Source organism: Polyangium fumosum, from assembly GCF_005144585.1.
Classification (GTDB): Bacteria; Myxococcota_A; Polyangia; order Polyangiales; family Polyangiaceae; genus Polyangium; species Polyangium fumosum.
The window spans coordinates 115,344-213,358 of the sequence record NZ_SSMQ01000013.1; the positions used below are offsets into that span (position 1 = coordinate 115,344).

A 98,015-nucleotide genomic window follows, 5' to 3' on the forward strand; every position below is an offset into this window, starting at 1 on the left:
GTAGCCCTTCCTCGGCCGGCGCGCCAGTGCTTCCTGCCCCGCCGGGAGGCAGGTATGGATACGTGCGGCATGGAAAGCTCGTTCGTAACGCCCCAGGCGGCCCCCGGCGAGGCCCTGGGGGCCGCCGTCGCCCCCACGGTCCTCGTCGTCGATGACGAGCGCAACATCCGTCGCACCCTGGATCTCGTCCTGCGCGGCGAAGGCTACGAGGTCATCGAGGCCGAGAGCGGCGAACAAGCGCTCGAGATCCTCGCCAACGGCGGCAGGCCCGTCGATCTCGCGATCATCGACCTCTTGCTCCCTGGCATGGGCGGTCTCGAACTGCTCGAGCGCATCCGCCGCGACGAGGCCACGCGCAGTCTGCCGGTCGTCGCGATCAGCGGCCACGCGACGGTCCACGACGCGGTGAAGGCCATCAAGCTCGGCGCGGGCGACTTTTTCGAAAAACCCGTGAGCCGCGAGCGCGTGCTCGTCAGCGTGAAGAACGCGCTCTACTCGTCGGAGCTCGCGCGCAAGGTGCGGGATCTCGAGGCGGAGCTGCTCGCGCGGTACGAGATGATCGGCCGCGCGCCGGTCATGCAGAAGCTCTACAAGGAGATCGATCGCGTCGCGCCCACGAAGGCGAGCGTGCTCATCACGGGCGAGAGCGGCACGGGCAAGGAGCTCGTGAGCCGCGCGATCCACCGCCTGTCGCCGCGCATCGCAGGACCGTTTGTCAAAGTGAACTGCGCGGCGATCCCGCGCGAGCTCATCGAGAGCGAGCTCTTCGGCCACGAGCGCGGCGCCTTCACGGGCGCCCAGTCCCGCAAGCGTGGCTTCTTCGAGCAAGCGCACGGCGGCACGTTGTTCCTCGACGAGATCGGCGACATGGAGCCCTCGGCGCAGGCGAAGGTGCTGCGCGCCCTTCAATCCGGCGAGATCAGCCGGCTCGGCAGCGAGCGGACCCTGCAGGTCGACGTGCGCGTGCTCGCGGCGACGAACAAAGACCTCAGCCGCGAGGTCTCCGCTAGCCGTTTCCGCGAGGATCTCTTCTTCCGCCTCGCGGTCTTCCCCATCCGCGTCCCTTCGCTCCGCGAGCGTATGGAGGACATCCGCCCGCTCGCCGACGCCTTCATGGCCTCGTTCTGCAAAGAGAACGGGCTCAAGACGAAGCGCATGGATCCGGCCGTCCACGTCGCGCTCGAACGCCGCAGCTTTCCGGGCAACGTGCGCGAGCTGAAGAACGTCATCGAGCGCGCGGCGATCCTCTCCGGCGACACCGTCACGATCGCCGACCTGCCCGAAGATCCCCACGCGAGCCCCTTCGACGACGACCTCCAAACGCCCGAGGCACCCGACGCGAGCGAGCCCATGCGCACGCCGCCGGGCCCGCTCCCGCCTTCGATCGAGGCCATCCCGCGCACCGAAGGCGGCCGCAGGCTCACGCTGCGCGAGTTCCGCGATCAGGCCGAGCGCCGCTACATCATCGAGGTCCTGCAGAGCCTCGACTGGAACATCTCGCGCGCCGCGATCGTCCTCGGCGTCGAGCGCACGAACCTGCACAAGAAGATCCGCGCCTACGACATCCGTCGGGGTTAGTGGGAGGGCGCGAGCGGCGCGATGATGTCCGCGACGCTCTTCGCGAGCAGCGGCGCCCCTGCCCCGCTCCGCGTCGACGCCTCGCGCAGCACCGGCTCCGCGATGAAGATCGCGAACGACACGTAGTCGTAGAGCCACTGCGCGAGCATCGCCTCGGCTTGATCCGGGCCGACGAGCATCGCCACGTTCTCGATGATCTGCCCGTCGTCGAGCGTGCCGTCTGGCTTGGGCCCCGCGCGCATGAAGAGCGCGTCGTAGATGCCCGCGCCCGTCGCGAACGAGGCGAGGTGCTGCCGGACCTCGTCACCTCGTTTCACGGCGTCGACCTCGCGCATCACCATCGACATCGCCTCGTTGAAGAGCGCCACGATCGCGGCTGGCCCCGTGGGCCGCGGCGCGCGCACCGTCACGCAGCCCCCTTGCACGAGCTGGAAGATCTGCCGCGTGACCTCGAACTCCCCCTGCCCCACCGCGCGGCAGATGTCGGCCACGGAGCGCACCCCGTCGATCGCCTGGTAGATCTGCACGACGTCGCCTTCGGTCGGCGGAGGCCGATCGGGCACGCGATCGGGCACGTGCTCGGCGGACGGGATGCGCTCGCGGAAGTAGCGCATCTCGTCCATGCGCCGCACCGCTTCCATCAAGAGGCCGCTCACGGGCAGGTTCTGCCGCGACGTCAGCCGCGCTTCGTCGAAGCGATCGAGGAAGTAGAACATCCCGCTCTCGGCGCGCATCACCGCGTAGACGATCTCCTCGATCTGCCGGCCCATGAGCTGGAACAACGTCTCGCGCGAGATGTGCCCCATGCGCACCGCCATCTCGCCGAAGCGCACGTCGCCCGTCACGGCCCTCGCCACCTCTTGAAGCTGCTCCAGCGAGAGCGCGCCGTAGCGGTAGAGCATCTCGCCGAGCCGCTCTCCTTCGGCGCTCGAGAGCGCGCCGATCACCGCGCCGTGCTCGAAGAAGACGCTCCGGTTCGTCGCGCCGTCGTAGATCGCAAGCTCGCCGGTCCACGCGCTCTGGCCGACCATCGACACGATGTCGCAGAGCGCGCTCGCGCTCGTGATCTCGCCGCAGAGCCGCAAGCTCCCGGCCTCGACCCCTTCCGCGCGTCGCATCACGACCACGTGCGCAGGCGCCGGCATCAGTCGGAACGCGCCTTGTCGCGCGCGCATTCGCTGGCTTGCCAGCTTGCCGACTGGGTGCGCCGTACCCGTGCCGTCCACGCGCACGAGATCGTGGCCGTCCTCGCCCATCTGCTCGGTTTATAGCAGGACACGAGCGGGACATGCCCCGGCATTCCGCGGGGATGGCCATGCTACCGTGCTCCCCGTGACCGCCTCCCCCGACCCGATCGCCTCTCCCCAGGCGCTCTCGGCTGCCCTTGGCGCGGCGCGCTACCTCTGCGACCCGGCCACGGCCCTCTCCCTCTGGCTCGCCCTCCGCATGGAGCGCCCGCTCATGCTCGAAGGGCCCGCGGGGGTCGGCAAGACCGACCTCGCCCGCGCCGCCGCCCAGGCGCTCGGCCGTCCGCTCGTCCGCTTGCAGTGTTACGAGGGCCTCGACGAGGCCAAGGCCCTCTACGAGTGGGACTACGCCAAGCAGATGCTCTACACGCAGCTCCTCCGCGACGCGATCGCCGCGGAGACGCACGGCGCGTCGATCGCCGGAGCCGCGGAGATCGTGGCCCGGAGCGAGGCCTCGTTCTTCACCGAGCATTTCCTCCTCTCCCGCCCGCTGCTCGCCGCGCTCCGCAGCGACGCGCCCGTCGTCCTGCTCATCGACGAGGTCGATCGCGCCGATCCCGAGTTCGAGGCGTTCCTCCTCGAGATCCTCTCCGAACTGCAAGTCACCATCCCCGAACTCGGCACCTTCCGCGCCAAGCACCCGCCGCTCGTGCTCCTGACGACGAACGCCACGCGCGAGATGACCGAGGCGCTCCGCAGGCGATGCCTGCACGCCTTCCTCGATTACCCGTCCTCCTCGCGCGAGCTCGCGATCCTGGAGCTCGTCGTTCCTGGCATCGATCACACGCTCGCCGCGCACCTCGTCGCGTTCATCGGCGAGCTGCGCAAGATGGATCTCCGCAAGGCGCCCGCCGTGAGCGAGACGCTCGACTGGGCGCGCGCGCTCGTCCTGCTCGGCAAGAGCAAGCTCGATCCGGACCTCGCGCGTGACACGCTCGGCCTCTTGCTCAAGCACCAGGAAGACAAGGTCTCGGTCGAGCCGCGCCTCGACACGATGGTGAAAACGACGGCTTCGTCGCGTTAGCGCAGCTCCGCGACCTTCTCGCCGAAGAGTTTTTCCAGGCGCGCGAGCATCTCGTCGCTCGGCGTCACCGTGAGATCACGCCCGAGCGCGAGCACCGCCTCGGCGCCGTCGTCGAGCTGGATCAAGAGGTGCACCGGGCAGACGCCGCGGCTCGACGCCAGGACGTCCCGCAGCTTGCCGATGTGGTCCCGCGTCGCCTTCCGGGCCTGCACGCGGATGCGCACGCTCTTCGTCTCCGCGCGGATCGCGTCCGCGAGCGGCACGACCTCGTCGAGCATCAACGTCGGCTCGCGCGGCGCCGCTTGCTCGTCCTCGGCGCCCTCTTCCACCTGCGGAAAACTCACCTTGCCCGAGACGAGGACCGGCTCGTTTCCCTGCAGGATCGCTCCGTACGTCTCGATCTGCTTGTCGCGCACCTTCACCTCGACACGGCCGCTCGTGTCTTCGAGGTGGAAAAACGCGATCTTGCCGCCGCCGCCTTTGAAGATGCGCTCGCGGTAGCCCTCGACCATCCCGGCCACGCGCACCTTCGACCACGGATCCTTATGCGGAAGTGCGCTCGCCGCGATCACGTCGAAGCGACTGAGCTCTGTGCCGTACCGCTCGAGCGGATGCCCCGAGACGTAGAAGCCGAGCGACTGCTTCTCACGCACCAACATTTCGCGCAGATCCCACGGCTCGCACTGCGGGTACTCGTCGAGCTTCTGCTCGGCCGCGGGGGCCGCCTTCGCGAACAGGCTGAAGAGCGAGCCCTGACCACGCTCGCGATCCTTGCTCGCGCTCCTTGCACGTTCGAGCGCTTGATCGAGCGCGGCGAACGCGCGGGCCCGCGTGACACCGCGCGGCAGCAGCGTCGCGTCGAACGCCCCGGATTGTACGAGCGCTTCGAGTACACCCTTGTTCACGCGCCGCGCGTCGACGCGCTGGGCGAAGTCGAACAGATCGGCGAACGCGCCGCCCGATGTGCGCGCTTCGAGCACCGCCTCCAGCGCCGACTCGCCCACGCCGCGGATCGCGCCGAGGCCGAAGCGGATCTTCGGATCGTAGGGGTCGGCGTCCTTGATTTTGCTCGGCGCCTTTCGGCCAGCCTTTTTCGTGGCCTTGCCCGGCTCGCTGTAGACGACCGAGAAGTCGATGTTCGACTCGTTGATGTCGGGCGGGAGGATGTCGACGCCCCACGCGCGGCCCTCCGCGATGATCCGCACGACCTTCTCGATCTTGTCGCGATCCGCCGTCATCAACGCGCAGAGGAACTCCACCGGGTAATGACGCTTGAGGTACGCCGTCTGGTACGTGATGAGCGCGTACGCGGCCGAGTGGCTCTTGTTGAAGCCGTACCCCGCGAAGAACTCGAGCAGCCCGAAGATGGTATCGGCGTCCTTCTCGGACACGCCGTTCTTCAAGGAGCCCTCGACGAAGATGGACTTCTGCTTGGCCATCTCCTCGGGCTTCTTCTTGCCCATCGCGCGGCGGAGCAGGTCGGCGCCGCCGAGCGTGTAGCCGGCGAGCTGCTGCGCGATCTGCATGACCTGCTCCTGGTAGACGATGACGCCGTAGGTCGGCTTGAGCAGATCGTCGACAAGGTCGTGCATCTTCGCGATGGGCTTGCGCCCGTGCTTGCAGTCGACGAAGTCCTTCACCATGCCCGTGCCGAGCGGGCCGGGGCGGTAGAGCGCGACGGCGGCGACGATGTCCTCGAAGTTCGTCGGGCGCAGATCCTTGAAGAGCTGCTGCATGCCGCTCGATTCGAGCTGGAACACGCCCGTCGTCTCGCCCGACTGCAGGAGGTGGAACGTCTCCTCGTCGGTGAGCGAAATCGCGTTGATGTCGAACGCCTCGGCCGGTGACTTGCCCTTCTGATCGGGCCGCGCGCGAATCAGCCGCACCGCGATGTCGATCACGGTGAGCGTCTTCAGGCCGAGGAAGTCGAACTTGACGAGGCCCGCCTGCTCGACGTCGTCCTTGTAGTACTGCGTGACGAGCGCATCGCCGTTCCGGAAGCACGGCACGTGGTCCCAGAGCGGGCCCTCGCTGATCACGATGCCGGCCGCGTGCATGCCGGCGTGCCGCGTCAGCCCCTCGAGCTTCTGCGCCTGCGTGAGCAACTCGCGCACCGAGGGATCACTCTCCATGTGCGCCTTGAGCTTCGGCTCGATCTCGATCGACTCGGGGATCGTGTACGTCTGCCCCGGCCCCTTCTGCGGGATCAGGTTCGCGATCTTCTGCGCCTCGGCGGGCGGGAAGCTCATCGCGCGGGCGACGTCTTTGATGACGCTCTTCGCCTTGAGCTCGTGGAACGTCGCGATCTGCCCGACGCTCGTCTTGCCGTACTTCTCGGCGACGTACCGGATCACCTCGTCGCGCCGATCCATGCAGAAGTCGACGTCGAAGTCCGGCATGCTCACGCGCTCCGGGTTCAGGAAGCGCTCGAAGAGCAGGTTGTACGGGATCGGATCGAGATCCGTGATGCGCAGCGCGTACGCCACGAGCGAGCCCGCGCCGGAGCCGCGGCCCGGGCCCACCGGGATCCCCATCTCCTTCGCCTGCCGGATGAAGTCCCAGACGATCAGGAAGTAGCCGGGGAACTTCATCCCGATGATGACGTCGAGCTCCATGTCGAGGCGCTTGCGGTACGCCTCCTGGTCGACGGTCTTGCCCCCGCGGTGGAACTCCTCGAAGCGCTTCGTCAGCCCCTCGTGCGAGACGTGCCGGAAGTACGAGTTCGTATCGAACCCCTCCGGCAGCGCGAACGTCGGCAGCATCGGCTGGCCGAGCTTCAGCTTGAGCCCCGCGCATCGCTCGGCGATCTCCAGCGTGCTCTTGATGGCCTCCGGGTGGTCGCGGAAGACGTGCGTCATCTCGTCCGGCGACTTGAGGAACATCTCGAAGCTCTGGTGATGGGCTTCGAAAGCGTCCGCGTACGAGCGGTTCGCCGCGATGCACGACAGGTAGAGGTGCCCCTCGCCGTCGTCGCGGCTGCCGAAGTGCGCGTCGTTCGTCGCCACGATCGGCAGGCCGCGATCCCTCGCGAGGCGCGTGAGGATCCCGTTCAGCACCGGCTGCTCGACGAGCCCGTGATCCTGCAGCTCCACGTACAGGCTGCCCGGCTCGAACGTCTCCACGAGCCGATCCATCGCCGCGCGTCCTTCGTCCTCGCCCTGCTCGAGCACGCGCTGCGCGAGCACGCCGCCCATGCAGCCGGAGAGGCCGATCAGGCCCTTGTTGTTCTGCGCGATGAAGTCGAGCGGCACGCTCGGCGCGGCGCCGCTCGCGGGCGTCACGTGCCCCTCGGACACGATCCGAACGAGGCTCTTGTAGCCCTCGAGGTTCGACGCGAGCAGCACCAGGTGATCGACCGGCGCGTCGTCCGACTTGCCGCTCGGGGCATCGCTGCGCGCGGACCGAGGCCGCGCGACGTTCACCTCGCAGCCGAGGATGGCGCCTACCTGGGCGTCCTTGCACGCCTTGTAGAGCTGAATCGCGCCGAACATGTTGCCGTGATCGGTCAGCGCCACGGCGCGCATGCCGAGCGCCTTCGTCTTGCCGACGAGGTCCTTGATCTTGAGGGCCCCGTCGAGCAGCGAGTACTGCGAGTGGACGTGGAGATGAACGAACTCGGCTGCCACGATCGATCTTGCCTCGGCGTTTCTAGATGCTCGGGCGAGCTCGCTTCAGGATAGGCGCGCGTCATCGAAGAGGCGCGTGTTCGTGATGCTTGGCGTCACTCGTGAAGCTGCATCGTACGGCTGCACTCTGGTCGTGTACGAGGCGCCGCGCCCTGTGACGCTCTTGTGAAGCGACTGCGCCCTGGCTAGCATGCGCCACATCCACGGGCACTCGACGAGCTGCCGTGCGCTTGACGACCCGCGCTCGGGTCCGGGAAAGTGAGTCAGGTTTCTATGCTTCGCACCCGTCTTCTCTCCGCCGCGTTCGCGGCGACTTCGCTCGCGATTCTTGGCTGCGGCTCCGACACGGTCTCGGAGAAACCCCCGGTTCCGCCGCCCTCCGAGGATCCCGCGGGCCTCGCGCCGCCGGAAGAGCCCGCTGGTTTGTCCGCCTGTGAGGGGCCGGGCAAGGTGATGGCGATGAGCCAGATCTTCCTCGGCGACACGAAGCGCGATGGCACGCCCGATCCCACGGGCGGCTGGAAGGCCTACGGCTACGATCTCGACGGTCGTGCCTCGACGAAGTCGTCGGTCGGCCTGTGCAAGCCGCGCGCGGGCGGCTCGCCTGCGGCCGTGTATCCGGACGGCGAAGAGGGCCGGGACAACTCGTTCGGCAAGAACATCCTGCCGGTCATCCTCGGCCTCTCCTCCGACCTCAGCACGCAGGCGAACGAGGCGATCTCGGATGGCGAGTTCACGATCATGCTCGACATGTCGACGCTCGGCACGGCGTCGGACTGCAACGGCCTGTCGTCGAAGCTCTACGGCGGCGCGGATCTCGGCGCTCCGCCGAAGTGGGACGGCACCGACCAGTGGCCGCTCCTGCCCGAGCTCTTGAACAACGACATGGATCCGACCTCGGCGAAGATCGTCTTCCCGAAGAGCTACGTCGTGAAGGACACGTGGGTCTCGGGCACGAAGGGCACGGTCAAGCTCTCGCTCTCGATCAGCGGCTTCTCGATCACGCTCGACATCAACAGCGCGGTCATCACCGTGGACCTCGACGCGGATCGCAACGGCGGCACGAACGGCACGATCGCCGGCGTCATCGAGACCGAGGCGCTCATCGCGGAGATCACGAAGGTCGCGGCGGCGTTCGACGAGTCGTTCTGCGATCCGATGTCGCCGACGCTGCAGAGCATCCTGAACCAGATCCGCCAGGCGTCCGACATCATGAAGGACGGCACGCAGGATCCGGCCGTCGAGTGCAACGGCATCTCGATCGGCCTCGGCTTCAACGCCAAGGCCGTGCAGCTCGGACCGGTGGCGCCGAAGGGCGAGCCCCCGCCGGATCCCTGCGCCCCGATGCCGTGAAGGCTCGCGTCTGACGCGAGGGGCCGGCCCACCGCCCGGCCCCTCGTGGCCCGACGACGACGTCGAAAAGCAGAGGGCGCATCCGGCGCACGCCAGCGGGGGGAAAGGGCGTGTGGTTCGGCGGCGCCCTTTGGTTTGTCAGGGGGTTCGTGATGACGGGGGTGGCTGGTACGTCGGCGGCGAGAACGTGCCTGGGGTGAGCCGTTTGGCCCGCGAAAAACGTCGAGGGGCAGGAAGCACGACGCGTAAGGCGTCTGCGCGCTCTGACGTTGGGTGGGGGTACCAAGCGGCGAAAGAAAAACTCCAAACCGCTCTGAAGAAACCTGATAAAAGCGCGTCCAAGACCCCGTTCGGCTCGACGGCTGCCTGCACGCCGGTGAACCATGGCTTGGCCGCGGCCCGTGCTTCTCGGAGGAGATCAATCTCTATGCAAAAGTTCCTGGCTCCTGTTCTGTGCACCGTGCTGATGGTCGGCGCCCTCGGCGCGATGACTGGCTGCACGGCCTCTGCGTCCGTGGGTGGTGGTGCGGAGACGCCGCCGCCCCCGCCGCCGCCCCCGCCGCCGCCCCCGCCGCCCCCGCCGCCGCCCCCGGCCGCGGCGCCCGCGTCCGACCTCAAGATGGAGGGCAACAAGCTCCTCCTCCCCGGCGCCATCGTCTACAAGACGGGCAGCGCGGAGCTCGAGCCGGTCAGCTTCCCGATCCTCGATCAGGTCAAGTCGTACCTCGACTCGAAGCCGAACGTGACGTTGCTCCGCATCGAGGGGCATACGGACGCGGACGGCGACGCGGCGAAGAACCTCGACCTCTCCGCGCGGCGCGCCCAGTCGGCGGCGAAGTACCTCGTCGGCAAGGGCGTCGATTGCAAGCGCCTCATCGCGGTCGGGTTCGGCGTGACGAAGCCCGTCGCCGACAACAAGACGGCCGAGGGCAAGGCCCAGAACCGCCGCACCGACTTCATCAACGCGGCGATCAACGGCAAGCCCATCATGAAGATGCCGGTCGACGGCGGCGCGCCCAAGGTCCTCGACGCCTGCGCGCCCTGACGATCCCGCATCTCCCCTCGCCCGCGCTCCTGCCTTCCTGACGCCCTCCTTCTCGCCACCCGGGGTGAGGCGAAACCAGCCGCTGAAAAACGCTGGCCAACCCGCCCCGGGCCCATCATCCCTTCATGGCCATGCGCCCGTTCGTCCTCACGTCGCTGCTCCTCGCCTCATCGCTCGTCTTCGCGGCGGGGTGTGATCGCTCCTCGCGCGACGTGCGTGAGTGGAAGTCGACAGATCACGATCAGCCCCTCGGTCAACAACCCGGGCAGGTCGCCGCGCGTCCGCGCAGCTCCGCGGAGCAAGGCCCCGATCAGAGCCTCGTGGAGATCGCCTGGCAGCGCAACTGCGCGAGCTGTCACGGCCAGCGCGGCAAGGGCGACGGGCCGCAAGGGCCGATGATGCGCGCGCCGGATCTCACGCGATCGGACTGGCAGGCGCAGGTGACGGATGAGCAGGTGGCCGACGTGATCCGCAAGGGTCGCAACCGCATGCCGGCGTTCAGCAACCTGCCGGACCCGGTCATCGTGGGCCTCGTCGGCCGCATCCGCGCGAACCGCTCGCCTTGATCCACGCGCCCGTTTGACTTCGCCATTCCTGCTCGTCAGGTTGCGCCCGATGCAGCGGGACACGACGCCGGACGAGGAGACGCAGCCCGAGGCCGAGGGCTCGGCAAAGCCCCTGTTCGCGCCTTCGCCGCTCAGGCGACGGCTTTTGTCGTTGCTCCTGCTCGCGGGCGGAGGCGCGGCGTTCCTGTCGCTCGCGCCGCACTGGCCCAAGGAGCACACGGTCGATTTTCGTCTCGACGGCGAGATCGGCACGGTCGTCGGCTTCGACGTGACGTGGTCGCGCGCAGGCGCGGAGGCGGGCGCCGTCAGCGGCAGCTCGTTCCGCTTCGAGCCGGGTCGCGCGCCGAAAATCGTCCATACGACCGTGCACTTGCCGGATGGTTCGTATGCACTGGACATCCGTGTCGACCGCGCGGATCGCAGCGACTCGATCCAGCGCACGCTGACGCTCGGCGACGCCGAGAAGATCACCGTGCCGCTTCGCTGAGGCAGACAGCGTCCTTCAGGCATCACCTGCGTCCCCGGGGACACGGTTCGGCACCCTGGAGACGACCTGCAAAACCGACGTCAAGCCTACGAATTCGTTCGATGTTTCGCCGTTGATGCCCGTGAGGCTTCGTGCGGGAACGGAACGTGTGACGAATTCGCTTGATGCGGCGCCCCAGACACCGCTACTTCTTGGCCCGTTGGCTTGGGGTGTGGCAGCTTATCCTACATGCACTTATCTGTCGCTGATGAGCGCACTCTGTCGTTCTTGGACAGGGGCCGCGCCGCGGCGTCGGAGGGCGACCCGAGGGACGGGTCGCCTGCACTGATGGAGGACCGATGAAGATCACGCCCTGGTACCTGGCCGCTCTCGCTCCCTTCGCTGCGATCGGGTGCAGTGGTGCATATCTCGGGCACGCGGCCGTCGTCGTCCTGACGATCGGTATCTTCTTTGGCACGCTCTCGCTCGGCCGGACGCCGAACACGCCGCCGCCCGCGCCGCCGAACGCGCGTGCCTGAAACGCAGTCGATTCGGCGCTGTTAACCTCGGGTCATGACGTACGACACCGTCGGCTCCCTCAAGGGCCTCGACGAGTTCTCCTTGATGGATCTCGAGGCGGTGCGTCTCATCCTGCGAGGCGACTCCGTCGTCGACTGGCACAGGCTCCACGTTCGCGACGAGGAAGAGGCGCGCGTTCTCCTGCGAGCGCAGGAGTTCCGACCCGAAGAGCCCGCCGATCGCGCGCGGCTCGAAGCGATCAAGAACGAAGCGATCGCCTACCTACGTCGGCACTTCGAGTTCCCCATCCCCAAGCCCGTCGCCCGTTGCTCCGTGGAGGAGCTCCTGGTGCTCGCCTCGGGCAAGGGTCACAGGCAGCTCTGCGCCTGCACGATCCTGAAGGCGATGCACATCATCCATCACCTCGAGGGGCGCGAGCTGCTCTTCTCGATCCCGATGTCCGACCAGGATGTGTTTCACCTGGTGGAGGAGAAGGTCTATCGGATCGTGGGCGGGATGCTCGCGGCCGGCTTCCCCATCACGGAGTTCATCGGCGGGCGGAAGAACAAGGACTCGCTCTACACGAAGCTGCTCTCGAAGACCGACACGACGGCCGCAGCGATCTACGACAAGCTGCGGTTCCGGATCGTGACGCGAGAGGCAGACGACATCCTGCCGATCCTGCTTTACCTGTCGGAGCGGCTCTTCCCGTTCAACTACGTCGTGCCCGGGCAGAGCACGAACACGATCTTTCACTTCCGTAGTTATTGCGATCGTCACCCCTTCCTGCGAATGCTCCTTCGAGAGCTGCAAGCAGGCGTGGACGACGGTCTGACGCTCAGCAACAACACGTTCAGCGATCAGAGCTATCGCGTGATCCACTTCGTGGTGGATCTACCGGTGCGGCTGCCGCCCGAGATCATGGAGCTCGCGCCGCCAGCCGCGTGGGCACTCGGGCCGATCGTGTTCGTACTCTGCGAGTTCCAGCTCATCGACCGCGAAACGGAAGCAGCCAACGAGCTCGGAGACGCGAGCCACGCGAAGTACAAGGAACGCCAGAAGGTGGCCGTGATGCGTCGGCTGAAGCTCGGCGGTCGAGCGCCGACGCGCGTTCCGACGAAGCGGCCGCGCTGAAGAGTGAGCGTCGCGCCGGGGTTTCACCCCGGACCCCGACCAGGGGTTGTCCACCCCTGGACCCGGACCAGGCACGGCCTGGACCGAGGGCGACAGCGCGCAAGCGCGCTGTCGACAGGGATGAGGTCGTCGAGCGACGCGTCCGCGCTGCTGTCTTGGTAGGCGAGGTGGTGGAGGGTCTTGCCACGGGCCCGTCGTAGAAACCGCGCCTCGCGCGGTTTCTACGCCCTCGGTCCAGGCCGTGCCTGGTCCGGGGTGCCGGGGGCGGACAGCCCCCGGCTGGGGTTTGGGGCAACGCCCCAACCTCCCGCCAGGGGCTGCCAAAGCGCGATCAGGTACGGGTCTTGAGGCCTTCGCGATCGAGCACCACGATGCGGCGGCGGTCGACCTCGATGATGCCTTTGCGACGGAGCTCGCCCAGGGTGAGCGTGACGGTCTCGCGGGTGGAGCCGATCATGCTGGCCATCTCCTGGTGCGTGAAGGGCGCCGAGATCAGGACGCCGCGCGGGTCGGGGATGCCCCAGCGCTGGGCGGCCTTGAGCAAGAACTCGGCGAGACGCGCTTCCACGTTGCGGAAGAGCATCGAGGCGAGACGCTCTTCCGTCTCGGCGTTGCGCTCCACGAGCGCGCCGACCAGCGCGTTCGCGAAGGCCTGATCCGAGGACATGAGCCCACGGATCGTGGCAATCGGCACGACGAGCGCTTCCACGTCTTCCGTGGCGATCGCGCTCTCGCGGTGGTTCGGGACGCCGCCGAGCGCGGCCTCGCCGAGGAGGTCGCCCGCGCCGCGGTAGCCGAGCGAGAGCGTGTGCCCTTCGTTCAGCGCCCGGACCAGGCGGACGCGTCCGCTGCCGAGCATCACCACCGAGTTCGCGGGGTCGCCCTGGGTGACCAGCGGCCGCCCGCGCGTGACTCGCTGGATCGTTCCAGCGTCGGCCAGGAGGGTCTGCGACGCGGGCGAAGCCGCGCTACCGACCGCTCCACGCCGCAGAATCCGCCGCTTGCGTGCGTCCGGATCGAGCCCCCCGTCGTTGCCGACCGCGCCGGAACGAGCCGGGACGTTCGGTGCCATCGCATCCTTACCCATCATATCGAGACTGCTCCTCTAGGTGCGTTTTCGCCGTGCGGGCCCAGAAAAAGAACGCGGCTTGCGTTGACATCTCCGAAGTACGGCCCGTACCTTTCGGGGGCCGAAGCCCCAGCCGAAGAACCCAAGTCGGCGGGGATCCGGTGCCCCGCTCCCCTGAAGCTACGGATCGTTGGATGCGCCTCTTTAGCGGTAAAATTGCCCCTCTCAGCGAAGAAATCGTCAAAACCCTGGCGGACAACGGGGAGATCGAGTGTGAGGACCGAAAAGAGGTGGTCCGCGACCTGGAGTCCGTCTTTTCTCAGTACCTCGCGACCGAAAAGGAAGTGATGGACAAGTCGAAGGCCACGCTCGAGTCGCGTGGCCTGCCGCCCTCGGAACTCGGGCGGATCCGGAAGATCATCGCCGAGCAAAAAGGCATCAAGATCGGCGAAGACATCCTCGACTACTTGCTAGACCAGTGCATCGAGATGCTCATGCACTCGGGCAACGTCGACGAGGTCTACGGACAGGATCACGACCTCAGGCGTCGCATGCGGCCGGTGCTGAAGAAGTACCTCGCGGCCGACGACGAGCTCGACGCCGAGGTCCGGAACAAGATGAAGAACCTGCAGGAAGGGACTCGGACCTGGGAGGTCGAGTACCAGAAGATCAAGAACGAGATCCAGCGCCGCAAAGGGCTCGTTTGAGGGGAGAGTAGAGACCGATGGGCTGGATTCCGAAGGTCGAGCAGAAGCGCCACTTCTGCCACAAGTGCAAGAACGAGCTCGTCTTCGAGGTGAAGCTCCAGCGCGCCGACACGTGTCCCCACTGCGGCGTCGACATGCACTGCTGCAAGAACTGCGAGTACTGGGATCCGTCCGCGCACAACCAGTGCAAGGAGCGGATCGCCGAGTACATCCCGGATCGGGAGAAGTCGAACTTCTGCACGTTCTTCACGTTCAAGAACGGCGTCCCGGAAGATACGTCCGCGCAGATCGCCAAGTCGAAGGCCCGCCTCGACGATCTGTTCAAGAAGAAGTAGGCCGCGAGCGCCTGCGCCTTCGAGCATCGAATCGGGCATGTCCACGCCTCGTTACCTGGTCACCGGCGGCGCCGGCTTCATCGGCACCAACATCGTCGCGGCGCTCGTCGCGGCGGGCGAGCGCGTCCGCGTGCTCGACAACCTCGCCACGGGGATGTGGGAGAACCTCGACGGGATCTCCCCATCCTCCGCGGTCGAGCGCATCGAGGGCGACATCCGTGACCCCGAGGCCGTCGCCAAAGCTGCCGCGGGCGTCGAGGTCGTCTTCCACGAGGCGGCGCTCGGATCGGTGCCGCGCAGCGTCGAGGACCCGGTCACGAGCGATGCCGTCAACGTCGGCGGCACCGTCACCGTGCTCGACGTGTCGCGCCGCGTCGGCGTGCGTCGTGTCGTGTTCGCCGCGTCGTCCTCGGCCTACGGCGAGACGCCCGTCCTGCCGAAGCGCGAGGACATGCCGCCGATGCCGCTCTCGCCGTACGCCGTGACGAAGCTCGCGTGCGAGAGCTACTGCCGCGTCTTCTCGTCGATCTACGGCCTGGAGACGATGTGCCTGCGGTACTTCAACGTCTTCGGCCCGCACCAGACGCCCGAGGGGCCCTACGCCGCGGCGATCCCGCGCTTCGTCGATGCTGCGCTCGCGGGTCGGCCCATCCAGATCTTCGGCGACGGCGAGCAGACGCGTGATTTTTGCTTCGTCGACAATGCCGTGCGGGCGAACCTGCTCGCGGCCGCGTCGCCCCGGAAGCTCGCGGGCGAGGTCGTCAACATCGCGGGCGGACGGCGCGTGTCGCTGAACGCGCTTTGCGTCGAGATCGGCCGTGTCCTCGGCAGGGCGCTCGATGTCGAGCACGGCCCGGCCCGGCCCGGCGACGTGCGGCATTCGCTCGCGGACGTGAGCCTCGCGCGGGAAATCCTCGGGTACGAGCCTTCCGTGCGGTGGGAGGAGGGCATCGCGCCGACGGTCGCCTACCTCGAGGCGCTCCGGGCCGCAGGTCCGGCCGAGGCGGCCCGGCGGGCGGCCGAGCGGCGTGCACAAAGTATGCGGGAGAACGGCGTCAACACGGGTGCTGCAACCAACGTTGTTGCACTCTTTCGGTGAGCGACGTATCCGGCAGAGCCATGCGGAGCATGACGGGGTTCGGGATCGGCGAGGTGACCCTCGGGGAGGGCCGGGTGCTCGCCGAGATCCGCTCCGTCAACCAGCGCTTCCTCGACGTTCGAACGCGGCTGCCGCGGGAGCTCGCCGAGATCGCGCTCTTCGCCGAGCAGGTGGTGCGCGAGCGGCTGCGTCGCGGACGTGTCGAGCTCGTCGTGCGCACGGAGGGGCCGGTGCTGACGGCGGCGACGCTCGACGTGGCGCGCGCGCGCGCGGCGTTCCGGCAGCTCCTCGCGCTGCGTGACGAGCTCGCGCCGGGCGCGGAGCTGCCGCTCGCGCTGCTCTCGGCCGTGCCGGATCTGTTCATCCCGCCGGCGGGGCCTGAGCTCGCCGCGGTGCGCGACGCCGTTCGCCGCGCGATCGAGGCCGCGATCTCGGCGATGGACGCGATGTGCCGGGCGGAAGGCGAGGCGCTGCTCGCGGATCTCTCGGGGCGATGCCAGGCCCTGCGGCGCCTCATCGAAGCGATTGCTTCACAGGCGGACGGTCTGCGCGAGGCGGCGCAACGCCGGCTGCACGAGCGGCTCGAACGGTTGCTCGCCAGCGCGGAGCTCACGGTGGATCGGGGCAGGCTCGAGCTCGAGCTTGCGATCCTCGTCGACAAGAGTGACTTCACCGAGGAGCTCACGCGGCTGCGCAGCCACCTCGATCAGCTCGAAGGCGTGCTCGCGGCGAGCGGAGGCGAGCCTGTGGGGAGGCGGCTCGACTTCCTTCTGCAGGAAATGGTACGCGAGGCCAACACGCTCGGCGCGAAGGCCCAGGACGCCTCGGTCAGCCAGATCGTCGTCGGCATCAAGGTCGAGCTCGAGCGGCTCCGCGAGCAGGTGCAGAACGTCGAGTGACGCGGACACGCGCCAAGGCCCCAACACCCCAGCACGAGACCGATACGAATGGTGAGCGACTTCCTCCTCCTCATCGTCTCCTCCCCTTCCGGGGCCGGGAAGACGACGCTCTGCAACCGGCTGCGCGCGGAGTTTCCGGACCTGCGTTTTTCGGTCTCGCACACGACGCGCAAGCCACGCCCGAACGAGGTGGACGGGCGCGAGTACCACTTCATCGACAAGGACGCGTTCGATCGGATGATCGGCGAGCACGCCTTCGCCGAGTGGGCGCCCGTGCACGGCAACTCCTACGGCACGAGCGTCGCCGAGATCGAGATCGCGAAGCGTGAGGCGCGCGGCGTGCTCTTCGACATCGACTACCAGGGCGCGCGGCAGATCAAGGCGCGCATGCCCGAGGCCGCCTCCGTGTTCATCTTGCCGCCCTCGCTCGCCGAGCTCGAGCGCAGGCTGCGCGGCCGCGGCACGGAGGACGAGCCGACGACGCTGCGGCGCCTCCGGGCGGCGAAGGGCGAGATCGAGCACTACGGATTCTTCGACTACGTGATCGTGAACGACGACCTCGAGCGGGCGTACGATCAGCTCCGTGCGGTGGTGTTCGCCGAGCGCTGCCGTCGTGGTCGGCACGCGCTGCTCTGCGAGCAGATGCTCGCGGAGGGGAAAGTCGGGGCTTCCACATGAGCCACGTCCTCGGGGTGATCGGCGGCAGCGGTGTCTACGCGCTCGAGGATCTCGAAGACGTCGAGGAAGTCGACGTCGAGACGCCGTACGGGCCGCCGAGCGACGTCGTGTTTCGCGGCCGCGATCGCGACTCCGGGACCACGCTCCTGTTCTTGCCGCGCCATGGCCGTGGTCATCGGCTCTCGCCCACGGAGATCAACTACCGGGCGAACGTGTGCGCGTTGAAGAAGCTCGGCGCCACGCACCTCGTCAGCGTGAGCGCGGTGGGATCGATGCGCGAGGAGATCCCGCCTGGGGATCTCGTGGTCGTCGATCAGTTCATCGACCTCACGAAGCGCCGCACGAGCACGTTCTTCGAGGGCGGCGTCGTGGGGCACGTGGCGTTCGCGGATCCGGTCTGCCCGCACCTCTCGGTCGCGCTCGCGGACGCTGCTTCGCAGGCGCTCGCAGGCACGCAGAAGAAGCTCCACCGCGGCGGCACGTACGTCTGCATGGAGGGCCCGCAGTTCTCGACACGCGCGGAGAGCCTCCTCTATCGGAGCTGGGGCGTGCACGTGATCGGCATGACGGCGATGCCCGAGGCCAAGCTCGCGCGCGAGGCGGAGCTCCCCTACGCGCTGCTCGCGATGTCCACGGACTACGACTGCTGGCACGCGACCGAGGAGGCGGTGACCGTCGAGGCCGTGATCGCGGTGCTCCGGGAGAATGTGGCGTATGCGCGACGCGCGCTGCGTGGGCTCTCGTCGACGCTCCCCGATCCCAAGACGAGCCCGGCGCACGGCGCGCTCGCGAACGCGGTCATGACCCGACGTGACCTCGTACCCGAGCAGACGCGGGCGCGGCTGTCGTGGCTTTTGCCAGATCTCTCATGCTAGAAGGGGCCGCCGTGAGCACGTCCTCTCCGATTCTCATCGTTGGATCCATGGCCTTCGACGATCTCGACCTGCCCTCGGGCAAGGCGCGCGACGTCGTGGGCGGCTCGGCCACGTACGCGGCCATGACCGCGTCGGTCTTCGCGCCGGTGCGTGTCGTCGCCGTCGTCGGGGACGACTTCCCGGAGCACGTGCTCATCGCGATGCAGGCCCGCGGCATCGACACGCGCGGCATCGAGCGCGCGAATGGAAAGACGTTCCGCTGGGCGGGCCGGTACGATCAGGATCTCGTCCACCGCACCACGCTCGACACGCAGCTCAACGTCTTCGCCGACTTCCGCCCGCGCCTGCCTGACGCGTTCCGCGACACGCCGTTTCTCCTGCTCGGCAACATCCATCCGGGGCTCCAGCTCGACGTGCTGGAGCAGGTGCGCTCGCCGCGCCTCGTCGTGGCCGACACGATGAACTTCTGGATCACGGGCGAGCCCACGCTGCTCGCGTCGATGCTCAAACGCATCGACGTGCTCATCGTGAACGACGAGGAGGCGCGGCAGCTCTCGGGCATCCACAACATCCGGCGCGCGGCCCGCGACATCCTCGCGCGTGGCCCGAAGCGCCTCGTCATCAAGCGCGGCGAGCACGGCGCGCTCCTCTTCGACGAGGAGGGCGTGTTCGCGGCCCACGGCTTCCCGCTCGAAGATGAGGTGGATCCAACGGGCGCAGGCGACTCGTTCGCGGGCGGCTTCCTCGGCTACCTCGCGACGCAGCCCGAGGTCACGCCGCTCGCGCTCCGACGCGCGATGGTGCACGCGACGGCGACGGCGTCGTTTTGCGTCGAGGCGGTAGGCACCGGGAAGGTCGGGGTGCTCGTGCGCGACGAAGTCTCCGCGCGCGTCACCGAGATCCAGAAGCTCTACGAGTTCGGCGCCAGCACGATGTGATCCGCCCGCTCCGCCCCGCGCGGAGCGGCTGCTGTCCGTGATAGTCTCCGCGCTCCTTTTTGCGTGGAGGAAACACGGATGCGCTTTTCCAACGTGGCCGCGTCGCTCGCGGCCTTCGGGCTTTTGTCTCTCGGGGTCCTCGGCAGCGGCTGCGGCGATGATACGCCGCCCTCCCAGCCCCCTCCCTCGGGCGCGAACTGCGGGCTCACGGCCGAGTGCGTTTCGGCCGATCCCACGTGTATCGCGCTCGTGGACAACGCGGGCCAGACGGAGTTCGGCCTGCGCATGTCGCAGATCATCATCAGCAAGCCCGCGACGCTCGCGGCCGCGAGCTTCATCGGCAAGACGGTCGCGGGCGGCGTCGCGCTGGACGACACGAAGTGCAACCTGTCCGGTCAGGGCACGTTCTCGTGGTTGCTTCACTTCGACACGGCGACGAACACCGTCTGCACGGGCGGCGCGAAGCCCGTCGCGAACCCCGCGGACGGCTTTTCGTTTGTGAACGAAATGATCGGTGGTTTCAACATCACGCCGATCAAGTTCTCGAGTGACCTGTCCCAGGGCACGTTCGAGGTGACGGAGGGACAGGACATCATCGTCCCCGTGTACACGGCCGAGGGCGGCGCCCCCATCCTCTTGCCGCTCAAGAAGGCGCAGATCCTTGGCGGAAAGCTCTCGTCCAACAACAACTGCGTGGGCACCTACAACGCCGAGGGCCTCGATCCGCTGAACCTCTGCCGTCCGTTTCCCGAGGAGAACCAGTTCACGTTCGTCAACGCGGGCAAGATCGAGGGGTACATCACGCTCGAGGACGCGGACGCCGTCGAGGTCGATCTCGCGAAGAAGTCGCTCTGCGCGCTCCTCACGGGCAAGGACGACGCCGCGATGCCGATCGCGAAGTGCGTGCGCGATGCGAACGGAAAAATCGATTACAAGGGCGACTGGTGTGACGCGACGAATGCGGCAGCGGACGCGAGTTGCGCCGACGCGGTGCAGCTAGGCGCGGAGTTCGCGGCGAGCGCGGTGAAGATCAACGGCGGCTGTCCGCTCTGACGCGGGAACGTCCCGTCCGTCACGCTTGCGGCGTGCGCCGTAGGACGCGTACGATCGTGCAAATCCGGTGAAAAAACGGCCTCTGGCGTGTGCGAGAGGCCGCCATCGGTGGCGCTTTCGGAGGTCTTCGCCATGCCTCGCTTTCTAAGACATCTCATCGGGATCATGGTCGTGATCCTCATCGCCGGCTGTGCCGGCGGTGGTTGTTCGAGCGGATGCTCGGGCTGCGGCATGACGCCACTGCCCGGCGGCTTCGATCCCTCCGCGCGGATCGAGAACGCCGGCTCGGTGCGGCTCACGCAATCCGGCCTCACGTTCCTCGAGCAGAACCTCGGGCCGCTGGCCAAGACCCTGCTCGGCGGCAGCGGCGACGGCGGCATCGTCACGTTCCCCGTCCCCTCGACGAGCGGCTCCACCGCGGGCATCCAGTACGACGTTTGTCCGGGTGGACCCGACGAGAACGCGAACCCGCCGAAGTGCGTCGCGGAGATCGACGTCGGCAACGCGAAGCTCAACATCGACACGTCGACGCCGCACAACCTCAAGATCTCGGGTCCCTTGCCGATCCGGCTGCAGAACCTGCCGCTCGACATCGTCTACTTCTTCATCCCCGACAGCGCGAACGTGCGCCTGACGGGCAACGGCTGCACCACGCCGGCCGCGTTCGCCAACATCGACCTGAACGTCGACATCTCGATCGAGGTCGACACGAACGTGGCGCACTCGCGGCACGGCTACTCGCGCGTCAAGATCAACACGCTCGAGGTCAACAAGTCCCAGCTCGAGGACTCGATCGAGTTCTGCGGCGGCGGGTTCTCGAACGCCGTGCTCGGCGCGATGAAGGGCCTGGTCATCGATCTGCTCTACGACCAGCTCCTCGGCACGCTCGGGGAGCAGGTGGATGAGGCGCTCTGCCAGCAGGCGAACGCGGAGCTGAACCCCCCCTGCCCGCTCGGCACGAACGACGTGGGCGGCGTTTGTCGTTACGGAACGGCCGAGAGCGACGAGTGCGCCTCGATCATCCTCGGCACCGACGGCAACGTGGACCTCGGCCAGGCCCTCGCCAGCGTCTCGCCGGGCACGAAGGGCGGCCTCGACATCCTCTTCGCGGTCGGCGGCGCCGGCAAACGGACGGACAACAGCGGCTACGCGTGGGGTGATCTCGACCCGATCGCCGGCGGCGCGACGCTCGGCATGTACGGCGGCGCGGAGCCCACGCCGATCTCGCAGTGCGTGAAGTTCTCGGAGATGGGGCTGCCCACGGGCATCCCGGTCCCGGACGAGCTGCTCGGCAACACGGTCTCGAACTGGCCCGCGGGGCTCGACGGCCCGCACGTCGGGATCGCGCTCTCCGAGCGGTTCGCGAACTACGCGCTGAACGGCATGTACAACAGCGGCTTCCTCTGCCTCGGCATCTCGACCGAGACGGTGCCGCAGCTCGCCTCGGGCACGCTCGCGCTGCTCGCGAGCTCGCTCAAGGATCTCGGCCTCCAGCGCGAGCCGCAGCAGGTCGCGCTCGTCATCCGGCCGGGCCGCCCGCCGACGGCGACCTTCGGCAACGGCACGGACATCAACACGGATCCGCTCATCCGCGTGAAGCTCGAGCAAGCGTCGTTCGACTTCTACATCTGGTCGACGGACCGCTTCATCCGCTTCATGACGGCGACCTTCGATCTCGACGTCCCCGTGAACCTCACGGTTACGCCGGACGGCCTGCTCCCGGTCCTCGACAAGATCGGCGTGTCGAACGGCGTGGTCACGAACTCCGAGCTCCTCCGGGAGGATCCGGCGGTCATCGCGAGCGCGCTCCAGGGCCTCATCGGCAGCCTCGGCTCGCAGTTCCTCGGCGGGATCAACGCGATCGACATCGCGGGCGCGCTCGACTCCGTGGGCCTCACGCTCACGATCCCCGAGAGCGTGGAAGGTCAGGGTTCGGCCGGCCTGCGCAAGCTCGCGAAGGGCAGCGACAGCTACCTCGGCATCTTCGCGACGCTCGGCATCGGCCAGGCGATGCCCCTGGCCCCGAACCCGGGCTCCGGGGCGAAGGCCGATCCGATCGAGACGACGGCGCGCGTGATCGAGAAGAAGCTCGATCGCACGGGCTTCCGCCTCGGCACGGTGGACGAGGAGAACACGCCGGTCGTGGCGCTGCAGATGTCGTCGCCGAGCGATACGGGCGCCGTGCCCGTCGAGTACTCGTACCGCGTCGATCACGGCATGTGGAAGCCGTTCACCCGCGAGCGGAACATTGACGTGCGCGACGAGTGGCTGCGTCTGCAGGGCAAGCACACGGTGAGCGTGCGCTCGCGCGTCGTGGGCAAGCCCGAGACGCTCGACGAGACGCCGGCCGAGATCGAGGTCGTGATCGACGCCGAGCCGCCCGTGATCACGGTCGGTGAGGTGCAGGAAGGCAACCGCGTGTCCGTGAACGTCCGCGATCTCGTGGGCGGCGGCGGCGAGTCCCGCGTGCGCTACCGGCTCGACGGCGGCGCGTGGTCTCCGTGGAAGCCCGCCACCGAGCTCGGCGCGATCGACGTGGGCGAGGCGGCCGAGATCGACGTCGAGGCCGAGGACGCCGAGGGCAACGTGGCCGAGGCTTCGCAGGCGCTCATCCGTGGTCGCGCGCTCATCACGGGCGAGGGCTGCGGCTGCGCCGTCGTCGGCGACGATCGCACGCAGGGCAAGCCGATGTGGCTCGTGGGCCTCGCGCTGCTCGGCGCGGTGATCCGGTTCGGCCGTCGCCGTTCGCCGAAGGCCGCGGCTGCGAAGCCCGCGCCTGCGCCTGCGCCCGCGCGTCGTGCTGCGGCGCGCCGCACGATCCGCGCGCTCTCCGGGCTTGCGATCATCGGCACGGCGGGCTCGTTCGCGGGCTGCAGTTGCGGCGGCGACGACAGCGCGATCGGACAGTCGGGGTACACCTGCGTCGCGCCGACCTGCACGACGCTCGATCCCGGGCTCATCGGCGCGTACACGTCGGTCGCGGTCTCGGGCAAGACGGTCTGGATCGCCGGGTACGTCGAGGCGGACTGGGCGAACGAAAATAGCTGGGGTGATCTCGTCGTCGGCACGTGGAACGGCGAGAACGTCGGCTGGGCTGCGATCGACGGCGTCCCGGCCGAGCCCGCGGTCGATCCGGCGAAGTTCAACAAGAACGGCTTCCGGGGCGGCCAGATCGAGTCGGGCGACGACGTCGGCACGTGGACGAGCATCGCCACGGGCAGCGACGGAAGCCCTGCCGTCGCCTACTACGACCGGACGAACAAGGCCCTCAAGTTCGCCCAGCGCGTGGGCGGCGCCTGGAACGTCGTCACGGTCGAGCAGAAGGGGCAGGCGGACATCGGGCGGTACGCGAAGCTCGTGATGGCGGGCGACAAACCCACCATCGCGTACCTCTCGATCGAGCCTGGCAAGGACGGCGCGGTCTCGTCGAAGGTCCGCCTCGCGACGGCGACGACCGCGACGCCGACGGGCGCGGACTGGACGTTCGAGGACGTGGCCGTCGACGAGGCCACGCCCTGCCGCGCGTACAACTGCGCGCTCGGCGACGTGTGCGTGCAGGAGACGGGCCGATGCCACGAGAAGCTCACGGCCTGTGAGCCCAAGTGCGGCTCGGGCTCGGCGTGCGTGGACATCGGCGGCGCGACGCAGTGCTCGGACACGGTCGACGCCGCGAAGATCGACACCTACCCCGAGGCCGCGGGCGACTACATCTCGGTCGCGCTCGATCCCTCGGGGGGCCTCGGCGTCGCGTTCTACGATCGCATCCGGGGCAACCTCGTGATCGCCTCGAAGAACGCGGGCATGTGGCAGACGACGATCATCGACGGGCAAGCGGCCGACGGCACGGACACCGGCGACATGGGCATCGGCGCTTCGCTCTTCATCGACGAGAAGGGCGACTGGCACCTCTCCTACGTCGACGGTTTGTCCGAAGGCCTCCGCTACGCGCAGGTCACGAAGGGCGCGACCGTCAAGCTCACGGGCATCGTGGACGACGGCCTCACGGTCGACGGCACGAAGAAGTTCGACGACGGGCAACACCTCGTCGGCGACGACTCGTCGATTTACGTCGGTCCGAGCGGCGAGATTCACATCACCTACCAGGACGCGACCGCCGGCCAGCTCCGGTACGCCGTGGGGACGCCGACGGGCGATCAGATCACCTGGAAGGTGCGCGCCATCGAGCAGGAGGGCTTCGCCGGCGCGTTCTCGCGTCCGATCGAGGTCGACGGCAGGCTGGTGCTCGTCAACTGGTGGCGCCGCCTCGACGAGGCGGGGCCGCGCGGCGACGTCGCGCTCGTCTCGCCCTGACGCACGACGAGGGCGCGCGCTTCGGGGCGCGCCCTCCCGTTCAGCGCTTGGGGCTTCGGGTCGCCTACGGCGCCCTTCGCCCCAAACCTCTTCAACACTTGGGGCTTCGGGTCGCCAGCGGCGCCCTTCGCCCCAAACCTCTTCAACACTTGGGGCTTCGGGTCGCCTGCGGCGCCCTTCGCCCCAATCCCCTCCCCTACCCCGTCAGGCCGCGGCGATCTCCGCGGCCGTCTCCAGCAGCATCTCACGCGTCGCCGGGCCGTTCACCCGCGCGCGCTCGGCGGCGACGAGCTCGAGCAGCTCTTGCTTCGTGGCGACGCCGGAGTCGAGCAGCGCCCGCATGTACCCGTCGACCGCGCCCTGCGCCTTGGCGAGCTTCGTGTGGCTCGCGCCCGCGCTCTGCGCGCGGAGGGCCTCGTTCAACATCTGCTTGAGCTCCGCCAGCATCTCGCTCTTGCGTCGCATGAGACACCTCTCCCGATCCGGCAGGCTGCCGCCTCGGCCGCGCACCACGCGCTCAGCCTCTGGGGTCGGTCCTCGCCCACCCGGCCGCGCCACGCGCGCCGGATCGCCGGTACACGACGTCCCCTATCCGAGGCGCGCGCGTCGGGCCAAATTCTCGATCGTTTTTCCGAGAGGTGTCCGCGGAGCCGTCAGGACGAACTGCCCTGGAGCAGACGGCCGATGGCGCTGTCCGCGAGCGCGGGGTCGAGGCGGCCGAGCGCGACCGTCGGGCCCTTCTGCGGCACGAGCACCACCCGGCAGCGCCCGCGCGAGGCGGGCATCAGGTTCGTCAGGGCGAAGTCGATCGCGATGGAGACGGCCACGAGCAGCGCGCCCATCCCGAGCAGATCCGGCGAGCCCGCGCGCGCACCGTCGACGAAGAGCGAGACGCCGATGTAGCTGCCGATCGCCAGCGCGAAGAGGCCTGCGTACATCGCGAGCCGCGGATACCGCACCTCGCGGGCCACGCGCGTGAGCCCCTCGACCGGGAAGACCATCTCCCGCTCGCGCACCGTTCGTCCGAGCAGCTCCGTCTTCGCGAGCACCGTGATCGAGCGCGGCGAGACCCGCATCTCCGCGGGGCAACGGTACCGGAGCACGAAACGCCCGATCAGACGGGCGAGCGGAAGCACGAAGAGCAGCCCCGTCACGGCGAGCAGCACGAGCGCCAGAGGGCCCCGCGGCGGCGGGACGAGCTCGCCTGCGGCCGCGGCGGCGCCGGGGCTCCGCGCGTCCTGGAGGAGCGCGCGCACCACGGGATCACGCGCCTCGGCGGCGAGCGTCTTGGCCTCGCTCCGGGCCGCCGCCGACGTGCTCGCGCCGAGCGCCGCGGCCACCACGAGCGCTCCTGCGCGCCCCACGAGCGGCGCTGCGCCTTCGTCGGCTCTGCGTACGAGCGCCGCGGCTTCCCGCCAGAGCCCGTCTGCCTTCGGCCCGAGCGCGGCGTCTGCCGCGGAGAGCGCGTCGAGCGGCGTATGCGCGGCGACCCACGCGAGCGCCTCGATCACACGCCGCTCGGCTTCCACGCCTTCGGGCGGGGCGAGCGCGATGCCGCGGGCGAGCAGCGCGGAAAGGAGCGCGCGTGTCGCGGGCCCTGTGGGCTCGTTCGGGCTCCTTTCGAGCGCGGCGAGCACGTTGCCGAAGGGGGTCTCGGCGTCCTCGGTGGAGAGCCCGAGCCGGGCGGCGGCGTCGCGGGCTCCGTCGGGCAGCGAGGTCCTTCGCTCGTCGGCGCAGGCGAATGCGATGGCGTGGACGAGGCGGGCCAGATCGTCGCCGCGCGGATGACCGGCGAGCTCGGCGAGGACTTCGGGGATTGGGGCGGAGGGCGCCGTGAGGCGACCCGGAGCCCCAAGCGTCGACTTGGGCGTTTGGTCGGCGGGCATGGCAGGCGTGCTCTGTCGCGCGTCGCGCGCGGGTCGACTTAACCGAACGCGCGCGCCCTGGCTAGTCTTCCGGGCTCTTTCGAAGGCGCGGTCGTGGGGGCCATCGCGCGTCAGGGGGCAGTTTTCCCGCCCTCTTCCGCGGCTTTTGCTTGTTTCGCGAGCTGCTGCTCGACGGCGCTCATGATGTATTTGAGCTGCTTGTTCGTTACGTGCGTGGTGGCGCGGACCAGGTCCCCTTCGGCGACGAACGGCGTCGGCCCGAGCACCTCGAACCGGCCGAGGAAAGGAATCTCGACCTTCCGGAACCCCTCGACGATGGGCCCGAGCTCCCCGGCGTGCTTCTCGGCCAGGGATGCGTCCTTGTCCTGCGCCTCGAGCAGCACGTCCGCGCCGCCGTCGTCCGTGGGCGTCACGGAGAGCCGCATCCACTTGAACGTGTCGGGGATCTGGAACGGCAGGCCCGTGAACGCCCGGTGCGGCGTGACCATCGAGAGCGCGATCCCCACGCCGCTCGACTTGTTGAAGCCCTTCGTCGACTTCACCTTCGCGAGCTCGCCCTTCGCGTCGGCGGGCAACACCACGAGGATCCGTTTGCCCGGGACGAGCGCGAAGATGCGCTCGCCCTTGTCGGCCTTGGCGATCGCCGCGGGCACGGGCGTGTCGTCGAGCCAGTGGCCGGGCGGATGGCTGCGCTTCACGATGGCCTCGATCGCGGCGCGAATCTTCGGCTCGGGCACGTTGAAGTCCATCACCGCCACGACCTTGCGCGAGTCGCGGAACTGCGGGCCGGCGATGAGCAGATGGTCGAGATCGCGGATGGGATCGATGGGCGTGTCCTTGAAGAAGGACTGCCACTGCGGGATCCCCACGAGGATGCGGCTGAACCAGGTACCGAGCTCGTGCTTGCGGATCCTGTCGCCGGCGATGAGCACCTGCACGTTCGGGTTTTTCGAGGCGATATCCGCAGCCGAACCCGCGGCCGCGAGCGGATCCTTGAGCCTCGGGCCTCCCGCATCGGCGCCCGCGTCGGGCAGCTCGGCGACGGGCACCGGGGCGGCCGCATCCAAGCCCGCATCCAGCTCCACCTTCGCGACCGCCTCCACGTCCGCACCTGCGTCCGGCAGCTCCGCGACGGGCGCGCCTGCGTCGGGCGCCTGCGTGCCGCCATCCGTAGCGAGCGGCGCTGCATCGGCGGTCCCCGCGTCCTCCGGCCCTGCGTCGTTCAGGCCTGCGTCCTCGACGTCGGCGTCGGGGCCTGCGTCCGGCGCCTCGGCGTCCGGGCCTGCGTCGGCCGGCTCCGCCTTCTTCTTGGGCTTGATCTCGGCTTGCTTCGTGGGTTCGGCGGAAGGATCAGGCTCCGCGGCGGTGGGCTCGGGATCCGGCGCGGGCGCTCGGGTTTCTCCCGGCACGAGATCGAGATCGATGGGGATCACGACCTCGCCCTCCATGTCGACCATCTCGACCGGATCGCCGAAGAGCATTGAGAGCCAAGCGAACAGGCGCGTCGGGAGCAGCGGCAGATGCAGGAGGAGCGCGATCGTCAGGGCAACCACGAAGGCGCGTGGAGCGGCCGCACGAATGCGCGAGAGGGCCGTGGCCGGCGCTTCTTTCGTGTCTGTTCGGCCACGGGGCTGCGTCCGCTGCTCCACGGCCCCTACGGTAGCAGCGCCTCGCCGGGCGTCATCGGGCCGAGCGCTTCGTGGCACGTTCCTTTCAAGCGGCTTTCTCATCCCTTTTGCAGAGAACTGGATCGACGATGCAGGAACGGGTACGAAGACCCCCGAGCCCGTCTGGTCGGGAAGACGAGGCACTTTTTTCGGCGATGGGAAGCTCTCCAGTGGATCGGCCTCGGCGTGAACAAGATCGGCCCCGCGTGGCGATGAACTCCCGCGTGCCGGCGGGTCGCGAGCCTGCGCCCCCGCCTCCTCCCGAGGCGAAGGCGCCCTCCACGCTCGTGGCGAGTGCTCTCGGCTTCGCGGTGGCGGCGGGCCTCGCGAGCGCCGTCGCGTGGGCCAGCGGCTGCCATGGGGATGCGCCGCCCGGCGCGTCGGTCGACAAGCCCACGCGCACGACCCAGCTCCCCGCCCCTCCTCCCACGACGCCCCCGGCGCCGAAGGGCTCCGCGCGGGTCGCGACGGCGACGCCGGCCGACACCCGCGACGCGGGCGCCGACGCCGCCGAAGACGCGAGCCCTGCGGTCGCGGAGGCTGAGAAGCCGTACACCGGCCCGCTCCTCGGAGCGCTGGCGGTGCAGACGCCGGTGTATCCGACGATGGAGTCGAGCAAGAAGCGGCTCGGCTACATCCGGCTCGGCGGCAAGGTCCCGGTCGATCCGAACCCCACGAAGAACGCTTCGTGCCAGCAGGGTTGGTACCGCTTGCTCGACGGCGGCTACGTCTGCGGCAAGTACTCCACGACGGATCTCTCGAACCCCCAGGTTCGGATGGGGATTACGTCGCCGAACCTCGAAGAGGTGCTGCCGTACCGCTACGCCTACAACACGGCGCATGGCACGCCGCTCTACCGATCGGTCCCCTCGAAGGAGGACATGATCAAGTACGAGCCGTACCTCGAGATGGCGAAGAAGGCGCGCCGCAAGAAGAAGGCCGAAGAGGAGGCCGAGAGCGCGGCCAAGGACGAGGCGGCGAAGGATCAAACGGCGTCGGCTGCGGCCACACCTTCGGCGAGCACCTCGGCTGCGGCCGACACCACGGCGGTTCCGGCGGTCCAGGAAGGCGCTCCGAGCGCGCCTGCGCCGATGCCTTCGGCCGAGGTCGCGGCGATGCTCGACGCGGGGCCTGCGATCGAGGAGCCGGCGAAGCCTTGGTGGCAGCAGCTCGAGCCGGGCAAGCCCGTCAACGTCACGCTGAAGGAGCTCGAGTCCGAGGCGGACGGCACCGTCGCCAAGCGCATGGTGAAGGGCTTCTTCGTCGCGGTGGACAAGACGTTCTCGTGGAACAGCCGGACTTGGTACAAGACCACGGCGGGCCTCGTCGCGCCGAGCGACCGCATGTACATCGTGAAGCCTCCGGCCTCGCAGGGCATCGACGTCCCCGAGGGCGTGAAGCAGGTCGGCTTCATCCTCGCGACGAAGTCGTCGAAGTTCGAGATCGACGACGAGCAGAAGAACGTGAAGGTGAAGGGCCCGGCGCCTCGCTTCACCGCGGTCGGGCTCACGGGCGTCACGGCGACGGTGAAGTCGGTCGTGTACCGGCAGACCACCGAGGGCTGGTGGATGAAGGGCGTCGACGCCACGTACACCGAGCCGGGCTCGCCGCCGGCGGACCTCGCGCCGGGCGAGAAGTGGCTCGACGTGAACATCACGCGCAAGACGATCGTCGCGTTCGAGGGCGACAAGCCTGTGTACGCGGCGCTCGTGTCGCCGGGGCGCAAGTCGACGAACAAGGCGAAGGATCACTCGACGATCAAGGGCACGTTCCGGATCCGCGAGAAGCACATCGCGGTGACGATGGACGGTGACGGCACGGTCGCGGGCGACCTGCCGTACAGCATCGAGGACGTCCCCTACGTCGCGTACTTCGAGGGCTCGTACGCGCTGCATGGTGCTTTCTGGCACTCGAACTTCGGCCGCGAGATGAGCCACGGGTGCGTGAACCTCTCCCCGCTCGACGCGAAGAAGATCTTCTTCTGGAGCGAGCCTCGCCTCCCCCGCGGCTGGCACGCGGTCTGGTCCACGCCCGACAACCGCGGCACGCTCGTGGTCGTCCACGAGTAACCCTCCGGAAAACCAGAAACCCGGGCCTCCCCGGTCCACCTGGACGTATTCTGCCGAGCCAGCAGCCCCCCCGCCGGGTAGGCCCGAACGAAGCGAAGCGGAGTTGAGGGCCGGAGGGTGTGGGCCATCGAGCCCACACCCTCCTTAACAACTTGACTTGGGGCGGAGTGTCGAACAGTTGTTGAGGCCGTCATGGACCAGTTCTCGGCCCACCTCGATCGCGGGTGGGATCTCGTACAGCGTGGGGATACCCGCGGCGCCGAGGCTTCGGCGCGCCGAGCGCTGGAGCTCGATCCCAACTCTCCTGAGGCGCACAACCTCCTCGGGTACGTCGCGGCCCTCGAAGGGGACGGCGAGGAGGCGATCGAGAACTACCGGCAGGCCATCGCCCTCGACGACACGTACCTGGAGGCGATGCTCAACGCCGCCGAGGTCTACATTCACCCGCTCGGGGAGTACGACCAGGCGATCGAGATGTGCGACCAGGCGCTCGATCTCGCCGAGGTCGACGAGGAGATCATCGACGCGCTCCTCCTCAAGTTCGATGCCCTGCTCGCGAAGGGGGATACGGACGAGGCGGCGCGGGTCGTCGAGCGGATCCCGAGCGGGCCTTACGACAACCCGAATCACACCTTCCTCGTCGGGCGCGCGCTTTACGAGATCGGGCAGACGGAGCGGGCCGCGCGGCTCGTGGAAGAGGCGGCGATGAAGGATCCGCGGCACGTCGAGGCGTACTACTACCTCGGGCTCGTACGCGACGAGCGTGGTGACATGCGCGGCGCGACGCAGGCGTTTTTGCATGCGCGCGAGCTCGACATCGAGATGGGGCTGCCTCCGTGGGCGCCCGGCCGTGAGGCGTTTGCCGGGCTCGCGCAGAAGGCGATCGCCGGGCTGAATCCGGTCCTGCGCCGGTACGTCGACGCCGCCGATGTGTACGTCTCCGACGTCCCCGGCATGGAGCTCGTCGCCGAGGGCGTCGATCCGCGGGCGCTCGTCCTGCTCGATGGGCTCCTCTCCGACGATCTCTCCCGCGGCGGCCGCGCGGATGCGCCTTGTGCGCGGATCTTCGTGTATGCCATCAACGTCGCCCGGCTCGCGGGCAGCGTCGAGGGCATCGAGCGGGAGATCAGCTTGGCGCTCGAACGCGAGATCACCGCGACGTTCCTCGAGGCCGAGCAGGCCGAACGCCCCGAGAGCGAGCTCAACTGACGCGCGGGGATCGTTCGCCATGTGTGCCGCCCCCGAGAGGCCTGTGAGGCCCGTATCCGCCCGAAGGCGTGGCCGCTCGGTCGCGGGAGCGATTTATTACGGCATCATCGGCGCCACCTGCCTCGCGGGCACCATCCAGATCTCCGTCCAGGTGTTCTTCACGGACCACCCCCCTTCCCCGTACGGCGGTTGCCATGAGGGGCTCCGGGCCCTCGTCGGGTCCGTCGATCGGGCGCGGGCGGCGGCCCCCGGAACGGACGGCGAAGACGGGGCGATCGCGCGTTTCCGGGCGGCGCTCGAGCCCGAGTGGCAGTACTTCGACGGCGTCGCGACCACCTGCAAGGGGTCGGCGAAGGACGAGGGCGCTCTCGACGCCATCGAGCGGCTCCGCTATGCGGAGGAACATGCAGCGCGGCGGGAGGCTTCGGACCTGGCCCCGCTGCGGCGCCAGGTGCAGGAGATCGTGAACACCGATCTCGCCCAAGCCGGCGCACCCCCCAAAGGCCCCTGATATCCAGAGCGGCGACGAATGACAGACCAGAATCCCACCTCCCAGGGCGCGAACGCCTCCGAGGCTCGCACGAGTGATCCCACAGCGGCCGGCCAGGCGGCCGCGACCGCGCCGACCTTCGACGTCTTGCCCCTCTCGGCCGAGCTGCGCGAGACGCTGGCCGAGATCGGCTACGTGAACCCCACGCCGGTGCAGGTCGCCGTGTGGGAGCCCGCGACGCGCGGGCGCGACGCCGTCGTGCAAGCGCGCACGGGCACCGGCAAGACGGCGGCCTTCGGGCTGCCGATCGTCGATCACCTCGTCAAGCGCTCGGCCGCGCACGTGCAAGTCTTGGCGCTCTGCCCCACGCGCGAGCTCGCGCTGCAGGTGACGGCCGAGATCGAGCGGCTCGGCAAGCGCAAGGGCGTGCGCGTCGTGCCCGTGTACGGCGGCGCGCCGATGCCGCGCCAGATCGACGCGATCGCCGCGGGCGCGCAGGTCATCGTGGGCACGCCCGGCCGCGTGCTCGATCACCTGCGCCGCGGCACGCTCGATCCGAAGAACCTCCGCCTGCTCGTGCTGGACGAGTGCGACGAGATGCTCTCGATGGGCTTCGAGCGTGAGCTCAGCGCGATCCTCGAGCGTTTGCCCGAGAACCGCCAGACGCTCCTCTTCTCGGCCACCTTGCCGCCCGACATCGAGCGGATGGCGAAGAGCAAGCTCAAGAACCCCGAGTTCGTCACGCTCTCGGGTGACCACGTCGGCGCGCTCTCCATCGATCACTTCGTGTACATGGTCGCGGGCGACAAGCTCGGCGCGCTCATCCGCGTGATCGAGGTCGAGAACCCGGAGAGCGCGGTCGTCTTCTGCAACACGCGCGACGAGACCGAGCGCGTGGCGAACGCGCTGCAGCGTCAGGGCTTCGACGCGGACTGGCTCAACGGCGATCTGCCGCAGTCCGATCGCGAGAAGGTCATGAGCGCGACGCGCGAAGGTCGGCTCCGGTTCCTCGTCGCGACGGACGTGGCTGCGCGCGGGATCGACATCTCGCTGCTCACGCACGTCATCAACTACGACTTCCCGCAGGACGCCGAGGCGTACGTCCACCGCACGGGCCGCACCGGGCGCGCGGGCCGCACGGGCACCGCGATCTCCCTGATCGCGCCGCAAGACATCGGCGGCCTCTACCTCATGCGGCTGACGTACAAGATCCGCCCGATCGAGCGGCAGATCCCGACCGAGGGCGAGCTCAAGACGCGCGCCGAGGCCGACATCGTCAACATGCTCGTCGAGGCGTTCGCACCGAAAGGTACGCACCCGGACGATCTCTCCCTCGCGCGGCGCATCCTCTCGCACGACGCATCCGAGCGGATCCTCGCGGGTCTCTTGCGGGATCACCTGGGCGCGCGGCCCACGGCCAAGGACGAAGCGGCGGCCGCGCGACGCGCTGGTCCTGCGCCGAAGCGCGTCGAGGCGGCACCTGCCCCGGCGAAGGCCGAGACGAAGCCTGCGCGCGAGCCGCGTGAAGAGAGGCCGCGCCGCGAGGAGCGCGAGCCACGTGAACCACGCGAGGAGAAGCGCCGCGAGGAGCGCGAGCCGCGCGTGGCCGGCGAGGAGCGACCGCGCCGTGAGGAGCGCGAGGAGCGTCCGCGTCGGGAGGAGCGCGAACCGCGCGCGGCCGGCGAGGAGCGCGAGCCGCGGGAGTCGGGTCGTCGTTCGCGGAGTCGTCGTGAAGGTCGGCCCGAGATGCCGCGGCCGATCCGCGCGCGTGGCGGGGACGAGGTCGCGCCGACGCCCGTCAGCGCGGCCGATCCTTTGCCGCCGCCGAAGGCGCGCGCGGCTGTGCCGGTCCGTCACGCCGACTTCACGAGCTGGCAGCCGCCGGAGGAAGAGGGCGACGACGAGCCGATCCTCGGCGACGCGGCGCTCTCGGGCCCGCGGGACGTCGCGCGGGAGGTCACGCGCGAAGTGGGTCCGGACGATACGGATCCGGGTCGCGCGCAGGAGGGTTCGTCCGGGGACTACGCCGAGGTCTTCGTCAGCGTGGGTCGCCGCGACGGCGTCCGCGCGGCCGACCTCCAGGCGCTCTTGCTCGACCAGATCGGCCTCGACAAGGCCGATGTCAAGCGGATCCGCGTCCGCGAGCGCAACGCGTTCGTCAGCGTCCGGCGCAGCGAGCTCACGCGTGCGGTGACCGGCTTGTCGGGAGCGACGCTTGCCGGTCGCACCGTGATGGCCGAGCCGGCGCGGGAGCGCAGCGGCGCGGGCGGCGAAATCGACGCGGACGCTGCGGGCGCTGTCGAGCCCTGAGAGGGTATTCAAGCTTTTTTGCATCGACCGCATCGCGGTCGATGCACGAAAGGTCCAGGGCTGCGCCCTGGTTCGGGTCCAGGGGCGAAGAGCCCCTGGTCGGGGCCGGGGTGAAACCCCGGCGATGCGCTGCGGAACACCCTCTGAGCCGAAATCGCGGTGATCTCCGCCCTTGAATGACACGCGGGACGCCGGATCACCTCCGGCGTCTTGCTCTCCAAAACCCCTGCTGGCGGTTCGCGCGCGAAGGTCGTATCCCCTTGGATATGGCGCGGCGCGGATGGGAGGACGAGGTCGGGCGGCTCCGGCGAGAGGTCGACGGCGCGATCGCCGTGGGCCTCGGCGTCGAAGACATCCTCCCTCTGCTCGCGCGCATCACCCGCATTGCCGAGCCGGGCAGCGAGCCTTGGGTCGCGGCGCATCGGCAGCTCGCCGAGCTCGGCGTCGAGCACGACCCTTGGCGCGCGGCGCTCTTCGCCCGCAAGGTCCTCGCGCACGACGGCCGGGATGACGGCGCGTGGGCTGTCATGGGCCTCGCGCAATCGCTCTTGCGAAACTTCCGGTATGCGGCGCGCGCCTACGAGCGGGCCCTCGCGCTCTCGCCGAACAACCCCTGGTACGCGCACAACCTCGGCCACCTGTACGACGTGGCCTTGGGCCGCCCGCACGACGCGCTCCCCTTGCTCGCGAAGGCCAGCGAGGCGCAGCCCGAGGAGGCGGACATCGCGGCGAGTTACGCGCACGCCCTCGCGCGCTCCGGCAAGCTCGTTCTCGCCAAGCGTGTGCTCAAGCGCGCCATCCGGCGTGGGGCCACGGCCGATCAGATGGCGCTCTGGCGCTGGCTCGACGCCGGCGCGCCGGAGACCGTGGAAGCCTCGGGGCGTGAGCGGCGCGGCAAACCGAAGAAACAGCGGGCCCGCCAGCGGCCTTCTGCGCGCGACTAACTGCGACGTCGAGCAAGCTTCCGGCTTGTCGTCGCCCGCGTGGTGCTACATCGATGCGGTCATGCTCCGTCCTCGTCGGGTGCGAGCCTCGCTCGCCACGTCGCTCCTCTCGTTTGGCTTGCTCGTCTCCACGCCGCTCGCGGCTCAGCAGCCGGAGCCCCGGCCGCAAGGAGAGCGCCCCGCCGATGCGCCCGCGCAGCCCGCGCCGCCTCCTGCGACGCCGCCGGCGATCGATGTCGCGGATCCGGCCCTCGCGCCGGTCCCGCCTGCCCCCAAGACGCTCGGCAACTGGCGCGATGCGATGACCCTCATCGAGACGCGCGCGCCGGATCTTCGTATCGCCGAGGCCGAGGTGGCGCGCGCCGAGGCGCTCGCGGAGCAAGCGCGGGGGCGTTACCTGCCCCGCATCGATGGGCAAGGTCAGGCGCAGACGATCATCCTTCCGCGGCCCCAGGGCGACCTCAACACGCCCTTCGCCGCGACGCTCTCGGCGAGCATCGGCGCCACGGCGACGGTGCCGCTGATCCAGCCGCGCCTCTGGTACGCCGCCGGCACCGCCAAGGTCAACATCGAGGCTGCGAAGCAGACAGAGTCGGATCGTCGTCGCACGCTGCTCGCGAACCTCGCGAGCGTCATCGTGCAGGTCGTGGCGGCGGAGAACCAGAGCGAGATCAACCGCGCTGCGCTGAAGACGGCGCTCGAGCGGCTCGAGCTCACGCGTCGCCGTGCGCGGCTCGGGACGGGCACGCAGCTCGACGTGGTGCGCGCCGAGCAGGACCTCACGCTCGTGCGCAACCAGCTCCTCCAGAGCAACGAGCAGATCCGGCGCACGCGCGAGTCGCTCGGCCTCGCGCTCGGCGACAACGTCCCTTACGGCGTCCCTCCGAACATCTCGCTCAACGACATCGAGCAGAGCGTGCGGGGCACGTGCCACGCGGGCAAACCCGAGGAGCGCCCGGACGTGGTGGCTGCGAAGAAGCAACTCGAGGTGGCCGAGCGTCAGGTCGGGGAAGCGAGGCGCGGATACCTGCCGACGCTGGACGCCTCCACGACCCTCAACGTCACGAGCCAGCCCCAGTTCATCGGCGGCAACTACATCTGGACCGCGCGCGCGCTCCTCACGATCCCCATCTTCGACGCGAGCCGCTCCGGCGAGGTCAGCGCTGCGCGTGCGTCCGTCGAGCTGCAGAAGGCGCGGCTCGAGGCCGCCGAGCGCCAGGCGCGCCTCGACGCGCAGCAGACCTACCGTGGTGTCGAGGTCGCCGACCAGACGCGCGCGCTCGCGGAGCGGACGCGGGATCTCGCGAAGGAAACGGCGCGCCTCTCGCAGGTCGCGTTCGAGGCGGGCACGGCGACGAGCTTCGAGCTCATCGACGCCGCGCAGCGCCTCCGCCAGGCGGAGCTCGATCTGGCGCAGCGTGAGTTCGAACTCGTCCGCGCGAAGATCGCCGCTCTGCTCGCGGCGGCCGTTTGCGACGGCTGAGCGGGCGCGCCGCGGTTTTCCTCTTTCGCCCGAGACAGCCGCTTCGGATCCCTCCTATCATCGCCGCGCACGCTCGCAGTGGGGGTGCGCGCTGCGCGTGACGCGGCGCGACGACGGCTCGTATTGAAGGAGAATCCGCCATGGCCAACATGCCGCCTCCGGGTGGGGGCTATCCCCCGGGAGGTCCGCCTGGCTATCCGCCGCAAGGCTCGTATCCCCAGCAGGGAGGCTACGGCCCGCCGCAGCAGCCGCAGGCGGGGTATGGCCCGCCGCAGCAAGGGGGCTACGACGCGCCGCTGCAGCAGCCGCAGGCGGGGTATGGCCCGCCGCAGCAAGGGGGCTACGGCGCGCCGCCGCAGCAGCCGCAGGCAGGGTATGGCCCGCCGCAGCCGGGCGGATACGGCCCGCAGCCGGGGATGGGTGGGCCTCCGATGGGCGGAGAGCCGCAGCAGGGGTACGGCCCGCAGCCGGGGATGGGGTACGGCCCGCAGCCCGGCATGCCGATGGGCGCGCCGCCGATGGGCGCACCGATGGGCGCGCCGCCGATGGGCGTTCCGATGGGCGCGCCCATGCCGCAACTGCCAGCGGCGGGCGGCGGCTTCAACATTCTGAAGATCGTGGTCATGGGCGCCGTGATCGTCCTCGGCCTCGTCGGCGGCGGCGCGTTCGTCTGGTACGGCCACACGCACCCGTCGGTCCGCATCGTCAACGTCACGGGCAAGGACGGCGTGACCGTCACGCTCGACGGGGAGGCGATCGCCAAGGACCTGAAGAACGCGGCCAAGGAGAATGCGGCGGTCGTCGTCACGAAAAACGTGGCGAGCGGCGCGCACAAGCTCGAAGCGAAGGACGCGAGCGGCAAGGTCCTGGAGAGCTTCACCTTCGAGTTCAAGTCGGGCACGAACGGCTACGTCTACGCGCCTGGCCGCGCGGCTGACTCGAAGACCTGCTTCATCGTCCAGACGGACGAGTACAAGACCATCAACGTCGGGCTCGGCAACAACGACCGCTTCAAGACCCTCGACCCGACGAAGAACATCTGGGAGCTGCCCACCACGATCGAGTTCTGGTTCCAGGACACGCCCGAGAGCGTCGAGATCAAGACGAAGAAGGGCCAATCCTCGAGCAAGACCGTCACGAAGCGCGCCCTCCGCCAGGCCGCCTGCGACGACCCCGATTTCCAGGATTGATCAAGAGGGGGCCGGCTCGGGCCGGCGCCCTACCCTACCCGCGCGGCTCAGGCGGCGCGCTCCCCCAGCGTAGGGCTGCTGGCTCGATGGCGGCGCTCTCGGGTTCCGTGGAGCCCATGTCCGCGGTATAGAGCGCGGACCGATGGAACGACTCGCTAGTTATGTGTCAGGTGACTGGGTTCACGGCTCCGGCAAGGCGGCTGTGCTCGTCAATCCGACGACCGAGCAGCCGATCGCCGAGGCCAGCACGGAGGGCGTCGACTTCGCGCGCGCGCTCGCCCATGCCCGCGACGTCGGCGGCCCTGCGCTCCGCGCCCTCTCGTTCGCGCAGCGCGGCGAGCTGCTCCTCGCTTTGTCCCGCGCCATCCACGCGCACCGCGACGCCTTGATCGAGGTCGCCATCCAGAACGGTGGCAACACCCGCAGCGACGCGAAGTTCGACATCGACGGCGCCTCCGGCACGCTCGCGTATTACGCCGAGCTCGGCAAGCAGCTCGGCGACGCTCGTTTCCTCGTCGACGGCGAGGGCGAGAAGCTCGGCCGGAGCCCTCGTTTCTTCGGCTACCACGTCCTCGTCCCCCGCGCGGGCGTCGCGGTGCACATCAACGCCTTCAACTTCCCGGCGTGGGGCCTCGCTGAGAAGGCCGCTTGTGCCCTGCTCGCCGGCATGCCCGTCGTCTCCAAGCCTGCGACGAGCACGGCCTTGCTCGCGTATCGGATCGCGCGCCTCTTCGTCGAGGCGAACATTCTCCCTGCGGGCGCCTTCTCCTTCATCGCGGGCGCGCCCGGCGACATGCTCGATCACCTCGGCGGCCAGGACGTCCTCGCCTTCACCGGCTCGGCCGACACTGGCGCGCGCCTCCGCGCCATGCCGGCCGTCGTGCACGGCTCGGTGCGCCTCAACATCGAGGCCGACAGCCTCAACACGGCCGTCCTCGGGCCCGACGTCGCCTCCGGCTCCGACACGTACCGCATGTTCCTCCGCGAGGTCAGCCGCGACATCACGCAGAAGGCCGGGCAGAAGTGCACCGCCATCCGCCGCATCCTCGTCCCTTCTGCGATCGAGGCCGAGATCAAGGACGAGCTCGTCAGCTTGTTGCGCGACATCAAGGTCGGCGACCCTGCGCTCGATGGTGTCACCGTCGGCCCGCTCGCGACGGCGGCGCAGCTCCGCGACATTCGCGCCGGCATCCAGAAGCTCTCGGCCGAGGCCTCGATCGTCCTCGGCGACGGCGCGTTCGAGCGCGTCGGCGCCCAGGATGGCAAGGGCTACTTCGTCCCGCCCACCCTGCTCCACTGCAAGGATCCCGATGCGGCGCGCGACGTCCACCAGCACGAGGTCTTCGGCCCCTGCGCCACGATCGTCCCCTACGACGGCTCCTCGGCCCGCGCGACGGACCTCGTTCGCCGCGGCGGCGGCATGCTCGTCGGCTCCGTGTACAGCGACGATCGCGCGTTCGTCACCGACATGATCTTCGGTTTGTCGCCGTACCACGGCCGCCTTTACTTCGGCAGCGAGAAGATCGCCGACCAGACGCCTGGCCCGGGCACGGTCCTCCCGCAGAGCGTGCACGGCGGCCCTGGCCGCGCGGGCGGCGGCGAGGAGCTCGGCGGACGCCGTGGCCTCGCCTTCTACTCGCACCGCGCGGCGATCCAGGGCGCGCGGCCGATCCTCGAAGCTGCGCTCGATCTGAAGAGCTGAGCGGCGTCGCCTACGGCGCCGCGGCGTCGCAGCTCGGATCGACTGCGGCTGCGAGATCGAGCGTCCAGATCGCCGACTCCCCGCCCATCGATCGACCCACGCCGACCGTCAGAAAATCCCCGTTCACGAGGACCGGCTTCGTCCCCTCATCCATGGCCCATTGCTCCAGCGTCTGCGCGGCCCCGGCGAACCCCTTCGCCAGGAGCTCGGCCATCCCCACGCTCCCCTCGCACGCCGCGGAAAACCCGGCGTCGCACGCGCGCGACACCGCCGTGGAGCCGTCCGGCCCGATGTCTTTGAGGTAACCCTTGTCCCGCATGTCGTCGCTGTGCGAGGACGCGGACTGGTTCAGCGTCGCGCAGACCTTCAACACGGGCACGCCGGCTTGCGTGCGCATGTCGTTCAGCCGACCGATGAGATCACTCTCGACGGCGTCCAGCGGATTCGCCTGGCTCACGCTGTCGGCGTACTCGACTGTCGTGCAACCCAGGGCCCAGGGGGCGAGGCCGAGCGCGGCGACGACCGAGAGGATGGGCCAAACGGACCCGCGAGACGAAGCCAAGCGGCACATTTTCACCATGCAACACATCTTATCGCGTTAGGCTGCCGGATGTTCCCGTTCGTATGAGCACCGCCGCGGCCCTCATTGGAAGCACCCTGGCAGGTCGGTTCCGGATCACCGCGTTCCTCGGGGAGGGTGCGATGGCGACCGTGTACCGCGGCGTGCAGGATGCCGACCCGCGCGAGGTCGCGGTCAAGGTCATGCACCCGGAGCTCGCGCGCGACACCACCTTCGCCAAGCGCTTCCGCCGCGAGGCCAAGGCCGCCTCGCGCCTCAACCACAGAAACACCGTCCAGATCATCGACTACGGTGTCGACGGGAACGTCGCGTACATCGCGATGGAGCTGCTCCAGGGCCGGGATCTCTTCGAGATCCTCTCGGTCGAGCGGCGCCTGGCCGAGGCGAGGGCCGCGCGGATCTTGATGGAGGTCTGCGACGTGCTCACGGCTGCGCACGAGCAGGGCGTCGTGCACCGCGACCTCAAGCCCGAGAACATCATGATCCTCGGCCAGCCCGACGCTGCCGGCCGCGAGCGCATCAAGGTCCTCGACTTCGGCATCGCGAAGATCCTCGACAAGGAACCGAAGGAGGGCGAAGGCGGCGACGCCGGGCCCGTCAGCGCTGCGCCGAGCTCGGCGATCACCACCGTCGGCGTCATCGTCGGCACGCCCGAGTACATGTCGCCCGAGCAGTGCCGCGGCGAGGCCGTCGACCCGCGCAGCGACATCTACGCGTGCGGCGTCCTCCTCTACCAGCTCGTCACCGGCCAGATCCCCTTCAGCGGCGACTCCATCATCGACATCGCCCTCAAGCACATCCGCCAGCCGCCGCCCCGGCCGAGCCACGCCACGCCCTTCATGCACAAGGGGCTCGAGGCCGTCATCCTGACCGCCCTCGAAAAGTGGCCCGCGCAGCGCCAGCAGAGCGCCGTCGAGCTCAAGGCCGCGCTGGAAAAGATCCTCCCGGAGCTACGCGCCACGCCGCATCGGCTCGGCGGCACCTCGCGTGACGACGCGCCTCCGCCGCCCTCGCGCCGCAACATCGCCGAGGTCCCGGTCGAGTCGGTCCGCGTCGCGCACGCCACGATCCCCGAGCAATCGACGCTCCCCTCCGAGGAGCTCACGATCAAGCGCAAGGGGCTCAAGCCCCTCGCCTCGGCCGACGCGGAGCACGACACCGATCCCGAGGGCGGCAGGCTCTTGAAGGACGGCGTCATCATCCGCGGCCCGGCTGACGCCGAGCCCGTCCTCGGCTCCTCGCCCACGATCCCCGCGGCGCCCTCGGTCACGGACACGCTCGCCACGGGCCGCGAACCTCCGCCGGGCGCGAAAAAGCCCTCGTCTCCGAAGCCGCCGTCCGTCGTGAAGGTCGTCGCCGACGACAAGGCGCGCAAGCCCGGAGCGGCGCTCGCCACCGACAAACCTCGCGCGGCGTCGCGCAAGAAGAAGGGCGGCACGAGCTTCTGGCTCCTCGTCCCGATCGCGGTCCTCGTGGGGATCACGGTGGGCGCCGTCGTGTTTTTTCTGACGCAGTGAATCACTCGCTCCCGAGGTGACGGCTCCCATGGCGAATCGGCTCGACGATGAAGCGCTCGATCAACTCTTCCGCAACGCGCGCACCCACAACGGGTGGATCGAGCGCCCGGTCGAGGACGACGTGCTGCGCGAGATCTACGACCTCGCGAAGATGGCCCCGACGAGCGCGAACTGCTCGCCGATGCGCGTCGTCTTCGTGAAGAGCGCGGAGGCGAAGGCGCGGCTCCTCGGCGTCGTCTCGGCGGGCAACCAGGAGAAGACCCGCACGGCGCCGGTGACGGCGATCATCGCCACCGATCGCCGCTTCTACGACGAACTGCCCAAGCTCTTCCCGCACACCGACGCGCGCGCGTGGTTCGTGGGCAACGAGGCCCACGCCGAGAAGACCGCGTTCCGCAACGGCACGCTCCAGGGCGCCTACTTCATGCTGGCCGCGCGCGCGCTCGGCCTCGACGTGGGCCCCATGTCCGGCTTCGACAACGACAAACTCGACCGGGAGTTTTTCCCTGACGGCCGTTACGCCTCGAACTTCCTCGTGAACCTCGGCTACGGCGACAGCGCAAAACTCTTCCCGCGGAACCCTCGGTTCACATTCGACGAGGCCTGCACGATTCTCTGACGCGTTCTTTACGCGCTGCGTTCTTCCTGGATAGACTGGAGGAAGTGGCTGAAGAACCGCTTCCGTCGAGCCTCTTCTCCGGGTATCCGAGCGCGCCCGGCACGTATGACGAGCTCGTCGAACCGGGCGGGCCCCTGCGCCTCCCCTTCCGACGCGCGCTCACGCCCCTCGCCTCCGCCTCGCCCGACGCGATCACGCGTTGGCAGGCCCTCGCCGAGCGCGCCCTGCTCAACCAGGGCGTGACCTTCTCCGTCTACGCGGACTCGCGCGGCACCGAGAAGATCTTCCCCTTTTGCTTGGTCCCGCGCCTCGTCTCCGCGGAAGATTTTTCCCACGTCGAGCGGGGCCTCGAGCAGCGCGTCCGCGCGCTCGGCATGTTCCTCGACGACGTCTACGGCGAGCAGCGCATCCTCGCGGAGGACCCGCTCCTCCGCGACCTCGTCCTCGGCGCCAAGCACCACCTGCCCATGCTCCGGGGCCTGCGCCCCCTGGGCGGCGTGCGCATCCACGTCGCGGGCATCGACCTCGTGCGCGGCCCCGACGGCGTCTTCCGCGTCCTCGAAGACAACCTCCGCACGCCCTCCGGCGTCTCGTACGTCCTCGAAAACCGCATCGTCTCGAAGCGCGTCTTGCCGAAGGTCTTCGAAGAGGCCCGCGTGCATCCGGTCGAGCACTACCCCGCGCGCCTCTCCGAGGTTCTCCGCTCGGTCTCACCTGCCCCGCACGACGACACCTACGCCGTCGTGCTCACGCCCGGCCCGTACAACTCCGCGTACTTCGAGCACAGCTTCCTCGCCCGCACGATGGGCCTCGAGCTCGTCGAGCCTGCGGACCTCTACGTCGACGACGACCGCGTCTTCCTCCGCACCACGCGCGGACCGCGCCGCGTGCACGTCATCTACCGGCGCATCGACGACGCCTTCCTCGACCCCGAGGCCTTCCGCCCGGACAGCTTGCTCGGCGTGCGTGGCCTCGTCCGCGCCTACGCGAAGGGCCACGTCGCGCTCGCGAACGCCCTCGGCAACGGCGTCGCCGACGACAAGGCCGTCTACGCCTTCGTCCCCCAGATGATCCGCTTCTACCTCGCCGAGGAGCCGATCCTCGCCCAGGTCCACACCTTCGTCTGCGCCCGCGACGAGGATCTCCGGTACGTCAAGGACCACCTCGATCGGTTGGTGGTCAAATCGGTCGACGAGGCGGGCGGCTACGGCATGCTCATGGGCCCCACGGCCTCGGCCGCCGAGCGCGACGCCTTCCGCCGCCGCATCGAGGCCGAGCCGCGCCGCTTCGTCGCGCAGGAGCGCCTCGAATTGAGCACCTGCCCCACCTGGAACGGCGCCACGAACGCGCTCGTCCCGCGCCGCGTCGACCTCCGCCCCTACGTCCTCACCTCGCCTGCGGGCCCGTGGGTCTTGCCTGGCGGCCTCTCGCGCGTCGCGCTCGTGCCTGGATCGTACGTCGTCAATTCGAGCCAGGGCGGCGGCTCCAAAGATACGTGGGTGCTCAAAGGAACAGATCCGGGGAGGACCGATCGATGATCGCCCGCGTCGCCGACCACTGCTTCTGGCTCGGTCGTTACCTCGAACGTGTCGACTGCACCGCGCGTGTCCTGCACGTCACGCTGCACCTCTCGCTCGACGCCGAGCTCGGCCCCCGGCAGTGCTGGTTGCCCGTCGTCATCGTCTCCGGCGAGCGTGAGGCCTTTTTCGCCAAGCACGGCGAGGCCGCGGCGGGCGACAGTGAGCTCGTCCAGAGCTACATGACCTGGAACCCGCAGAACTACGTCTCGCTCGTCCGCTCGATCGCCGCGGCCCGCGACAACGCCCGCTCGATCCGCGAGGTCGTGAGCCTCGAAGTCTGGGAGACGCTGAACGAGCTCTACCTCTGGTCGCAGAGCCCCGCCGCGCGCGAGGAGTACGCCTCGAACCGCTACGCATTCTACCGGACCATCCGCCGCGCCATCGAGCTCTGCCGGGGCCTCTTGCAGAGCACGATGCTCCACGACGACCCGCTCGACTTCGTCTCGCTCGGCCTGCTCCTCGAACGCGCCGGCCACTCGGCCCGCATCGTCGACGTGCACCACCACGCGCTGCGCAAAGACGAGACGCGCCTCGACGTCGTCGTCGAGACTGGCGTCTGGCTCTCGATCCTGCGCTCGTGTTCCGGCAAGGAGCCCTTCATGAAGCGGCACCAGGGCCGCGTCACGGGCCCCGCTGTCGCTGCGTTCCTGATCCTCGAACCGCTCTTCCCCCGCTCCGTCCGGCACGCCGTCGCCGAGGCCCACGCCCGGCTCCTCTCGATCCGCCCGGCCGGCGCGAACGATCTGCCCGGCGAGCGCTCCCTCGCCCGCCTCGCCGCGCTCGACGCGTGGCTCTCGTCGCGGACCCCCGAGACGATCTTGCCGATCCACGACCTCGCGACGTACGTGGTCTCGGAGACGGCCGGCATCTGCGAGGAGATCGGCCGCGAGCTGCTCGGCTACGGGGGCGGAACCGCCGCTTGACGCGGGGGCGGGCGACGGCATCGGCCATGCTACCCTGCGCGGCCGAGAGCCATGTCGACCCTCGTCTCCGCAACGCCACGAGCGCTCGCGCCTGCCCGTACGCTGAGCGACGTCGTTCACAACTGCGACCAGGATGATCCCCTCCCGAGTGGGGATCCTCGGTGGCAGGACCTCTCGGAGGGGCGTGGGGACGCGGCGGCGGAGACGCTCGTGCAGGATCTGCAGGCGCGCCAGAGCGAGCAGATCATCCACGCGGCGTTCGTGAGCCACCGCGGCGCGGGCAAGAGCACGGAGCTCCGGCGCATCGCGGGCCTCGTCGGGGAGGCGTACCACCCGCTCTACATCGAGGCGACGGTCGAGATGGATCCGATCCGCATCGAATCGGAGGATCTGCTCCTCAACATCGCGCTCGCGGTCGAGAAGGAGATGCGTCGGATCGGAAAGAGCCTGCCTGCGGAGCTGCTCCGGCGTGTCGAGCAGTGGTTCGCGGACGCGATTCGCTCGACGAAGTGGGCACAAGGCTACGACGCGAACGTCGCGGCTGGCATCGAGGGCAAGTTCGAGATCCCGTTCCTCGGCAGCATGTTCGCGCAGGCCAAGGCGCTCATGAGGTACGAGAGCGAGTACCGCACCGAGGTGAAGCAGGTCCTGAAGAAGTTCCCCGGCACGTTGATCCAGAACGTGAACGACTTCCTCGAAGCCGCACAACAAGAGCTCGGCGGCCGCGCGCTTCTCCTGATGATCGACAACCTCGACCGGTACGAGCCCTCGGTCATCGACGAGCTGCTCGTCGTCGGCGCGGATCGGATCCGGAGCCTTCGCTGCAACTTGATCCTCACGCCGCCGATCAGCCTCTTGCTTCAACCGCGCTCCGCCCAGCTCGACGCGAGCTACGCCTGTTACGACATGTTCACGGTCCGGCTGCGTCGGCGCGACCAGCGCTACGACGAGTTCGACGGCAAAGGACGTGACCTGCTCGAACAGGTCCTCGCGAAGCGGATCGACCTCGACGTGGTGATGCCGGACAAGGAGGTCCGGGATCGGCTGATCGCGGCGAGCGGCGGCGGGATCCGCGAGCTCCTGGATCTCGTCTCGTGGACGGCGAGATTTGCCCGGCTGGGTGGAGAGAAGATCGCCGAGCGCGACGTGGAGAAGGCGATCGCGCGGCGCAAGCAGCGGCTCCGGGATCAGATCAACGTGAACGGCTGGTGGGAGGCGCTCGGGCACATCGCGGAGACCAAGGAGGTCGGCGACGACGACAAGTCGCTCGCGGTCCTCTTCCATCGCCTCGCGTTCAAGTACAACGGCGAAGGCTGGTACGACGTGCACCCGCTCGTGGACGAGCTGATGCGGGAGCGGCGCCGGTGACGTTCGAGCCCGAGGCCCTGCTCGGCGAGGACGACGGCCTCGTGCTCCGCCGGTTCTTCGCGTGGGGCGTGGGGCACGGGTTCGACCTGGCGATCGTGCAGATCACGACGCCGTGGAAGCGGGACGCGCTGATCGCGTGGGCCAAGGCGAACGTGCCGGGCGTCGCGGTGATCGATCTGCGCGAGATCGGCCCCGACAAGCGGAAGCTGTGGGACGTGCTTCGGGAAGCGACGGCGCCGGAACAGGGCACGACGTCGCTGATCCTTCACGGGCTGGAGGAGGCCGAGGCAGAGGAGCGGATCGTCGCGCAGCTCAACGTGGAGCGGGACGAGCTCGCGCGGGGATTTCCGCTGCCGTGGCTCTTCATCGTGCATCCGACCGTTGCGCAGGTGATGGAGCGGAAGGCGCCCGACTTCGCGGATTTTGCCGGGGCGTGGATGTGGGAGGAGAAGCCCGAGCCGCTGCGGTTGGAGCTTGCGGCGATCGATGCTCGGTATGCGGTTGCAGCGCCGCTACCCATGGACACGGAAGCGGTGGACGAGTTACTCGCCAAGGCGGCGGAGGCCATCAATTTCGGCTATCTGGACGAAGCAGCAGATTTCCTCGCGCAGTATGATCTGCGGCATCCGAACGCACAGTCGGTGGATCCAGACCGGATGCTGTTCGAAGCGAACCTGCTTTTGGCAAAGGGCCGCTTCGAGCAGGCGCGAGCCATCTTCGAGCGGGCTCGCAAGGCGTACGAAGCCACGGATGATTCTTTCGGAGTGGCCGCAGTCTTACATCACCTCGCCACGATCGCGGAGAACCAAGGGCGATACGAGGAAGCCCGTAGTTTTCTCGAGAGGTCCATCGCGGTCAAAGCGACCAGCGATAGGTATGACCGTATCCCGGCCTCCCTGAATCGACTCGCGAGCATCGCGGAGCGTCAAGGACGGCTTGACGAAGCACGTGGCCTGCTCGCTCAGGCGCAGATGCTCTTGGAGCAACTTGGTGACCGCGCCGGGCTTGCTGCGTCACAGCATCAGCTTGCCATCCTGGAGATGGATGAAGGGCGCAACGAAGAGGCTCGGACGCTGCTCCTGGGATCCCTCGCGACGAACCGGGAGATTGGTGATCGCGTGGGATGCGCAGCGTCGCTTCATCAACTAGCGATGATCGCGTGTGACCGGGGCGAGCTCGACGATGCGCTGAAGCTTCTCGAAGAGTCGAGCGCGTTGCACGAAGAGATCGGTGATGTCGGGAAACGCGCGGCTTCGTTGCATCTGCGTGCTGTCCTGGAATCGGGGTTTGGTAGGAACGACGAGGCCCGGAACCTGCTCCGGGAATCGATCGCAATCCGCAAAGCCATTGGGGATGTTGCGGGGCTGAGTACATCCCGGCTCGTGCTCGGTCAGATCGAAGTTGCCGCAGGACACTTCACCGAAGGCCGCCGCCTCGTGCAGGCCGCCGTCGACACCCTCGAAGCCATCGGCTCCGCGCAAGCCGAAGAAGCCCGCTCCATCCTCCGCGACATCGACGCCCTCCAGACCCCGCCCTCCCCCACCTGACTCCCGCCCCTCCACTTCCGCAGTACACTCCCCCCGATGCCGAACCTCCTCGCCATGTCGTTCGAGGGCGAGCTCGCGCCTTGTTTCGACCTGCGATGCCTCCACCCGGGCTCGAAGCGTCCCCCCGACGGCTGGGGCCTCGGCTACTACCCCGGCGGCGAGCCCAGCGCCTCCGTCCTCAAGGAGCCCGCCCCGCCCCACGGCTCCATCCGCAGCGAGCTCGTCAAAGCCTGGGAACACCTCGAAGCCTCCCTCTTCGTCCTCCACATCCGCACCGCCACGTGGGGCGCGATCAGCGACGCCAACACCCAGCCCTTCTCCCGCAGCTACGCCGGCCGCGACTGGCTCTTCTCCCACAGCGGCAGCCTCCGCCACCGCCTCGAACGTTCGAGCACCAAAAGTCTCTTCGAACCCACCGGCTCCACCGACAGCGAGCTCATCTTCTGCGAACTGCTCGCCGTCTTCGCGCAGAACGGCTGGCGCAGCATCGGCGACGCCGATCCCGCCGCCGTCCGCGCCTTCTTCGAACGCCTAGGCGCCCACGGCAACATGAGCTCCGTCCTCACCGACGGCCGTGATCTCCTCGCCTACGCCGACGCCCACGGCGAAGGGCACCTCCACCTCGGCACCATCCGCCCGCCCTACCAAAAGCTCATCCTCGAAGACGCCGACCTCCTCCTCGATTTCAGCCGTCGCGGCGTCGAAGCGCAGAAAGGCATCCTCGTCGCCTCGAACCCGCTCGAAGGCCTCGGCGCCACCTGGAAGGCGATGTCCCCCGGGCACCTCCTCGTCGTGCGGCAAGGCGCCATCATCGTCGACATGCCTCCCGGCGCCGCCACCGTGCAGCGCGCCGCCGGCCGAGATCTCCAGCGCCCCGCGCCCGCCGAGCCCCGACACCTGTCGATCGTCCACCGCACCGCCTACCACTACGACAAGCCCGTCGAGCGCAGCTCCCACCTGCTCCGCCTGACGCCGATCCACGATCGCCTACAGACTCTCCACGCCTCCACCATCACGCTCTCCGTCGACGGCAAGCAGCGCGACTACGACGACGTCTTCGGCAACCACGCGCGCAAAGTCGTGATCGAGCAGAGCTACACCGAGCTCGTGATCGAAGCGCGCTCCGAAGTGAGCCTGCTCGACACCGAGCCCTTCGGCCTCCGCCCCTTCCACGCCCGCAGCACCATCCCACTCGTATGGATGCCCTGGCAGCGCCAAGTGCTGCAGCCCTACCTCTTGCCGCCCGAGCTCCCCGAGAGCCAGCTCGAAGTCCTCGCCCGCTACGCAATGACCTTCGTCGAGCGCAACGACTACGATCTCGTCGACACGCTGCTCGACCTGAACCAAACGATCTACCGCGACTACCTCTACCAAAAAGGCTCCACGAGCCTCTCGACGACCCCCTACGAGGTCTACACGCGGCGCACCGGCGTCTGTCAGGACTTCGCAAACCTCTTCATCTGTCTCGCCCGTCTCCTCAGCGTCCCCGCGCGCTACGTCTGCGGCTACCTCTACACAGGCCCCAAGCACCCAAACCACAGCATGGCCGAAGCCTCCCACGCCTGGGTGCAGGTCTACCTGCCCGAAGTCGGCTGGAAAGGCTTCGACCCCACGAGCGGCGTCGTCACACAAACCGATCACGTCCGCCTCGCCGTCGGCCGCAGCTACGTCGACGCCACCCCCACCTCCGGCACCATCTACACAAGCGGCGTCCGCGAAACCCTCGACGTCGCCGTCCACGTCACCCCCATCGGCTGATGGCCGTGGCGCCGGGGCGCTGCCCCGGTCCCCGCGGGGGGCTGTCCGCCCCCTCGACCCCGGACCAGCCAGGGGCTGGACCCAGGGTTGAAAAACTGCGCGGTGCGCAGTTTTTCAAACAGGCCGACGAAGAACGCAGGTTGCCAGCAGAGTCCGCAGCGCGGCTGTCTTGGTGGGCAAGGTCGTCGCTGGTCTTGCCACCGGCTGTTCGATGAACTGCGCACCGCGCAGTTCATCGACCCGGGTCCAGCGCCTCGCTGGTCCGGGTGCAGGGGCGGACAGCCCCTGCTGGGGTCTGGGGCAAAGCCCCAGCTCCGCGCCCCCCGCCTAGCCCACGACCGGCAACACCAGCCGAAGCCGTGTCCCGCGCCCTGGCGTGGTCTCCATGTCGATTCGCCCGCCGTGCATCGACACGTTGCTCTCGCTGAGGGACAGCCCTGCTTCTGCGCTGGTCCCTGTGCTGCGACCGCTCCCGAACACCTCGACGCAGATCATGCCTTCCTCTGCGGGCGCGAGCACGACGCGCACCTCGTTTGCCTTCGGATCACCCTCGGGCAGCGCGCGGATCGTTCGTAGCAAGATGTCGACGAGGGCGAGTGCGATTCGTGCTGGCTCGCCGGCGACGAGGGGCACGTCGGCCACCTCGGACGAGAGCCGCGCGCGCGCTTCGATCACGCCGCATGTCAGCATCAGCGCTGCTTCGACCACGCGCTTGATGTTTGTCCGCGGCGGCGTCTCGCGTGAGGCCTCGCCGAGGATCCGCATGTCTCGCATGATCCTTGCGATGCGCTTCGCTCCGCTCGTCGCCTCGTCGAGCGCCTTTGCCACGTCCTCGCTCTTCGTGGTGCCGAGCGCCTCCGATACGTACTTGAGGTTCCCGATCAAGTACGAGAGCGGATTGTTGATCTCGTGCGCCACGCCTGCGGAGAGCGCGGCTGCCGTGCCGAGCCTTGCATCGGCCTCGCGTTGCCGCTGCTCCGTGATGTCGCGCATGATCGACACGAGCAGCCGCTCCTCCTTGCGCACGGCGAGCAGCACTCGCTTCTCGGCGAGCACCCGCTGTGATCCGTCGGGCGCCTTCACCGTCACCTCGCGCTCGTCGGCTGTCTGCGGCCACCGATCGGGCCGCCCGCCCTTCGGCGTGGGCTTCAGCGCGTCGGCGGATTGCCCGAGCACCTCCTCGCGGGATCGCCCGAGGAGCGCGCAGAACGCGCGGTTTGCGATCGTGATTCGCCCTGTGTCGTCCTCGACGGACAGCGGATCGGGCACGGCGTCGATCACGGCGAGCCGCGCTTCTGCTTCGAGCGACTCTTGCTCTGCGTGGATCATCGCGGTGATGTCGCGCGAGACCGTGACGAGCTCCTCGATCACGTCGGTGCGGGGATCTCGCACGGGCCGGCTGATCGTCTCGAGCCACGCGTACTCGCCGTCCTTGCGTTGCAGCCGGATGATCGCGCCTGCGACTTGCGCGCCTGCGTCGAGCGCGCCGAGCGCTTCGAGCAGCTTCGAGACATCCGAGGGATGGAGGATGTCGAGGATGCTCGATCCGAGCAGCTCATCGGGCTCGTATCCGAGCACGGTGCGACATGCGGGCGAGATGTAGAGCCGCACGCCGCCGGGCGAGAAGCGCGCGAGGATCTCGGTCGAGCTCTCTGCGAGGTGGCGAAACCGCTGCTCGCTGCGCTCGGCGTGCCGGAGCGCGTCCCCGAGCATGGCGGCCCGCACGGCGTCCTTCTTCCGCTGCGCGACGCGCCGGAACAAGAGCCCCACGCGTGACGTGACGAGGCTCTCGTTGCCTGGCCAGAGCATGAAATCATCGACGCCCTCGTCGCAGAGCGTCTCGATGTGCTCGGGTGTCGCGGCCATCGCGAGGACGACGGGCCCGCCGTCCGGGGCACTCCGGAGCGTGCGACACGCGGCCAGGATCGAGGCAAAGTCCTGTTCGTCCTCGGACGAGAGGAGCACGGCGATCCCGATCCCCGCGCTCGACGCTGCCGCGAGCTCCAAGGCAGGCACGACGGCGACGTCACTGCACTGATCCCGAAGCAACCGCTCGAGCGGTTGTGGATCGGCCTTGGAAGAAGCGACGAGCAAAGCCTTCATACGAGAAAACCCCCGCCATCCTGCCACACTTTTGGGGAGGGTGTCGCGCTCGATGGCGCGACACCCTACGGCCCTCACTCCACTTCGTTTCGTTCGGGCCTACCCGGCGGTATGGCGGCTGGCTCGCTGGGGGAGGTTGCGGGGGTTGGGTGACGCTTTGCGGTGGGGGGATGAGGGGGTTTTTCGGGTCTAGCCGGTGGTTTGGCGGCTGGCTCGCTCGGCGAGCGTGGCGACGACTTGACGGATCGCGTCGGTGCCGGACGTGGCGGGGATCACGTAATCGTCGGGTGTGTCGGGGAATCGTTCTCGGTCGTCGATGCGGAGCCCGGCGAGCTCGCCGCTCCAGCCTGCGATCTCCAGCGCCACGACGATTCGATCGTGGATCCAGGCCATGGCGATTTCGGAGAGCGTGCCCGCGCCGCCGCCGACGGCGACGATGGCATCCGCATGGGCGACCAGCGCGTTCCGCAAATGCCCGAGCCCGGTCGGAATCGCGATATCGACGTACGCATTGGCGGCGCGCGGGTCATGCCCCGGAAGCAGCCCCACGGTATCTCCGTCTCGATACCGCGCCGACGCGCGCGCGCCGCGACAAGCGGCTTCCATCACGCCGCCGAGGCCGCCGGTGAGGACACGAAAACCAACCTCGACGGCCGCACGACCGGCCTCGAAAGCAGCTTCGTACGCGGGAGATCCAGGGAGCGCGGTGCCGTCACCGATGATGGCGAGAAGGGGGCGGGGCATGGTCGGATCAGAGGGTATGCCGTTCCAGGTAAGACCGGAACATCAGGGAAAAGGGCGCCTCGGGTTGGGCGAAACGACGCAGGAGTTCCCGCTCGTCATCTCGCATCGCCTGCCTACCCTCATGGTTCATCGTTGACAAGACTTCTTACGTCCTCGCTCCGACGAGGGATCGAGGCATTGAGCGATAGGGAAGACCTTGTTTGCCTGCTTCATGTGCGTGCCTGGCGAGGTCCCGGGCTCGGAACGCCCGAAGTCCCGCCTGCACGCGTTGCAATCACCGATCGGACCGCCCCTCCCCCCGCCTGCACGCATTGCAAACACCGATCAGACCGCCCGGCCCGCCGCCTACACGCGTTGCAAGCCCCCCTCGGACCGTTCGGAGCCCCGCCTGCAAGCGTTGCAAGCCCCGCTCGGACCCCTCGGATCGCCCTCTGCAAGCGATGCAAGCGCCCCTCGGACCCCTCGGATCGCCCTCTACACGCGTTGCACGCGCCACCCCGCGCGCTCGAACCGCTCTTGCCCGCCTACGCGGCCCCTCTCCCCGCCGCCCAGGCCAGCGCCCGCTCCCGCAGCCCCCGCACGAACGCGTCCTTCGCCTGCGAATACGACGAAAACATCGTCGCCCCGCGCTCCACGGCCTCCCGCTTGTGCCGCGCGTACGCCTCCACCTCCGCCGGATGCGCCCGCAAATACTCCCGCACCGCGAGGTTCCCAGCCCAGAACGGCCCCCCGTGCTCCGTCACCGCCACATTGAAATGCGGCGCCGCCCCCCGCTTGCGCAGGTACATCCGCCCCGGAACGAAGATCTCTCCAAAGTCCTCGTATCCGATCGCCACGAGCCCCGCGACGTGCGGCTTTGCTTCCTGCAAATCGGCCACGCCGACCAGGATGTCGACGATCGGCTTCGACACGAGCCCCGGCACCGCCGAGCTCCCGAAGGGCTCGATCGCCACCACCACCGGCCCGAGCGCCGCCCGCACACGCGCCGCCTCCGCCTCGAAGTCGAGGGGCCAGCGCGCGTCATAGGCGACGATCGAAATCGGCTCGTCGACGTCCCCGCGCATGGCCCCTCCCCTCCCCGGCGTTACCCCTTCGCCGGCGGCGCCGCCGGCACGAGGCCAATCTTCTTGTACACCTTCGACAGCGTCTTCCACGCCCGCGACCGCGCCTTCTCCGAGCCCCGCGCGAGGATCTGCTCGAGGCCGGCCTTGTCCGCCATGACCTCGGCATACCGCTTCTGGAACGGCTCCAGCGTCGCCACCACCACGTCCGCGACCTCCGACTTCAGATCGCCGTACCCCTTCCCCGCGAAAGACGCCTCCACCACCTCCACCGGCTGGTTCGACAGCGCCGCGTGAATGGTCAGGAGGTTCGACACCCCCGGCTTCTTCTCGACGTCGTAACGGATCTCCGTCTCCGAGTCCGTCACCGCGCGCTTGAACTTCCGGCGAATCACGTCCGGCGTATCGAGCACCGCGATGTAGTTCTCCGGGTTCGGGTCGCTCTTCGACATCTTCTTCGTCGGCTCCTGCAGAGCCATGATCCGCGCGCCCACCTTCGGCACGAAGATCTCCGGGGTCACGAAGGTCTCCGAGTATCGCTGGTTGAAGCGCTGCGCCACGTCCCGCGCGAGCTCGAGGTGCTGCTTCTGGTCGGCCCCGACCGGCACCAGGTTCGCCTGGTAGATCAGGATGTCCGCGGCCATCAGCACCGGGTACGTGAAGAGACCCGAATTGATGTTGTCCTCGTGCCGCGCCGACTTGTCCTTGAATTGCGTCATGCGCGACAGCTCGCCCATGTACGTCATCGTCCCGAGCACCCACGCGAGCTCGGCGTGCTGCGGCACGTGGGATTGGAGCACGATCGTCGACGCCTCCGGATCGATCCCGCAGGCAATGTACTGCGCCGCGAACGACAAGCAGCGGTTCCGGAGCTCCGCCGGCACCTGCTTCACCGTCAGCGCGTGCAGATCGACGACCAGGAAGACGCAGTCGTACTGGTGTTGCAGCTCGACCCAGTTCTTCAGCGCGCCCACGTAGTTGCCGAGCGCGAGCTGCCCGCTCGGCTGGATCCCCGACAAGATGACTGGCTTCTTCTGCGGCTGCTGGGTCGACTCGCTCACGCGTGCCCTCTATCGCCGGCTGCCGGCCGCGTCAACCCCTCGTATTCCCAGGCCAAGCCTGGGTGAGGAGGATTCGTCGCGTCAAGCGACTTCGCGCCCGTCCTCAGGGCACGACGATTGCAGCACACGGCGCTGTGTCCATCATTTGCGGTACGACGCTGGCGCCCGAGAACGAGCAGGCAAACCAGGCTGCCGCAGCACTCTCGTTGCTGCTCGGCGACGAGTTGCACCTCGTCCACGTCGTCGATGAGCTCGGCGCCGAGCTCGCCCTCACCGAAGAATACGACACCCTCTACGAGCCGGCCGGCAGGCATCTGCGCGGCGAGGCGGATGACCTGCGGCAGCTCGGCATCCAGATCGAGCCCGAGCTCGCCGCGGGGGCATGGCATGCGGAGCTGCCCAGGATTGCCATGCATCATCGTGCGCGCTTGATCGTGCTTTCGCCCCATCCGGGGGTCGTGCGCAAGCGCCCTTCTCCCTGGGCCGCCGTGAGGATCGCCCGCGCCGCGCCCATTCCGGTCATGCTCGTCCGCCATGCGGATGGACTGCTCCGCTGGGCCCAAGAGCGTGCCCCGCTGCGCGTCCTCATCGCGCTGGGGTGCTGCCCAGGCTCACGTGCCGCCCTGCGCTGGATCGCCGAGCTCCGATCCGGCGGCCCCTGCGAAGCATGGCTGGCGTATGTCTCACGTATGGGAGGCGTTTCGGACGCCAGCGCAGAGATATCGGCGCACCCTTATCGCAGCCTGCCTCCGTTCCGCTGCGAGCCTCCCCTCGACGAGGTCGAGGCATTCCGGGACGAACTCCGCCGGCTGGGGGTAAGCGTCACGAAGACCAGCGTCCAGGACGCGAGCGTGCTCGAAGACCTCGCGCAGCGAGAGGCCATCGATCTCGTCGTGGTCCCCCGGGACCTGCCGCGAGGCCACTTGTGGCCGAGGTGGGTGTGGCACAGCCTGTTTCGAGCCGCTGTGCCCGGCGTCGTCGTTTGCGTGCCGCCCGATGATGCAGCCGAGCGCGTACGGCCGGCAGGGCCGCTGAGCGAGCTCGTCCGCCATCCTCCGCCGCGTTGACGGCACGTTTCTTCCTAACGGTCCGCTCGCCCGTGGACTCCGGACCGGTCTCTTCGCGAACCGGGGTTCAACGTGGCGTCGAAGCGGCGACGGGGGAGCGCAGTGTGCAGACGATACTCATCGCCATCATCGCCACTCCCTTCGTGGGCGCTCTGGCCACGCTCTTCCTCTCGCCCCGCTGGGCGGGACGGATCGCCCTTCTTCCCCCGGCGCTCGTGCTCGCGCTCGCCATCCCACGCTGGCCGGCGGCCGCTACAGGGGAGACGAACATCGTCACGATCCCCTGGTTCCCATCCGCGGGAATGACGGCGAATCTCCGCCTGGATCACCTCGGCGCGTTTTTCGTCCTGCTCATCGCGGGCGTGGGCCTCGGCATCGTCCAGTATAGCCGCGCCTATCTCGGGAAAAAGGCCACGCCGCGGTTCTGGGCCGCGCTGCTCGCATTCATGGGCGCCATGCTCGGGCTCGTCCTCTCGGATTCGCTGCTCTTGCTCTTCGTGTTCTGGGAGCTCACCACCCTCGCCTCCTTCCTCCTCATCGGAATGGACGGCCAGAGCCCGGAGGCGAGGGCGGGGGCCATTCGGGCGTTCCTGGTGACAGGCGCTGGTGGGCTCTCCCTGCTCGCAGGCACGCTCGTGCTCGGGCAGATCGCCGGGACCTACGACCTCTCCAGCATGCCCGCGCGCGCAGAGCGTATCCTGGCGAGCCCCGCGCGGGATGTCGCGCTCCTGCTCATGCTCGGCGGAGCCTTCGCCAAATCGGCTCAGGTCCCGTTCCATTTCTGGCTCCCGGGCGCGATGGCCGCGCCCGCGCCGGTGAGCGCCTATCTCCACTCCGCTACCATGGTGAAGGCGGGCATCTTCTTGATCGGCCGGCTATCGCCGATCTTCGGCGCGTCGCCCGCGTTCCAGCCCCTCCTGCTCACCGTGGGGCTCACGACGTTCCTCGTCGGCGGATGGGACGCCGTGCGCGCGTGGGATCTGAAGAAGCTCCTCGCCCACAGCACCGTCGCGAACCTGGGCGTCCTCACGGCGCTTTATGGCGTATCCCCTCCGGCCGAGGTCCACGGAGGGATCGTGCGCGGGGAGTTGCTCGCCATCACGAACCACGCGCTTTACAAATCGGCGCTGTTCCTCCTCGTCGGGTGGATGGAGAAGGTCTCGGGGACGCGTGATCTCTCGATCCTGAGAGAGGAGCGCTGGTTTCAGCGCGAGCCGGTCGCCGGTGTGCTCATCGGGATCGGTGCCATCTCGATGGGGGGCTTCCCGTTCCTGCTTGGCTTCATGAGCAAGGAAGTGTTCCTCGAAGCGCTCCTCGAGGCCCGATTTCCTGGCGTCGTCGCCGCTGTCGCTGCGGCCGTCGTGGGGGGCGCGATGGCGGTCGTCTATGCGCTCAAGCTCTGCGTGAGCACGTTCTGGGGGCCGAAGCTGCCGCCCGATTCGCGCGGCTATCGGAGGGCATCGCTCTCGAGATGGCTTCTCGTCGTGCCGGCCGTTTTCCTCTTGCCCCATGTGATCGGGGGCATCGCCCCGGGGTGGTTCATCGGATCCGTGCTCGAGCCGGGGACCCATTGGCCCGCGTGGATCGCCGTGTGGCACCATATCGATGGCATCTTCCTGCTCAGCGTCTCTACCCTCGCGCTCGGCGTCGGGGGGTATCTTTTGTGGAGACGATATGCGGAAGTGCCGTCCCAACCGGAGACGCAAATCGCCTTCGATCGCCTCGCCTCCACCGTGCTGGGCGCGTCGAGCTGGTTCACTCGCGCGGCGCAGGCGGGCGGGCACCCGCGGTATCTGGTCGTCATGCTCGTGTTCGCCGCCGCGGCCGCGGCGGCCGCCATGCGCGGAGGTTCGCCCCCGCCGCGCCCCGGCGCAGAGGCCTGGTCCGTCGACCTCGCCGCCGCGTCGCTGCCCGCCGCGATCGTCGCCGCCGGCGCCGTGCTCGCGGTGCTCATGCAGGACCGCGTCTCCAAGGTCGTCCTGATGGCCGCGGCTGGATATGGGTTGGCGGTCTTTTACGTCCTCTTCCGGGCGCCGGACCTCGTGCTCACGCAGATCCTGGTCGAGACGATCTCGCTGCTGCTCCTCCTGCTCGTCTTTCAGCGGCTCCCGCGCCTGGGCGCCGACGAGCGATCGCGCGGGCAGCGAGCCATGCACGGGCTCTTCGCGGCTGCGCTCGGGCTCGGAATCGCGATCCTCGCCTGGGCTTCGGGCATCCATCCGGCCGCTCGTCCAGCAGGCGCGGAGCAACTCGCGCTTTCGTTGCCCGAGGCGAAGGGACGCAACGTGGTGAATGTCATTCTGGTCGATTTCCGAGGCGCCGACACGCTCGGGGAGATCACCGTGCTCGCCATTGCCGCGATCGGGGTCGTGGCCCTCCGCGTGGGGCGCGCCCGAAGGGAGGGCGCATGAATTCGTTTCTCCTGCGCCAGGTCGCGAGGGGTGTGCTCCCGGTGGCCGTCCTCTTCGCCGTCTCCTTGCTCCTCCGTGGCCACGATGCGCCGGGCGGTGGGTTCGTCGCGGGGCTCGTCACCGCGGCCGCCGTGGTGCTCCACGCGCTCGCGAACGTCGCCCCGTCCGAGCGGGCGCGGAGGCCGCGCGTCCTCGGCTCCGTCTGGCTCGGGCTCCTCGTCGCCGCGGGGACCGGTCTCGTCGCCGTCGCCGCCGGCGGCCCGTTCCTCACGCATTCTCATTTCGATGTCGGGTCCGGCTCGGCCACGATCCACCTGTCCACGACGCTCCTCTTCGACGTCGGCGTGTTTCTGGTGGTGGTCGGCTCGACGATCACGACGCTCGCCGCGTTCGCCGGAGGGGAAAACCCGCGATGATCGGCCTCGCCGCGGTCCTTTCTGGCGTCCTCTTCGCGTGCGGGCTCTACCTGCTCCTCTCCCGCAATCTGCAGCGCATGGCGATCGGCTTCTTGCTCCTGTCGAACGGCGTCAATCTCTTCGTCCTCACGTCCGCGGGGCTGCCCGCGGGCGCGGCGCCGCCGCTCGTCGGCGAGGGCGAGGGGGCGAGCCGGGCCCCGTTCGCCGATCCCCTGGCGCAGGCCTTCATCCTCACGGCCATCGTGATCGGCCTCGGGATGGCCGCGTTCCTTTTGGCCCTTTCGACGCGGCACCACGACGCCTCGGGGCGCGATGACGTCGAGGGGGACGACGAGACATGATGGATTCGCTCCTCGTCTTGATCCCGGTCGTATGGCCGCTCATCACGGCGGCGCTCCTGCTCCCGCTGACAGGCCGAACGCGGCTCCAGCAAGCGGCCGCGCTCGTGAGCGGGGGCGTTTTGCTCGCGAGCGCGATGCTGCTTTGCGCGCGCACGGCGCGCGGCGCGATCCTGGTCCTGCCCCTCGGCGGCTGGAGCCCACGCGTCGGGATCGTGTGGGTGGCGGACGCGCTGGCCGCCGTGATGCTCCTTTTCGTGGCGACCGTCTCGTATGCGACGCTGCTCTACGCGGCCGGCTCGCTGCGTGGGGAGCGCGAGCGCCGGTACTTCTATCCGCTGCACCAGTTCCTGCTGGTCGGCGTGGGAGGCTCGATCCTGACGGGCGACATCTTCAATCTCTTCGTCTTCTTCGAGGTCATGTTGCTCGCGTCCTTTGCGCTGATCGCGCTGGGAGGACGTGCACGGCAGGTTCGAATGGGCGTGCCCTACGTGATCGTCAACCTCGTCGGGAGCGCGCTGTTTCTCGCAGCCGTGGGCGCGATCTACGGCGCGGCTGGCACCGTCAACATGGCGGAGCTCTCCCTGCGCGCCGGAGGCGGCGGTTTGCCGGGGGTCTTCTGGGGCGCGACGGCGCTCGTGCTCGTCGTCTTCATGGTGAAGACCGCTCTTTTTCCCGTCTTCGCATGGCTGCCCGATTCCTATCCGGAGGCGCCCGTCACCGTGAATGGCCTCTTCGCCGGGCTGCTCACGAAGGTGGGTGTGTACACGCTCTTCCGCACCATCCCGCTCCTCGGGGGGGCGGCGCCCGGCGGATGGCAGCCGGCGCTCGTCGCCATCGCGGCCACGACCATGCTCGTCGGGGTCTTCGGCGCGCTCGGCCGGAGCACGATCCGTGGCGTCCTCTCGTTCCACATCGTGAGCCAGGTCGGCTACATGATCTTCGGGCTCGCCCTGTTCACGCCGCTCGCGCTGGCCGCGGGGTTGTTCCACACGCTCCACAACATGCTCGCGAAGACGGCCCTCGTCTTTGCCGGCGGAGTCGCGGAGCGCATGGGCGGATCAGGAAAACTCTACGCCATGCGTGGGCTCGCGCGGACGGAGCCATGGCTCGCGGCGGGATTCTTCGTCGCCGCGATGTCGCTCGCGGGGATGCCCCCTTTGAGTGGTTTCTGGGGGAAATGGTTCCTGGTCGCGGGCGGCCTCGCGGCCGGCGCGCCCGTCGCGACGGGTATCTCGTTGCTCGTGGGCCTGTTCACGCTCGCATCCATGTTGAAGATCTGGAATGCCGTCTTCTGGGGCGAACCAAAGGGCCAGCGATACCCGGGGCGCGGCCGGCATCGCGGCATGCTCGGGGCGACGCTTTCGCTCGCGGCGATGAGCCTTTTGACGGGGCTCCTCGCCGCGCCGATCTTCTCCCACCTCGAGCGCGTGGCGACGCAACTCCTCGACGTCACGCCCTACGTCGCTGCCGTGCGCGCAGCCGAGCGTCGTGACGACCATGCGGAGGCCCCATGAGCGCGCTCGCGTTGAACCTGCTGCTCGCCGTGGTCTGGATGTTCATCCAGGCGACCTTCTCCCTGCGCAGCTTGATCATCGGGTTCGGGATCGGCTTCGTCGTGATCGCATTCGTGCAGCGCCTTCGCGGGAGCCACGCGTATGCGCGGACGGCGGCCTCGATCGTGCGCCTGTTCGCGTTTTTCCTCGCGGATCTCGTGCGGAGCAACCTCACGCTCGCCCGCGACATCCTCCGCCCCGTACCCGCTTTCGTGCCGGCGCTCGTTCGTTTCGAGGTCGCGGACCTGTCGCCCGTCGAGACGGCGCTGCTCGCGAACCTTGTCTCGCTCACGCCGGGGACGCTCACCGTCGATGCGGAGGACGACGGCAGCGCTCTCTATGTTCATGCCCTGTATGGAGGCGACCCGGAAGGCGTCCGCCGGCGTATCGGCCAGCTCGCAGGGATGATCCGCCGCGCCGGCGGGCGCCCCATGCCGCCCCGGGACGCGGCATGAGCCCCGGCGTTTTCAAGATCGCCGTGCTGCTCCCGGCGCTCGTGGTCCTCGGCGTGGGCGTCGCGTTTTGCTTCGCGCGCATTCTCCGCGGTCCCTCACCGTTCGACCGTGTGCTCGCCTTTGATTGTCTCGGGCTCAACGTCGTGGGCGCGCTGCTGCTCCTCTCGAGCCTGTTCGACACCGATGTCTTCCTCGACGCGGCGCTCGTGGTGCTCCTCTTGGGCTTTCTGGGGACGATGTCTCTGGCCGCGTACCTGGAGAGAACCCGTGCTGATTGAGGCCGTCGCCGTCGTTCTGGGTGTCTGCTTCATGTTCCTGGCCTCGTTGGGGGTGCTTCGCCTGGACGATTTTTATGCTCGCATCCACGCCCCCACCAAGGCCGCGACGCTGGGGCTCGTGTTCCTGCTCGCCGCGCTCGCCTTCGAGGTGCAAGACAAGGCTGCTGTGACGAAGGCGGTGCTCGCGATGTTGTTCGTCGGGATGACGGCCCCGGTGGGAGCACACATCCTCGCGCGGGCCGCCTACCGGCGTGGGGTGCGTCCGTCCGCCCGTGTCGATGAGTACGCGCATCTCGTGGCTGCGACAAAGACCAGGGCCGCCCCTGGAAGGGAGCGAGACACGAAGCCGTGAAGCATCTCCCCGTTCTCGACAGGACCCCTCGCGCCCACTCGACGGTCACGCGAAAGCGTGCGATGGTCGGAGCGCATTCATTGCAAGGAAGGGTGCAGCGACGGTCGCTGCAGGACCAAGGATGGTCGGGCCGCCATCCCAGCCGGCGAATCTGCCGGCGAGGGACGGAGCATGTCGACCACACACACACCGGGGCGGGGCCCCCTTCCTTCGTCGCCTCCCGAAGCCTGGGAGCCGCTCTTGCGTCTCACGCGGCTCGCGAGTCGTCCGCTCGAGCGTTTCCTCCAGATCGAGGCCGCGAGCGGCATCTTGCTCCTCGTCGCCGCGGCCGTCGCGCTCGTCTGGGCCAACTCTCCCTGGGCGGAGAGCTACGTGTCGCTCTGGCACACGCCTCTCGGGATTCGCATCGGCACGTTCAGCTTCGAGCGCACGCTCGAGTGGTTCGTCAACGACGGCCTGATGGTGATCTTCTTCTTCGTCGTGGGGATGGAGATCCGACGCGAGATCCACCACGGCGAGCTCTCCGAGTGGCGGCGCGCGGCGCTCCCCGCCGCGGCGGCGCTGGGCGGGATGCTCGCTCCGGCGGCGCTTTACCTGACCTTCGCCGGCGTCCCCGCGACCCGATCCGGGTGGGGCGTGCCCATGGCGACCGACATCGCCTTCGCCGTCGGTATCCTCACGCTGCTCGGCAAACGTGTCCCGGCGGCGCTGCGCGTGCTCCTGCTCGCGCTCGCGGTCATCGACGATCTCGGAGCGATCGTCGTCATCGCGCTCTTCTACTCGAAGGGCATCTCGATCTCGGGGTTCGTGATCGCCGCGGCAGGGTTTGGCGGCGTGTTCGCGATGCAGCGCTTCGGCGTGCGCGCGAAGCTCGCCTACGTCGCGCCGAGCATCGTCGCGTGGGCCGGCATCTACGCGGCGGGGGTTCATCCGACGATCGCCGGTGTGATCGTCGGACTCGTGACGCCGGTGCGCGCGTGGCTCGGGCCGGACGGGTTCATCGTCGGCGTTCGCAACCAGCTCGAGCACCTCGCGAAGTCCACGCCGCACGAGCTCTCGTCGCACGAACTCGTGGGGACGCTGCGGCACGTGGACCTCGTGCGACGTGAAGCGACGTCGCCCGCCGAGAGCCTGATCACGACGCTCCATCCGTGGGTGGCCTTCGGCATCATGCCTCTGTTCGCGCTCGCCAACGCGGGCGTCGCCGTGTCGGGTGGGTCGCTCGATCCCGCCTCGTGGCGTGTCCTCATCGCCGTCGCCGTGGGCCTCGTCGTCGGCAAGCCGGTCGGCGTGCTCCTCGCTTGCTGGATCACGCTGCGCCTGCGGATCGGTACGCTCCCCGTGGGCCTCTCCGTGCGGCACCTCGTGGTGCTCGGCGTCGTCGCCGGCGTGGGGTTCACGATGGCCTTGTTCGTCGCGCAGCTCGCCTTTGCGGACCCGTTGCTGCTCGCCGCGGCGAAGCTCGGCGTCCTTTCGGCGAGCGGCGGCGCGGCGATCCTCGGACTCGGCCTCGGTCGCTCGCTCCTCGCGCCGGTGGGGACGACGGGCGCCGCGCAGACGGCCGACGAGGCGGAGAGCTCGACGGAAGTCTGATGACGAGCCCGTGGATTCACCTCGTCGGGGGCGCGGTGCTCCTGTACTTCGGCGCGGAGTGGTTCGTCGGCGGCGCGTCCGCTCTGGCGCTCGCCTTGCGGGTGCCGCAGATCCTCGTCGGCCTCACGGTCGTCGCTTACGGCACGTCGGCGCCCGAGGTCATCGTGGGCGTGCAGGCGGCGATCGACGGGCACGGCGAGGTGGCGCTCGGGAACGTCATCGGCTCGAACATCGTGAACATCGGCCTGATCCTCGGCCTCGCCGTGCTCATCCGGCCGGCGCGGGTGGACGGCGCGCTTCGCCAGCGTGAGCTGCCGATGTTCGTCGCGAGCGCGCTCCTCGTCCCGCTGCTCTTGCTCGACGGCGCGGTGCGCCGCTGGGAAGCGGCCGGGCTGCTCTTCGTGGCGGCCGCCTACACGGGATGGATGATCCGCGCCGCGCGCTCCGCTTCGGTGGTCGCCGAGGCCCGAGCCGACGCGGCCGTCGCCGAGCGAGCCGCGGACGAGGCCGGAGCCCCGAAGCGCGGAGGAGCCTTGCGATCCGTGGCGACGGCCGGCGTCGGCCTTTTGGTCCTGCTCCTCGGGGGCGACATCTTCGTCGACGGCGCAGTCTCGGTCGCGCGCGCGCTCGGAATGAGCGATCGGCTCGTCGGCCTCACCATCGTCGCGGTGGGAACCTCGTTGCCCGAGCTCGTGACGGGGGTGATCGCCGCTCGACGCGGGCACGCCGACATCGTCATCGGCAATGTCGTGGGATCCAACATCTTCAACACGTTCCTCTGCCTGGGCGCCGCGGCGCTGGTGGGCCCGGTGCAGGCTCCGCTGAGGTCGCTCGGGCTGGATCTCGCGGGTCTGCTCGTGATGACGGGGCTCGGGGCGATGTTCATCCGGAGCGAGCGGACCGTCTCGCGCCTGGAGGGCGCGCTCGCGGTCGGCCTCTACGTGGCATTCACGGTCGTGACCGTGGTGCGAGGCTGAGCCCCCCTGCGTCGATCTTCACGACCGGAACATCGGGAAGGTCCAATGGCAGACATACATCCCTACAGCTCCGTACGCAGGCGGCGCGAACATGGTTCCAGGGCTGCGCCGATTCGATCGACGGGTTCGAGCGGACGGACGTGGTCGTCAATGCGGGCGCGAACCCCCGATGTTCGTCGCGAGCGCGCTCCTCTTCTTCCCGCTGCGACGAGACGAGACCAGCGGTCTAGACCGTTCCTCCAACGAGCAGGCCGGAGGTGAGACATGCCCGCTCCTCAGCTCCCGATCGGATTCCAGCGCTTCCACGCGAACGATTTCGTGAACTACCAGCTCAACCGCGCCCACGCGCTGGGCACCCTGCCTCGGGCGACCGCCGAGCGTGGGGCTCTCCGGATCACGCGGCCGGAGGATGTACCCGCGGTCTTCGGTGCGCTCGCCAGCGAAGCCGAGCGTGAGGGGTGGTGGACCGAGGCCGCCGGATGCTCCCGGGTGGCCGAGTTTTTCACCCCGCGCCCCTCCGACGAGCAGGTCGCCGCCTACGAGCGATACCGGGGGCTCTGGGATCGCGCGGTCGCCGACGAGGGTATCACCCGCCACGAGGTGCCGTTCGAGGGCGCCTTCCTGCCCGCCCTCCGCCGGCCCGCGGTAGGCGCCCCCCGAGGCACCGTGCTGGTGTTCGGTGGGTTCGACTCGGTGATCGAGGAGTTCTTCCCGATCTGGCGCAGTGTTTCCGAGGCCGGCTTCGACGCCATCGCCTTCGACGGACCTGGCCAAGGCGGCGCCCGCACGCGCCACGGCGTGCCGCACACCCACGACTGGGAGCGACCCGTCGCGGCCGTGCTGGATCATTTCAAGGTGGAGCGCGCGGCGCTCGTCGGGATGTCGATGGGCGGGTACTGGTCGATCCGGGCGGCCTCGCGCGAGCCGCGTATCGCCGCCGTGGTCTCCTGGTCGCCGGTGTACGATTGGTTGGGCAGGTTCCCCCGGTTCGTCGGATCGCTCGTTCGTCGGATGGTGGGTTTCACGAGGTTCATGAACGCGACCATCCGCTGGCGAATGCGCCTGTTTCCCGTTCTCCGGCACGTCGTGGGGCAGGCGAACTGGATGACCCGCACGGAGGAGCCGGTCGCGGCGGCGCGCTGGTTCCTGGGGATGAACGCGGAGCACCTCGGCTCGGCGCGTGTCACCGTGCCGACGCTCCTTTTCGTGGGAGAACATGACCGGTTCCAGCCCCCTGCGCTCGCGACTCTCCAGGCGCGTGCGCTCACCGCCGCCCCCGTGACCACCCGCATCTTCACCGCCGTCGAGAATGCCGACCAGCACTGCCAGATGGGGAACCTGCCGCTGGCGACGGCGGAGCTCTGCGGCTGGCTCGGGCGAACACTCCCGCCAATGCCGAAGCAGCATACCGCATGAGCTTCCAGCACCGTGAAGCCCTGCTCGCCGCCGCGCGATCGAGGCATTCATCACGTCCGGCTTCGGGGGCGCGTCGCTGAGCTCCATCCTGGTAACGGCGAGGATGAGCAATGCGCAGTTCATCGAACAGCCGGTAACGACCCTGCCAACCAAGGCGACAGCGCTGCGGGTTCAACGGGCGGCATACACGCCGCCCGCTTGAAACCCACCTCCATGGTCTTGCCACCGGCCCGTTGGAAGAACTGCGCATCGCGCAGTTCTTCCACCTTCGGTCCAGGCCGTGCCTGGTCCGGGGTCGAGGGGGCGGACAGCCCCCCGCGGGGTCCGGGGCAGCGCCCCGGCGCGGCGCCTCAGTTGATCCCGCAGACCACCTTGCCGTTGGCCTCGTCCTTGTTGTTGCCGTCGTTGCACTCCTGCACCGTGTTTTGCGGGTCCACGATGGCGTAGATCAGCACGAGCAGGTTGGGCGGGAAGTTCGACATCTTCGACGTCAGCATCACGCTTTGACCCGGGTCCAGCGGGCCTGCGATCGTCTCCTCGTGGACCGGCGTGCCGCCCTGGTTGGGATCACCCGCGTAGAATCGTACGAGGATGTTGCTCGCCGGGGCGGAGCCATCGTTGTAGACCGTCGCCGAGACCGTCGGCGAAGGGCATGAGCCGTCGGAGGCTACGCCCACGTCGATGCGCAGATCTGGCTGCACCTCGCCCGGCGCGACCATGGCTTCGAGGGTGTTGTTGTCCTCGATGCATTCGCGCTCCTGGTTTGCGGCGTCCACGACCACGCGCACCTTCTCCGGCAGCGTCCCCGGCGAATTGTTCATCGCGTCGTAGCTCACGGTCACCAGGATGGATTGCCCTGGCTCCAGGCTCGTCCCGAGCACCGCCGTCAGCGGCGTCTGCGCGGCGTCTGCGTAAAGCGCCTCGTTTGGCGTCCCGTTCATCCATTCGCCGTAGAAGGCGACGACCACGCCTGGGCCCACGCGCACGTCGCCGTCGTTGCGGATCTCGACCGTGATGTCGAGCTTCGTGGAGAGCTGCCCGCAGGCGGCGTCCGGCGACGACATTTGAATGCCCGAGACCTGGAGATCCGGCGCGACGCCGAACGAGCGCGGGTTCGAGCGGTACGTGTTGTACTCGCGCCCATTGTAGGTCTTCCAGTTCTCCGGCTCGAGCGGCGGGATCGCCCCGCTCTCCAGCACATTCGTCACGTGGTAGGCGTGCTGGTTCCAGATGCGCCGCGCGGGCACCCACGTATCGCTCGTGTCGCCCCAGACCGCGATGCCGTTCGGGTAGTTGTAGCCCACCGAGCACGAGCTCGAATCGTTGTTCGAGCAGAACACGATCTCTGCGTTGCCGTCGTTGTCGACGTCGGCGATGACCGGGTTTTCCGTGCGTGTCCGGCTCGGCGAGTGCTCCTTGAAGAGCACCTCCGACGTCGTGCCGTCGTAGATGCGGAACCAGCACTCGTCGTTGTAGATGACCTCGGCTGCGCCGTCGCCGTTGAAATCGAAGACGCTGGAGGCCGTGACGCGGCTCGAATCGTCCTCCGTGATGCGCATCCAGCCGTTGTGCAGGCACACGCACGCGCCTTTGGCCGTGTTGCAGACCGCGCCTGCGCTGCATTCGGCGTCGGTCGTGCAGGCCGCGCCGGGCGCGCGGGCGGGGTTCGTGTTCGCGGCGGCGTCGCTGATCGCCGTGGGCCACGCCGGGCAGCTCGCCGCCGTCGCTTGCAGGTCGATCATCATGTACCGCGTGCCGAACGCGGTGCCGATCTCGGGGAACCCGTCGCCGTCGAAATCGTCGACGTTCGGCGCGCCGCCGTTGTCGCCCGCGTTCAGGTTCGTGAAGCGCCGCTGCGTGCCGGTCTCGCCGTTGTAAATCGCGAGGTAGCCGCGCGAGACCAGGATGACCTCGGGCTTGCCGTCGGGCGCGTTGCCCGGCCCCGGCGCCGCTGCCTCGTCCGCGCCGAGGATATCGGCCACGGCGCAGAAGCCCTCGCGTTGCGTGTTTGGCACCTTCGCGGCCCCGTTGACGGCCTGCGCGTCCCAGACGACCTCGAGCTGGCCGAGGCAAAAGGCGCTCATGTCGCCCGCCGCGCAATCGGCGCGTTTCTCGACGCCGGCCGGCGGCGTGGGGAACCGGTAGACCGTGCTGCCTGCCACGATCTCCTGCTTGTTGTCCCCGACGAGGTTTGCCACGCAGGAGATGGCCCCCTGCCCGTTGTTGCCGTTGACCGTGAGCGTGCCGGCGAACCTGTCGACGAACACGAGCTTGTTCGTCACCGGATCCTTGCCGAGCGTGAAGACGAACCGGCCGACGATGATCTCGGCGAAGCCCTTGCCGTCCACGTTCGCGAGCGTGATGGCGGGGACGTTGTAGCCCGCCGAGGGCAATTGATTCACCGCCGACTGCACGATGATGTCGCCCTTGTTGTCGAGGATGGCGACGCCGCCGGTCGACACGCCCGACACGACCTCCGTGGGCATCACGATCTCGGGCACGCCGTCATTGTCGAGATCCCCCGCCGCGAGCGAGCCTGTCGAGTTCGCGATGCCTTGCGTGTTCACCCACGCCTTGTTCAGCGGATCGCCCTCGTGCCAGACGTTCGTCCCGGCGTTGGCGAAATAGTCCTTGCCCTTGTTCGGGCCGCCGCCGTGGATCGCGCGGACCACGCCGTCCTCGTCGGCCAGCGTCGAGTGGTACGTGGTGAACACGATCTCCGGGAAGTCGAGCTCGTTGATGAGGCCGTCGCCGTTGTCGTCGTCGAGGTTCACGACGAGCGGCGTCATGCTCACCTGCGCCGAACCCGCGAAGGGCGCGTTGACGGCCACGTTGTTCGGCGTGACGCCGGTCCCGCCCCACTGGATCTCCTTCTTCGGCAAGACCTGCGAGAACGGGACGGGCGGCAGCGTGCAGGTCGCGGGCTTGCCCGTGCCGACGCATTGACCGACCTCGCAGGCCGTGTCCGGCGGGCAATCCCAGTCGTCCTCGCAGGGGCACGAAGCGTCGCCCATGCCGGGGTCCGTGCACACGCTCATGTAATACGAGGTGCTGCCGCAGGTGAACTGCGCGGTCGTCCCGGCGCCGTTCGCGTTGCATGCATAAAGCTCGTTCCCCGTGCACGTCGTCGTGCCGGGGACGCAGGCGTCGTCGACGCAGATCGTGCCATTGCAATACTGGCTCGCCGGGCACTGCACGTCCTGCGTGCAGGAGATGTCCTTGCAGATCGCGCCGCCGCCGGGCGTGACCTCGCAGATCTCGGTGGGCTTGCAGTTCAGCATGCCGCACTCGTTGTTCACGCAGCCGGGCATTCCATCCGGCAGCACCTCGCAGTGCTGATCGGGCGCGCACTGGATGCCGACGCACAGGTCCCCGCCGCCGCCTTGGCCGCCTTGGCCGCCGGCGCCGCCGGAGCCCGCGAGGATGATTCCGCCGTCGCCGCCGTCGCCGCCTGAGCCGCCGGTGCCGCCGGTGCCGCCGCTGCCGGAGGGGGTTCCCGAAGTGGTTGGCTGCTGCGCCTCGCCGCCACAACCGGCGGAGAGGAGCGCGAGCAGCGGGAGCGCTGTCAGGAGAAAGGAGCTCGATCGTCGCATGATCGAGCAGGATATCGGAACGACGCCTCCGCGGAAATCGAGAAAAGGCCGCGTACCACATGACGCGGCGCCCTCGCTTCACGGGACGGGCACGATGCTCATCCAGTTCAGCATCGTGTATTCATCTTGTTGCCCTGCCTCCATCGTGACGTTGCCGTCGTTCACGTCGACGACCACCGACGCGACCCGGTAGGGCGTGGCGGGCGTCGTGGCCACGGCGTCGAAGAGCGTCTGCCCCTCCACGACGACACGATTCTTCTCGTACGTGCCATCGTGCCAGCCGATGGAGACCGTGACCTCGTACTTGCCCTTCGCGATATCCCAGTTGAACGTGTCGGTGCGCCCGTAATCGTTGTAGATCACGCTCTTCTGGAGCTCCGAGACCGGCGCATTCGTGAGGTACTTGTAGAGCATGATCCCCGGATCGCCGATGTACGGCCCCGACCAGCCGTACCCTCGTTTCGCTTCGTAGGCCTCCCAGCCGACCTTGATCCATTCGTGGCCGTCCACCACGAGCGGATTCGCGGCAGGCTGTCCGTTCGGGTCCTGGAAGTTGATGTAATAGGCGGCGCGCGGGTGGGCGCCCTCCGGGGTGGAGTCGAGCGCGGGGCAGCCGTTCACCTTGCCTTCGAGGTAAAGGCCGAGCTGGTCGCGCAGGTGCGCGAGCGCGGAGGCGTCGCGCGTGTAGGAGGTCGGCGAGGAGACGGCGCTCGCGGCCGAGAGGTCGCAGCCCGTGGCTTCCTCCGGCGTCTTTGGCATCGTGCCGCCCGCCGCGCGGAGCAGGTATTCGAAGTCCTCGGCGCCTTCGCGCAAAAGCTCCCAGCGAATGCTGCTCACGAGCGCGCCGTCCTCGGGGGGATAAAGCAGAAAGCCGTCACCGTTCTGCTTCGTGCCCTGCGGCCGCGGGTTCTGGTAGGGATCACTCCCCCAGCCCGTGACCGAGTAATAAGCGAACCCGCGGATCCGGTACTTCCACGCGGCCCAGTGGGCGATGCGCGTCTCGATGCCGGGGTGGTCGATCGTGATGGGGTTGAAATGCGGCGGGAGGTCGCCGTAGAGGAAATACCACCACACGGTCTCCCCGAGCGCCTGGCGCGTCTTGGCGTAGGCGGGATCGAAGTGCGAGAGGTCGGCCCACCAGAGGTCGTAATGGCCACTGCCGATCGAGGCGTGCTCGGCGATCTCGGGCTTCGGCTCCTCGCTGATCGCGAGGCGCAGGTTCGGCGCGGCCTTCTTGGCGAGCTCCGCGAGGAACGCGGCGACGGCGTAATCCTCGGGGCCCTGGGGCTCGTTCTGCACGTAATAATAGCCCTTGTCCTGCCAGCCCTTCGCCACGAGGTAGGCGTCGATCGCGGCGAGCAGCTTCGACCACTCGGCGTTGTACTCGGGCGTGCCGAAAGCGTCCTGGCCGCGGTCCTTGCCGCAGAACGTCTGCGGCCGCGGCCGCACGTTGTCGACGAACTGCATGATCTGAAACGAAGGAAACCCGACCCCGTTCCACCCGGCGCCGTCGATGTACGCGGGGCCGAGCTGGGAGAAGTCGTAGGGATTGTTCTCCTCCAGGAACGAGCCCGTCGCGCAATCGTACTCGATGCCGCCGTTGTAATTGAGCCCGGCCGGCCAGGCGACGCTGCCCGGGACGAGGCGGTGCTCGTAGAAGAAGTCTTTCAGCGCGCGGACCTTCTCCAGGCTCTCGCTGCCGCCGAGGGCCTCGAAGCTCGTGTTCCAGTTGCCGTCGAAGCCGAGCTTCGCCGGGAGCTCGAAATCGTAGACGTGGAGCGTGACGGGGATGTCCTGCGTGGCGCCCGCAGTCGTGACCGTGAGGGTCGCGGTATAGTCCCCGGCGGCGGCCCCGGGCGGGACGCGCACGGTGATCCAGAACGGCTGGTTTTCGCCCGCGGCGAGGTCGTGCGAGGCGCCGAAGGCCGTCGGGTGGAGCGGATCCGGGACGTAGGGGCTCACGATCGACGCAGGATCCGAGGGCTCCGTGATGTGGACGTACCCGACGCGGTGCATCCGGACGTCGTCGAGCGTGCCGGGGCCGGTGAACGGCGTGAGCGTGATCGAGGTTTTGCCGGCGGCGTCGGGGCGGACGACGATCTGAAAAGGCTCGAGCTCGTTCTTGGCCGCGGAGATGTGGATGCCGTCGCCGGTGCTGGAAGGCGGCGTTGCCTCGCGGAGGATCTTGTCCATGGGCGTCGCGGTCCAGAGCGTCGCGCCCGCGGGCGAGGGCAAGACGAAGGCGCGATCGCCGGACGGCGTGCAATCGGTGCAAGGCGGGAGCGGCGGCTTCCCATTGCCGCCGGGCGGCCCGTCGGGGGAGCCACAAGCGAAGAGCGGGAGCACGAGCAAGGCGAAGCGAAAGCGGGGCATCGGTTCCTCCATCCCCGATGGTACGGCGGATCCGCGGCAAAACGCGAGCCACGGGCGCTCGCCCGCCCGAGCACGTTCCGCCCCCCGCAGGTCTCTGCTATCACCTGCCCGCTCGCCCTGCCCCTCGCCCCCGCATCGCCGTGCGTTTCACTTCGAAAAACCTTTTTCCCCTGGCGCTCGCCCTCCTCGGCGGCGCGGCGCTCCCCGGCTGCAGCGACTCCGCCTCCGCGCCCGTGGATCCCGCGGCCCCCACGCGTCCCGCCGAGCCGCTCCCTCCCCTGCCCTCGCTCCCCGACGGCCTGACCGTGCGGTTGACGCCGCGGCCCGAGCGCAGCGCGCTCGACGTCGAGGTCCACCTCGTCGGCCCCGAAGCGGCGCGCGCGAAGGAGCTCGGCATCGCCCGCACCTGGGCCGGCATCGACGGCATGGCCGCGCTGCGCGGGATCCGCGTGCGCGACGGCGAAGGCGTGATCCCGACGCAACCCGGCCCGGACGAAGGCCCCGATCGAATCCTCGTGCTCGGCCGCGCGCCGACCTCGCACCTGGCGATCACCTACGGCGTCGTCTCCGCGCCCAAGGACGCCGCGCGGTTCGCCTTGCACCTCGATCGCGAACGCCTCTCCGGCGTCGGCCACACGTTCCTGCTCTTGCCCCGCACGAACGAGCCGCTCGACGTGCACGTCCAGATCCGCCCCGGCGCCCTCGCGCCCGGCGCCTCGGGCGCGAGCTCGTTCGGCGCTGGCGACGACGTCGAGGAGAACGCGACGCCCGCCGAGCTCGCGAATGCCGTCTACCTCGCGGGCCGGCTCCGCACGCTCGATGCGTCCGAGAAAGAGCGCCTCGTCCTCCTCGGCCGGCCGGCCTTCGAACCCGAAGCCACGCTCGCGACGATCACCCACGCCCACGCCGCGCTCGCGCGCCTCTTCGGCGGCGCTCCGCGATCGGGCGCCGCGACGAGTGCTTCTTTTTCGTACCTCCTCGTCGCGGAGCCCGGGCTCGGAAAAGGCCATGACGGCGCGCTGCTCGGGCGCTCGTTTGGGCTCTGGATCGGCGAAGAACGGCCCTTCGACGCGGCCGTCACCATCGCCGCGGTCCACGAGCTCTCGCACCGGTGGATCGGCGGCGCCGTCCGCCTCGTCGCCGAGGGCCACGAGCAAGTTTGGTTCTCCGAGGGATTTGCCGTGCATTACGCCCGGAAGATCGCCCTCGCGGAAAAACGCATCGGGGCGCGTGATTTCGCGGCGGATCTCGAGCGCACGCTCGTGAACGCGGAGGCGGAGCTGCCGGCGCACGCGCGCTCGCGGAAGGACTACCAGCGCGGCGCGCTCTACGCCGCGGCCCTCGACGCGGCCGTGCGGAAGGCCTCGGGCGGGGAGCGGTCCCTCGACGATCTCGTGCGCGCCTTGCTCGATCGCGCCGCCGCCGAAAAGAAGACCGATCTCCCGGTCTCGGCGCTCGGGGAGCTCGTCGCGCGCGAGCTCGGCGCCGCGCGCGGCGAGGAGCTCGATTGGGTCATGGTGCGCGGCCACGGCGAAATCACCCTGGACGAAGGCGCCTTTGGATCGTGTTTCCACCGCGCGCGGACGAAATCGAAGGTGTACGAGCTCGGCTTCGACGAGGCGAGCTTGCGCCGTACGCCCGCCATGATCCGCGGCCTCGTCGCGGGCTCGGCTGCCGCGCGCGCGGGCCTCGAAGACGGCGCGCTCGTGCTCGCGTCGAAGGTGCCGGCCGGGCGCGACGAGGACGCGGACGAACCCGTCGAGATCGTCGTCGCCGACCGCGGCCGAGGTCGCAAGATTCGTTATCTGCCCGTGGCCGAGCGCCAGGTCGTCCGCTGGGCAGAAAAAACGCGCTGCCGCGATTGAAGCGCCCATCGACGCAGAGCCCGGACCGGGCGTAGCATCACCCTGCCATGACAAACCAGGCCCCCGACGTGCCGCCGCCCCTGGAGGCGAACGCCTATGCTCCCCCCACGGCGCCGCTGCGCGAGCCGCCCGTCCTTTCGACGCCGGACACCACGACGCCTGCCCAGCGTATCGCCGGTGGCCTGCTCATCGTGAACACCGTGCTCCTGCTCATCGAGTTGGCCGTGCGGAAGAACCATCCGGACCCGGGCGTCTTCTCGTCGCCGGCCGCGCTGATCGGGTCCGCGCTCATCGACAGCCTGATCGGGACCAGCTTGCTCTACCGGAGCCGCAAGCTCCTGCCCTGGGCGATCGTGCGTGTGGTGATCGGGCTCGTCGCGATGACGGCGCAGGCCGCGTTCAAGGATCCGTTCCTCGCGGGGATGCAGGTCCTCGTGTGCTCCTCGCTCTTGCTCCTGCTCCTCGGGGACGCGAGCAAACCTCGTATGGCCGTGGGCGGCGCGGTCTTCGGCGTCTACGCGCTCCTCCGCGTGCTCGGCCTGTCCGCGGAGATCACGGGCACGAACCCGATCGCCGTGTTCATCTGGCAGGCCCGCGGCGACATCGAGAGCACGCCGGCGGGCGTGGTCACGGGCGATGCGTCGCACTACCGCCTTCGCGCGCCCTCGGATCGCTGGCGCCTGCGCAAGCCCGAGGCGGCGAAGAAGGACAACGCGCTCGCCGATCGCTGGATCTCGCGGCCCGATCTCGACGCGCACGTGCTCGTCATCGCCGAGAAGGTGCCGGGCATGATGGTGCTGCCGGACGCGCTGGCCGACGCGGTGATCAAGAACGGCAAGACCACCGCGACGGCCTTCGAGTTCGTGGACCGCACGCCGCTCCGCACGCACCCGGAGAACGGGCGGCTCGTGCACACGCGGTCGACGACGAGCGGGATCGAGATCGAGTCGCTCACGGCCGTGGTGGCGACCTACGAGCGCGGCTACCAGATCCTCGCGTTCGCGCCGCGGCAGTCGTTCGCCCAGGCCGAGCCCGAGCTGCGCGCGATCGTGGAGTCGTTCGAGCTGCCGACGGACGAGACGCCGGGCCTGCCGGCGGACGCCGAGCCCCTGCCGCCGGGCAAGGTCACGGGCGTCTCGACGAACTACACGCTGACGCCGCCGAGCGATGCGTGGGCCCTGCGCAAGGCCGAGGCGACGCAAAAGGACAATCCGCTCGCGGATCGCTGGATCGTTCGGCCGGACAAGGACGCGCACGTCTTCGTGGTGGCCGAGCACGCGCCGGGCGCGGTCGTGGACCTGGAGAAATACGCGGACGCGGTGGCGAGCTCGATTCTCGAGCGCATGCACGGGACGATCACGTCCCGCGAGCCACTCCGCACGGACCCGAAGAACGCGCGCCTGCTCCTCGTCCACGCCGAGACGGAAGGCATGAAGCTCGCGTATGCCTACGGGCTCTTCGCGCGCGGGGATCGGGCGTTCCAGGTGATCGCATTCGCCCGGACCGAGGTGTTTGCGAGCGTGAAGGACGAGCTCCTGGAGGCGATCGAGACGTTCGAGATGCCGCCGGAGAACACGGCGGCGAGCACCAAGCGATGAGCTAGCATCGCGGGTGCGATGACGAAGCCTGCCCCGGACGCGCCCTCACCTGACGACGCAAATGTCTACGCGCCGCCGGTTTCGCCGCCGCCGAAGCAGCCGGCCGCGGAGCAGAAAGCCGCGCAGGCGACGCCGGGGCAGCGGCTCGCGGGGGCGCTCCTGATCGTCAGCGCGGTCCTCTGGCTCGTCGAATCGCTCCTCGGGGGGCGCGGGCTCTTCGAGGGCCCGTTCACGACGCCCCTGATGCGAGCGCTTCCGGCCGCTCTCGACGTCGTCCTCGGCGGCGCCTTGGTCCTCGGACTTCGCCGGGTGGCGTGGCTCGCCGGCGCGCGTGTCGTGCTCGTGCTCGCCGCGTGGACGTTCCTGCTCGTCGCGCGGGATCGCATCACGGCGGCCCCCGCGATCGTGCTCGGGATGGCCTACCTGCTCCTGCTCGTGCGCGACGCGGGCAAGCCACGGATGGTGGTGGGCGGCGTACTCTGGGGGCTCTGCCTGCTTCTCGACGTCGTCGGGCTTCGCGCGGCCGTGACCGGGAGAAACCCGATCGCCGTGTTCGTGCAGATCCGCGAGGGGGAGATCGAGCCCGCGCCGGTGACGGTCGTGACGGGCGAGCAGTCGCATTATCGGCTGCGCCTGCCGTCCGGGGAGTGGTACCTCCACACGCGCGCGTCGACGCAGCGGGAGGGGCCCCTCGCCGACCGCTTCCTCTCGCGGCCCGACGTCGACGCGCATCTGCTCGTCCTCGTCCAGAAGTTCCCCGGCAAGCTCCCCACGACGAACGGGCTCGTGCAGGAGGTCGGGCGGATGGCGAGGCGCGATGCGGAGACGAGCGAGCTCGTGCGTCTCAGGGCCATGCGGGCCCATCGGGAGGAGGGCCGGCTCCTCTGGATCCGCACGACGAAGGCGGGGGTCGAGACCGGGAGGCTCGTCGCCGTGGTGGCGACCTACGAGTGGTCCTTCATGCTCATCGCCACCGCGCCGAGCCGGATCTTTCCCGAGATCGAGGCCGAGCTCGAAGGCATCCTGGAGTCGTTCGAGCTGCCGACCGACGAGAAACACGGCCTGCCGCCCGACGTGGAGCCGCACCCCGTCGACGTGGTCGAAGGCGTGGCGGCGAAGTACAGGCTGAAGGCGCCGGGCGCGCGCTGGTTCCTGCGCAAGGACGAGGCCGTGAAGAAGGACAACTCGCTGGCCGATCGCTGGATCATGCGTCCGGACAAGGACGCGCACGTGATCGTCATCATCGAGGACCTGCAGGGCAAGGATGTGGGGGTCGATGCCTTCGCCGACGCCGCCGTCGAGCTCATCGAGAAGGAGCTCAAAGGCACGGTCGAATCACGCCTGCCCGTCCTCACGCACCCAACGAACGGGCGCCTCCTCCGCGCGAACAGGATGGGAGGCGAGCATGAGATCGTGTCCTACTACGGGCTCTTCACGCAGGCGGGGCGCGCGTTCACGGTGATCGCCTCCGCGACGAGCGAGCGCTTCCCGAGCGCCGGGCCCGACCTCGTGCAGGTGATCGAGTCGTTCGAGCTGCCGCCCGAAGGCGCGGCCGAGACGCGCTGACCTCTCATTTCGGCGCCGTCGTCACCACGACGCGATGCCCACGCGCGAGCGTCTTCCGCAACGCCGTCCGCATCGTCTGCACGCTCATCTTGTCGAGCTCCTCGATCAGCGCCTCCGCGGCGCCCGGCGCGAGCGCCTCGCGGATCCGCGCGCTGTTCGCGAACTTCGGCGCGTTCTCCACGACCGGCCCGCGCTGGCTCGCGATCTCCTTCTTGAGCCCGGCCTTCAGGTGCGCGACCGCATACGCGATCTCCACGCCCGTCGGCCCTGCCTGGACGAACGCGTCGATCTCCGCGTCGAGCCGCGGCTCCACCGCCGCGAGATCGTGCGGCACCGCAGGCACGACCTCGACCACGGCCACGCTCGCGCGGCTGCCCGCGTCGAGCATCGCGCGCACCTCCGAGGCGTACCCCTTCTCGACGAGCGCGCGATCGAGCCGCCCTCCCTTGGAGCTCGAAAGGATCCACATCGCCACGCGCATCGCCGCGTGCTCCTTCACGTCCCCTTCGCCCGGCGCGATCCAGCCGTAGAGCGCCCGCGTCGCCGGGACGTTTTGCTCCACGGTGAGCCGCTCCTCGCGCGGGTGCGGCCCGATCGGCAGCGCGTCCGCGGATGCAGGCAGCGTGGCGAAGACGCGCTTCGCAAGCTCCTCGATCCGCGCGCGGCTGACGTCGCCGATCACGGTGACCGACGCGCGCGTCGGCGTGCGCTCGGTGGCCATCGACTCCGCGAGCAAGAGATCCCGCGCCACGGCCGCGTCCTCGCGGGCGCCGAGCACGTACCCTTCAAGCGCGTGGCCCGCCGGGAAGAGCGCGTCGCCGAGCGCAAGCCACGCCGGGCCGTACGCCTGCGATTCGAGCAAGCGCCGCCGCGGCAGCGCCGAGAAGCGCCGCAAGCTCGCGAGCTGCGCGCCCGACGTCTCGCCGAGCAGGAGCCGGAGGCGCCCCGCCGCGAGCTCGAGGCCGAGGTCGAGATCCCGCTTGCCCACCGTGATCGTGTGCCGCGTCTCGCCCGCGCCCGCCTCGCCCGCCGGCTCGCTCGTCCCCGCGATCTTCCCCTCGTCCGGCGCGATGCGGATCGTGATCGCGACACGCGGCGCCGAGGCGTCCTCGCGCACGCGCAGGGCCACACCATTCGGCAGGACGAACCGCTGGAAGGGATCCGGCGGCGGCTCCATCCGCGCGGCCGGGATGAAGCCGAGCTGCTTTTCGAGGGCCGCGCCGCCGAGCCCCTTCGCGGCCGCCGAGGGCGCACGGCGTTCTTCGGCGGCGAAGACCGCGAGCGGATCGTCCGGTCGGTTCGGCTGCCAGCCGACGCCGCCGCCGATCGAGACGTACGGCAACTTCGCGCCCATCGGGCCGAGGCTCGCCATGCTCAGCGTCGGCGGGCCCTGCCCCGGAAGGGAGAAATCGGGCAGGCGGTTCTTGCCGATAGGCGACGGGCGCGGCGGCAGCGGGCCGTCGTCCTCGTCGCCCTCGTCCACGCCCGGGATCGACGGCGCGCGCATCGCGCTCGCGTGCTCCGTCACGGGATCGGCGCTGGGATCATCAACGCGCTCGTGCTCGAGGTAGGCCGGGAACGCCGCGAGCGTCTGCTGCACGCGCTCGGCGGGCAGGTGGATGATGTAATCGCCGCCGAAGGGCGGGGTCCGGTCCCGCAAGAGTTCGGGGTTGTACTCGCGGAGCAGGCGCGTGGGGATGCCGGCCGCGCGCGCGATCGTGCGCAGGCGCGTGCCCTCGGGCACGGCGATCTCGCCCATCTCCAGGGATGGATCGGCGTGGAACCCGTCGAGCCCGAAGCGCGCGCGGTTGTTCGCGACGATCGCGAAGGCCACGATCTGCGGCACGTAATTCGCCGTCTCCTCGGGCAAGAGCTTTTGCTGCGCGAGCTCGGCGAAGCCGATGGGCGTCTGCGGGGCGCCTTGCGGGCGCGACGCGGCGACACGCGCCATGCCCCGGAGCACGGTCTCGATCCCCGCGTTGTAAGCCGCGAGCGCGAGATCCCAGCGGCCGAAGCGCTCGTAGAGGTCACGCAGGTGCGCGACGGCGGCGGTCGACGAGCGCCGGAGGCTCCTGCGCTCGTCGACCCACTGCGATTGATCGAGGCCGTAGAGCGCGCCCGTCTCGGGCATGAACTGAAAGAGTCCGGCCGCGCCCGCGGGCGAGACGGCGCGTGGATCGAAGCCACTCTCGACCGCCGCGAGCCACACGAGATCCTCGGGCAAACCCGACTCGCGCAGGCTGTGCTCGATCATCGGGCGGTACCGGCCGCTCCGCTGGTAGCGATCGCCGAAGATGGCGCGGCCGCCGTCGCTCTTCGCGAAGAACCGCACGAAGCGCATGGTGCGGCGGGTGACGGGGATCCTCAGATCCGGCATCGCCAGCGTGGCGAGCGCCGCGCCCTCGGGATCGTCGAGGTCGCTGTCCTGCGCCTTCTCGAAGTCCTTGGCGATGGCCGCGTCGAGCAGCCGGCTCTCCTCCTCGCCCGGCATACGGCGAGCGACCGGAGCGGCGGGATCCTCGATCACGGGCTTGTCGAGGAGCGTGGGATCACGGAAGGCGCGGTAGCCGGCGGAGAGCGAGGTGCGCATCGAGGGCGAGGCGAGCGCGCCGAGGATCCCGGCCACGCCGAGGAGGGCCCCGGAAAGCAAAAGCGCTCGCCTGACGCGCGGCTTCATCGCGGGGCATTGTTCGACAAGTTCAGGCGGGGGGAAAGATCGTTTCGTGGCGCCGGCCTGGTCGTCGCCGCGGGGAGGCTGCGTCGGGGGCGAAAGAGGCGGAAAGTGGAGCGTGATACAAGGCGGAAATGCCTGCCAACCCCAAGCTCCCTCGTGTCCCCATCCCCGGTCCGCGCGCGTTTCCGGTCCTCGGCGAGAGTGGCAATTCGTTCCGGTTCTTCAGCAAGCCCGTGACGTCGCTGCTCGCGCTCCATCGGCGCCACGGCGACATTGCAGCGATCACGGGAGGCAGCCCCGCGATGGTCTGCGCGTTCGGCGCCGAGCACAACCGCGCCGTCCTCGGCGACGACAGCACGTTCCTCTCCCACGGCGAGCCGCCGTTCCCCCTTCCCGAGGACAGCGCGCTCGGGCGCATGTTGCGGGAGAACATGATGAGCAAGAACGGTCAGGATCACCGCCGCCTGCGGCGGATGCTGATGCCCGCGTTCCAGCGAGCGCGGATCCTGGCCTATCGAGACGAGATCGTCGACGTCACCGAAGCGTCGCTCCGCCGCGTCGTGCCAGGCGGCGTCGTGGACGCCTCGCGCGTGATGCTCGATCTCATGCTCGGCGTCATCATGCGTTGCCTCTTCGGCGTCGACGTGTCCGCCGGCGGAGATCCCCTCGGCCCCCTCTCGATCGCGCTGCTGGAAGGGTTCCTCTCCCCCGCCAACCTGATCCTGCCCTACGACGTGCCCGGCACGCCGTACAGGAAGCTCCTGCGAGACGCGAACCGCCTGGAAGAGAGGCTCCTCGCGCTCATCGAGGAGCGGCGCGCGACGCGCGACGGGCGGGACATGTTCTCGGCGCTGATCCACGCACACGACGAGGATGGTTCAAGGCTCAGCGACGTGGAGCTCGTCGCGCAGAGCATCCTCGTCTACATCGCAGCCTACGAGACGACGGCGCAGTCGCTCTCCTGGACGCTGCTGCTGCTCGCGCTGCACCCCGAGATCCTCTACGACCTCGAAGACGAGGTCGACACCGTGCTGCGCGGCGAAGCACCGACAGCCGAGCAAGCCGCGTCGATGCCGCTGCTCGACGCAGTCCTCAAGGAATCCGCGCGGATCCTCCCCGCAACGCCGATCTGCTCGTTCCGCCTCGTCGGGGAGGAGGCCACGCTCGGGAAGTACACGCTCCCGAAGGGATCCCGGATCCTCCTGAGCCCGCTCGTCACGCACCGGATGGGCGACGTCTTCCCCGAGCCCACACGCTTCTTGCCGGAGCGCTGGAGCCGCATCACGCCAACGCCCTTCGAGTACCTGCCCTTCGGCGCGGGGCCGCGGATGTGCATCGGGCACGCCTTCGCCAACATGGCCATGCGGCTGATCCTGCCGATGGCGCTGCAACGATTCCGGTTCGCGCTCAGGTCGAACACCGAGATCTCCTTGCAGCTCAAAGGGATCTCCGGCGCGCCGAAGAACGGGCTGCCGATGGACGTCACGACGCGCCGCGCGCCGCGGCCGGGGAACACGCGACGGCCGGAGCCGAAGGGGGAGATCCGCGCGCTCGTGGATCTCTCGTGAGCGCGCCGCGCGGCTGACAGGGGCGCGCTTACGGGCGTCGTTCGTTTCACCCCTTGTCGAGCTCGGCCTCGAGTTCCTTCACACGCTTCGCCCTCTCCGCAGCTTCCCGGCGCGCAGCCTCGAGCTCGGCGCGCTTCTCTTCCCTCGACTGCTTGCGGGCAGCCTCGGCCTGCTCCTTGTCGAGGGCTGCCTGATGTCGCTGCTTCACGTCGGCGAGCTCGATCTCCAGGGCCTCGATGCGCTCGCCGAGCTCCTTGGCCGTCGCCTCCTCACCGCCGCGGCGGCGCGGGGGAAAGAACCAATCCGCAAAATCGCTCGGGAGGGCCTCGGAGGTGAGCTTGTGCGGCATTTCGAGGAGCTTGCCGAGGGATGCCTTGCGGAGGGCATTGAACGCGTCGGTGAAGGCCACGCGCTCGCCGACGGTGCGGAAATTCTTGAGGTTTTCGAGGGCCGTGTTGCGCGCATTCTGCGCGTCGGTGGCCACGGCGAGGCGCGCATGGAGTTCCGGGAGCAAGGCGACGACGTCGTGGAACCCTTGATAGGCCGCGCCGGAGAGGATCTCCGGCCACTTGAGCATGGTGGTGAGCTGGCCGCCGAGGACAGGGCGCTTCAGCTCGTGCGGGCGCTTGGAGAAGATGGCCGTATACCGCGCATCGGAGGTGTCCTTGTTGACAGCGAGGAGGAGCGCAGGGTGGAGGCGATCCACGAATGCGTCGAGCCGCATGTCCGCATACCAGACGCGAGCCTCGGCGTGGATGAGCGCCCGGAGGAGCTGGATTTCCTGGGCCTGGAGAGGGACCCAGGCACCCTCGAAGAGGGCCGTGAAGTCGCCCGCGAGGGAGGACGTGAGGGGGTGGACGAGGAGGCGGGCTTCGTTGCGGAAGAGCTCATCGGCCTGGGCGATGAGGGAACTGTCGGGGTCGATGGTGGAGGCAGCCATGGGATGAGAGCGTACGGTAGGCGGGCGAGCGGGTACAAATTTGGTGCGTCGGAGGCGGAGGCGGGGGCGGGGGCGGGAGCGGGGGCGGGGGCGGGGGCGGGGGCGGGGGCGGGGGCGGGAGAGGAAGCGCAAACGCAAACGCAAACGCAAACGCAAACGCAAACGCAAACGCAAACGCGAGCACGAGCGCTAGGGGGACGGGCATTCTGGGGTCCCGCTCGGGACGGCGAGCGTACCGTCGTGCTCGGCCTCTTCAAGGCCAAGCCGTCCTCGCCGTGCTCGCGCTTCGCGCTCCGCGCGGCTCCGGGCGGTGCTGCGCAGCCTTGAAGAGGCCTGCGCGCGACGGTGTGGGACGGGGGCCCCGGCGAATGGGTCGTCGGACGGAGGGTTCGTTATGCTCAAGATTTATGACGTCGTTTTGGTGATGGCAGGGGACGCGGCGGGGATTGCTGATCGGATTGAACCTTTGCGTTGAGGTGACGAATGGCTGCATCGTTGACCTTTCGCCAAACGCACCGACTCGCTCATCGACCGAATTTTCCAGCACGGGCATTGCCGCTTTACCACCGGAGGCTCCTGCGGTCTCCTCGCGGCAGAATTCCTTGGGCCGATCACGCGAGAAGCCAATGTACCGGATCACGTCGGGGTCGAGCTCCGCCCCGAGCCCAGGCGTCGCTCGCATGGCCTCTTCGTGCAGCTCGCCCGAGGATCCGTTTCGGACGCTGATCGGCTGCTCCTCATCGCGGAGGAGCCTCGCCTGATGAACAGGTCGACCAGCAGCCTATCGAGTGCTTCGAGCGTGGAAAGCCCAGAGCCGCCTGCCGTTTGCGTCTCGTCCCACCGCTTGCCGACGAGCGCCGCTGGCTGTGGCGGGTAGGCTGGCGGAGCGGCCGAGCTAAACGAGGAAACAGGCGCTCTCCTGAACGAATCGTGACGCACCGTATCTTGTCGGCGCACCTGCGGGTCGTAGGTTTGTGGGCACGAGGCAGGGTGGAGGCAGAATGGACGTGTAGGGCAGCACCTATCGCGCCCCACCGAGGAGTACAGATGAACACGATCGCGACGAGCGTGCCGCACGTGGCGCGTATTGCTTCGTTTGCCCTTCGCACCACGCAGCGCGTCAGCCGCGCGTTGCTCCTCGACCGTCCGTTCCGGTTCTGGGTCGACGAGCTCGCTCCGGCCGCCTCGCGTGTCGAGCTTCGCGCACGCGTCCTTTCGGTGGTCGACGTGACCCACGACGTGAAGACGTTCGTGCTCGCCCCCCGGGTATGGCCCGGTCACCTGCCAGGGCAATGGGTACCGGTCGAGATCGAGGTGGACGGCATACGCCTCCGTCGTTGTTATTCGATCTCCTCCCCACCGAACGACCCCCACGTCGAGATCACCGTCAAGAGAGTCCCCGGCGGCCGCGTCTCGAACTGGATGCATACGCATCTGCACGCAGGCGACTTCGTTCGCCTCGGCGCGCCATCCGGCGACTTCGTCCTCCCCGAGGCGACGCCCGCGAAACTACTCTTCCTGAGCGGCGGCAGCGGGGCCACGCCGCTGATCGCGATCCTCCGCGACCTTGCCCATCGGCGCGCGCTCGAGGACGTGACTTATCTCCACGCCGCGCGTTCGCGACGAGACGTCCTCTTCGCCAGCGAGCTCGCGCGTCTGGAGACGTTGCACCCCGGGCTCCGGGTGGTGCTCCACCTCGACGACGAGTCGCCACGACTCGATGCCACACAGCTCTGGGTGTGGGTCCCCGACCTCGCCCACCGCGAGACGTTCCTTTGTGGCCCGACCGGCATGATGGACGCCGTCGCGCCCGCGTTCGTGGGTCTCGAAGGACGGTTGCATCACGAGCGATTCGTCGCCGCCAAACCTGCGGCAGCGGCGCCCGGCGCAGGCGCGCTGATTCACCTCGATCGCTCGAAACGATCCATGACCACCACCGGTTGCGGGACACTGCTCGACGAGCTGGAGCAGGCCGGTGAACGCCTCGAATACGGCTGCCGCATGGGCATCTGCAACACGTGCCGGTGCGCCAAGCGGAGCGGGGTGGTCGAAAACGTCCTGACCGGCGCGATCTCCAACGAACCCGACGACGACATCCGCCTCTGCGTGTCCGTCGCCCGCTCCGATCTCACGCTCGCCCTCTGATCCGGCAGGCCTCCGATGAACCGCGTCCTCACTCCCCACGAAATCGACGCCTTCGGCCGCGAGCTCGATTCGCTTCGCCAAGAAGTTCTCGACCAGCGCGGACAACGCGATGTCGATCACATTCGCAGCGTGGTGCGCACCATGCGTTACTCGGAGGCCGCCGGCCGGTTCCTCCTCCACGTCGGGATTGATCCCGTCACGTTCGCGCTCGGCAGCGGAGCACTCGGCCTGGCCAAGATCCTCGAGAACATGGAGATCGGGCACAACATGATGCACGGCCAATACGATTGGACGCACGATCCCGAGCTCGACGGCGAAACCTACGATTGGGACATGGCCTGCGCCGCCCACCAGTGGCGCGAGTACCACAACTTCGAGCACCACACGTTCACCAACATCCTCGGTCGCGACCGCGACGTGGGCTACGGCTTTCTTCGGGTGACGTCGGAACAGCCGTGGAATCCGGCCCATATCATCCAGCCATTCGTTGCGGTGGGGCTCGCATTCCTGTTCCAGTGGGGCATCGGGGCTCATGCGCTGCGCCTCGAAGACACCATCGCCGGCCGCCAGCCCGTCGCCGAGCTCTGGACCCGTGCGCGGCCCTTCCTGGCCAAGGGCGCGCGACAACTGTTCAAGGACTACGTGTTTTTTCCGGGATTGGCGCTGGCGAATGCGCCACGGGTCGCGCTCGGAAACCTCATCGCCAACGGGATCCGCAACGTGTGGGCCTTCGCGGTCATCTTCTGCGGGCACTTCCCGGAAGGGGTGCGCATCTATCACGAGCAGGAGACCCGGGACGAACCACGCGGTGCCTGGTACCTGCGCCAGATCCACGGGTCGGCGAACGTCGAAGGCGGTCGCTTGTTCCACGTGTTGAGTGGCCACCTCAGCCACCAGATCGAGCACCACCTGTTCCCCGATCTCCCCGCCTGCCGCTACCCGGAGCTCGCGCCGCGCGTGCGCGCGATCTGCGAACGGTATGGGCAGAGCTACAACACCGGTAGCTTCCGGGCGCAGCTCACGAGCGTGGCCAGACAGATCCTCGAAAACGCACTCCCCTCACGCGCGCGTCCGGCTCGAATGCACTGACGTTCGGGGAACGTCGGGACTGCATCGCGACGCTCCAAGAAAAGCCGTCCACCGAACGCCTCCGCCCAGGCCGTCGGGGCACGAAGGGCTCACCGCCCCACGAAACGGCGAGACCGGCGTCTACGCGTGTGCTCACCCATCTGGTAGACTTGTCCCATCCAATGGCTCTCCCGCCCGTCCCGCATGAATTCGCGTCGAGCCTCCGGACCAGTCGGATCGAGGGCCTGAGCGATGCGGCCTTCGGCATCGTGATGACGATCCTCGTCCTCGAGATACCGGTGCCGGAGCTCGATCGACCCACAGCCCTGGACATCCCCCGTGCGCTGCTCCGCTTGTGGCCAAATTTCCTTGGTTATTTCGTGAGCTTCGTCATGCTGGGGATGTCCTGGGTGGCTCAGCACGAGCAATTTCATTTCATCAAGCGCGCCGATCAAGCCCTCTTGTGGATGACCATGCTGTTCCTCATGCTCATCGCGACCGTCCCCTTCACCACGACGCTGATCGGCCGGTACCTGGAGCAGCAGGCGGTCGTGGTGCTCTACGGCGCGCACCTCCTCGCCATCAGCCTCGTCCACCATGCGACGTGGCGTTACGCGACCACGAACCGGCGGCTGGTCGATCCTCACATTGATTTGGAGGACGTCGAGATCCACCTACGCCGCTCGCTCACCACACCGGTGATCTATCTGGTCGCCATAGGGCTCTCGTTTCTGAGCACTGTCCTCAGCGTTGTGGTCTATGCACTCGTGCCGCTCGTGTACGGCATGTTGCCGAGCATCTACGCCAAGCGGAAGGGGGCCCGCCCTCGCGAGAGGTGATTCTTCCGCAGCAAGAGGCGAGGCGAGCTCGGCTGCGCCATGCGAGGTCGTCCTCGCGGCCCGAGGAACCTCGTCGAATGGGCCCTCGTCGGGGGCTTCCGACACACCCGCCAAGGAGCGCCCCCGTTCCTCCGTCAGCCCGAACAGCCGTTCCGCCGCCAGACCGACCTGTAGGTCAGGATGCAGCCAATGGCATTGCACGCGATCCTCACCGCGGGCAAAGCACCGGTCGATGGCGACGTATTCGTCAATCCCTCGAACAACGACGCCGCTCGTAGTGCCCCCGCAGATACCGCGGAATCCCGGTGGTGTGGTGCCGCGGCAGCACCCGGATACGCTTCCCGCACCCGCAAGCGCAGACATGCAGCCCCTTCGCGTTCTCCGCTTCCGCCCACGCTGAACACACCTCCGGCTGATGCCACCGGATGAACCGCGGGATCCCCACGCAGTGGTGCCACGGCTTCACCACGACCCGCCCTCCGCACCCGCAGGCACACACATGCCCCTTCGCGTTTTCAGCCTTCGCCCACGCCTCCGCCGCCCCGGCGGGCGTTGGCCGTGTGGGCAGCGTCACCGTTCCTTCCAGCACGAGGGGCGGTGTCGCCGTTTGGTGAAAGGTCAACATTGCCGAAGGCATGGGCAGCCTCGCCGGACACAAACGGCAGCGCTATTCCACGGCCCTCGGATCGGCGCGAGAAGTGCTCGCCTGTGTTCAGGTCGCTGAGGCCATGCGTTATGTCGAGCCCCCTCATCCCGGCGTGCTGGACCGAATGAACCACGTCATCGCCACCCTGGCCCGCCTCGTCTACCGCCGCGCATCGTGAATCGAGGGCGGGCCGTCCCCCCCCAGGGCGGCCCGCCCGTTCGGCCTGGATCCACGGGCCCATTGCGAGCGCCAACGCCGCATTCCTGATCGAGGCCCACGAGGCAGGCGCGCCCACGCTCGAGGTTCAGACGAACACCGGGCATCTGGCATCAAGAATGAAGATGGCCTTGGCCTCGCGGCTCTCCAGAAGCGCGTCGAGTGGCAGGGACGTCGTTCGAGGTGTTCCGTCCCCGCGATCGTACCAATAACGCGCATTCGGATCGACCTGGGGATGGCGCCGGCATATACGGAACAAGCGCTTTCCGCTCGGCGTCGCCTGCGCCCACGTCTGCGTATGCGCAGGCGTCGCGCCGCACCCGAGAAGCCATGCCGAGACGCAAAAAACGCCGAGCACCAGAAGCCCAAGCCGAAAGAACCGCAGCAGCGCCGCGCAAATGCGCCCCTTCCCTTCATCCTCCCCGAACGACCCCAAACACCCAGGTAACACGACGCCCGGCGCCGCGACGATGAGCGCCGCGACGAGGAAATCCTCTCGGACCTTGTCTGTTCGGTCGTGGCCGCCCATCGCCCCCGTCCCTTCCCGACGCCCCCTTCCGCCGCCGCAAAATCGTGCTGCTGCCCGCCGACGGTTTGCTTCACGCCGCAAGACACGCCAGCGGGCCGCTCGTGCCCTCTTCCGCCGCCGCAACCCCCGCTCGTCGTCGGCCGACGTCCCCGGTCCTGCATCGCAAAACGACGCCGTCGTCGACCGACGTCCCCCATCCTGCATCGCAAAACGACACCGTCGGCGACCCCCCGGACGAGTCTCCGCGCAGAACGGGGTCGTCGGCGACGGACCGATCCATTTCGCCACGCACGATGCCCCTCGCGCGCCGCGCCCCGGGCGTGTTCGCGCCGCCAAAAGCCCCGGTCGGCCGCTCCCCGCGCATGTCGCTCGACGCGCTTGCCCGGGTCGCGGGCTCGCTCCCCGAGCAAAAGCTAGGACCACATCCTCGACGCGAAGCGGCGAGCGCGAAGCGCCGGAAGTGAGCCACTGCGAACTTCCGGGATGTGGTGCTTGAGCGCCAAGCCGTTCGGCGCTCTGCGAGATCGCGAAGCGAGCTCGCCTCGGGGGGTGAATCGACCGGGCTTTGCCCGGGCGAGAGGGGGATGCGAGGTGTCCCCCTCGGGACAAAAGAGCTAGAACATCGAGCGGTTGTCAAACCGAACAATGTTCTCGTGAAGCACCTCTGGCGCCGCCACGAACAGCACCCCGAACCCGATCAGGAGCACGCCGCTCACGAGCTTCAATCCCTTCGCGGCGCGCTCGCTGAAGTTCACCCGGTGCAGCGTGAGCCCGACGACGAGCACCACGGCGGCGAGCGGCACGACATACGCCAGGTTGTAAAGCACCAAGAGGCCGTACCGCTCCGCGAGGGTGAGCTCCGTTTGCAGGCTCAGGATGCGCGTGAAGACCGCTGGGAGCCCCAGGGTGCAGCCGAGCTCGACGAGGTTGACGACGAAGGCGAGCACCGCAACGCCCGCGAGCGCGGCGGGCAGGGTCGCGGCGCTCGCCACGCCCCGCATACGGCGAAAGAGGCCCGGCTTGGCCTTCGTCGGGATCATCAGCGATACGCCCTTCTTGAACCACGCCAGCTCTTTCAGGTTGACGAGCCCCATTACCACCAGCGCCATCCCAAGCAGGACGGTGATCCCCCGCGAGAGGCCGGTGAGCGCGAAGAGGTTGAGCCACGCCGTCATGAATATGAAATAGACGACGCCCGACATCACCACGAAGGTCCCTCCGAAGAGGAAGACGCGCCTGCGGGAGCGGACGTGGAGCAAAATGCCCAGCATGGCGACGAGCACGTACATCGCGCACGGGTTGATGCCGTCCACGAGCCCCACGATCAGCGCGAGCGCCGTGAGCGAATGAGCGCCGGGCTCGATCCTGCCGAACCACGGGAGATCGATGCGCGCGACCTCCTCCGCGGCCGACGCCGGTTTCCCCGCGGCCGCGTCGCGGATGATCGCCCGGATCTGCTCCTCGGTGACGCCTTCGCGGAATCCCATCACATGACGGTCCCCGAGCACGAAAAGCGGAATGCCCGGCGCCACGAGACCGAGGCGCTGCACCTCCGCGAGAAATCGATCACGACCCGCGGCGTCCCTGCGGATCTCCACGAGCTCGACCACGAGCCCGCCGTCTCGCTCCAGGGAGAGGACGAAGGGCATTGCGCTCTCGCAATGGGGACAGCCGACGCCCCAGTAAACGACGAGCCGGGGGCGCTCGAGGTTCTGCTCGCCCATGCCGAGGGGGACGTCTACGCCGTCGCCAACCGGCGGAGCTCGCGCGGCAACAGGGCGCGGCGCCGTGAGCAGCAGCGCGCACGTCAGGGCGCACCACAGGACGGCGTGAAGGGCACGTGAGCCGCGCATCCTCGCGGCCCACCTCTTCGTGACCGGCTCGCCTGGCGCGCGCGCGCGGCGAAGGATCGCGTCAGAACCCCGAAGCTTTCCGGGGCTGCTGCTCGGTCGCCCCCTCGACGCCGAGGTTGCGCATCTCCTTGCCGCAGCAGATGTCCGCGTGGGTCTTCGGATCGCGCTCCGAGCAGGAACAGGCTTTCGTGTACACGATCTCCGCTCCGCAATCCTCGCAGCGAAGTCGCTCGCCGACTTGATGGGGCACAGGGAACCTCCTCTGTGGCAGTGCATCACGTTCGCACGGTGAACGCGCGCGCCCGGAGGTCACAGCAACGGCCATGCCCCATGGGTCTCGTCCGCGACGCTCCGCGCTTTTTGCCGCAAATCGCCCTGGTCGACCGCTCCCCTCGCCCCCCGTTCGACGCGCTTGCCTGGGTTGCGACGCGGCGCGCTGCGAGTACAGATTTGCTCCGTCAGCGCGTCACGTCGGAGGGGGGCATGGCGTACCGGATGGAGGACCTGATCCGTGGGTCCATGCGTGGGGGTTTGATTTTTGGGTATGTCCCCGCGTCGGCGGGGCACTTGTCTCCGGCGATGTACAAGTCGGCTCTGCTCGCCGAGATGGAGCGGATGAAGGCTGCGGGGCTCGTGGCCGAGACGTGTGTTTCGAGCGAGCTCGACGACCTCGATGAGGCGCGGATGGCGCCTGGGATCACGCTCTGCGGCCTCGTGCCGGATCGTGTTGGGCCGCAGGAGCTCGAGCGGATCTTGCGCTGCGTGAAGAGCGACGACCGTCCCTTTTTCTCGAAGCGCTTCCGCTCCGATCCCGGCAAGCACCGGAAGAAGCCGCCTTCGCTCGCTGTGCAGCAGCGGTCGAGCTTGTTCGAGCTCTTCGCCGAGGTGCACCAGGATTTCGTCCTCTTCATCTCGCACGAGCCGCGGGTCGCTGACCTCTTGCGGCTCTCGGTCCACGCGATCTCGCCGCTCTTCGATTACCGGCACCACTACCGGATCCTCGATCTGTCCTGAGCCTTCAGCGGATCATGCACGTCTCGTCTGCGGCGATGCAGGTGCCGAGCTGGGCGCCGCTCGCGCCGCAGCAGTTCCCCGTCAAGCAATCGTCGTAGCTCAGGCAGCTTGCGCCCTTGGGGCACTTGAAGCCGAGCAAGCCGCACGTCGGGCCGCTGCAATCGACGCCGGTCTCGTCGCCGTTGGGGAGGCCGTCGGCGCAATCAGGCGCCGCGCCGCCGCTTCCGCTCCCGCTCCCGCTTCCGCTCCCGCTCCCGCTTCCGCTCCCGCTTCCGCTCCCGCTTCCGCTCCCGCTTCCGCTCCCGCTCCCGCTTCCGCTCCCGCTCCCGACGTCGTCTCCGTCCGTCGTGCATGCGGCTGCGGTGACGAGGAGCGCTGCGAGGCCCCACCCGAACGCGTTGCCCATTCCCGGTACTCTCCCGTGTCGATCGCCGCGGACGGAAACGTGCGCACCGAGGTTACCACGGGCTCTGTGCGCGGGGCGTTTTCATGAGAGAATCGAGCGATGGACGAAACGTTCCGCCTGCACGTCCGCGCGATCGCGGCCGAAGGCAAGGGCGAGTCGATCGGGGGGAGCGTGTTCCTCCCGTTCGTGACGCTCGACTCGGGCGCGCGCGTGGGGACCGACGCCGACGGGACGTTCGTGCTCGCGAGCGCCGAGGGCGACACGATCACTCCGTACAGCGCGGAAGATGCGCATGTTTTCCACGAAGTGCTGGAGTGGAAACGCGATAGGTTCGATGACAAACTCGACGAAGCTGGACGCGCGCTGGGGTTGCCGGAGTTCGAGGCCTCCCTCGCCTTCCCCGCGTTCGGCGTCGTCCGCGCCGTGCTCGCGAAAAACATGAACTACACGACCCTCCTGGCGCTCGCGTGGCTCCGGCCCTCGGAGCTACGCGAGGTGCAGGCCGACATCCGCCGCGTGGCCGAGGACAAGCGATTGCCCACGAGCACGCGGGAATTCGCGCAGCGGCTCGTCGTACCGTCCTGACGCGCTTTTCGTTCCGCGTCGCGCCCGACCGCGCTACACAGGTTCAGCGTTCGTGAAGGAAAGGAACCCCATGCCCGAGCCGTCTACGCCCCCGCCTCCGGGCCTGATCAGCGAGCAGGACGTGGAGCAGGAGATCCAGCGCCTGTTCCTCGCCCAGGCCGGATCGGGCCTCGTCATCCGCGTCTACGGCGAGGAGGGCGGGACGGCCGAGAACATCGAGGCCTTCCGCGAGATGCTCACGTCGCTGCGCATGTACGACTACGGCTCCGCCGCCGGCGACGTGCTCGTCGACGCGCCGAACCGCCAGATCCTGACGCGCGCGCTCTCGGTCCTCGCCCGCGAGCAACACCAGAAGCGGATCCTCGACCACGTCCTCACGACGTTCGGCCGGCACCTCATCGATCCCCTCGCCCTCATCCTCGACACGACGCCCGAAGGCACGCTCATCTCGCGCCTGAGCGTGCTGCGCGACGTGTTCCTCGCGCAGATCGTGGAGCTGAAGCTCACGCAAGAGTCGCAGAGCATGCTCTCCGAGGACCTGAAGCGGCTTTTGACGGACGACTACCTGTCGATGGTGGCCGAGCACGAGGAGCGGGTGCAAAGGCCGCGCGTGCGTCGCCTGGCGCAGCAGATTTTGCGCCTCGTCGGCTCGACGTTCCACAAGGCGCTGCGCGGCTGGCCCGAGCACGCCGAGCGGATCGCCTCGATGGTCGCGCGCCGCCTGCAAGGCAAGGTGCAGCTCCGCGAGGTGCCGACGCTGATCCGTGATCAAATCTGCCACGCGATCGAAGAGTTTTTGTGGGTCGAGACGGCCAACGAGATCGAAGGCGCGCTGTTTTCGCTGTTCGCCGAGAACAAGGGCGTGATGCACGAGCCGCCGCGCGAGCTGGATCGTTCGCTCTACAGCGAGTTCGCCAACGCCTGCTGGGAGATCATCGCGGAGTACTGCTGATCCCTCGCCTCTCCCGCAGGGAGAAGGCCGGGGGTGAGGAGACCGTTCCAGGCGTCGGCACGGCGTTCGCATGGCGCCGGGTTGCGAGCGTGCTGTCGGTGCGCGCCCGTCCGCTCGACGTCGAGGTACCCGTGATCCGCACTTGCCCGTCTTGCCAGACCAAAAACCGCATTCCTCCCGATCACCTGAGCGACACCGGTCGCTGCGGCGCCTGCAAAGCACCGCTGCCGCCGCTCGCAGAGGCGCTGGAGGTCGACGCCCGGGAGTTCGGGGACATCGTCCGGACCGCGAAGGTGCCGGTGCTCGTGGATTTCTGGGCGCCCTGGTGCGGCCCCTGCCGCATGGCAACGCCCGAGGTCGCCCGCGCCGCCTCCCAGCGCGCCGGAAAAGCCATCGTGCTCAAGGTGAACACCGACGAGCACCCAGAGCTGGCGAGCCGCTTCGGCGTCCGCGGGATCCCGCATTTCGTGGTGCTCCGCGGAGGCGAGGTGATCGTTTCGCAAGCGGGGCTGGTCCGCGCCGCGCAGCTCGTGGCCTGGATCGACCGCGCAGGCGGCGCCGATCCGCGGCGCGCCCACGTGGCCTAGCGCAGATTTCCGCCTAAACTCCGCCCCATGAGTGGATCTCAGTCGTCGCTCGGGGGCGGTGCTCCGGCAAGCGGTGTCACGCCCCCGAACTCCCTCCTCGACGGGAAAGCCCTGGCGCAAAAGGTGCGCGACGAGGTGCGCGAAGACGTCGCGCGGTTCGTCGCAAAGCACGGTCGTCCGCCCGGCCTCGACGTGATCCTCGTCGGCGAGGACGCGGCAAGCGTGGTCTACACGCGCAACAAGGAAAAAGCCTCAAACGAGGTCGGCATGCGAGGCCGGCTCCACCGGCTGCCCGCCGAGACGAGCGAGGCGGAGCTGCTCGACCGAATCGCCGCGCTGAACGCAGACGAGACGGTCGACGGGATCCTCGTGCAACTCCCGCTGCCAAAGCACATCCGCGAGGATCTGGTCATCGAAGCCGTCTCGCCGGCCAAGGACGTGGACGGCTTCCACCCGATCAACGCAGGTCGGCTGGCGACAGGCAAAGCCTCGCTCGTGCCCTGCACGCCCACCGGGTGCATGCGGCTGATCGCAGAGACAGGTCGCTCGCTCGAAGGAGCACGCGCCGTCGTCGTCGGTCGAAGCAACATCGTGGGCAAACCCATGGCGATGCTGCTGCTCGGAGCCAACGCAACCGTGACGATGGCGCACTCACGCACGAAGGATCTCCCCGCCGTCTGTCGCGAAGCCGACGTGCTGGTCGTCGCCGTAGGCCGCGCGCGCATGGTGAAAGGCGACTGGATCAAAGAAGGCGCCGTCGTGATCGACGTGGGCATGAACCGCGACGAATCCGGCAAACTCTGCGGCGACGTCGACACCGAAAGCGCCCGCACCCGCGCCTCCTTCATCACCCCCGTCCCCGGCGGCGTCGGCCCCATGACCATCGCATGTCTATTGCAGAACACAGCACGCGCAGCCTGGGCCCGCGTGGCGGGTGGCTGAGGGCGTTGCGCTGGGGCTTTGCCCCAGGCCCCAGGAGGGGGCTGTCCGCCCCCTCCACCCCGGACCAGCCAGGGGCTGGACCCGGGTTCGATGAACTGCGCGATGCGCAGTTCATCGAGCAGGCCCGGTCAAGACGGGCAGCGGCGTTGCCGACCGAGACAGCCGCGCTGTTGGTTCGGCTGGCAACCTGGGTGCTTCGTCGGCCCGTTTGAAAAACTGCGCACCGCGCAGTTTTTCAACCCTCGGTCCAGGCCGTGCCTGGTCCGGGTCCAGGGGTGGACAACCCCTGGTCGGGGTCCGGGGTGAAACCCCGGGCGGGCGGCGTCACGTTACCCAGCTAGAGCCTCTGCGCGTACGTCATGACGAGGTACATGATCGTGTCGGTTGCGTCGGGGTTTCGGTAGACGTGTGGCACGTCGGCTTCGAAGACGATGGCGTCGCCTGTCGCGAGCATTCGTTTTTCGGCGCCGATGGTCATCTCGCAGCGGCCTGCGTTGACCACGAGGTTTTCGACGGTCCCTGGTGGGTGTGGGTCGGCGTGTTCTTCGGCGTGGGGGGCGAGACGTAGCTCGTAGAACTCGACGCTGCGTGGGCGGTCCATCGGGAAGAGGGCGCGGGATTGGAAGGAGCCGTCGATGCTGCGGAGTACGCGGGCGCGTGCGGCGGGCAGGACCATCGCGCCGGGGCCGGATTCGGGGTTGATGAGCGCGGAGAAGGGCACGTCGAGGGCGCGTGCGATCTTCCAGAGCACGCTGATCGTGGGGGTGCTTTGGCCGAGCTCGATTTGCCCGAGCATGGCGCGGCTCACGCCGGAGGCGCGGGCGAGCTTTTCCAGGGAGAGACCACGCTCGGTGCGCAGGCGCTTCAGGTTGCCGCTGACCACGGGTGCGATGTCGGCGGCGGCTTCTCCGGGCGGAGCGACTGCGACTGCGCTCTCCTCGGGCGTCTCCTCGGCCGGTTTTGCGGGCGCCTCCTCGGGGATGACGTCCTCTGCTGGCCGTGCTTTGCCCTTCGTCGCTTTCATTTGGGGCGCGTACTTTCGGGGATGGCTCCGATCCCGTCAAGAACGCGGCTACAGCGTGAACCCTGCGACGGTTGCCGCGCCTGCCTGGATCGGAAGCTGGATCATGAAGCCTTGCTGGTTCGCGTCTGTCAGTGTGAACGTGCGTTGCTCGGCTGTCTGGGGCGCATCGACGTCGAAGACGAGGATCACGCCGGCTGGGCCGGTGAGGTTCGTTTGGTTCGAGTAGAGCCCCACGCCCGTGTCGTAGACGACCTCTGCGCCGGGCAGCGACGTCGTGAGCGCGACGCCGGAGAGCGGCTGGTTGTTGCGTGAAACCTTGATGATGAGGTGCGCGCGTGTCGTGTCGACGACGATCGGCGCGGGCAAGGTTCCCGCGATCGACGCGAGCACGTTCCGATCGACGACGGGCAGGGTCACGGGGCCCGAGGAGGGCACGCGCACGGCCGAGTGCGTGGACAGGATGCCCGTGGCCCCGTTGGTCTCGTCACGCACGAAGATCCAGGGCGTGCCGCTGATCACGGTGGGCAGGCTGAAGCTCGTGACCGCGTCCCCGTAGGGCGCTTCGAGCGGCATGCCCGTGTTCGAAGTGGCGAAGATCGTCGCGGCGCCGGCGTAGGGGCCGATTTGCGCGAAGCTTGGCTCGTTCAGCACGCCCACGTTGCCGGTGACGTCGTTCGAGAGGGTTCCGCCCTCGCCGCCCTGCCCGCCTGCGCCGCCTCCGCCGCCGCTCGGGTTGACGCCGCCGCTCGGGTTGACGCAGCCGGGGCCTGTGCAGGGAGGCCGCGGATCGAGATCGGTCTCCGCGGACCCACACGCTGCCGCGATGCACACGAGGCTCGTGAAGACGGCGCCACGGAGAACGAGGGAAAGCGAAGAGGAATTCGTCATGGCGCAAGGATATGCGCTTCCCGGGTCCGGCAAAATGCTTCCCGGGGCGGGCGCTCGAATCCGGCGCGGACGACGAGAGCGCCGAACCGTTCGGCGCTCTGCGAGATCGCGAAGCGAGCTCGCCTCGGGGGGTGAATCGACCGGGCTTTGCCCGGGCGAGAGGGGGACGCGAGGCGTCCCCCTCGGGACAAAAGAGCTAGGACATCGAGCGGTTGTCAAACCGATCGATGTTCTAGTAGCTCGCGGTCGCGGTGGTTGCGGTCGGGGGAGCCGGGGGCGTGGCCGCGGAGGCGCGGGTGCGCTGCTTGTGGAGGGCGAAGGCGAGCCCGCAGATGGCGAGGCCGATGAGCTGCGAGGTCGAGAGGCCGAGGAGGGCGCCGCGATCGTCGGCGCGGAAGAATTCGAGCACGAACCGGCCGACGGCGTAGAGCGCGAGGAACGAGACGAAGACCTGGCCGTCGTAGCGCTTCCTGCCGTGGACGTAGAGCAGGCAGAAGGCTGCGATCGCGAAGGAGACGGCCGACTCGTAGATCTGCGTCGGGTGCACGGGGTGCGAGACGTGGTTCAGGCCGGGCAGCTCGTGGAGCTTCCACTGCGCCTCGCTTGCCGGGCTGTTCGCGGGGAACGCGAGCCCGAGCGGCCCGTCCGTGCGCACGCCGAAGCAGCAGCCCGCGAGCAGACAGCCCATGCGCCCGAAGCCGAGGCCGAGCGGCACGGCGAACCCGGCCATGTCCGCGGCTTTCCAGAAGGGAAAGCGATCCCGCTTGAGCAGGTAGACCGCCATCAGCGACGAGCCGATGAACCCGCCGTAATACGCGAGCCCGCCTTGCCAGAACTTCGCCCACGCGAAGCAGTCGCGCGCCGGCGGGTGACAGACCCCGCGCGCCGCGTCCCAGACCCCGCGCGCCACGCGTTCTTCCTCGCCGAAGGGGTACCAGCCGAAGAGGTTGAGCCCCGAGCCGCGCGGGACGAGCTGCGCGCACTGCGCCTCGTTGTAGGGCCAGTCGACCTTCGTGGGGTCTGTGCAGAGGTGCACGTAGTCCCAGAAGTAGCCGTCTGCGATCACGTGGAGCAGGCGCCCGCCGACGACGCCCATGAGCAGACACGCGAGCCCGAGATCGACGATGACGTCGGGATCCTGCCCGATGCGCCGCGCCCACATGGATCCGAGGGCCGTGGCGAAGAGGAAGCCCGTGAGGAGCAGGCCGAAATAGGCCGGGAACCCGATGTCGAGGTAGAAGACGCGGAAGAGCTCGGGTCGCATGGCTCCTTTTCAGGAAGAGGCTTCTTCGGCCTTCTTCGGCGGCGCGCTCTTCTTGCGCGACGTGAACATGTCGACGCCCATCAGGATCACGCCGGCGACGATCGCGATGTCCGCGATGTTGTAGGTCGGCCAGTGGTACTCGCGCATCGGCCCCGAGATCGACTCGACCAGCTTGTCGAGGCCGGTGCCGTTGCCGATGTACATGTCGATGAAGTCGATGACGTGCCCGTAGCGGATGCGGTCGACGAGGTTGCCGAGCGCGCCGCCGAGCACGAGGGGCAGGCCCCACCGGAGCGCCGTCTGGTTCGGGGCGAGCTTGCGGTAGAGCGAGACGATGAAGGCGATCGCCACGACCGACACGAGCACGAAGAACGGCCTGCGCACGTTCTCGCTCTGGTCCTGGAGCAGGCCCCAGGCGCCGCCGCGGTTGTGCGCGAGCGCGAGCGAGAGGTAGCCCTTGATGAGGTCGACGCGGGCGAACGGCTTGTCGAGGTTCTGGACCGCCCACCACTTGCTGCCGAGATCGAGCGCCAGCGTGACGATCGCGACCACGCCGAGGAAGACGTACGAGGCGCGGTAGGGCGGCGCGGCCTTCGGGGCCTCGCCCGCCCCGGTCTCCGGGGCCTCCGCGCTCGGCTCGTTCGACCCCTCGGCAGCCGTGTGGGCCGCCTCTTGCTCCTCGGATTTCTCTTCCGTCATGGTCTTCGCGCTGGTGCGCCGAAAAGGCGCGCCGGATCTTTCGGTAGCGTGTTCGGCGGTACCCCGAGGCGTGTCGGCTGTCCAGTGTCGAATTGCCTCACGCCTCTCCTGGCGGAGGCAGAGGCGAAGGCGGCGCGGGGCTCGCGGTCAAGGGCTCGGCGGGCGGCACGGGCTCGCCCAATCCGCCGCGCGTCTTGCGCGACAGGAACGTATCGAGGGCCATGAGCAGGACGCCGGCGACGATGGCGATGTCGGCGACGTTGAAGGTCGGCCAGTGGATCTCGCGGCCGTTCCGGATGACGTAGAAGTCGATGAAGTCGATGACCGAGCCGTAGCGGATGCGGTCGACGAGGTTGCCGACCGCGCCGCCGAGCGCGAGGGGCAGGCCCCAGCGCATCGCCCACTGATCTCGGTGGATGCGGCGGTAGACCGAGACGATGAAGACGATGGCGGCCGAAGAGACGAAGAGGAAAAACGGGCGCCGGAGGTTCTCGGGCAAGCTGCGGAGGAAGCTCCACGCCCCGCCCGGGTTCAGCGTGTAGATGAAGTCGAAGTGATCCTTGATCACCTCGATGCTCTTCGGGCGGCCCTTGTCTGCTCCGGACAACGCGGCCTTCGCCCAGCCCTTCGAGGCCAGATCGGCCGCGGCGGACACGACCGTGATCACGGCGAGAAAGAGCATGGAGGGGCGGTAGGCGTCGTCCGGGGGCGCCTCCGCGCGCTTCTCCTCGGCGTCTTGTCCGGTCATGGGGTCGACCATGTGTACGCGATGGGCCACGGACCTGCAAAGCGGCCCAGCGTGCCTCGTTGTTCCCCGGGGCGTGGTGGCGCACCGCGGTACATCCGTTTAGTATGCGCGCCATGGTGCGTCGTGAGGAGATCGACCAAACGGCCGGGACACCGGTTCGAGGGTCGGTCTTGCGCTGCACGTCTCCAACGGGTGAGAGTCCCGTCCGGGTAAGCGCCGGAGCGCCCGGTAGCAGGCCCCA

The 98,015-nt window shown here is 68.8% G+C and carries 80 protein-coding genes; 56 read left to right on the forward strand and 24 right to left on the reverse strand.

Going from position 1 to position 98,015, the window contains the following annotated elements:
- The first annotated feature begins 69 nt into the window (after positions 1-69).
- Positions 70-1,578 carry a sigma-54-dependent transcriptional regulator gene (locus E8A74_RS15020; protein ID WP_136929684.1) on the forward strand — a complete coding sequence of 503 codons (1,509 nt, stop codon included), beginning with the start codon at positions 70-72 and terminating at the stop codon, positions 1,576-1,578.
- On the opposite strand, the gene E8A74_RS15025 is transcribed toward E8A74_RS15020, so the two are convergent.
- A complete protein-coding gene (locus E8A74_RS15025; protein ID WP_136929685.1) occupies positions 1,575-2,834 on the reverse strand; it encodes a DUF4388 domain-containing protein in 1,260 nt (419 codons plus the stop codon). The genes E8A74_RS15020 and E8A74_RS15025 overlap by 4 nt on opposite strands.
- Positions 2,835-2,910: 76 nt before the next feature.
- Here E8A74_RS15025 and E8A74_RS15030 point away from each other — a divergent pair, with 76 nt between their 5' ends.
- Positions 2,911-3,849: an AAA family ATPase gene (locus E8A74_RS15030; protein WP_232379560.1), complete on the forward strand. Its 939-nt coding sequence runs from the start codon at positions 2,911-2,913 to the stop codon at positions 3,847-3,849.
- On the opposite strand, the gene dnaE is transcribed toward E8A74_RS15030, so the two are convergent.
- A complete protein-coding gene (dnaE, locus tag E8A74_RS15035) occupies positions 3,846-7,475 on the reverse strand; it encodes a DNA polymerase III subunit alpha (protein ID WP_136929686.1) in 3,630 nt (1,209 codons plus the stop codon). The two genes, E8A74_RS15030 and dnaE, sit on opposite strands and share 4 nt — an antisense overlap.
- A gap of 273 nt (positions 7,476-7,748) precedes the next feature.
- On the opposite strand from dnaE, the gene E8A74_RS15040 reads away from it, so the two are divergent.
- The 6 genes from E8A74_RS15040 (at position 7,749) to E8A74_RS15065 (ending at position 12,558) form a co-directional block, all read left to right on the forward strand.
- Positions 7,749-8,828 carry a hypothetical protein gene (locus tag E8A74_RS15040; protein WP_136929687.1) on the forward strand — a complete coding sequence of 360 codons (1,080 nt, stop codon included), beginning with the start codon at positions 7,749-7,751 and terminating at the stop codon, positions 8,826-8,828.
- Positions 8,829-9,255: 427 nt separating this feature from the next.
- Positions 9,256-9,873 (forward strand): OmpA family protein, encoded by a 618-nt coding sequence (locus E8A74_RS15045; protein WP_136929688.1) that lies wholly within the window; start codon positions 9,256-9,258, stop codon positions 9,871-9,873.
- Between the two features lie 131 nt (positions 9,874-10,004).
- The gene (locus E8A74_RS15050) at positions 10,005-10,439 is read left to right on the forward strand and encodes a c-type cytochrome (RefSeq protein ID WP_232379561.1); all 435 of its coding nucleotides are present in this window, start codon (positions 10,005-10,007) and stop codon (positions 10,437-10,439) included.
- A gap of 49 nt (positions 10,440-10,488) precedes the next feature.
- On the forward strand, positions 10,489-10,926 hold the full coding sequence (locus E8A74_RS15055) for a hypothetical protein (protein WP_136929690.1): 438 nt from the start codon (positions 10,489-10,491) through the stop codon (positions 10,924-10,926).
- Between the two features lie 338 nt (positions 10,927-11,264).
- Positions 11,265-11,444, forward strand: coding sequence for a hypothetical protein (locus E8A74_RS15060; protein WP_136929691.1), 180 nt, complete (start codon positions 11,265-11,267; stop codon positions 11,442-11,444).
- Positions 11,445-11,478: 34 nt separating this feature from the next.
- On the forward strand, positions 11,479-12,558 hold the full coding sequence (locus E8A74_RS15065; protein WP_136929692.1) for a TIGR04552 family protein: 1,080 nt from the start codon (positions 11,479-11,481) through the stop codon (positions 12,556-12,558).
- A 331-nt stretch (positions 12,559-12,889) separates the two neighbouring features.
- Here E8A74_RS15065 and E8A74_RS15070 read toward each other — a convergent pair whose 3' ends face one another.
- A complete protein-coding gene (locus E8A74_RS15070) occupies positions 12,890-13,630 on the reverse strand; it encodes a Crp/Fnr family transcriptional regulator (RefSeq protein WP_232379562.1) in 741 nt (246 codons plus the stop codon).
- A 191-nt stretch (positions 13,631-13,821) separates the two neighbouring features.
- On the opposite strand from E8A74_RS15070, the gene E8A74_RS15075 reads away from it, so the two are divergent.
- The 9 genes from E8A74_RS15075 to E8A74_RS15115 all read left to right on the forward strand — a co-directional run bounded on the left by E8A74_RS15075 (position 13,822) and on the right by E8A74_RS15115 (position 24,522).
- Positions 13,822-14,334: a DUF507 family protein gene (locus E8A74_RS15075; RefSeq protein WP_136929694.1), complete on the forward strand. Its 513-nt coding sequence runs from the start codon at positions 13,822-13,824 to the stop codon at positions 14,332-14,334.
- A gap of 17 nt (positions 14,335-14,351) precedes the next feature.
- On the forward strand, positions 14,352-14,669 hold the full coding sequence (locus tag E8A74_RS15080) for a hypothetical protein (protein ID WP_136929695.1): 318 nt from the start codon (positions 14,352-14,354) through the stop codon (positions 14,667-14,669).
- A gap of 37 nt (positions 14,670-14,706) precedes the next feature.
- Positions 14,707-15,768, forward strand: coding sequence for an NAD-dependent epimerase/dehydratase family protein (locus E8A74_RS15085; RefSeq protein ID WP_136929696.1), 1,062 nt, complete (start codon positions 14,707-14,709; stop codon positions 15,766-15,768).
- Positions 15,765-16,667, forward strand: a complete 903-nt coding sequence (locus E8A74_RS15090) for a YicC/YloC family endoribonuclease (RefSeq protein WP_232379563.1) — start codon at positions 15,765-15,767, stop codon at positions 16,665-16,667. The genes E8A74_RS15085 and E8A74_RS15090 overlap by 4 nt, the downstream gene beginning before the upstream one ends.
- 48 nt (positions 16,668-16,715) lie before the next feature.
- Positions 16,716-17,345 (forward strand): guanylate kinase, encoded by a 630-nt coding sequence (gene gmk / locus E8A74_RS15095; protein WP_136929698.1) that lies wholly within the window; start codon positions 16,716-16,718, stop codon positions 17,343-17,345.
- Positions 17,342-18,220, forward strand: coding sequence for an S-methyl-5'-thioadenosine phosphorylase (mtnP, locus tag E8A74_RS15100; protein ID WP_136929699.1), 879 nt, complete (start codon positions 17,342-17,344; stop codon positions 18,218-18,220). The genes gmk and mtnP overlap by 4 nt, the downstream gene beginning before the upstream one ends.
- 11 nt (positions 18,221-18,231) lie before the next feature.
- A complete protein-coding gene (locus tag E8A74_RS15105) occupies positions 18,232-19,158 on the forward strand; it encodes a PfkB family carbohydrate kinase (RefSeq protein WP_136929700.1) in 927 nt (308 codons plus the stop codon).
- Positions 19,159-19,236: 78 nt separating this feature from the next.
- A complete protein-coding gene (locus E8A74_RS15110) occupies positions 19,237-20,211 on the forward strand; it encodes a hypothetical protein (RefSeq protein WP_136929701.1) in 975 nt (324 codons plus the stop codon).
- 132 nt (positions 20,212-20,343) lie between these two features.
- Positions 20,344-24,522, forward strand: coding sequence for a hypothetical protein (locus tag E8A74_RS15115; protein ID WP_232379564.1), 4,179 nt, complete (start codon positions 20,344-20,346; stop codon positions 24,520-24,522).
- 204 nt (positions 24,523-24,726) lie between these two features.
- On the opposite strand, the gene E8A74_RS15120 is transcribed toward E8A74_RS15115, so the two are convergent.
- The 3 genes from E8A74_RS15120 to E8A74_RS15130 all read right to left on the reverse strand — a co-directional run bounded on the left by E8A74_RS15120 (position 24,727) and on the right by E8A74_RS15130 (position 28,057).
- On the reverse strand, positions 24,727-24,987 hold the full coding sequence (locus E8A74_RS15120; protein WP_136929702.1) for a hypothetical protein: 261 nt from the start codon (positions 24,985-24,987) through the stop codon (positions 24,727-24,729).
- 188 nt (positions 24,988-25,175) lie between these two features.
- Complete coding sequence (locus tag E8A74_RS15125) at positions 25,176-26,408, reverse strand: hypothetical protein (protein ID WP_136929703.1); 1,233 nt, start codon at positions 26,406-26,408, stop codon at positions 25,176-25,178.
- 110 nt (positions 26,409-26,518) lie between these two features.
- Positions 26,519-28,057 (reverse strand): hypothetical protein, encoded by a 1,539-nt coding sequence (locus E8A74_RS15130; RefSeq protein WP_136929704.1) that lies wholly within the window; start codon positions 28,055-28,057, stop codon positions 26,519-26,521.
- A gap of 230 nt (positions 28,058-28,287) precedes the next feature.
- Between E8A74_RS15130 and E8A74_RS15135 the strand changes: the two genes are divergently transcribed.
- The 8 genes from E8A74_RS15135 to E8A74_RS15170 all read left to right on the forward strand — a co-directional run bounded on the left by E8A74_RS15135 (position 28,288) and on the right by E8A74_RS15170 (position 39,472).
- Positions 28,288-30,144, forward strand: a complete 1,857-nt coding sequence (locus E8A74_RS15135) for a L,D-transpeptidase (RefSeq protein WP_232379568.1) — start codon at positions 28,288-28,290, stop codon at positions 30,142-30,144.
- A gap of 192 nt (positions 30,145-30,336) precedes the next feature.
- The gene (locus E8A74_RS15140) at positions 30,337-31,353 is read left to right on the forward strand and encodes a tetratricopeptide repeat protein (RefSeq protein WP_136929705.1); all 1,017 of its coding nucleotides are present in this window, start codon (positions 30,337-30,339) and stop codon (positions 31,351-31,353) included.
- 43 nt (positions 31,354-31,396) lie between these two features.
- A complete protein-coding gene (locus tag E8A74_RS15145; protein ID WP_136929706.1) occupies positions 31,397-31,864 on the forward strand; it encodes a hypothetical protein in 468 nt (155 codons plus the stop codon).
- Positions 31,865-31,882: 18 nt separating this feature from the next.
- Entirely contained in the window at positions 31,883-34,153 is a 2,271-nt protein-coding gene (locus E8A74_RS15150; protein WP_136929707.1) for a DEAD/DEAH box helicase, read from the forward strand.
- A 266-nt stretch (positions 34,154-34,419) separates the two neighbouring features.
- Positions 34,420-35,097, forward strand: coding sequence for a tetratricopeptide repeat protein (locus tag E8A74_RS15155; RefSeq protein ID WP_170229141.1), 678 nt, complete (start codon positions 34,420-34,422; stop codon positions 35,095-35,097).
- Positions 35,098-35,158: 61 nt separating this feature from the next.
- Positions 35,159-36,580 (forward strand): TolC family protein, encoded by a 1,422-nt coding sequence (locus E8A74_RS15160; RefSeq protein WP_136929709.1) that lies wholly within the window; start codon positions 35,159-35,161, stop codon positions 36,578-36,580.
- Positions 36,581-36,720: 140 nt separating this feature from the next.
- Positions 36,721-37,770 (forward strand): hypothetical protein, encoded by a 1,050-nt coding sequence (locus E8A74_RS15165; protein ID WP_136929710.1) that lies wholly within the window; start codon positions 36,721-36,723, stop codon positions 37,768-37,770.
- Between the two features lie 142 nt (positions 37,771-37,912).
- On the forward strand, positions 37,913-39,472 hold the full coding sequence (locus tag E8A74_RS15170; RefSeq protein WP_136929711.1) for a 3,4-dehydroadipyl-CoA semialdehyde dehydrogenase: 1,560 nt from the start codon (positions 37,913-37,915) through the stop codon (positions 39,470-39,472).
- A gap of 10 nt (positions 39,473-39,482) precedes the next feature.
- On the opposite strand, the gene E8A74_RS15175 is transcribed toward E8A74_RS15170, so the two are convergent.
- Positions 39,483-40,034: a CAP domain-containing protein gene (locus E8A74_RS15175; RefSeq protein WP_170229142.1), complete on the reverse strand. Its 552-nt coding sequence runs from the start codon at positions 40,032-40,034 to the stop codon at positions 39,483-39,485.
- 62 nt (positions 40,035-40,096) lie between these two features.
- On the opposite strand from E8A74_RS15175, the gene E8A74_RS15180 reads away from it, so the two are divergent.
- From E8A74_RS15180 to E8A74_RS15210, 7 genes are read left to right on the forward strand one after another with little or no spacing between them, the layout of a single operon-like run.
- Entirely contained in the window at positions 40,097-41,569 is a 1,473-nt protein-coding gene (locus E8A74_RS15180) for a protein kinase domain-containing protein (protein ID WP_136929713.1), read from the forward strand.
- A gap of 28 nt (positions 41,570-41,597) precedes the next feature.
- A complete protein-coding gene (locus tag E8A74_RS15185) occupies positions 41,598-42,188 on the forward strand; it encodes a malonic semialdehyde reductase (protein WP_136929714.1) in 591 nt (196 codons plus the stop codon).
- Positions 42,189-42,232: 44 nt separating this feature from the next.
- The gene (locus E8A74_RS15190) at positions 42,233-43,726 is read left to right on the forward strand and encodes a circularly permuted type 2 ATP-grasp protein (protein ID WP_136929715.1); all 1,494 of its coding nucleotides are present in this window, start codon (positions 42,233-42,235) and stop codon (positions 43,724-43,726) included.
- The gene (locus E8A74_RS15195; RefSeq protein ID WP_136929716.1) at positions 43,723-44,691 is read left to right on the forward strand and encodes an alpha-E domain-containing protein; all 969 of its coding nucleotides are present in this window, start codon (positions 43,723-43,725) and stop codon (positions 44,689-44,691) included. Before E8A74_RS15190 ends, E8A74_RS15195 begins: the two co-directional genes overlap by 4 nt.
- Positions 44,692-44,742: 51 nt before the next feature.
- On the forward strand, positions 44,743-46,059 hold the full coding sequence (locus tag E8A74_RS15200) for a hypothetical protein (RefSeq protein WP_136929717.1): 1,317 nt from the start codon (positions 44,743-44,745) through the stop codon (positions 46,057-46,059).
- Positions 46,056-47,606: a tetratricopeptide repeat protein gene (locus E8A74_RS15205; RefSeq protein ID WP_136929718.1), complete on the forward strand. Its 1,551-nt coding sequence runs from the start codon at positions 46,056-46,058 to the stop codon at positions 47,604-47,606. Before E8A74_RS15200 ends, E8A74_RS15205 begins: the two co-directional genes overlap by 4 nt.
- 36 nt (positions 47,607-47,642) lie before the next feature.
- Entirely contained in the window at positions 47,643-49,364 is a 1,722-nt protein-coding gene (locus tag E8A74_RS15210) for a class II glutamine amidotransferase (protein WP_136929719.1), read from the forward strand.
- A gap of 327 nt (positions 49,365-49,691) precedes the next feature.
- On the opposite strand, the gene E8A74_RS15215 is transcribed toward E8A74_RS15210, so the two are convergent.
- From E8A74_RS15215 to trpS, 4 genes are all read right to left on the reverse strand, one after another.
- A complete protein-coding gene (locus E8A74_RS15215; RefSeq protein ID WP_136929720.1) occupies positions 49,692-51,467 on the reverse strand; it encodes a PAS domain-containing sensor histidine kinase in 1,776 nt (591 codons plus the stop codon).
- Positions 51,468-51,656: 189 nt separating this feature from the next.
- Positions 51,657-52,211 (reverse strand): SLOG cluster 4 domain-containing protein, encoded by a 555-nt coding sequence (locus E8A74_RS15220; protein ID WP_136929721.1) that lies wholly within the window; start codon positions 52,209-52,211, stop codon positions 51,657-51,659.
- Between the two features lie 524 nt (positions 52,212-52,735).
- Complete coding sequence (locus E8A74_RS15225) at positions 52,736-53,275, reverse strand: GrpB family protein (protein WP_136929722.1); 540 nt, start codon at positions 53,273-53,275, stop codon at positions 52,736-52,738.
- A gap of 20 nt (positions 53,276-53,295) precedes the next feature.
- On the reverse strand, positions 53,296-54,333 hold the full coding sequence (trpS, locus tag E8A74_RS15230) for a tryptophan--tRNA ligase (RefSeq protein ID WP_136929723.1): 1,038 nt from the start codon (positions 54,331-54,333) through the stop codon (positions 53,296-53,298).
- Between the two features lie 134 nt (positions 54,334-54,467).
- Here trpS and E8A74_RS15235 point away from each other — a divergent pair, with 134 nt between their 5' ends.
- The 11 genes from E8A74_RS15235 to E8A74_RS15285 all read left to right on the forward strand — a co-directional run bounded on the left by E8A74_RS15235 (position 54,468) and on the right by E8A74_RS15285 (position 65,192).
- A complete protein-coding gene (locus E8A74_RS15235) occupies positions 54,468-55,400 on the forward strand; it encodes a universal stress protein (RefSeq protein WP_170229143.1) in 933 nt (310 codons plus the stop codon).
- Positions 55,401-55,504: 104 nt separating this feature from the next.
- Complete coding sequence (gene mbhE / locus E8A74_RS15240; RefSeq protein WP_136929725.1) at positions 55,505-57,811, forward strand: hydrogen gas-evolving membrane-bound hydrogenase subunit E; 2,307 nt, start codon at positions 55,505-55,507, stop codon at positions 57,809-57,811.
- Positions 57,808-58,227 (forward strand): MnhB domain-containing protein, encoded by a 420-nt coding sequence (locus tag E8A74_RS15245; RefSeq protein WP_136929726.1) that lies wholly within the window; start codon positions 57,808-57,810, stop codon positions 58,225-58,227. The genes mbhE and E8A74_RS15245 overlap by 4 nt, the downstream gene beginning before the upstream one ends.
- On the forward strand, positions 58,224-58,568 hold the full coding sequence (locus tag E8A74_RS15250) for a sodium:proton antiporter (protein ID WP_136929727.1): 345 nt from the start codon (positions 58,224-58,226) through the stop codon (positions 58,566-58,568). The genes E8A74_RS15245 and E8A74_RS15250 overlap by 4 nt, the downstream gene beginning before the upstream one ends.
- Entirely contained in the window at positions 58,565-60,082 is a 1,518-nt protein-coding gene (locus E8A74_RS15255; RefSeq protein WP_136929728.1) for a proton-conducting transporter transmembrane domain-containing protein, read from the forward strand. The genes E8A74_RS15250 and E8A74_RS15255 overlap by 4 nt, the downstream gene beginning before the upstream one ends.
- The gene (locus tag E8A74_RS15260) at positions 60,079-60,576 is read left to right on the forward strand and encodes a Na+/H+ antiporter subunit E (RefSeq protein WP_136929729.1); all 498 of its coding nucleotides are present in this window, start codon (positions 60,079-60,081) and stop codon (positions 60,574-60,576) included. The genes E8A74_RS15255 and E8A74_RS15260 overlap by 4 nt, the downstream gene beginning before the upstream one ends.
- Complete coding sequence (locus E8A74_RS15265) at positions 60,573-60,854, forward strand: MrpF/PhaF family protein (RefSeq protein ID WP_136929730.1); 282 nt, start codon at positions 60,573-60,575, stop codon at positions 60,852-60,854. Before E8A74_RS15260 ends, E8A74_RS15265 begins: the two co-directional genes overlap by 4 nt.
- A complete protein-coding gene (gene mnhG, locus E8A74_RS15270) occupies positions 60,844-61,206 on the forward strand; it encodes a monovalent cation/H(+) antiporter subunit G (RefSeq protein ID WP_170229144.1) in 363 nt (120 codons plus the stop codon). Before E8A74_RS15265 ends, mnhG begins: the two co-directional genes overlap by 11 nt.
- Before the next feature lie 171 nt (positions 61,207-61,377).
- Positions 61,378-62,799 (forward strand): Na+/H+ antiporter NhaA, encoded by a 1,422-nt coding sequence (gene nhaA, locus E8A74_RS15275; protein WP_136929732.1) that lies wholly within the window; start codon positions 61,378-61,380, stop codon positions 62,797-62,799.
- A complete protein-coding gene (locus E8A74_RS15280; protein WP_136929733.1) occupies positions 62,799-63,776 on the forward strand; it encodes a calcium/sodium antiporter in 978 nt (325 codons plus the stop codon). The genes nhaA and E8A74_RS15280 overlap by 1 nt, the downstream gene beginning before the upstream one ends.
- Positions 63,777-64,040: 264 nt before the next feature.
- Positions 64,041-65,192 carry an alpha/beta hydrolase family protein gene (locus E8A74_RS15285; RefSeq protein WP_136929734.1) on the forward strand — a complete coding sequence of 384 codons (1,152 nt, stop codon included), beginning with the start codon at positions 64,041-64,043 and terminating at the stop codon, positions 65,190-65,192.
- 350 nt (positions 65,193-65,542) lie between these two features.
- Here E8A74_RS15285 and E8A74_RS15290 read toward each other — a convergent pair whose 3' ends face one another.
- Together E8A74_RS15290 and E8A74_RS15300 are read right to left on the reverse strand one after the other, a co-directional pair.
- A complete protein-coding gene (locus E8A74_RS15290) occupies positions 65,543-68,785 on the reverse strand; it encodes a CARDB domain-containing protein (protein ID WP_170229145.1) in 3,243 nt (1,080 codons plus the stop codon).
- Positions 68,786-68,863: 78 nt separating this feature from the next.
- Positions 68,864-71,158, reverse strand: coding sequence for a glycoside hydrolase domain-containing protein (locus tag E8A74_RS15300; protein ID WP_170229146.1), 2,295 nt, complete (start codon positions 71,156-71,158; stop codon positions 68,864-68,866).
- A 140-nt stretch (positions 71,159-71,298) separates the two neighbouring features.
- Between E8A74_RS15300 and E8A74_RS15305 the strand changes: the two genes are divergently transcribed.
- The 3 genes from E8A74_RS15305 to E8A74_RS15315 are packed head-to-tail and all read left to right on the forward strand — an operon-like array spanning position 71,299 to position 76,187.
- Positions 71,299-73,023 (forward strand): M61 metallopeptidase family protein, encoded by a 1,725-nt coding sequence (locus E8A74_RS15305; protein WP_136929738.1) that lies wholly within the window; start codon positions 71,299-71,301, stop codon positions 73,021-73,023.
- Between the two features lie 47 nt (positions 73,024-73,070).
- A complete protein-coding gene (locus E8A74_RS15310; RefSeq protein ID WP_136929739.1) occupies positions 73,071-74,621 on the forward strand; it encodes a hypothetical protein in 1,551 nt (516 codons plus the stop codon).
- 18 nt (positions 74,622-74,639) lie between these two features.
- Positions 74,640-76,187 (forward strand): hypothetical protein, encoded by a 1,548-nt coding sequence (locus tag E8A74_RS15315; protein WP_136929740.1) that lies wholly within the window; start codon positions 74,640-74,642, stop codon positions 76,185-76,187.
- A gap of 4 nt (positions 76,188-76,191) precedes the next feature.
- On the opposite strand, the gene E8A74_RS15320 is transcribed toward E8A74_RS15315, so the two are convergent.
- Complete coding sequence (locus E8A74_RS15320; protein WP_136929741.1) at positions 76,192-78,864, reverse strand: transglycosylase SLT domain-containing protein; 2,673 nt, start codon at positions 78,862-78,864, stop codon at positions 76,192-76,194.
- A gap of 128 nt (positions 78,865-78,992) precedes the next feature.
- Between E8A74_RS15320 and E8A74_RS15325 the strand changes: the two genes are divergently transcribed.
- Positions 78,993-80,429 (forward strand): cytochrome P450, encoded by a 1,437-nt coding sequence (locus E8A74_RS15325; RefSeq protein ID WP_136929742.1) that lies wholly within the window; start codon positions 78,993-78,995, stop codon positions 80,427-80,429.
- Positions 80,430-80,475: 46 nt separating this feature from the next.
- Here the strand turns inward: E8A74_RS15325 and E8A74_RS15330 are convergent, their stop codons facing one another.
- The gene (locus E8A74_RS15330; protein WP_136929743.1) at positions 80,476-81,369 is read right to left on the reverse strand and encodes a hypothetical protein; all 894 of its coding nucleotides are present in this window, start codon (positions 81,367-81,369) and stop codon (positions 80,476-80,478) included.
- A gap of 1,047 nt (positions 81,370-82,416) precedes the next feature.
- Here E8A74_RS15330 and E8A74_RS15340 point away from each other — a divergent pair.
- From E8A74_RS15340 to E8A74_RS15355, 4 genes are all read left to right on the forward strand, one after another.
- A complete protein-coding gene (locus E8A74_RS15340; RefSeq protein WP_136929744.1) occupies positions 82,417-83,514 on the forward strand; it encodes a ferredoxin reductase in 1,098 nt (365 codons plus the stop codon).
- Between the two features lie 15 nt (positions 83,515-83,529).
- The gene (locus E8A74_RS15345; RefSeq protein ID WP_136929745.1) at positions 83,530-84,603 is read left to right on the forward strand and encodes a fatty acid desaturase family protein; all 1,074 of its coding nucleotides are present in this window, start codon (positions 83,530-83,532) and stop codon (positions 84,601-84,603) included.
- A 128-nt stretch (positions 84,604-84,731) separates the two neighbouring features.
- Entirely contained in the window at positions 84,732-85,421 is a 690-nt protein-coding gene (locus tag E8A74_RS15350) for a TMEM175 family protein (protein ID WP_136929746.1), read from the forward strand.
- A 623-nt stretch (positions 85,422-86,044) separates the two neighbouring features.
- Complete coding sequence (locus E8A74_RS15355; RefSeq protein WP_338089483.1) at positions 86,045-86,245, forward strand: hypothetical protein; 201 nt, start codon at positions 86,045-86,047, stop codon at positions 86,243-86,245.
- 126 nt (positions 86,246-86,371) lie between these two features.
- Here the strand turns inward: E8A74_RS15355 and E8A74_RS15360 are convergent, their stop codons facing one another.
- The 3 genes from E8A74_RS15360 to E8A74_RS15370 form a co-directional block, all read right to left on the reverse strand.
- Entirely contained in the window at positions 86,372-86,812 is a 441-nt protein-coding gene (locus E8A74_RS15360) for a hypothetical protein (protein ID WP_136929748.1), read from the reverse strand.
- A gap of 614 nt (positions 86,813-87,426) precedes the next feature.
- A complete protein-coding gene (locus tag E8A74_RS15365; protein WP_170229147.1) occupies positions 87,427-88,665 on the reverse strand; it encodes a thioredoxin domain-containing protein in 1,239 nt (412 codons plus the stop codon).
- Positions 88,666-88,726: 61 nt separating this feature from the next.
- Positions 88,727-88,915, reverse strand: coding sequence for a hypothetical protein (locus tag E8A74_RS15370; RefSeq protein ID WP_136929750.1), 189 nt, complete (start codon positions 88,913-88,915; stop codon positions 88,727-88,729).
- 329 nt (positions 88,916-89,244) lie between these two features.
- Here E8A74_RS15370 and E8A74_RS15375 point away from each other — a divergent pair, with 329 nt between their 5' ends.
- Positions 89,245-89,679, forward strand: coding sequence for a hypothetical protein (locus E8A74_RS15375; protein ID WP_136929751.1), 435 nt, complete (start codon positions 89,245-89,247; stop codon positions 89,677-89,679).
- 4 nt (positions 89,680-89,683) lie between these two features.
- On the opposite strand, the gene E8A74_RS53930 is transcribed toward E8A74_RS15375, so the two are convergent.
- Positions 89,684-90,085, reverse strand: a complete 402-nt coding sequence (locus E8A74_RS53930) for a hypothetical protein (RefSeq protein WP_211365366.1) — start codon at positions 90,083-90,085, stop codon at positions 89,684-89,686.
- 99 nt (positions 90,086-90,184) lie between these two features.
- Here E8A74_RS53930 and E8A74_RS15385 point away from each other — a divergent pair, with 99 nt between their 5' ends.
- The 4 genes from E8A74_RS15385 to folD all read left to right on the forward strand — a co-directional run bounded on the left by E8A74_RS15385 (position 90,185) and on the right by folD (position 93,151).
- A complete protein-coding gene (locus E8A74_RS15385; RefSeq protein WP_136929752.1) occupies positions 90,185-90,670 on the forward strand; it encodes a hypothetical protein in 486 nt (161 codons plus the stop codon).
- A gap of 70 nt (positions 90,671-90,740) precedes the next feature.
- Positions 90,741-91,622: a hypothetical protein gene (locus E8A74_RS15390; protein ID WP_136929753.1), complete on the forward strand. Its 882-nt coding sequence runs from the start codon at positions 90,741-90,743 to the stop codon at positions 91,620-91,622.
- Between the two features lie 131 nt (positions 91,623-91,753).
- Positions 91,754-92,209 (forward strand): thioredoxin domain-containing protein, encoded by a 456-nt coding sequence (locus E8A74_RS15395; protein ID WP_211365367.1) that lies wholly within the window; start codon positions 91,754-91,756, stop codon positions 92,207-92,209.
- A 27-nt stretch (positions 92,210-92,236) separates the two neighbouring features.
- Positions 92,237-93,151, forward strand: a complete 915-nt coding sequence (gene folD, locus E8A74_RS15400; protein ID WP_136929755.1) for a bifunctional methylenetetrahydrofolate dehydrogenase/methenyltetrahydrofolate cyclohydrolase FolD — start codon at positions 92,237-92,239, stop codon at positions 93,149-93,151.
- A gap of 337 nt (positions 93,152-93,488) precedes the next feature.
- Here folD and E8A74_RS15405 read toward each other — a convergent pair whose 3' ends face one another.
- The 5 genes from E8A74_RS15405 to lspA (E8A74_RS15425) form a co-directional block, all read right to left on the reverse strand.
- A complete protein-coding gene (locus E8A74_RS15405; RefSeq protein ID WP_136929756.1) occupies positions 93,489-94,175 on the reverse strand; it encodes a helix-turn-helix domain-containing protein in 687 nt (228 codons plus the stop codon).
- 48 nt (positions 94,176-94,223) lie between these two features.
- A complete protein-coding gene (locus tag E8A74_RS15410; RefSeq protein WP_136929757.1) occupies positions 94,224-95,063 on the reverse strand; it encodes a hypothetical protein in 840 nt (279 codons plus the stop codon).
- A gap of 232 nt (positions 95,064-95,295) precedes the next feature.
- Positions 95,296-96,327 (reverse strand): prolipoprotein diacylglyceryl transferase, encoded by a 1,032-nt coding sequence (locus E8A74_RS15415; RefSeq protein ID WP_136929758.1) that lies wholly within the window; start codon positions 96,325-96,327, stop codon positions 95,296-95,298.
- Between the two features lie 9 nt (positions 96,328-96,336).
- Complete coding sequence (gene lspA, locus E8A74_RS15420; protein ID WP_136929759.1) at positions 96,337-97,026, reverse strand: signal peptidase II; 690 nt, start codon at positions 97,024-97,026, stop codon at positions 96,337-96,339.
- A 97-nt stretch (positions 97,027-97,123) separates the two neighbouring features.
- Positions 97,124-97,774 (reverse strand): signal peptidase II, encoded by a 651-nt coding sequence (gene lspA, locus E8A74_RS15425; protein ID WP_136929760.1) that lies wholly within the window; start codon positions 97,772-97,774, stop codon positions 97,124-97,126.
- Positions 97,775-98,015 lie beyond the last annotated feature (241 nt).

Bases quoted from the DNA above. Each gene is read 5' to 3' on its own strand.
- E8A74_RS15060 (WP_136929691.1), top strand. From the start codon at position 11,265: ATGAAGATCACGCCCTGGTACCTGGCCGCTCTCGCTCCCTTCGCTGCG.
- E8A74_RS15250 (WP_136929727.1), top strand. From the start codon at position 58,224: ATGATCGGCCTCGCCGCGGTCCTTTCTGGCGTCCTCTTCGCGTGCGGG.
- E8A74_RS15040 (WP_136929687.1), top strand. From the start codon at position 7,749: ATGCTTCGCACCCGTCTTCTCTCCGCCGCGTTCGCGGCGACTTCGCTC.
- E8A74_RS15155 (WP_170229141.1), top strand. From the start codon at position 34,420: ATGGCGCGGCGCGGATGGGAGGACGAGGTCGGGCGGCTCCGGCGAGAG.
- E8A74_RS15110 (WP_136929701.1), top strand. From the start codon at position 19,237: ATGCGCTTTTCCAACGTGGCCGCGTCGCTCGCGGCCTTCGGGCTTTTG.
- E8A74_RS15390 (WP_136929753.1), top strand. From the start codon at position 90,741: ATGCCCGAGCCGTCTACGCCCCCGCCTCCGGGCCTGATCAGCGAGCAG.
- E8A74_RS15140 (WP_136929705.1), top strand. From the start codon at position 30,337: ATGGACCAGTTCTCGGCCCACCTCGATCGCGGGTGGGATCTCGTACAG.
- E8A74_RS15290 (WP_170229145.1), bottom strand. From the start codon at position 68,785: ATGCGACGATCGAGCTCCTTTCTCCTGACAGCGCTCCCGCTGCTCGCG.
- E8A74_RS15360 (WP_136929748.1), bottom strand. From the start codon at position 86,812: ATGGGCGGCCACGACCGAACAGACAAGGTCCGAGAGGATTTCCTCGTC.
- E8A74_RS15045 (WP_136929688.1), top strand. From the start codon at position 9,256: ATGCAAAAGTTCCTGGCTCCTGTTCTGTGCACCGTGCTGATGGTCGGC.
- E8A74_RS15340 (WP_136929744.1), top strand. From the start codon at position 82,417: ATGAACACGATCGCGACGAGCGTGCCGCACGTGGCGCGTATTGCTTCG.
- E8A74_RS15025 (WP_136929685.1), bottom strand. From the start codon at position 2,834: ATGGGCGAGGACGGCCACGATCTCGTGCGCGTGGACGGCACGGGTACG.
- E8A74_RS15345 (WP_136929745.1), top strand. From the start codon at position 83,530: ATGAACCGCGTCCTCACTCCCCACGAAATCGACGCCTTCGGCCGCGAG.
- E8A74_RS15320 (WP_136929741.1), bottom strand. From the start codon at position 78,864: ATGAAGCCGCGCGTCAGGCGAGCGCTTTTGCTTTCCGGGGCCCTCCTC.
- lspA (WP_136929760.1), bottom strand. From the start codon at position 97,774: ATGACCGGACAAGACGCCGAGGAGAAGCGCGCGGAGGCGCCCCCGGAC.
- E8A74_RS15385 (WP_136929752.1), top strand. From the start codon at position 90,185: ATGGACGAAACGTTCCGCCTGCACGTCCGCGCGATCGCGGCCGAAGGC.
- mtnP (WP_136929699.1), top strand. From the start codon at position 17,342: ATGAGCCACGTCCTCGGGGTGATCGGCGGCAGCGGTGTCTACGCGCTC.
- E8A74_RS15115 (WP_232379564.1), top strand. From the start codon at position 20,344: ATGCCTCGCTTTCTAAGACATCTCATCGGGATCATGGTCGTGATCCTC.
- E8A74_RS15150 (WP_136929707.1), top strand. From the start codon at position 31,883: ATGACAGACCAGAATCCCACCTCCCAGGGCGCGAACGCCTCCGAGGCT.
- E8A74_RS15180 (WP_136929713.1), top strand. From the start codon at position 40,097: ATGAGCACCGCCGCGGCCCTCATTGGAAGCACCCTGGCAGGTCGGTTC.
- E8A74_RS15120 (WP_136929702.1), bottom strand. From the start codon at position 24,987: ATGCGACGCAAGAGCGAGATGCTGGCGGAGCTCAAGCAGATGTTGAAC.
- E8A74_RS15325 (WP_136929742.1), top strand. From the start codon at position 78,993: ATGCCTGCCAACCCCAAGCTCCCTCGTGTCCCCATCCCCGGTCCGCGC.
- E8A74_RS15260 (WP_136929729.1), top strand. From the start codon at position 60,079: ATGAGCGCGCTCGCGTTGAACCTGCTGCTCGCCGTGGTCTGGATGTTC.
- E8A74_RS15125 (WP_136929703.1), bottom strand. From the start codon at position 26,408: ATGCCCGCCGACCAAACGCCCAAGTCGACGCTTGGGGCTCCGGGTCGC.
- E8A74_RS15285 (WP_136929734.1), top strand. From the start codon at position 64,041: ATGCCCGCTCCTCAGCTCCCGATCGGATTCCAGCGCTTCCACGCGAAC.
- E8A74_RS15405 (WP_136929756.1), bottom strand. From the start codon at position 94,175: ATGAAAGCGACGAAGGGCAAAGCACGGCCAGCAGAGGACGTCATCCCC.
- E8A74_RS15165 (WP_136929710.1), top strand. From the start codon at position 36,721: ATGGCCAACATGCCGCCTCCGGGTGGGGGCTATCCCCCGGGAGGTCCG.
- E8A74_RS15195 (WP_136929716.1), top strand. From the start codon at position 43,723: ATGATCGCCCGCGTCGCCGACCACTGCTTCTGGCTCGGTCGTTACCTC.
- E8A74_RS15215 (WP_136929720.1), bottom strand. From the start codon at position 51,467: ATGAAGGCTTTGCTCGTCGCTTCTTCCAAGGCCGATCCACAACCGCTC.
- E8A74_RS15330 (WP_136929743.1), bottom strand. From the start codon at position 81,369: ATGGCTGCCTCCACCATCGACCCCGACAGTTCCCTCATCGCCCAGGCC.
- E8A74_RS15020 (WP_136929684.1), top strand. From the start codon at position 70: ATGGAAAGCTCGTTCGTAACGCCCCAGGCGGCCCCCGGCGAGGCCCTG.
- E8A74_RS15245 (WP_136929726.1), top strand. From the start codon at position 57,808: ATGAATTCGTTTCTCCTGCGCCAGGTCGCGAGGGGTGTGCTCCCGGTG.
- E8A74_RS15085 (WP_136929696.1), top strand. From the start codon at position 14,707: ATGTCCACGCCTCGTTACCTGGTCACCGGCGGCGCCGGCTTCATCGGC.
- E8A74_RS15255 (WP_136929728.1), top strand. From the start codon at position 58,565: ATGATGGATTCGCTCCTCGTCTTGATCCCGGTCGTATGGCCGCTCATC.
- E8A74_RS15200 (WP_136929717.1), top strand. From the start codon at position 44,743: ATGTCGACCCTCGTCTCCGCAACGCCACGAGCGCTCGCGCCTGCCCGT.
- E8A74_RS53930 (WP_211365366.1), bottom strand. From the start codon at position 90,085: ATGGGCAACGCGTTCGGGTGGGGCCTCGCAGCGCTCCTCGTCACCGCA.
- E8A74_RS15375 (WP_136929751.1), top strand. From the start codon at position 89,245: ATGTACAAGTCGGCTCTGCTCGCCGAGATGGAGCGGATGAAGGCTGCG.
- E8A74_RS15185 (WP_136929714.1), top strand. From the start codon at position 41,598: ATGGCGAATCGGCTCGACGATGAAGCGCTCGATCAACTCTTCCGCAAC.
- E8A74_RS15075 (WP_136929694.1), top strand. From the start codon at position 13,822: ATGCGCCTCTTTAGCGGTAAAATTGCCCCTCTCAGCGAAGAAATCGTC.
- E8A74_RS15265 (WP_136929730.1), top strand. From the start codon at position 60,573: ATGAGCCCCGGCGTTTTCAAGATCGCCGTGCTGCTCCCGGCGCTCGTG.
- E8A74_RS15170 (WP_136929711.1), top strand. From the start codon at position 37,913: ATGGAACGACTCGCTAGTTATGTGTCAGGTGACTGGGTTCACGGCTCC.
- E8A74_RS15070 (WP_232379562.1), bottom strand. From the start codon at position 13,630: ATGGCACCGAACGTCCCGGCTCGTTCCGGCGCGGTCGGCAACGACGGG.
- nhaA (WP_136929732.1), top strand. From the start codon at position 61,378: ATGTCGACCACACACACACCGGGGCGGGGCCCCCTTCCTTCGTCGCCT.
- lspA (WP_136929759.1), bottom strand. From the start codon at position 97,026: ATGACGGAAGAGAAATCCGAGGAGCAAGAGGCGGCCCACACGGCTGCC.
- E8A74_RS15300 (WP_170229146.1), bottom strand. From the start codon at position 71,158: ATGCCCCGCTTTCGCTTCGCCTTGCTCGTGCTCCCGCTCTTCGCTTGT.
- E8A74_RS15220 (WP_136929721.1), bottom strand. From the start codon at position 52,211: ATGCCCCGCCCCCTTCTCGCCATCATCGGTGACGGCACCGCGCTCCCT.
- E8A74_RS15065 (WP_136929692.1), top strand. From the start codon at position 11,479: ATGACGTACGACACCGTCGGCTCCCTCAAGGGCCTCGACGAGTTCTCC.
- E8A74_RS15365 (WP_170229147.1), bottom strand. From the start codon at position 88,665: ATGCGCGGCTCACGTGCCCTTCACGCCGTCCTGTGGTGCGCCCTGACG.
- E8A74_RS15410 (WP_136929757.1), bottom strand. From the start codon at position 95,063: ATGACGAATTCCTCTTCGCTTTCCCTCGTTCTCCGTGGCGCCGTCTTC.
- E8A74_RS15280 (WP_136929733.1), top strand. From the start codon at position 62,799: ATGACGAGCCCGTGGATTCACCTCGTCGGGGGCGCGGTGCTCCTGTAC.
- gmk (WP_136929698.1), top strand. From the start codon at position 16,716: ATGGTGAGCGACTTCCTCCTCCTCATCGTCTCCTCCCCTTCCGGGGCC.
- E8A74_RS15160 (WP_136929709.1), top strand. From the start codon at position 35,159: ATGCTCCGTCCTCGTCGGGTGCGAGCCTCGCTCGCCACGTCGCTCCTC.
- E8A74_RS15315 (WP_136929740.1), top strand. From the start codon at position 74,640: ATGACGAAGCCTGCCCCGGACGCGCCCTCACCTGACGACGCAAATGTC.
- folD (WP_136929755.1), top strand. From the start codon at position 92,237: ATGAGTGGATCTCAGTCGTCGCTCGGGGGCGGTGCTCCGGCAAGCGGT.
- E8A74_RS15310 (WP_136929739.1), top strand. From the start codon at position 73,071: ATGACAAACCAGGCCCCCGACGTGCCGCCGCCCCTGGAGGCGAACGCC.
- E8A74_RS15055 (WP_136929690.1), top strand. From the start codon at position 10,489: ATGCAGCGGGACACGACGCCGGACGAGGAGACGCAGCCCGAGGCCGAG.
- E8A74_RS15135 (WP_232379568.1), top strand. From the start codon at position 28,288: ATGAACTCCCGCGTGCCGGCGGGTCGCGAGCCTGCGCCCCCGCCTCCT.
- E8A74_RS15415 (WP_136929758.1), bottom strand. From the start codon at position 96,327: ATGCGACCCGAGCTCTTCCGCGTCTTCTACCTCGACATCGGGTTCCCG.
- E8A74_RS15210 (WP_136929719.1), top strand. From the start codon at position 47,643: ATGCCGAACCTCCTCGCCATGTCGTTCGAGGGCGAGCTCGCGCCTTGT.
- E8A74_RS15080 (WP_136929695.1), top strand. From the start codon at position 14,352: ATGGGCTGGATTCCGAAGGTCGAGCAGAAGCGCCACTTCTGCCACAAG.
- E8A74_RS15225 (WP_136929722.1), bottom strand. From the start codon at position 53,275: ATGCGCGGGGACGTCGACGAGCCGATTTCGATCGTCGCCTATGACGCG.
- E8A74_RS15050 (WP_232379561.1), top strand. From the start codon at position 10,005: ATGCGCCCGTTCGTCCTCACGTCGCTGCTCCTCGCCTCATCGCTCGTC.